Annotated in this window: 106 protein-coding genes (1 of these 106 cut by a window edge); 51 read left to right on the forward strand and 55 right to left on the reverse strand. The window is 64.0% G+C overall.

The features are described from left to right. Positions 1-3 precede the first annotated feature (3 nt). The 3 genes from M0534_RS13830 to M0534_RS10895 all read left to right on the forward strand — a co-directional run bounded on the left by M0534_RS13830 (position 4) and on the right by M0534_RS10895 (position 3,267). Positions 4-153, forward strand: a complete 150-nt coding sequence (locus tag M0534_RS13830) for a glycine cleavage T C-terminal barrel domain-containing protein (protein ID WP_428348827.1) — start codon at positions 4-6, stop codon at positions 151-153. Between the two features lie 22 nt (positions 154-175). After that, positions 176-1,417, forward strand: coding sequence for a hypothetical protein (locus tag M0534_RS10890; protein ID WP_248568460.1), 1,242 nt, complete (start codon positions 176-178; stop codon positions 1,415-1,417). A 479-nt stretch (positions 1,418-1,896) separates the two neighbouring features. After that, entirely contained in the window at positions 1,897-3,267 is a 1,371-nt protein-coding gene (locus M0534_RS10895) for an ammonium transporter (RefSeq protein ID WP_248568461.1), read from the forward strand. Between the two features lie 124 nt (positions 3,268-3,391). Here the strand turns inward: M0534_RS10895 and M0534_RS10900 are convergent, their stop codons facing one another. Both M0534_RS10900 and M0534_RS10905 read right to left on the reverse strand, forming a co-directional pair. Next, a complete protein-coding gene (locus M0534_RS10900; RefSeq protein WP_248568462.1) occupies positions 3,392-3,547 on the reverse strand; it encodes a DUF1328 domain-containing protein in 156 nt (51 codons plus the stop codon). 62 nt (positions 3,548-3,609) lie between these two features. Next, complete coding sequence (locus M0534_RS10905; protein WP_248568463.1) at positions 3,610-4,683, reverse strand: hypothetical protein; 1,074 nt, start codon at positions 4,681-4,683, stop codon at positions 3,610-3,612. Positions 4,684-4,801: 118 nt separating this feature from the next. Here M0534_RS10905 and M0534_RS10910 point away from each other — a divergent pair, with 118 nt between their 5' ends. After that, positions 4,802-6,184: a hypothetical protein gene (locus M0534_RS10910; RefSeq protein ID WP_248568464.1), complete on the forward strand. Its 1,383-nt coding sequence runs from the start codon at positions 4,802-4,804 to the stop codon at positions 6,182-6,184. 69 nt (positions 6,185-6,253) lie between these two features. Continuing rightward, on the forward strand, positions 6,254-6,913 hold the full coding sequence (locus M0534_RS10915) for a rhomboid family intramembrane serine protease (RefSeq protein ID WP_248568465.1): 660 nt from the start codon (positions 6,254-6,256) through the stop codon (positions 6,911-6,913). Positions 6,914-7,138: 225 nt separating this feature from the next. Here the strand turns inward: M0534_RS10915 and M0534_RS10920 are convergent, their stop codons facing one another. The 3 genes from M0534_RS10920 to M0534_RS10930 form a co-directional block, all read right to left on the reverse strand. Then, the gene (locus tag M0534_RS10920) at positions 7,139-10,237 is read right to left on the reverse strand and encodes an efflux RND transporter permease subunit (RefSeq protein WP_248568466.1); all 3,099 of its coding nucleotides are present in this window, start codon (positions 10,235-10,237) and stop codon (positions 7,139-7,141) included. After that, complete coding sequence (locus M0534_RS10925; protein WP_248568467.1) at positions 10,234-11,355, reverse strand: efflux RND transporter periplasmic adaptor subunit; 1,122 nt, start codon at positions 11,353-11,355, stop codon at positions 10,234-10,236. The genes M0534_RS10920 and M0534_RS10925 overlap by 4 nt, the downstream gene beginning before the upstream one ends. A 72-nt stretch (positions 11,356-11,427) precedes the next feature. Beyond that, the gene (locus tag M0534_RS10930) at positions 11,428-12,072 is read right to left on the reverse strand and encodes a TetR/AcrR family transcriptional regulator (RefSeq protein WP_248568468.1); all 645 of its coding nucleotides are present in this window, start codon (positions 12,070-12,072) and stop codon (positions 11,428-11,430) included. Between the two features lie 623 nt (positions 12,073-12,695). On the opposite strand from M0534_RS10930, the gene M0534_RS10935 reads away from it, so the two are divergent. Next, the gene (locus M0534_RS10935) at positions 12,696-13,292 is read left to right on the forward strand and encodes a GNAT family N-acetyltransferase (RefSeq protein ID WP_248568567.1); all 597 of its coding nucleotides are present in this window, start codon (positions 12,696-12,698) and stop codon (positions 13,290-13,292) included. Positions 13,293-13,417: 125 nt separating this feature from the next. On the opposite strand, the gene M0534_RS10940 is transcribed toward M0534_RS10935, so the two are convergent. The 19 genes from M0534_RS10940 to M0534_RS11030 form a co-directional block, all read right to left on the reverse strand. Next, entirely contained in the window at positions 13,418-13,753 is a 336-nt protein-coding gene (locus tag M0534_RS10940) for a hypothetical protein (protein ID WP_248568469.1), read from the reverse strand. Beyond that, positions 13,750-15,252 (reverse strand): bifunctional aminoglycoside phosphotransferase/ATP-binding protein, encoded by a 1,503-nt coding sequence (locus M0534_RS10945; protein ID WP_248568470.1) that lies wholly within the window; start codon positions 15,250-15,252, stop codon positions 13,750-13,752. Before M0534_RS10945 ends, M0534_RS10940 begins: the two co-directional genes overlap by 4 nt. Positions 15,253-15,276: 24 nt before the next feature. Then, entirely contained in the window at positions 15,277-16,101 is an 825-nt protein-coding gene (gene aroE, locus M0534_RS10950; protein WP_248568471.1) for a shikimate dehydrogenase, read from the reverse strand. 71 nt (positions 16,102-16,172) lie between these two features. Beyond that, positions 16,173-17,423 carry an inorganic phosphate transporter gene (locus tag M0534_RS10955; protein WP_248568472.1) on the reverse strand — a complete coding sequence of 417 codons (1,251 nt, stop codon included), beginning with the start codon at positions 17,421-17,423 and terminating at the stop codon, positions 16,173-16,175. A gap of 48 nt (positions 17,424-17,471) precedes the next feature. After that, a complete protein-coding gene (locus M0534_RS10960) occupies positions 17,472-18,152 on the reverse strand; it encodes a TIGR00153 family protein (RefSeq protein WP_248568473.1) in 681 nt (226 codons plus the stop codon). 150 nt (positions 18,153-18,302) lie between these two features. Further along, on the reverse strand, positions 18,303-19,322 hold the full coding sequence (gene hemB / locus M0534_RS10965) for a porphobilinogen synthase (RefSeq protein WP_248568474.1): 1,020 nt from the start codon (positions 19,320-19,322) through the stop codon (positions 18,303-18,305). Between the two features lie 38 nt (positions 19,323-19,360). Then, entirely contained in the window at positions 19,361-19,795 is a 435-nt protein-coding gene (locus M0534_RS10970) for a bis(5'-nucleosyl)-tetraphosphatase (protein ID WP_248568475.1), read from the reverse strand. Further along, a complete protein-coding gene (gene hemE / locus M0534_RS10975; protein ID WP_248568476.1) occupies positions 19,792-20,886 on the reverse strand; it encodes a uroporphyrinogen decarboxylase in 1,095 nt (364 codons plus the stop codon). The genes M0534_RS10970 and hemE overlap by 4 nt, the downstream gene beginning before the upstream one ends. A gap of 103 nt (positions 20,887-20,989) precedes the next feature. Then, positions 20,990-22,396, reverse strand: coding sequence for an FAD-dependent oxidoreductase (locus tag M0534_RS10980; RefSeq protein WP_248568477.1), 1,407 nt, complete (start codon positions 22,394-22,396; stop codon positions 20,990-20,992). Between the two features lie 69 nt (positions 22,397-22,465). Then, positions 22,466-26,938, reverse strand: coding sequence for a glutamate synthase large subunit (gltB, locus tag M0534_RS10985; RefSeq protein ID WP_345894722.1), 4,473 nt, complete (start codon positions 26,936-26,938; stop codon positions 22,466-22,468). A 522-nt stretch (positions 26,939-27,460) separates the two neighbouring features. Beyond that, entirely contained in the window at positions 27,461-28,630 is a 1,170-nt protein-coding gene (locus M0534_RS10990) for a deoxyguanosinetriphosphate triphosphohydrolase (protein WP_248568478.1), read from the reverse strand. Then, positions 28,627-29,709, reverse strand: a complete 1,083-nt coding sequence (gene aroB, locus M0534_RS10995; RefSeq protein WP_248568569.1) for a 3-dehydroquinate synthase — start codon at positions 29,707-29,709, stop codon at positions 28,627-28,629. Before aroB ends, M0534_RS10990 begins: the two co-directional genes overlap by 4 nt. Before the next feature lie 5 nt (positions 29,710-29,714). Beyond that, positions 29,715-30,245 (reverse strand): shikimate kinase AroK, encoded by a 531-nt coding sequence (gene aroK / locus M0534_RS11000; RefSeq protein ID WP_248568479.1) that lies wholly within the window; start codon positions 30,243-30,245, stop codon positions 29,715-29,717. Between the two features lie 228 nt (positions 30,246-30,473). After that, entirely contained in the window at positions 30,474-31,691 is a 1,218-nt protein-coding gene (locus tag M0534_RS11005) for an Ig domain-containing protein (protein ID WP_248568480.1), read from the reverse strand. Between the two features lie 84 nt (positions 31,692-31,775). Then, a complete protein-coding gene (locus M0534_RS11010) occupies positions 31,776-33,920 on the reverse strand; it encodes a type IV pilus secretin PilQ (RefSeq protein ID WP_248568481.1) in 2,145 nt (714 codons plus the stop codon). A gap of 15 nt (positions 33,921-33,935) precedes the next feature. Beyond that, positions 33,936-34,496 carry a pilus assembly protein PilP gene (locus M0534_RS11015; RefSeq protein ID WP_248568570.1) on the reverse strand — a complete coding sequence of 187 codons (561 nt, stop codon included), beginning with the start codon at positions 34,494-34,496 and terminating at the stop codon, positions 33,936-33,938. Continuing rightward, on the reverse strand, positions 34,496-35,098 hold the full coding sequence (locus M0534_RS11020; RefSeq protein WP_248568482.1) for a type IV pilus inner membrane component PilO: 603 nt from the start codon (positions 35,096-35,098) through the stop codon (positions 34,496-34,498). The genes M0534_RS11015 and M0534_RS11020 overlap by 1 nt, the downstream gene beginning before the upstream one ends. After that, on the reverse strand, positions 35,095-35,679 hold the full coding sequence (locus tag M0534_RS11025; protein WP_248568483.1) for a PilN domain-containing protein: 585 nt from the start codon (positions 35,677-35,679) through the stop codon (positions 35,095-35,097). The genes M0534_RS11020 and M0534_RS11025 overlap by 4 nt, the downstream gene beginning before the upstream one ends. Further along, positions 35,676-36,743, reverse strand: a complete 1,068-nt coding sequence (locus M0534_RS11030) for a type IV pilus assembly protein PilM (RefSeq protein WP_248568571.1) — start codon at positions 36,741-36,743, stop codon at positions 35,676-35,678. Before M0534_RS11030 ends, M0534_RS11025 begins: the two co-directional genes overlap by 4 nt. A gap of 246 nt (positions 36,744-36,989) precedes the next feature. Between M0534_RS11030 and M0534_RS11035 the strand changes: the two genes are divergently transcribed. Together M0534_RS11035 and M0534_RS11040 are read left to right on the forward strand one after the other, a co-directional pair. Continuing rightward, complete coding sequence (locus M0534_RS11035; protein ID WP_248568484.1) at positions 36,990-39,470, forward strand: penicillin-binding protein 1A; 2,481 nt, start codon at positions 36,990-36,992, stop codon at positions 39,468-39,470. Between the two features lie 144 nt (positions 39,471-39,614). Further along, positions 39,615-40,253, forward strand: a complete 639-nt coding sequence (locus M0534_RS11040; protein ID WP_248568485.1) for a hypothetical protein — start codon at positions 39,615-39,617, stop codon at positions 40,251-40,253. A 77-nt stretch (positions 40,254-40,330) separates the two neighbouring features. On the opposite strand, the gene M0534_RS11045 is transcribed toward M0534_RS11040, so the two are convergent. From M0534_RS11045 to M0534_RS11060, 4 genes are all read right to left on the reverse strand, one after another. After that, positions 40,331-41,626: a citrate synthase gene (locus M0534_RS11045; RefSeq protein ID WP_248568486.1), complete on the reverse strand. Its 1,296-nt coding sequence runs from the start codon at positions 41,624-41,626 to the stop codon at positions 40,331-40,333. A 489-nt stretch (positions 41,627-42,115) separates the two neighbouring features. After that, the gene (locus M0534_RS11050) at positions 42,116-42,373 is read right to left on the reverse strand and encodes a type B 50S ribosomal protein L31 (protein ID WP_248568487.1); all 258 of its coding nucleotides are present in this window, start codon (positions 42,371-42,373) and stop codon (positions 42,116-42,118) included. 352 nt (positions 42,374-42,725) lie between these two features. Beyond that, positions 42,726-43,253 carry a retropepsin-like aspartic protease family protein gene (locus M0534_RS11055; protein ID WP_248568488.1) on the reverse strand — a complete coding sequence of 176 codons (528 nt, stop codon included), beginning with the start codon at positions 43,251-43,253 and terminating at the stop codon, positions 42,726-42,728. A 434-nt stretch (positions 43,254-43,687) separates the two neighbouring features. Beyond that, positions 43,688-45,121 (reverse strand): FAD-binding oxidoreductase, encoded by a 1,434-nt coding sequence (locus tag M0534_RS11060; RefSeq protein WP_248568489.1) that lies wholly within the window; start codon positions 45,119-45,121, stop codon positions 43,688-43,690. A 40-nt stretch (positions 45,122-45,161) separates the two neighbouring features. Here M0534_RS11060 and dinB point away from each other — a divergent pair, with 40 nt between their 5' ends. Then, entirely contained in the window at positions 45,162-46,262 is a 1,101-nt protein-coding gene (dinB, locus tag M0534_RS11065) for a DNA polymerase IV (protein WP_248568490.1), read from the forward strand. Positions 46,263-46,274: 12 nt separating this feature from the next. Here dinB and M0534_RS11070 read toward each other — a convergent pair whose 3' ends face one another. From M0534_RS11070 to rph, 4 genes are read right to left on the reverse strand one after another with little or no spacing between them, the layout of a single operon-like run. Then, positions 46,275-46,463, reverse strand: coding sequence for a CPXCG motif-containing cysteine-rich protein (locus M0534_RS11070; protein WP_248568491.1), 189 nt, complete (start codon positions 46,461-46,463; stop codon positions 46,275-46,277). Then, the gene (gene hemW, locus M0534_RS11075; RefSeq protein ID WP_248568492.1) at positions 46,453-47,616 is read right to left on the reverse strand and encodes a radical SAM family heme chaperone HemW; all 1,164 of its coding nucleotides are present in this window, start codon (positions 47,614-47,616) and stop codon (positions 46,453-46,455) included. The genes M0534_RS11070 and hemW overlap by 11 nt, the downstream gene beginning before the upstream one ends. Continuing rightward, positions 47,613-48,215 carry an RdgB/HAM1 family non-canonical purine NTP pyrophosphatase gene (rdgB, locus tag M0534_RS11080; RefSeq protein WP_248568493.1) on the reverse strand — a complete coding sequence of 201 codons (603 nt, stop codon included), beginning with the start codon at positions 48,213-48,215 and terminating at the stop codon, positions 47,613-47,615. The genes hemW and rdgB overlap by 4 nt, the downstream gene beginning before the upstream one ends. Before the next feature lie 21 nt (positions 48,216-48,236). Then, positions 48,237-48,956: a ribonuclease PH gene (rph, locus tag M0534_RS11085; RefSeq protein ID WP_248568494.1), complete on the reverse strand. Its 720-nt coding sequence runs from the start codon at positions 48,954-48,956 to the stop codon at positions 48,237-48,239. Between the two features lie 183 nt (positions 48,957-49,139). Between rph and M0534_RS11090 the strand changes: the two genes are divergently transcribed. The 16 genes from M0534_RS11090 to M0534_RS11165 all read left to right on the forward strand — a co-directional run bounded on the left by M0534_RS11090 (position 49,140) and on the right by M0534_RS11165 (position 70,699). After that, positions 49,140-50,003, forward strand: a complete 864-nt coding sequence (locus M0534_RS11090; protein WP_248568495.1) for a YicC/YloC family endoribonuclease — start codon at positions 49,140-49,142, stop codon at positions 50,001-50,003. A gap of 3 nt (positions 50,004-50,006) precedes the next feature. Further along, a complete protein-coding gene (gene gmk, locus M0534_RS11095) occupies positions 50,007-50,633 on the forward strand; it encodes a guanylate kinase (protein WP_248568496.1) in 627 nt (208 codons plus the stop codon). 95 nt (positions 50,634-50,728) lie between these two features. Further along, entirely contained in the window at positions 50,729-51,031 is a 303-nt protein-coding gene (gene rpoZ / locus M0534_RS11100) for a DNA-directed RNA polymerase subunit omega (protein WP_248568497.1), read from the forward strand. Positions 51,032-51,044: 13 nt separating this feature from the next. After that, a complete protein-coding gene (gene spoT, locus M0534_RS11105) occupies positions 51,045-53,225 on the forward strand; it encodes a bifunctional GTP diphosphokinase/guanosine-3',5'-bis pyrophosphate 3'-pyrophosphohydrolase (RefSeq protein WP_248568498.1) in 2,181 nt (726 codons plus the stop codon). A 76-nt stretch (positions 53,226-53,301) separates the two neighbouring features. Next, complete coding sequence (locus M0534_RS11110) at positions 53,302-55,023, forward strand: ExeM/NucH family extracellular endonuclease (protein WP_248568499.1); 1,722 nt, start codon at positions 53,302-53,304, stop codon at positions 55,021-55,023. Positions 55,024-55,073: 50 nt separating this feature from the next. Then, positions 55,074-55,463 (forward strand): RidA family protein, encoded by a 390-nt coding sequence (locus M0534_RS11115; protein WP_248568500.1) that lies wholly within the window; start codon positions 55,074-55,076, stop codon positions 55,461-55,463. Between the two features lie 9 nt (positions 55,464-55,472). Beyond that, positions 55,473-57,557 (forward strand): ATP-dependent DNA helicase RecG, encoded by a 2,085-nt coding sequence (gene recG / locus M0534_RS11120; RefSeq protein ID WP_248568501.1) that lies wholly within the window; start codon positions 55,473-55,475, stop codon positions 57,555-57,557. Positions 57,558-57,655: 98 nt separating this feature from the next. Further along, positions 57,656-58,210, forward strand: coding sequence for a chorismate--pyruvate lyase family protein (locus tag M0534_RS11125; protein WP_248568502.1), 555 nt, complete (start codon positions 57,656-57,658; stop codon positions 58,208-58,210). After that, positions 58,203-59,081: a 4-hydroxybenzoate octaprenyltransferase gene (gene ubiA, locus M0534_RS11130; protein ID WP_248568503.1), complete on the forward strand. Its 879-nt coding sequence runs from the start codon at positions 58,203-58,205 to the stop codon at positions 59,079-59,081. The genes M0534_RS11125 and ubiA overlap by 8 nt, the downstream gene beginning before the upstream one ends. A gap of 27 nt (positions 59,082-59,108) precedes the next feature. Then, the gene (gene cls / locus M0534_RS11135) at positions 59,109-60,545 is read left to right on the forward strand and encodes a cardiolipin synthase (RefSeq protein ID WP_248568504.1); all 1,437 of its coding nucleotides are present in this window, start codon (positions 59,109-59,111) and stop codon (positions 60,543-60,545) included. Between the two features lie 222 nt (positions 60,546-60,767). Further along, on the forward strand, positions 60,768-62,096 hold the full coding sequence (locus M0534_RS11140) for a nitrate regulatory protein (RefSeq protein WP_248568505.1): 1,329 nt from the start codon (positions 60,768-60,770) through the stop codon (positions 62,094-62,096). 732 nt (positions 62,097-62,828) lie between these two features. Then, a complete protein-coding gene (nirB, locus tag M0534_RS11145; protein WP_248568506.1) occupies positions 62,829-65,264 on the forward strand; it encodes a nitrite reductase large subunit NirB in 2,436 nt (811 codons plus the stop codon). 58 nt (positions 65,265-65,322) lie between these two features. Further along, positions 65,323-65,664 carry a nitrite reductase small subunit NirD gene (gene nirD, locus M0534_RS11150; protein ID WP_248568507.1) on the forward strand — a complete coding sequence of 114 codons (342 nt, stop codon included), beginning with the start codon at positions 65,323-65,325 and terminating at the stop codon, positions 65,662-65,664. 226 nt (positions 65,665-65,890) lie between these two features. Continuing rightward, complete coding sequence (locus M0534_RS11155; RefSeq protein ID WP_248568508.1) at positions 65,891-68,566, forward strand: nitrate reductase; 2,676 nt, start codon at positions 65,891-65,893, stop codon at positions 68,564-68,566. Then, positions 68,566-69,366 (forward strand): uroporphyrinogen-III C-methyltransferase, encoded by an 801-nt coding sequence (gene cobA / locus M0534_RS11160; protein ID WP_248568509.1) that lies wholly within the window; start codon positions 68,566-68,568, stop codon positions 69,364-69,366. The genes M0534_RS11155 and cobA overlap by 1 nt, the downstream gene beginning before the upstream one ends. Before the next feature lie 7 nt (positions 69,367-69,373). Then, positions 69,374-70,699, forward strand: coding sequence for an MFS transporter (locus tag M0534_RS11165; protein ID WP_248568510.1), 1,326 nt, complete (start codon positions 69,374-69,376; stop codon positions 70,697-70,699). Here the strand turns inward: M0534_RS11165 and M0534_RS11170 are convergent. Next, positions 70,635-72,014: a TRZ/ATZ family hydrolase gene (locus M0534_RS11170; protein ID WP_248568511.1), complete on the reverse strand. Its 1,380-nt coding sequence runs from the start codon at positions 72,012-72,014 to the stop codon at positions 70,635-70,637. The genes M0534_RS11165 and M0534_RS11170 overlap by 65 nt on opposite strands. 72 nt (positions 72,015-72,086) lie before the next feature. Beyond that, complete coding sequence (locus M0534_RS11175) at positions 72,087-73,214, reverse strand: FAD-dependent oxidoreductase (protein ID WP_248568512.1); 1,128 nt, start codon at positions 73,212-73,214, stop codon at positions 72,087-72,089. A gap of 92 nt (positions 73,215-73,306) precedes the next feature. Here M0534_RS11175 and M0534_RS11180 point away from each other — a divergent pair, with 92 nt between their 5' ends. The 4 genes from M0534_RS11180 (at position 73,307) to M0534_RS11195 (ending at position 77,106) form a co-directional block, all read left to right on the forward strand. Continuing rightward, on the forward strand, positions 73,307-73,705 hold the full coding sequence (locus tag M0534_RS11180; RefSeq protein WP_248568513.1) for a nuclear transport factor 2-like protein: 399 nt from the start codon (positions 73,307-73,309) through the stop codon (positions 73,703-73,705). 700 nt (positions 73,706-74,405) lie between these two features. Continuing rightward, positions 74,406-75,506, forward strand: a complete 1,101-nt coding sequence (locus tag M0534_RS11185) for a pyridoxal-phosphate-dependent aminotransferase family protein (protein ID WP_428348807.1) — start codon at positions 74,406-74,408, stop codon at positions 75,504-75,506. A gap of 208 nt (positions 75,507-75,714) precedes the next feature. Then, positions 75,715-76,368 (forward strand): OmpA family protein, encoded by a 654-nt coding sequence (locus M0534_RS11190; RefSeq protein ID WP_248568515.1) that lies wholly within the window; start codon positions 75,715-75,717, stop codon positions 76,366-76,368. Positions 76,369-76,464: 96 nt separating this feature from the next. Then, entirely contained in the window at positions 76,465-77,106 is a 642-nt protein-coding gene (locus tag M0534_RS11195) for a glutathione S-transferase family protein (RefSeq protein WP_248568516.1), read from the forward strand. 77 nt (positions 77,107-77,183) lie between these two features. Here M0534_RS11195 and M0534_RS11200 read toward each other — a convergent pair whose 3' ends face one another. Further along, complete coding sequence (locus M0534_RS11200; protein ID WP_248568517.1) at positions 77,184-77,696, reverse strand: protein tyrosine phosphatase family protein; 513 nt, start codon at positions 77,694-77,696, stop codon at positions 77,184-77,186. A gap of 105 nt (positions 77,697-77,801) precedes the next feature. On the opposite strand from M0534_RS11200, the gene M0534_RS11205 reads away from it, so the two are divergent. Both M0534_RS11205 and M0534_RS11210 read left to right on the forward strand, forming a co-directional pair. Continuing rightward, on the forward strand, positions 77,802-78,464 hold the full coding sequence (locus tag M0534_RS11205; protein ID WP_248568518.1) for a pyridoxamine 5'-phosphate oxidase family protein: 663 nt from the start codon (positions 77,802-77,804) through the stop codon (positions 78,462-78,464). A gap of 168 nt (positions 78,465-78,632) precedes the next feature. Beyond that, positions 78,633-80,045 carry a DUF3300 domain-containing protein gene (locus tag M0534_RS11210; protein WP_248568519.1) on the forward strand — a complete coding sequence of 471 codons (1,413 nt, stop codon included), beginning with the start codon at positions 78,633-78,635 and terminating at the stop codon, positions 80,043-80,045. Positions 80,046-80,114: 69 nt separating this feature from the next. Here M0534_RS11210 and M0534_RS11215 read toward each other — a convergent pair whose 3' ends face one another. From M0534_RS11215 to M0534_RS11235, 5 genes are all read right to left on the reverse strand, one after another. After that, entirely contained in the window at positions 80,115-80,375 is a 261-nt protein-coding gene (locus M0534_RS11215) for a hypothetical protein (RefSeq protein WP_248568520.1), read from the reverse strand. 312 nt (positions 80,376-80,687) lie between these two features. Beyond that, a complete protein-coding gene (locus M0534_RS11220) occupies positions 80,688-81,644 on the reverse strand; it encodes a bile acid:sodium symporter family protein (protein WP_248568521.1) in 957 nt (318 codons plus the stop codon). Between the two features lie 6 nt (positions 81,645-81,650). Then, positions 81,651-82,415 (reverse strand): sulfite exporter TauE/SafE family protein, encoded by a 765-nt coding sequence (locus tag M0534_RS11225; protein ID WP_248568522.1) that lies wholly within the window; start codon positions 82,413-82,415, stop codon positions 81,651-81,653. 21 nt (positions 82,416-82,436) lie between these two features. Beyond that, entirely contained in the window at positions 82,437-83,000 is a 564-nt protein-coding gene (locus M0534_RS11230) for a DUF2845 domain-containing protein (protein ID WP_248568523.1), read from the reverse strand. Between the two features lie 28 nt (positions 83,001-83,028). Beyond that, complete coding sequence (locus M0534_RS11235) at positions 83,029-83,745, reverse strand: hypothetical protein (RefSeq protein ID WP_248568524.1); 717 nt, start codon at positions 83,743-83,745, stop codon at positions 83,029-83,031. Between the two features lie 363 nt (positions 83,746-84,108). Between M0534_RS11235 and M0534_RS11240 the strand changes: the two genes are divergently transcribed. Further along, positions 84,109-85,404, forward strand: a complete 1,296-nt coding sequence (locus tag M0534_RS11240) for an FGGY-family carbohydrate kinase (RefSeq protein ID WP_248568525.1) — start codon at positions 84,109-84,111, stop codon at positions 85,402-85,404. Between the two features lie 26 nt (positions 85,405-85,430). On the opposite strand, the gene M0534_RS11245 is transcribed toward M0534_RS11240, so the two are convergent. The 6 genes from M0534_RS11245 to M0534_RS11270 all read right to left on the reverse strand — a co-directional run bounded on the left by M0534_RS11245 (position 85,431) and on the right by M0534_RS11270 (position 88,191). After that, positions 85,431-85,583: a hypothetical protein gene (locus M0534_RS11245; protein WP_248568526.1), complete on the reverse strand. Its 153-nt coding sequence runs from the start codon at positions 85,581-85,583 to the stop codon at positions 85,431-85,433. Between the two features lie 162 nt (positions 85,584-85,745). Next, the gene (locus M0534_RS11250; protein WP_248568527.1) at positions 85,746-86,021 is read right to left on the reverse strand and encodes a hypothetical protein; all 276 of its coding nucleotides are present in this window, start codon (positions 86,019-86,021) and stop codon (positions 85,746-85,748) included. Beyond that, positions 86,014-86,445, reverse strand: coding sequence for a phage holin family protein (locus M0534_RS11255; RefSeq protein WP_248568528.1), 432 nt, complete (start codon positions 86,443-86,445; stop codon positions 86,014-86,016). The genes M0534_RS11250 and M0534_RS11255 overlap by 8 nt, the downstream gene beginning before the upstream one ends. Before the next feature lie 7 nt (positions 86,446-86,452). After that, entirely contained in the window at positions 86,453-86,737 is a 285-nt protein-coding gene (locus M0534_RS11260; protein ID WP_248568529.1) for a hypothetical protein, read from the reverse strand. Positions 86,738-86,831: 94 nt separating this feature from the next. Then, a complete protein-coding gene (locus M0534_RS11265) occupies positions 86,832-87,989 on the reverse strand; it encodes an AI-2E family transporter (protein WP_248568530.1) in 1,158 nt (385 codons plus the stop codon). A 31-nt stretch (positions 87,990-88,020) separates the two neighbouring features. Continuing rightward, positions 88,021-88,191: a DUF1328 domain-containing protein gene (locus tag M0534_RS11270; RefSeq protein WP_248568531.1), complete on the reverse strand. Its 171-nt coding sequence runs from the start codon at positions 88,189-88,191 to the stop codon at positions 88,021-88,023. Positions 88,192-88,430: 239 nt separating this feature from the next. Here M0534_RS11270 and M0534_RS11275 point away from each other — a divergent pair, with 239 nt between their 5' ends. Both M0534_RS11275 and M0534_RS11280 read left to right on the forward strand, forming a co-directional pair. Then, a complete protein-coding gene (locus M0534_RS11275) occupies positions 88,431-89,348 on the forward strand; it encodes a quinoprotein relay system zinc metallohydrolase 2 (RefSeq protein ID WP_248568532.1) in 918 nt (305 codons plus the stop codon). Positions 89,349-89,366: 18 nt separating this feature from the next. Then, entirely contained in the window at positions 89,367-90,182 is an 816-nt protein-coding gene (locus tag M0534_RS11280; RefSeq protein ID WP_248568533.1) for a quinoprotein dehydrogenase-associated SoxYZ-like carrier, read from the forward strand. A gap of 180 nt (positions 90,183-90,362) precedes the next feature. Here M0534_RS11280 and M0534_RS11285 read toward each other — a convergent pair whose 3' ends face one another. Continuing rightward, positions 90,363-90,833 carry a DUF302 domain-containing protein gene (locus tag M0534_RS11285; RefSeq protein WP_248568534.1) on the reverse strand — a complete coding sequence of 157 codons (471 nt, stop codon included), beginning with the start codon at positions 90,831-90,833 and terminating at the stop codon, positions 90,363-90,365. Between the two features lie 519 nt (positions 90,834-91,352). Here M0534_RS11285 and M0534_RS11290 point away from each other — a divergent pair. Then, complete coding sequence (locus M0534_RS11290; protein ID WP_248568535.1) at positions 91,353-92,465, forward strand: OprO/OprP family phosphate-selective porin; 1,113 nt, start codon at positions 91,353-91,355, stop codon at positions 92,463-92,465. On the opposite strand, the gene M0534_RS11295 is transcribed toward M0534_RS11290, so the two are convergent. Beyond that, positions 92,466-93,098: an HPP family protein gene (locus tag M0534_RS11295; protein ID WP_248568536.1), complete on the reverse strand. Its 633-nt coding sequence runs from the start codon at positions 93,096-93,098 to the stop codon at positions 92,466-92,468. A 133-nt stretch (positions 93,099-93,231) separates the two neighbouring features. Next, positions 93,232-93,780, reverse strand: a complete 549-nt coding sequence (locus M0534_RS11300) for a formaldehyde-activating enzyme (RefSeq protein ID WP_248568537.1) — start codon at positions 93,778-93,780, stop codon at positions 93,232-93,234. Between the two features lie 209 nt (positions 93,781-93,989). Between M0534_RS11300 and M0534_RS11305 the strand changes: the two genes are divergently transcribed. Beyond that, entirely contained in the window at positions 93,990-94,376 is a 387-nt protein-coding gene (locus M0534_RS11305; protein ID WP_248568538.1) for a DUF4332 domain-containing protein, read from the forward strand. Positions 94,377-94,449: 73 nt separating this feature from the next. Beyond that, the gene (locus tag M0534_RS11310) at positions 94,450-94,842 is read left to right on the forward strand and encodes a hypothetical protein (RefSeq protein ID WP_248568539.1); all 393 of its coding nucleotides are present in this window, start codon (positions 94,450-94,452) and stop codon (positions 94,840-94,842) included. Between the two features lie 144 nt (positions 94,843-94,986). On the opposite strand, the gene M0534_RS11315 is transcribed toward M0534_RS11310, so the two are convergent. After that, on the reverse strand, positions 94,987-95,691 hold the full coding sequence (locus M0534_RS11315; RefSeq protein ID WP_248568540.1) for a ComF family protein: 705 nt from the start codon (positions 95,689-95,691) through the stop codon (positions 94,987-94,989). Between the two features lie 151 nt (positions 95,692-95,842). Here M0534_RS11315 and bioB point away from each other — a divergent pair, with 151 nt between their 5' ends. The 9 genes from bioB to M0534_RS11360 all read left to right on the forward strand — a co-directional run bounded on the left by bioB (position 95,843) and on the right by M0534_RS11360 (position 104,789). Then, complete coding sequence (gene bioB / locus M0534_RS11320) at positions 95,843-96,829, forward strand: biotin synthase BioB (RefSeq protein ID WP_248568541.1); 987 nt, start codon at positions 95,843-95,845, stop codon at positions 96,827-96,829. 4 nt (positions 96,830-96,833) lie between these two features. Continuing rightward, positions 96,834-98,006, forward strand: a complete 1,173-nt coding sequence (bioF, locus tag M0534_RS11325) for an 8-amino-7-oxononanoate synthase (protein WP_248568572.1) — start codon at positions 96,834-96,836, stop codon at positions 98,004-98,006. Beyond that, on the forward strand, positions 98,003-98,890 hold the full coding sequence (gene bioC, locus M0534_RS11330) for a malonyl-ACP O-methyltransferase BioC (RefSeq protein WP_248568542.1): 888 nt from the start codon (positions 98,003-98,005) through the stop codon (positions 98,888-98,890). Before bioF ends, bioC begins: the two co-directional genes overlap by 4 nt. Further along, a complete protein-coding gene (gene bioD / locus M0534_RS11335; protein ID WP_248568543.1) occupies positions 98,887-99,594 on the forward strand; it encodes a dethiobiotin synthase in 708 nt (235 codons plus the stop codon). The genes bioC and bioD overlap by 4 nt, the downstream gene beginning before the upstream one ends. A 190-nt stretch (positions 99,595-99,784) precedes the next feature. Next, positions 99,785-100,285 carry a DUF2244 domain-containing protein gene (locus tag M0534_RS11340; protein ID WP_248568544.1) on the forward strand — a complete coding sequence of 167 codons (501 nt, stop codon included), beginning with the start codon at positions 99,785-99,787 and terminating at the stop codon, positions 100,283-100,285. Positions 100,286-100,355: 70 nt separating this feature from the next. Beyond that, positions 100,356-101,528: a cytochrome c oxidase subunit II gene (gene coxB, locus M0534_RS11345; protein ID WP_248568545.1), complete on the forward strand. Its 1,173-nt coding sequence runs from the start codon at positions 100,356-100,358 to the stop codon at positions 101,526-101,528. A gap of 55 nt (positions 101,529-101,583) precedes the next feature. Beyond that, positions 101,584-103,167, forward strand: a complete 1,584-nt coding sequence (gene ctaD / locus M0534_RS11350) for a cytochrome c oxidase subunit I (protein ID WP_248568546.1) — start codon at positions 101,584-101,586, stop codon at positions 103,165-103,167. 128 nt (positions 103,168-103,295) lie between these two features. Next, positions 103,296-103,904 carry a cytochrome c oxidase assembly protein gene (locus tag M0534_RS11355; RefSeq protein ID WP_248568547.1) on the forward strand — a complete coding sequence of 203 codons (609 nt, stop codon included), beginning with the start codon at positions 103,296-103,298 and terminating at the stop codon, positions 103,902-103,904. A gap of 21 nt (positions 103,905-103,925) precedes the next feature. Beyond that, on the forward strand, positions 103,926-104,789 hold the full coding sequence (locus tag M0534_RS11360; RefSeq protein ID WP_248568548.1) for a cytochrome c oxidase subunit 3: 864 nt from the start codon (positions 103,926-103,928) through the stop codon (positions 104,787-104,789). Positions 104,790-104,943: 154 nt separating this feature from the next. Here M0534_RS11360 and M0534_RS11365 read toward each other — a convergent pair whose 3' ends face one another. Next, positions 104,944-105,162 (reverse strand): twin transmembrane helix small protein, encoded by a 219-nt coding sequence (locus M0534_RS11365; RefSeq protein WP_248568549.1) that lies wholly within the window; start codon positions 105,160-105,162, stop codon positions 104,944-104,946. A gap of 68 nt (positions 105,163-105,230) precedes the next feature. Here M0534_RS11365 and M0534_RS11370 point away from each other — a divergent pair, with 68 nt between their 5' ends. From M0534_RS11370 to cyoE, 4 genes are read left to right on the forward strand one after another with little or no spacing between them, the layout of a single operon-like run. Next, positions 105,231-105,977, forward strand: a complete 747-nt coding sequence (locus M0534_RS11370; RefSeq protein WP_248568550.1) for an SURF1 family protein — start codon at positions 105,231-105,233, stop codon at positions 105,975-105,977. Next, the gene (locus tag M0534_RS11375) at positions 105,970-106,575 is read left to right on the forward strand and encodes a hypothetical protein (RefSeq protein WP_248568551.1); all 606 of its coding nucleotides are present in this window, start codon (positions 105,970-105,972) and stop codon (positions 106,573-106,575) included. The genes M0534_RS11370 and M0534_RS11375 overlap by 8 nt, the downstream gene beginning before the upstream one ends. Before the next feature lie 5 nt (positions 106,576-106,580). After that, complete coding sequence (locus M0534_RS11380; RefSeq protein WP_248568552.1) at positions 106,581-107,624, forward strand: COX15/CtaA family protein; 1,044 nt, start codon at positions 106,581-106,583, stop codon at positions 107,622-107,624. Beyond that, positions 107,593-108,567 carry a heme o synthase gene (gene cyoE, locus M0534_RS11385; RefSeq protein WP_248568553.1) on the forward strand — a complete coding sequence of 325 codons (975 nt, stop codon included), beginning with the start codon at positions 107,593-107,595 and terminating at the stop codon, positions 108,565-108,567. Before M0534_RS11380 ends, cyoE begins: the two co-directional genes overlap by 32 nt. A gap of 94 nt (positions 108,568-108,661) precedes the next feature. Here cyoE and M0534_RS11390 read toward each other — a convergent pair whose 3' ends face one another. The 4 genes from M0534_RS11390 to M0534_RS11405 all read right to left on the reverse strand — a co-directional run bounded on the left by M0534_RS11390 (position 108,662) and on the right by M0534_RS11405 (position 111,993). Next, entirely contained in the window at positions 108,662-109,339 is a 678-nt protein-coding gene (locus M0534_RS11390; protein ID WP_248568554.1) for a YiaD family glycine zipper/OmpA-like lipoprotein, read from the reverse strand. 181 nt (positions 109,340-109,520) lie between these two features. Continuing rightward, positions 109,521-110,735, reverse strand: a complete 1,215-nt coding sequence (fabB, locus tag M0534_RS11395) for a beta-ketoacyl-ACP synthase I (RefSeq protein WP_248568555.1) — start codon at positions 110,733-110,735, stop codon at positions 109,521-109,523. Positions 110,736-110,854: 119 nt separating this feature from the next. Further along, complete coding sequence (gene fabA / locus M0534_RS11400; protein ID WP_248568556.1) at positions 110,855-111,397, reverse strand: bifunctional 3-hydroxydecanoyl-ACP dehydratase/trans-2-decenoyl-ACP isomerase; 543 nt, start codon at positions 111,395-111,397, stop codon at positions 110,855-110,857. A 203-nt stretch (positions 111,398-111,600) separates the two neighbouring features. Further along, positions 111,601-111,993: a DUF4168 domain-containing protein gene (locus M0534_RS11405; protein ID WP_248568557.1), complete on the reverse strand. Its 393-nt coding sequence runs from the start codon at positions 111,991-111,993 to the stop codon at positions 111,601-111,603. A gap of 205 nt (positions 111,994-112,198) precedes the next feature. Between M0534_RS11405 and M0534_RS11410 the strand changes: the two genes are divergently transcribed. After that, positions 112,199-113,611: the 5' portion of a sensor histidine kinase gene (locus tag M0534_RS11410; RefSeq protein ID WP_248568558.1), read on the forward strand. The gene runs 90 nt beyond the window's last position; the window shows 1,413 of its 1,503 coding nt (coding positions 1-1,413); its start codon is at positions 112,199-112,201; its stop codon lies off the right edge, out of view.

A 113,611-nucleotide genomic window follows, 5' to 3' on the forward strand; every position in this document is an offset into this window, starting at 1 on the left:
CTGATGCAGTCGCTGGCGCTGGTTCATCTGGACCATGGTGCTTCTGCCATTGGCACCGAGGTCGAGGTGGAAAGCGGTGGCAAGCGCTATGCCGCCCGTGTCGTACAGACGCCGTTTTACGATCCCATGCGTCTGCGAAGCACCTCCCGATAACAGCCGAGAGCGGAGAATTCCGATGAAAACGAACCAGAAATCAGTGACCGCAGGCGTTCTGGCCGGGGTTCTGCTCGCGCCGGTCCCGGCGCTGGCCGTGGACCGGGACGCGCCGACAGATGTGGACGCGATCAAGGCGCAACTGGAGGAGCTTCAGAGCCAGTTGGTGGAGTTGGAAGACCGGCAGGCCGAACGGGACGCTGAAGAAAGCACGGACGGCATTCGCTTCGGCGGCGCGGTGCGTCTCACCTACGCCTGGACCGATTGGGACGATCAGCAGAAGGATCGGGGTGGTGACTTCGATCTGGAGCACGTCGGCATCAATATGGATGGCTCCATCGGTGACGTCATCCTCAGTGCCCAGTGGCGGCGCTACAATGATTTCCAGGCCATTCGCTACGCCTGGGTCGGCTACGAGTTCACGGATCGGACGCACATGGAGCTGGGCATCACCCAGGTGCCGTTCGGCATCCTGCCGTTCTCCAGCCACAGCTTCTGGCTGGGTGGCACCTATTACGTGGGTTACGAGGACGACTACGACGCCGGTATCAAGCTGGAACACCGCCCCAATGATGACTGGACCTTCCACGCCGCGTTCTTCAAGAACTCGGAGTACACCAGTGGCCGGTCAGAACGTTACTCTTTTGACCTGGTCACCGATGGTGACGACGACCAGCAGAACCTGGAGACAAACCAGGTGAACCTGCGCGGTGAGCGGCACCTTGTGACCAGCGACGATTTCCGGGTGGACCTCGGTCTGAGCCTGCAGGGCGGCCAGATGTACAACCGGATCACCGAACGCAACGGCAGCCGTTTCGCCGGTGCCGTACACGCCGACGCGTACTACCGTGACTGGAATTTCCAGCTGCAGGGCGTGCGCTATCAATACAACCCGGAAAACCCGGATGGCGTGTCCAGCAGTTTCGTCCAGAAGGGGGCCTTCGGCTTCCCGTTCATGATGGCGGCACGTGCCAATGTCTACACGGCGAATATCGCCCGTTCGTTCGACATGAACCTGGGGCCGGTCAGCAATGTGACCTGCTACAACGACTTCACCTATATCGATCCGACGGTGAAGGATTCGTCGAACTCGATCCAGAACGTCACCGGATGTGCCATTACCGCGGGCGGCGTGCTGGCCTACGTCGACTGGATTGCCGGCAGGAACATGTGGTTCGTGAACGGTGATGGCATCGGTCTGGACGGCGACTCGGCGGGGAGCTGGAATTCCCGTTTCAACTTCAATGTCGGCTATTACTTCTGACAGTAGGCGGGAGATTAGCTTGAACCGATCAACGGCTCCCGCCCCCGGCAAAATGTGAGCAATGTCGGGCCTCCTTCCCGTTGATCGAAAGTGCGCGTGAGGCATCCTCCCGCACGTTTTTGCAACCGGCTCCCATGGAGCCGGTTTTTTTTCCTGCAATGTTCCTTCCGGAGTTCCCGGCCAGCGGTGACGGTTTGTCACATATTCGCGATCTGTCCCGGTGTCTTTCCCGGTTCTGCGACGCGGTCTCGACGCTGTTGCTTCCAGTCGCACGCGAAAAGCAGAATTTTTAATTTTAAAATCAGACTCCTGCCGCGTTTGGCATAGCTGATGCTTTTTCCCTCCGCCGTTTCCTTGCAAAGCCGTTTTCTCATTGTCGCGACAGAGCGGCGACGTGGAGGCGGTGACCGGGAACGCACCGGCAAGCCCTCCGGTGTGTAACCAGCGGCGCTCTCAAACGAGGACGGAGGAGACATCGAATGACACTTTCAACGACAGCCCAGTTCGCGGACCAGGTAACGCTCAGTTCCCTGGTCCAGAATCTGGTTTATGCCTCGGGCACGGTCGGCGCCATTTTTGTGGTCGTCGGTCTGCTCCTGATTGACGCCGGCATGGTTCGGCGGCGCAATCTGTTCAATGCCACCATCGAGAAAATGGTCGGCTTCTTCATCGGCTTTGCCACCTATTTCCTGATTGGCTTCGCCTTCTGGGCCAGCCAGTACTACATCATGGAAGGCTATACCCTCACCGATTCGATCAAGGACTGGTGGTTTGCCGGAGGCTTGGCCAACGAACTGGCACAGAACGTGGATCCGGCGGTCTTTCCGGGCCTGAACAACTTCCAGATCTTCGTCTTCTTCCTCGCCTGCTTTGCCGGCATCATCAACGTGCTGCTGCACTTCTCGGTGTCCGAGCGGATGAAGGCGAGCGCCTATTACATCTGTGCCTTCGTCGCCACCATCGTGTCCTCGATCCTGAGCTGGCTGACCTGGGGCTCGGTCGGTCCGCTGACCAACCCGGGCTTCCACGACTTCTTCGGCGTCGGTTTCGTCTACATCTTCCCGGCCGGCATGGCCCTGGTGCTGGCGCGCAAGGTGGGTGCCCGTCCGGGCATGTTCAGTCCGCACCCGAAGGTTGCCGGCTATCATCCGCCGAGCATCGGTCTGGCAGCTGCAGGCATGATGACGATTTTCGCCGGGCTGCCGATGGTGATCCTGTCCTGCCTGTTCTTCTTTGATCCGGAGGCCCTGGCGGTGAGCATCACGATGGCGGACTCCAGTGTGGGCATCGCCTTCAACAACTATGGTGTCGCCTGGGCCGGTGGCGCCCTGATGGGCGCGGCTATCGCCTATAGCACCGGCAAGTACAGCTATCTGCTGCTCGGCCCGCTGGCCGGCTATGTGGCCGGTGCATCCGGCTTCGACGTCTATGTGCCGTGGCAGATGTTCCTGGTCGCGCTGGGCGCGCCGCTGGTCGCCTACGCGGTCTACGAGTTCACGCTGAAAATGAAGATCGACGAGCACAAGCTGATCCCGCTGTTCATCGGCGCCGGCTCCTACGGCCTGCTGATGCTGGGGATCCTCAAGGCGGGTACGCCACGGGGTGGCTATCTTGGCATTGAGGAAGGCGCATTCGCCTTCCAGCATGGCGAGATCAGCTTCCTGATGCAGCTTGCTGGCGTTGCCGTATGTATCGGCCTGGGGGTCATCACTGCCATGGTGCTGGCCTTTGTGCTTGAGCGCACGATTGGTTTGCGGGTCTCGGAAGATGCGCAGGCGGACGGGCTCGACAAGTCGTTGTGGGGGATTACCACCGATGTGGATACCACGGCGGATCGCTTGAAGGCCTGACCCGCGGGTTCCTGCCCGTTGCCAAAAAGCCCGATCGGTCCGCAGACCGGTCGGGCTTTTTCTGTACAGCACACGCCATTCGTGTGTTGGCGGCCGCGTGCCCGCAGCCGTTCCGATGCACGGCTCAGCGCTTCTCGAGAATCAGCACCGAGAGCCAGCCGAGCGAGGCGAGCAGGAAGACCGCCTGCGCCAGCCCGGAATAGATTCCCGCCAGACCTGTGAATCCGGCTGCGCCCGTGACCGCCGCGAGGATGAACAGTGCAATCTTGATTGGCCCCATTGGTGCGTGCCCTTCAGCAAACCGCCAACTATACCGTCCCACGGGGAACGCTGGTTGATGTGCTAGTCACGGACGCGCCAGCGCAGCATCCCCAGCAGGAAGGCCCCCAGGCCGAGCAGGATGCCACTGAACAGGATCAGGGGCAGCCGCATCGCCGGTGCCACCGGCTGAAACCGATACACGGATCCGGCCGCGGCCCAGAGATCGTCGTTCTTGATTGCCAGGTGCGAGACGCTGCCGTCGAGTCCGGGCGGTCCCACGGCCAGACGTTCCAGGCCGCCACGGGTCTCCAGCCAGTTGTCACGGGGGATCAGACGAACCTGTACCACGCCGTCATCCGTCGCACCGAGCAGCATCGGCGTGTCCGGTTCCCGGTCATCGATCAGCAGGTCCAGGTAGCGGGTGTCGCGATCGGCGCTGCCGTGCAACGCGCGCCAGGCAGCACCGGTTTCCGCCTGCCAGTAGACGCCCTGGTCGGTGCCGGCCAGCAGAATGCCGTTCGCGGTCTCGGCGAAGGCGAACACGTTTACCGGATCAGACAGTCCGTCGCGATTGGCACGCCAGCTGGCGTCGGCCCCGGTGCGCGACCAGATACCCTCGCCGATGGTGCCGGCGTGCTGGTGTCCGGCCTGGTCCTGCCAGACGCGATAGACCTGTGGCTCGGCAAGTTGCTCCTGCAAACCGGTATCCTGCCAGCCGTCTTCGGTGAATTGCAGCACGCCCAAGGCGCCGCCGGCCAGCAGGCTGGTGTCGAATGCACGGATGTCGGAGATCCGCCCGTCGACCGCATCCACCCGACCGTTCAGGTCGAACAGACCGTCCGGCGCGGCAATCAGCAGCCGGTCCTCATGCAGGCCCAGCCGGGTTACCGCCCGATCGCCGGGAACATTTCCGTAGGGCTGCCAACCGTCGTCGTGCAGCCAGATACGACCGGACTGGGTGCCCATCAGCAGGCGGTCGTCAGCGGTGACAAGCAGTGCCGCCGCGTGTTCTTCCAGCGCCGGATCGTCGGGCATCCAGGCCGGTCGGTGCGGCAGCAGCGCGGTGATCACGATCAGCGCCACGGCGCCGACCATCAGGCCGGCACCGAGGCCCGGCAGCAATGCTGCCTTGAGGTCGTTGTCAGCGTTCGTCACAGTGGATGAGAACCATTGCTCAGTTCCGGAAATTGTTGCTGGCGCGACCCGGCAACGGTCAGTAAAACGGTGCCGACAACGAGAGCCGCCAGATCGGTCAGGCGGTCGCGGAGTGGGCATGCGCTGGTACAACACGAGCGGTTCAGGATCTCGCGCCCGGCGCGCGGGTCAACGCTGGTCTGCAGTCCTGGTCGTCCTGCTTGCGTTCGCCGGCGAGGCCCTGACAGCCTCCGCCGATCTCAGCCTGCTTGACGATGCCGTACGCCTGTCTCCCCTGACCCTGCAGCGTGAGACTGTCGGCGTGCAGATGCAAACCCCCGACATGGGTGGTGAACGCTGGCGCAGCCGGATGCTCTGGCTGCAGGGTCGTGCCGCCAACGATCCACTTGGCATGTCCGGCCAATTCGAGGGCGGTGCCTGGCAGGTCCGGCACGACCGCTACGGTTCCTACGCGGTCAACCTGGCTCAATTGCGGCCGGAGTTGATGCTCAGCAGCGACCTGCCCGAGCAACGTGTCGCCAGCATGACCGGCAATCGTCGCTTTGCCATGGGCGACCGGCAGGTCACGCTGGGCGCCGAGATGGCCATGCTCCGGCAGACGGATCAGGGGGATAACTGGCGGCCGCACAGCGGCGCCGGCTACGGCCTCGATCTGCAGGCCAGGGAGCTGCACCGGCCGCTACAATACCGCTTGCGGGCCGAGCGCTTCGGTCGCCATTTCGAGCCGGTCACGGCGCGGCGTTCGCCCGGACAGCGCTACGCCAACCGTGACGGCATACAGTTCGATTCCCGTTATGGATCCGCTGCGGAGCTGCAGTTGCATGCCGGCTATTCCTGGCAGCGCCGGTACCCATTGCGCGGGCCCGTGACCGCGCAGGCCTGGCATACGGGTCTGCGCCTGCCCGGAAACGTCCTGTCGCGGATTCCGGTCCGGCAGGACTGGCGCTGGCGGCACCAGCAGCGAAGTAACGGGTCGGGGACGGTGGCGAGCCGGAGTCGCGAACTGCGGTGGAGCGGAGCCTTGTCCCATCCTGGCCCGGTTGCCGGATCCACGCGTCTGCAGCTCCGCTGGTATGCGCTGGACGATCAGGCCAGCGGCCGGCTGAGCCGGCGCAGCAGGCAGCTGCAACTGGACCACAGCCGCCAGTATCGCTTTGCCGGCATGCGACTCCAGGCGGGGCCCGGGTTCGACTATCGGGTGCAACACGGTTTCGGCGCAATCGAGCGCCTGGATCCCACGTTTCGCGTCAATCTCAGTGGCCGGGCACACCGCCTTGCGGCACGACTTGGTACCCATACCATGGCAAGCCATCCGTCGGATTCGGTGATCAGCGTCTATGGCTTGCGGCTGAATTACCGTTACCGGCTGCACACGCACATGCTGGGTCTCGCGTATGATCACGCGCTACACGACCAGCGCCACGACGCCTCAATGGATCTCTGGCGAGCCGGCCTGTACTGGCGCTACGGCTTTCGCCTGGGCGGCGACCTGAATTCCTGAACCGACCACTGCGCCGGCTGTCGACAGGGTGCGGCCCTGGCACCATGCCACCAACCGGATGTGCGACGCATGCAGGACGAGCTTGCAGACCAACGCCCCTCGCTGTTGCCGCCAGTCGTCACCTGGCTGCTGGTGATCAACGGCCTGATATTCCTGGCCCAGGGTGTGGCCCATTCACCGTTGTTGATGAACTTCGCGCTCTGGCCGCTCGGGTCCGGCGGCAGCGTGCTGACCACGGACGGCATGCAGAGTGTGCCCGGTTTCCAGGTCTGGCAGCTCGTGACCTACGGCTTCCTGCATGGCGGAACCCTGCACCTGTTCCTGAACATGTTCGCCCTGTGGATGTTCGGTGTGCCGCTTGAGCACCGCTGGGGCTCGCGACGCTTTCTGACCTATTTCCTGGTCTGCGTGATCGGCGCCGGTCTGATTCAGCTGGTGGTCGCCAGCCAGGCGGGCGAGACCTACCCCACGGTCGGTGCCTCGGGCGGGGTGTTCGGTATTCTGCTCGGCTTCGGCATGCTGTTCCCGAATCAGCGGCTGATGTTGTTGTTCCCGCCGATTCCGATCAAGGCCAAGTATTTCGTGATCTTCTACGGCGCCTTCGAGCTATGGGCCGGGATCACCGGCACGCTGGCCGGCATCGCCCACTTCGCCCATCTCGGCGGGATGCTGTTCGGCTTCCTGATGATCCAGTACTGGAGCCGGAGCTTTCCGTTCCGTCGGATATGACAGCGCGAAAAATTCGAGATCCTAAGTTGTGTTACCTCCGACCCGGTCGGGGCAACAGCCGTTCCACTACGGAAACGCTGTAAACCCGTCGATGGGCGCTCGACGGCCGCGTCCGTGCGGCCGACGTTCCTCCGTGGAAAGCCTGTCCCCCCGACCTGCTGGCCGGCCAAGCCGCGTGAATCGAACCGATAGAAGGTGCCCCCAGGCTCGGACGCCCGTTCGGTATCAGCCGCCCTCGGTGACCGAGGTGTGGCCCTGATGCCGGCGCTGGAGCCGGTTCTTCAGGCGCTGGAAGCCGTTTTCCGCCAACGAGTAGGACGCCGGGATGACCACCAGGGTGAGCAGCATCGACGAGATCATGCCGCTGATGATGGCGACGGCCAGCGGTCCCTGGGTTTCGGCGCCGGCACCGGCGCCCATGGCAGCCGGCAGCATGGCCAGTATCAGGGTCAGTGAGGTCATCAGGATCGGTCGCAGCCGGATCGGACAGGCCTCTTCCAGCGCCTCGTCCACGCTCAGGCCGCGCTTGTCGCGATACTGGTTGGTCAGGTCAACCAGCAGGATGCCGTTCTTGGTGACCAGGCCGATCAGCAACACCAGGCCGATCATCGAGTAGATGTTCAGCGTGTGGCCGAAAAGCCAGAGGCCGAGCACGCCGCCGACCATGGCCAACGGCAAGGCAGCGAGAATGATCAGTGGCTGCAGGAAGGAATTGAACTGGCTGCCGAGCACCATGTAGACCAGCACCGTCGCGACCACGACCACGAACACGATTGCCGCCGCGGTGCGCTCAAACTCCTCGGACTGGCCCACCAGGTTGAGTGAATAACCCAGCGGTAGGATGTCATCGGCCTCGGCACGCACGCCGTCCACGGCCTCGGCCAGTGGCACCGTGGGGTTGGCGTAGAACTGCGCGGCGAACTCCAGATCGTAGCGGCCGATCACCGAGGGTCCGAGTTCGGTGTCGAACTGTGCCAGGTTGTCCAGCCGGACCATGTCTCCCTCCGGGGACCGCAGGAAAATCCGGCGCAGATCATCGGCGCTCTCGAAACTGCTGGCCGCTGCCTTGAGGCGGATATCGTAGCGTTCACCGTCACCGGGATCGTCGTTGTAGCGGGCCACGTCGATGCCGCCGGCCAGCACGTTCGCCGCGCGAGCCACTTCGAAGGTGCTCAGGCCCAGGCTGCGGGTGCGGTCGCGGTCCACGTTCAGTACCAGTTCCGGCTGGTCCAGGTTCAGGTCCAGGTCCAGCGTCGCGATCTGGTCGCTGCCGCGCAGCCGGCGTTCCAGCTCCTCGGACAGGCGCGCGACTTCGTCCAGATCCGGACCGGCGATGTTGAATTGCAGCGGCTCGCCACGCTGGCCGCCGATCAGGGGAATCACCGAGGCGAAGGCGCGTGCGCCGGTCATCTCGCCCAGTCGCTCCTGTACCGCGTCCATGATCTGTCGCTGATGCAGCTCACGCTGCTCCCGCGGGTCCAGCCGGACGAAAGCGATGCCCTCGCTGACCTGGCCGTCGTCACCGAGGCCGATGGCGGTGAAGAACGTGCTGACGCCTTCCTGCTCGTCCAGGGTCTGCTCGATAAAGCGCAGCTTTTCGTCGCTGTAATCGATGCTCGAGCCCAGCGGTGTCTGCAGGACGATCAGGAACTGTCCCTCGTCTTCCTCGGGCGAGAATTCGCCGCCCAGGTCGCCAAGCAGGCTGCCAACGCCGACGGTTATTGCGGCGGCCACGGCCAGGGTGCTCCAGCGGAAGCGCAGCACCTTCCGCAGCAACCAGCGATAGCCGCGTTCCAGGCCGCGGAAGCCGCTTTCCAGCAGGTTGTAGACCCGGCCGTGCTGCTCGGGTACCGACAGGAAACGGGCGCAGAGCATCGGCGTCAGGGTCAGCGCCACCAGGCTGGAGGCCAGCACGCCGAGGGCGACGACCACGGCGAAGGATTCGAAGAAGCGGCCGATGATGCCGTCCATGAACAGCACGGGCAGGAAGATCGCGATCAGCGACAGCGTGGTCGCGATAATCGCGAAGAACACCTCATTGGAACCGGTGATCGCGCCCTCCACCGGATCGCGGATGCCGTTCTCCCGATGCCGGAAGATGTTCTCCAGCACCACGATCGAGTCGTCGACCACGACGCCGATCAGCAGCAGCATGGCGAGCATGGTCATGCTGTTCAGCGTGTAGCCGAAGAAGTAGATGGTGGCGACGATCGCCGCCAAAGAAATCGGCACCGACAGCACCACGATCAGCGTCGAGCGCAGGTTCTTCAGGAACAGCCAGAGCACGAGTCCGGCAAAAAGGATCGCCAGTGCGATGGTCTGGTACAGCGTGTCGATCATTTCGAGGATGAACACGGACTGGTCCGAGGCGATATTGATCTCCATCCCCGGAGGCAGTTGCGGCCGTATTTCCTCGTCCAGTCGTCGTTCCACGTCGTCGATGATCGCCACCGTGTTGGTGCCGGAGACCTTGACCACACCCAGGCCAACCGTGGGCTCGCCGTTGAACCGGGCCAGGGTTCGCGGGTCCTCCAGGCCATCCACCACTTCGGCCACGTCGCGCAGCCGGATCAGCGCGCCGTTGTCGGAGGCGACAATCAGTTCCTCCAGCGCCCAGGGCTGGTGGTATTCCATGTCAAGCTTGATCAGCCGTTCGCTGCGGCCCGACACCAGGAAGCCGCCGGGTAACTGGAAGTGCTCGTTCTCGAAGGCGTTGAGCAGATCCTGCACCGTGAGGTTGTAGGCGGACAGCCGGTCCGGGTCGATCTCCACGCGAATGTTGCGCTCCAGGCCACCGCCCAGCCGCACCTCACCGACGCCGTTGATGTTCTCAAGCTGCGGCCGCACCGTGTTGCGGGCGTAGACGCTGAGTTGCTGCACGGTACGGTCGCCCTGCACGGCCAGCCACATGATCGGCTGCGCATCGGTCTCGACCTTGCGGATGATTGGTGCCTCGGCGTCCTCCGGCAGGTCCTGGCGGATCTCGTTGACCTTCGCCTGTACCTCGTTGAAGGCGATGTCGACGTCCTTCTCCAGGTCAAAGGTGATGTTCACCACCGAAGTGCCGGGCGTGGACGTGGAACTGATGTCGTCGATGCCGGGCACCGTGTTCACCGCCCGTTCCACCACCGAGGTGATGGAGGCATCGATGATGTCCGGATCGGCGCCCTGCTGGGTGACGATCACGGTGATGACCGGGAAATCGATGTTGGGAATGCGGTCGGTGCCCACCTGCTGATAGCCGATCACACCGAACAGTACGAGCACCGCACTCAGCATCACGGCCAGCACATGGCGGCGGATCGACAGCTCGGGGAGGGTCATCGGGTGGCGTCCGCGTCGTCTGCCTCGTCGACCTCGTCGTCATCGTCGGCGATCCGGACCTTGGCACCATCGGACAGGAATCCGGCGCCGTCTACGGCCACGGCGTCGCCGTCGTCGACACCATCGAGGATCTCGGTGCGGTCGCGGCCGCGGCGGCCGACTTCCACCTCGCGGGCATGGGCCTTGTTATCCTCGATGACATACACCACCTCGCCCGCCGGACGCTGCACGATGGCAGCGGTCGGCACCACGACCCCGTCACGCGAGATCACCACCACATCGGCATTCACGCTGCCGCCTTCGCGCCAGCCGCCGGGGTTCTCGATATTGACGATGGCCTCCACGGTTCGACTGCCGCCCATCAGCCCGGGCCGTAGTTCGCGGATGGTGCCTCCGACTTCCTGATCACCGCTTAACGGCGCGCGCATGCGGGCGATCTGGCCGGTCTCCAGGCGTTGCGAGGCGGTTTCCGGGTAGGGCAGACGCACCTGCAGCAGATCCTGGCTGAGCAGCCGGAACAACGCCTCACCGACAGCCACATAGTCGCCGTCGGAGACGTTCCGCTCATCGACTTCGGCGTCCACCGGGGCCTCGATGCGTGTCTTGCGCAGATCCCTTTCGGCGCTGTCGAGCTGGACCTGGGCGGCCTGCAGTTGCTCGCGGCTGGCCTCCAGTTCCGACTCCAGACCATCCACCGTGGACTGGGTGACGAAGCCGTCCTCAAGCAACTCGCGATTGCGGACCAGTTCCCGTTCCTGATTGCGGATGCTGACTTCCAGTCGGCGGATCTCGGTCGCCGCCGAGGCCCGCGCCAGTTGATAGGGCTCCGGGTCGATCTCCAGCAGCAGCTCGCCACGCTCGACCCGGTCACCGGCATCCACGTGCACATCGGTGATCTGGCCGCTGACTTCGGAGGCGATATTGGGCGTGGTGCGCGAGGTGATCCTGCCGATGGTCCGCTCGAGGATCTCCACCGTCTCGGTACGGGCCGTTTCCGTCGTGATCAGCACGGCGTCTGCTCCGGGCTGATTCTCTTCGCTGCTACTGTCGCCATTGTCGCCGCAGGCGACCAGCAGCGAGGCAAGGCATGGCAGCAACGCGAGTCGGAGCCGGGACATGGCGGCAAGCACCTCATGCGGATTGCGTCGGGTGGTGTGGAGCAGGCAGTGACCGAAGCTGATCGGTCGGGTTCAGTCCGGCCTGTGGTCGCGGCTGGTGGTCGCGTCAAGCAGATCGATCAGTGCTGCGCTGAAGGCGGCCGGGTCGTCCGCGCGGAAGCGGTCCGAGATCTGGTCGACCACGCCGCGGAGCCGGAAAAAAATGAAATTTGCGCCGATGATGGTCATTGCCAGCACCGTTGGGTCGACATCCTCCGCCAGCCGATGTTCCGCCTGCAGGTTTTCCAGATTTCCGATCAGCTTGCGAAAGCCCTCGACGACATTGGCTTCCGCCAGCGTGCGCTGGGCATTGTCCGGCGTGCTCATCATCTGCCGCATGAACAGGTTGACCGAGTGCGGGTCACGCAGCATCAAGGCCAGGTTTTCGCGGATGAACAGTTCCAGGCGACAGCGGGGCGGCTGGCCGCATTCGCGCAACACCTCCACCACCTCTTCGAACATGTCGGAGCTGTCACCGAGTACCGCCTTGTAAAGTCCCATCTTGTTGCTGAAATGATGGAACACATTGGCCTTGCTGACCCGGGCGCGCTCCGCCACATCCCGTATCGACACGCCGTCATAGCCACGTTCGGCGAACAGTGTGCGCGCCGCATGGACGATCCGGTCTGCGGCACCCCGTCGGGCCAGCGGGTCGGAGCCAGAAACAGCAGTCGACATCGGAAGTGCTCGCGTTAGAGGGCTGATCGCTCGGTCAGGTGACGCTAGCAGGATCGGCAAGTTTGGCGCAAGTCGCCATCATCCGGCGGATTGTGCCTAGTCCAAGCTGCGCCAATCGCGGTCTGCTTGGACGATCCCGGACCGCAAACTGTAAGCTTGGGAAACGCTGAATTATTCGCACGCCTGCATTGGAGTCCGCATTTTTCTCCGAGGCAAGGCGCGCTGCGCAGCGCCGCAGTCATTCTGCGGTCAAGCAGCGCAACGCAGGAGTCGGGAAAAATGCGGCCCAACCGGAGGCAAGCATGCACCGTCGCACGCCACCCCGGGTAGCACCACTACCCGAGGCGACCTGCTCCTGGCCAGTCGAAAGAACGGCACACGAGCGCGGCGGCGTGGGACGGTGCATGCTTGCCAGTGACCCGGCCGGTTTTGGCCCCTGGCTGTGTTGCGCCACCGGCCCGGTAGCTCAAGCTACCGAACCGGCACCGCGCCTTGCCAGATGACCAAAACCGGTCTCGGGCGCAGACGCGGGAATAAATCAGTGTTTCCCTCGGCCAGCGTGGGAATCGCTCCGTGCTTGCTTCGTCACAAACCGCAGAGAATTCGGAGACTGCCGACTGATGATGACCGACACGCCACGATTGCTGAGCCTCAGTGGCCAAGAAATCAACCCGTACCTGGATGCCCTTGCCAGTCTGCGCATCGAGGTATTCCGGGAGTTTCCGTATCTGTATGACGGCGACCACGCATACGAGGAACGCTATCTGAAAACCTACGCGGCCTCACCGCGCAGCGTGTTCATCGTCGCCCTGACCGGTGACGAGGTGATCGGCGTTGCCACCGGCCTGCCGATGGCCGATGAGACCGAGGAGTTCAAGCGGCCCTTCGTCGAGCAGGGCTACGATGTCGACAGCATCTTTTATTTCGGCGAGTCGGTGTTGCGCAGCCAGTGGCGCGGTCAGGGTATCGGTGTTGCCTTCATCGACGGTCGCGAGGCCTTTGCCCGCGAGAAGGGTTTCCGGACCACGGTATTCTGTGCCGTGCAGCGACCCGAGGACCACCCGGCGCGGCCGGCCGACCATGTGCCGCTGGACCGCTTCTGGGAAAACCGGGGCTATCGCCGCCAACCCGCCCTACAGACCACCTATCGCTGGCGCGACGTTGGCGACACAGAGGAAACCGACAAGCCGATGATGTTCTGGATGAAGGAACTGGACTGAAAAGCGCCTTCAGCGCTTTTCAGTGAGTTTTCAGGCTTCAGTGTTCAGACAAACATTCGGCTTCGGGGTGGGCGTTACAGGTCTGCACTGTCTGAACACTGAACACTGAAACCTTCCTTCTTGCCTTACATTCCCCCCACCAACACAAGAAACGCGACGATCCCGGTCAGCGCGTGCAATGCGACAAGACCCAGGAACGGGGGCTCGTCGCGGCGGTGTACCGCGAGCATGAAAACGCCGCCGATGGCGGTGAGCAGGAACAGGAAGAAGGCGCTGTTGAACCACAGATTTTCCGGGCCGGTGAAGACCCGGTAGCCGAGCAGGCTGATGGCGGCGATGGCACCGCCGCCATGCACCGCCGGTATCATCCTGCCGAGACGACCGCGTTTCGTGCCCAACCAGGCAAGGCTGGCACCGAGGGCAATGGCGAGCGTGAACAAGGCGACAATCGCGGCGTTCATGGCGTTTCCGTCCCCGGCCGGATTCGATGCTGGCGTTCTTCGTCCGAGGGCCGCTCGAATTGCTGTAGCTGGAAGTCCAGCACCGCCGCATCCGCTTCCGACGGATCGCGGCCTTTTGCGGCCCGCAGTTGCAGCCGCTGGCGCAGGGTCTGCTGCGGAGCATCACAGTACAGCAGGCGCCAGGGGCAGCCGTGGCTCGCGGCCAGCTGACGAAAGCGGTCGCGTTCCGTGCGTTTCAGACAGGCGGCGTCAACAATCACGCTCCAGCCGGCTGCCAGCAGTTGCCCGGCCTTGGCCGCCAACGCCGTGTAGGTGGCACGCCCGGCATCCTGACCGTAGAGTGCGCCGGCCACCGGCGAGTCGGTGCGGGCCAGTGCGTCCAGGCCGAACAGACGTTTCCGTTCCACATCTGACCGCAGCCGAATCGCGCCGATCTCCTCGGCCAGCGCCAGGGCGGCAGTGGACTTGCCGCTGGCTGACAGACCGCAGGTGGTGATCAGCTGCGGCGCCTGTGGCTGGCAGTACCGCTCGGCCAGTTCCAGATAACGATCACGCCGCGCGACACTGGCCTGCCGCTGCGCCGCCGGTCGACTCTGATCGTTCAGGTTGATCGTGTGAATCTTGGCCCGGATCAGCGCCCGGTAGCACTGGAAAAGCCGCAGATCGGTGACCCCGGCGTGATCGCCGCTGACATCCAGATAGCGGTTGAGAAAGCGCGTTGCCAGTGGCGAGGCGCCGCGGTCATCCAGATCCATCAGCAGAAAGGCGATGTCCGCCATCACGTCCATCCAGCGCAGGCGGGCATCGAACTCGATACAGTCGAAGGCAACCGCACGGTCATCAATCAGGGCGATGTTTTCCAGATGTAGATCACCGTGTCCTTCGCGTACCAGGCCGGCGGCAAGCCGTCGCCGCAGCCGCTGGCGTAAGGCCGGTATGGTGCCAAGGAGGTAGCTGGTGACGGATTCGGGTACCTTTGCACCAAGTCCTTCCAGTTGTTGCAGATTGGCCAATAGGGGCTCGATCAGCGGTTCAGGGTCGGCCAGCCAGTCCGGCAGTTCGGCGCTGGCGGCCTCGTTGTGAAACGCGGCGATGGTCTCGGCCAGTTGCTCCAGATGCTCCGGTGCCAGTTCGCCGCGCGGGAGTACCCGGTCCAGCCGTTGCTGCTGCGAGAAACGGCTCATGCGGACCGCATAATCCAGCACCTTGCCGGTACCGTCGAGCTGGGGCGCCTCCAGCTGGCCGGTCAGCCGGACCACGGCCTGATAGATGGACGGCGCCAGCCGGCGATTCAGCCGCAACTCGTCCTCGCAGGCAATCCGGCGGCGGTCCAGGCCAGTGAAGTCCAGAAAGCCCAGGTCGAGCGGCTTCTTCAGCTTGAACACCAGGCCATTGGCCAGCAGTAGACTGGAAATGTGGGTTTCTATGCGGTCGACCGATGGGTGTTCGGCAGCGAGCTGTGCTGCAAGACCGTCCACCAGCCGGCGGTGCCAGGTCATTGACTCGGGCTCGTGCATCATCGCTCAGGCCAGGTCGGCGCGCAGAGCGGCAATCACCGGTGCCGTTTGTGGCCGGACACCACGCCACAGAAAGAATGACTCCGCCGCCTGCTCCACCAGCATGCCAAGGCCGTCGATGACGGTCGTCGCGCCTTGTTCCACGGCCCAGCGCTGAAAGGCGCTGCGCTCCGCACCGTAGGCCATTTCCTGCACCGCACCACCGTCGGCGAGCAGACCGTCCGGGAGCGTGGGCATCTCGCCCGATAGCCCGGCCGAGGTACCGTTGATGATCAGGTCGAACGGCCGCTCGGCGGCAAGATCCTGGAACGACAAGGCGTGGCGGGTCACGCCATGGCACAGCGGCAGCAAGCCCTCGGCCTTGCTTACGGTGCGGTTGGCAATCACCAGTTCCAGCGGAAGTTGTTCCACCAGGGGCAGCAGGATGCCGCGCACGGCACCGCCTGCGCCGAGGACCAGGATCCGTTTTCCACGCAGGACCAGGTCGTGATTGACGGTCAGGTCACGCAGCAGCCCGACGCCGTCGGTGTTGTCGCCCTCGAGGCGGCCGTCCGCCAGCCGGATCAGGGTGTTCACGGCGGCCGCATGGTCTGCTCGCGCAGTGCGCACATCCGCCAGATGCCAGGCTTCCTGCTTGAACGGTACCGTGACATTCAGACCGCAGCCGCCGTCAGCAAGGAATGCCTGCACGGTTGCGTCAAAATTGTCGTTGTTGGCTTCCAGGCGTCCATATTCCAGTGCCTCGCCGGTCTGCTCGGCGAAGCGGGCATGGATAAATGGCGAGCGACTGTGCGCGACGGGGTTGCCGATAACGGCGTACTGATCGGTCATGGAGTCTCCATGGACGGAACGACGGGTCCGCCGAGCATAGAGTGCCTGGCGGCCACGGTTCAACGCGCTGATCAGCCGAAGATCAGCATCAGTACCTGGAAGAAGATGATCGCGAGGATGCCGCCCGCCGGCAGGGTCACGATCCAGGACAGGAAGATGCTGCGGACCACGGACAGGTTCAGCGCCGCGATACCGCGTGCCAGGCCGACACCGAGCACCGCGCCGACCAGGGTGTGGGTGGTGGAGACCGGAATGCCCAGCCCGGATGCGGTGACCACGGTACCGGCGGCAGCCAGCTCGCAGGTGAAGCCGCGGCTGGGCGTGAGCTGGGTGATTTCCTTGCCGACCGTGGCGATCACCCGGTAGCCGAGCGTCAGCAGACCAATGACGATACCGCAGGCGCCGAGCAGCAGGACCCAGGTCGGCACCGCGGCCTGGGCGGTGACTTCGCCGCTTTGCACCACCGACAGCACTGCCGCCACCGGACCAATGGCATTGGCAACGTCGTTGGAGCCGTGGGCAAATGCCATGGCGCAGGCGGTCACCACCATCAGCACGGCGAAGATGCGCTCGACGTTGGCGTAGTGAAAACGGCGGTCCAGGCGCGGATCGATCGGAATGCGGTTGATCACCACCTTGCCGCCAACGGCGAGTACCGCGCCGATGACAAACGCGATGGTGTAGGACTGCGGGATGGTCAGATCCAGCCCGACGTGAGTCAGACCCTTCATCAGGGTCATCAGCGACATGATGAAACCGGTCAGAAAGATGTACAGCGGCACATAGCGCCGTGCCTCGCTGATCGGATCGCGGCGGTCAAGGATCAGCCACTGCACGCTGCGGAACAACAGGTAGGCTGCAACCCCGGCGAGCAGCGGCGAGATCACCCAGCTCATCGCGATCGAGCCGACCACCGGCCATTGCACGGCACCCCAGCCCAGCCCGGCGATGGCAAAGCCGACGATGGCACCGACAATGGAGTGCGTGGTCGAGACCGGCCAGCCCATGCGCGAGGCGATGGCCAGCCAGGTGCCGGCGGCAAGCAGTGCCGCCAGCATGCCGAAGATCAGTTGCTCCGGTCTGCCCTCCAGCAGGCCAACCTCGATGATGCCGGAGCGTATCGTGTTGGTGACCTCGCCGCCGGCCAGCACCGCGCCGGCGAACTCGAAAATCGCGGCGATGATCACCGCCTGCTTGATGGTCAAGACCCGCGAACCCACCGAGGTGGCCATTGCGTTGGCCACGTCGTTGGCGCCGATCCCCCAGGCCATGAACAGGCCGAAGATGGCCGCCAGGATCAGATAAATCAGTCCGTATTCCATCAGCCCTTCATGCCTTTGAAGTCGTTACCGATATGTCCGAGCAGGCGGCTATTTGGCGAGGGTCATCTGCAGCCGGGAACCAACCCGCTCCGCGAGATCGGCGAGGCCGCCGATCTGCTCGATGACGCGGTAGAGGAACATCACATGAACCGGCGGCAGCGACTGCTCCTGCTCCAGCAGGAGGGCGCGCAGCTTGATCTGCAGGTTGTCGGTTTCCTTCTCCACCCGGTCCAGCTCTTCCAGCAGCGCCTCGACCACCTCCACCTCCGAGCCGCGGAATCCGGTCTCAACCAGCTCGTCAAGCTCGTCAACGGTCTTCTTGGCCTGGCGTGCCGCGTCCACCGAGCGGTCGACAAATTCCATGAAGGGTTTGACGATCGCGGGCGGCAGTGTCATGCGCCGTCCCAGCACCAGGCCGGCCACGTCCTTGGCCTTGTTCGCGATCTTGTCCTGCAGCCGCAGCAGGTCCAGCAGGTCGCGGCGATCCACGGGCAGGAACAGGGTGCGCGGCAGGTCCATGCGCAGCGCTTGTTTCATCGCGTCCGCCTCGTCTTCCAGTCGGGCGATCTCCGTGTAGACGTCTCCGACTGCGGCGAAATCCTCGCGGCCCGCCGCCTCGAACAGCGGCCGAAGCTGCTCGGCGCACTGCACCACTTTGGTGACATGCTCCTGCAGCGGCCGTATCGGCGAGCTGCCAAAGATTCCGGAGAAGTAGCTTTTACCAATCATCGCGCTGCGCCTGTCACAAAGTGCCATGGAATTGCCACAAAGGGCGGGAGTATAGGCGAAACCCGGGCGCTGCCCAAAGCACCGGCGAGTCGACCTGCGGTGAGTGCGGTGACAGCTCGTCACTCGCCGGTCGAGGGTACCGATGCCGGATCAGTGACCGTTTACCTCGCGCAGCCAGCGCGCCGCGCGCACCGCGAAGTAGCTGAGAATGGCGTCGGCCCCGGCGCGCTTGAATCCGCTCAGGGCTTCCAGCACACAATCGCGCTCATCCAGCCAGCCCTGCGCCGCTGCCGCCATCAACATGGCATATTCACCGCTGACCTGGTAGGCCATGGTCGGTACGCCGAACTCGTCCTTCACCCGGCGGATGATGTCCAGATAGGGCAGGCCCGGCTTGACCATGATCATGTCGGCACCTTCTTGGAGGTCGAGCGCCACTTCGCGCAGGGCCTCGTTGCTGTTCGCCGGATCCATCTGATAGCTGTGCTTGCCACCGCCGCCCAGATTGCCGGCCGAGCCAACCGCATCGCGGAACGGGCCATAGAAGCTGGAGGCATACTTGGCGGCGTAGGAGAGGATGCGGACATTGTGGAAATCCGCGGCTTCCAGGGACTCGCGGATGGCACCGATGCGGCCGTCCATCATGTCGGACGGGGCAACCACATCGGCGCCGGCCTCGGCGTGGCAGAGCGCCTGCCGCACAAGTACGTCGACGGTGGCATCGTTGACCACATAGCCGCTGCCGTCGATCAAGCCATCCTGGCCGTGACTGGTGTAGGGGTCCAGCGCCACATCCGTGATTACGCCCAGTTCAGGAAAATGTTCCTTGATGCTGCGGACCACCCGCGGCACCATCCCGTCCGGGTTCCAGGCCTCGCGCGCGTCCTCGCTCTTGCGGTCGGCGGCAATCACCGGGAACAGGGCGATGGCGGGGATGCCGAGCTCGGTTACGGTCTTCAGTTCCTGCAGCAGCAGATCCAGGCTGAGACGTTCGATGCCCGGCATCGAGGCCACCGCCTCGCGCCGGTTGTCACCCTCGAGCACGAACATCGGATAGATCAGGTCATCGGCGCTCAGTCGGTGTTCCCGCATCAGCCGGCGGGAGAACACATCGCGCCGCATCCGGCGCATGCGAATACCGGGGTAATCGGGGCTCACGGCTCTACTCATGACAAGGCTCCAGTATGGCGTCGTCGGACCCGGAGTGCTCAGTCCTGACGGAGGCGGTGTTCGGCCCATTCCAGCACGCGCCGGACTCGCGGAGAGGCGAGCGTGTGTGCGGTCGGGAAGTTGACCCAGCGGTAATCCTGATGCTCGGGTCTGCCCAGCTCCGGATTCACGCCGAGCACGACCTCACGGGTCGCGGTGCGCGCCAGGTAATAGCGCGCGATTTTTCCCTGTGCGTATGGCCCGGTCTCGACAAAGTCCTCGCCGAAGGCGAACTCCAGATCGGTGATGCCGGTTTCCTCTTCCACTTCTCGCAGTGCACCCTGCAGCGGCGTCTCGCCAGGTTCAACCTGGCCCTTCGGGGAATCCCAGTACTGATAGGCGCGAAGCAGCAGGCAGCGCCAGTCATCCGCCTCGAACCGCACTACCACCACGCCGGCGGAGAGAGTTCGGATGCGGCGGCGGCGTTGGGTCATGGTGTCTGCTCTAAACCGTCCTGATGGTATGCGGGGCTGAGTTCGTGCACGGCGTCAATCATGGCGCCGGCATGTTCGGGCCTGACCTCGGGATGGATGCCATGGCCCAGGTTGAAAACGTGACCACTGCCATGACCGAAACTCGCCAGGGTTTCCGCGACCTTCTCGCGGATGGTCTCTGGAGAAGCATAGAGCACGCTGGGGTCCAGATTGCCCTGCAGCGCGACGCGTTCACCAACGCGCCGCCGCGCATCCCCCAGGTTCTGGGTCCAGTCTATGCCCAGGCCGTGGGCGCCGGAATCCACCATTGACTCCAGCCATGCCCCGCCGTTCTTGGTGAAAAAGACCACTGGCACCTCACGGCCGTCGTAGCGGCGATGCAGTCCGGCGATGATACGGCTGGCGTAATGCAGCGAGAATTCGCGGTAGGTCTCCGGGGTCAGCACACCGCCCCAGGTATCGAAAATCATCAGTGCCTGTGCCCCGGCCTCGATCTGGGCATTGAGATAGGCGGTTACCGAATCCGCCAGCACGCCGAGCAGATGGTGCATCAGGTCCGGTCGGTCGTAGAGCATGGCCTTGCAGTGGGCGAAATTCTTGCTGGAGCCGCCCTCCACCATGTAGGTGGCCAGGGTCCACGGGCTTCCGGTAAAGCCGATCAGCGGCACCCGGCCCTTCAACGCGCTGCGAATGGTGCTCACCGCGTCGGTGACGTAATGCAACTCGCCGGCCGGATCCGGGACAGCCAGCGCCTTGACTGCGCGCTCATCCCGGACCGGCCGCTTGAATTTCGGTCCTTCTCCCTGGGCGAAGTACAGGCCCAGACCCATGGCATCCGGAATGGTCAGGATGTCGGAGAACAGGATCGCGGCGTCCAGCGGGAAACGTTCCAGCGGTTGCAGCGTGACCTCACAGGCCAGTTCGGTGTTCTTGCACAGGTCCAGGAAGCTGCCGGCCCGGGCCCGTGTCTGCCGGTATTCCGGCAGGTATCGGCCCGCCTGCCGCATCATCCAGACGGGCGTGCGCTCGGTCGGCTGCCGCAACAAGGCACGAAGCAGGAGGTCGTTCTGGAGTTCGCTGGATGCCGTCACGGATGATCCTTGTGGGTTACAGAGAACGGAAAAGGCCGGGACATTCCGGATCCCGACCTTCCCATAAGACATAAAACCTAAAACCGTTTAACGTTTAGGTGCGTCAGACCCCGAGATAATTCAGGATGCCCTTGGCCGCTTCACGCCCCTCGTAAACGGCGGTCACCACCAGATCCGAACCGCGCACCATGTCGCCGCCGCTGAAGATCTTCGGGTTCGCGGTCTGGCCGAACAATTGCTCGTCCTTGCGAATGGTGACCCGGTCCCGGTCGTCCACATCGATGTTGTGCTCACCGAACCAGTCAGCCGGGCTGGGCCGGAAACCGAAGGCGATGATGACCCGATCTGCCGGGACCACCTCCTCGGTGCCGGGAACAGCCTCGGGCCGCCGGCGTCCACGCTCGTCGGGCTCGCCGAGCTGGGTGGTCACGACCTTGACGCCTTCCACCTTGCCGTCGCCGACGATTTCCACTGGCTGACGGTTCCAGAGGAATTCGACACCTTCCTCCTTGGCGTTCATGACCTCGCGGCGGGAACCGGGCATGTTTTCCTCGTCCCGGCGGTAGGCGCAGGTGACGCTGGTGGCGCCCTGGCGCACCGAGGTGCGGTTGCAGTCCATTGCCGTATCGCCGCCGCCGAGCACCACCACCCGCTGGCCACGCATGTCGATGAATTCGGACGGGTCCTTCTCGTAACCCAGTTCCCGGTTGATGTTGGCCACCAGGAACGGCAGCGCCTCGTACACTCCCGGAAGATCCTCGCCGGGGAAGCCGCCGCGCATGTAGGTGTAGGTCCCCATGCCAAGGAACACGGCATCGTAGTCGTCCAGCAACTGCTGGAACGGGATGTCCTCGCCGATGGTGACGCCCAGGCGGAATTCCACACCCATGCCTTCAAGCACCTCGCGGCGGGTGCGGACGATGTGCTTCTCCAGCTTGAACGGCGGGATGCCGAAGGTCAGCAGACCACCGATCTCCGGGTACTTGTCGAACACCACCGGCTTGACGCCGTTACGGACCAGGATGTCGGCGGCACCGATGCCGGCCGGGCCGGCGCCGACCACGGCCACTTTCTTGTCGGTCTTGACCACGCCGGACAGGTCCGGCCGCCAGCCGGCCTTGAATGCCTCGTCGGTGATGTAGCGTTCGATGGAGCCGATGGTCACCGCGCCGAAGCCGTCGTTCAGCGTGCAGGCACCCTCGCAGAGCCGATCCTGCGGGCAGACCCGGCCGCACATCTCCGGCAGCGAATTGGTCCGGTGCGACAGCTCGGCTGCCTCGAACAGATTGCCCTCGGCCACCAGCTGGAGCCAGTTCGGGATGTAGTTATGGACCGGGCATTTCCATTCGCAGTAGGGATTGCCGCAATCCAGGCAGCGATCCGACTGCGACTGGGCGGTTTCCTTCTCGAAGTTGCCGTAGATCTCGCCAAACTTGCGGATGCGGACCTGGACCGGTTCCTTCTCCGGATCCTGCCGCGGGACTTCGATGAATTGAAAATTGTTACCCATGAGCTCTCGTCAAAACTGTTCGGGCGCGGCGTCACGGCCGCGCGATAAGCTTATCCGGCAAGCGTGGAACTAGGCCGCCGCGCGCAGCGTCTGCAGGATACCCTGCAGATCGCTGGCCTTCGGCTTGACCAGCCAGAAGCGGCGCAGGTAATCGCGGAAGTTGTCCAGGATTTCCTGACCCCATGCGCTGCCGGTCTCGTCCACGTATTCGCGGATCATCGCCTTGAGGTAGTTGCGATGGGCTTCCATCGGCTCCGATCGCACCCGGTGGATGTCGATCAGCTCGTGGTTGTAGCGATCCACGAACTCATTCTCCAGATCCAGCACGAAGGCGAAGCCGCCGGTCATGCCGGCGCCGAAATTAAGTCCCGTCTCGCCCAGCACGCAGACCACACCGCCGGTCATGTACTCGCAGCCGTGATCGCCAACGCCCTCAATGACCGCATGGGCACCGGAATTGCGTACCGCGAAGCGTTCGCCGCCGGTGCCGGCCGCGAACAGCTTGCCGCCGGTGGCGCCATACAGGCAGGTGTTGCCGACAATGGTGGTTTCACGGCTGTCAAAACTGCTGCCGGCCGGCGGGTGGATGATCAGCTTGCCACCTGCCATGCCCTTGCCCACGTAGTCGTTGGCGTCACCCTGCAGGTGCATGTGCAGCCCCGGCGCATTCCAGACACCGAAGCTCTGGCCCGCGCTGCCGCTCAGGCGCAGCACCAGTGGTGCGTTGGCCATGCCCTGGCCGCCGTGGGCCCGGGCAATCTCACCGGACAGGCGAGCGCCGATGGAGCGATTGAAGTTCTTCACCTCATAGTGGAATTCGCCACCGGTTTTCGCCTCGATCGACGGCAGGCAGTCGCGCACCATCTGCTCCGCAAGTTCGCCCTTGTCGAACGGCACGTTCTTCGGTTCCAGGCAATATTGCGGCTTGTCTGCCGGCACGCCGCCGTCGGAGAGCAGCGGTCGCAGGTCCAGCTGCCGCTGCTTGTCGGTCTGACCGGGCAGGATCTCCAGCAGATCGGTGCGGCCGATCAGGTCTTCCAGCCGGCGCACGCCCAGCCTGGCCATCCATTCGCGGGTTTCCATCGCCACGAAGCGGAAGTAATTGGCCACCTTTTGTGGCGTACCGATGAAGTGCTTCAGCCGCAGCACCTTTTCCTGCGTCGCCACGCCGGTGGCGCAGTTGTTCAGGTGGCAGATGCGCAGGTACTTGCAGCCCATGGCGATCATCGGCGCGGTACCAAAGCCGAAGCTCTCGGCGCCAAGGATCGCCGCCTTGATCACGTCCAGGCCGGTCTTCATGCCGCCGTCGGCCTGCACCCGGACCTTCTCACGCAGATCATTGGCACGCAGCGCATGGTGCGTCTCGGCCAGGCCCAGTTCCCATGGCGCGCCTGCGTATTTCACCGAGGTCTGCGGACTGGCGCCGGTGCCGCCGTCGTAGCCGGCGATGGTAATCAGGTCGGCATAGGCCTTGGCCACGCCGGCGGCGATGGTGCCCACGCCGGCCACGGAAACCAGTTTCACCGAGACCAGTGCCTTCGGATTGACCTGCTTCAGGTCGAAGATCAGCTGCGCCAGATCCTCGATGGAATAGATGTCGTGGTGCGGCGGCGGAGAAATCAGTGCCACGCCGGGGCTGGAAAAGCGCAGCCGGGCGATCATCTCGTTTACCTTGTGCCCCGGCAACTGACCGCCTTCGCCGGGCTTGGCGCCCTGGGCGACCTTGATCTGCAGCACCTCGGCATTGACCAGATAGTGTGGCGTGACACCGAAACGGCCCGAGGCGATCTGCTTGATCTTCGACATCCGTTCGGTGCCGAAGCGGGACTCGTCTTCGCCGCCCTCGCCGGAGTTCGAGCGGCCACCGAGGCGGTTCATCGCGATGGCCAGCGATTCGTGGGCCTCCGGCGACAACGCGCCCAGCGACATGCCGGCGGAATCGAAGCGCGGCAGGATCGATTCGATGGGCTCCACGTCATCCAGGTCGAGCGGGGCATCCAGGAGTTTCAGCTGCAGCAGGTCCCGCAGTACGGTTGGCTGCCGTTCGTTGACCAGCTCCGAGAACTCGCTCCAGGCGGCATAGTCGCCGGTTTCAACGGCGGTCTGCAGGGTGCGCACCACATCCGGGTTGTAGGCATGGAACTCGCCGTTGTGGATGAACTTGAGCAGGCCCCCCTTGCGCACATCACTGCGCACCGACCAGGCTTCAGTTGCCAGGGCCTGCTGGTCCGCCTCCAGGTCTTCGAAGCGGCTGCCCTTGATCCGGCTGACGGTGCCGGTGAAGCACATATCGACAATGTCGTCGGCCAGGCCCACGATTTCGAACAGCTGTGCGCCGCGGTAACTGGCAATGGTCGAGATGCCCATCTTCGACAGGATCTTGAACAGGCCCTTGTTGATGCCCTTGCGGTAGTTGGCGCGCAGGCGGTCGGCGGTGATGTCCTTGATCTGTCCACGGCGCAGCATGCCGCGCAGGCTGGCATAGGCCAGGTAGGGATAGACCGCGGTCGCACCGTAGCCGATCAGGACTGCAAAGTGATGCGGATCGCGGGCGGTGGCCGTTTCCACCACGATATTGGCATCGCAGCGCAGGCCCTTGCCGGCCAGCCTGTGATGCACCGCACCGGTGGCGAGCAGTGCATGCAGCGGCAGATAGCCTTCCTCGATGTCGCGATCCGACAGCACGATGATGGTCTTGCCGTCGCGTACCGCCTGTTCCGCCTGGTCGGCCACGGCCTGCACCGCCGCCTTTAGGCCCTGTTCCGGCTTGTACTGCAGGCTGATCACCGTGTTGGCGTAGTCGGGATCATCCTCGTTCAGCAGCAACAGGAACTTGGTCCGTGACAGCACCGGGGATTCCACCACCAGGCGCTTGGCGTGATCGACGGTTTCCTCGAACACGTTCTTCTCGGCGCCAAAGCAGGTTTCCAGCGACATCACGATCTGCTCGCGCAGCGGATCGATGGGCGGATTGGTAACCTGAGCGAACTGCTGGCGGAAATAGTCGAACAGCGACCGTTCCCGGGTCGAAAGCACCGGCAGGGGGGTGTCGTCACCCATCGAGCCCACCGCTTCCTGGCCGGCCTCGGCCATCGGTCGCAACACGGCGTCGTTCTCTTCCAGCGTCAGGTTGAACATTTTCTGGTAGGTGTCCAGAAAGTCCTCGCTGATCGGCGTGGCGTCCTCTTCCAGCTCGGTTTCCTCGAGCGTGGACTCCAGCCGTCGCAGATGTTCGTCCAGCCAGGCCTTGTAGGGCTGGCGGGTCTTCAGCCGGTCGTCGATCTCCTGCGGCAGCAGCAATTCGCCGGTGGCGGTATCCACCGCCAGCATTTCGCCGGGTTTCAGCCGCCCCTTGGCAACCACGTCTTCGGGCGCGTAGTCATAGACACCCACTTCCGACGCCAGCGTGATATGCCGGTCCCTGGTGATTACGTAGCGGGCCGGGCGCAAGCCGTTGCGGTCCAGCACGCAGGCCGCGTGCCGGCCATCGGTGAGCACGATGCCTGCCGGACCGTCCCACGGCTCGACGTGCATGGAGTAGTACTCGTAGAACGCCCGCAGATCCGCGTCCATGCCGTCGACGTTCTGCCAGGCCGGCGGAACCAGCAGACGCATGGCGCGGAAGATATCCATGCCGCCGGCCATCAGCACGTCCAGCATGTTGTCCAGGCTGCAGGAGTCGGAGCCGGAGGTGGTGACCAGCGGTGCGACCTCGCTCATGTCCGGAATCAGCGGCGTGGCGAATTTCGCTGCCCGGGCATTGGCCCAGTTGCGATTGCCCTGGACCGTGTTGATCTCGCCGTTGTGGGCGAGGAACCGGAACGGCTGGGCAAGCCGCCACTGCGGCCAGGTGTTGGTCGAGAAGCGTTGGTGGAACACACAGATCGAGGTCTGGATGCGCTCGTCATTCAGGTCCTTGTAGAACACCGGCAGGTTTTCCGGCATCACCAGGCCCTTGTAGGAGATGACCTGGGCGGAGAGGCTGGCGACGTAGAACACGTCGTCGCCGTCCAGGGCCTTTTCGGTACGTCGCCGGGCGATGAACAGGTGGCGCTCGAACAGGGCATCGTCCATGTCGGCTCCAGCCCGGATGAATACCTGTTCGATGCGCGGCAGCGTGGCCAGCGCTTCCTCGCCACAAGCCGATGTGTCGGTTGGTACCTCGCGCCAACCCAGGCGCTCCAGTCCCTGGCGTTCCAGTGCCTGGTCCAGGGTCGCGCGCGCCTTGTCGGCTGCAGCGTCGTTGTTGCTCAGAAATACCATGCCCACGGCATAGCGCTCGCCCAGGTCCCAGCCGTGGTCCGCGGCAACGGCGCGCAGAAACTGATCGGGCTTCTTGAACAGCAGGCCACAACCGTCGCCGGTCTTGCCATCGGCTGCCACCGCGCCACGGTGAGTCAGGCGGGCCAGGGAATCGATTGCGGTCGCCAGCACCCAGTGACTGGGCTGGTCGTCCATGTGGGCAATCATTCCGAAGCCGCAGTTGTCCTTCTCGAAGCTCGGCCGATACAGGGTCGGCCGCTCAGCATTCTCGTATCTCACGGGAAAAGCCTCTGCGTGATTGTTGCCATGATTCCGGTGGGGCGGGGCGCTACGCGGCGCCCGCAGGACGAGCGGCGGTGAACCCGCCCGTGGCAATGCAAACGGCCGCACAGTATAGCGATTCGTGGAAACACGAACAATCCGGGCATGCGGCCGTACTCCTTCTCGGTGCCACACCGCACGCCCGTTCAGGTCTGGAGCCGTGTTGGCGCGGATCCGGTCGGGGCGACAGGTTTCCACTGCGGAAACGCTGTGAACCCATCCGTGGGCGCTCGACGGCCGCGTCCCTGCGGCCGACGTTCCTCCGTGGAATGCCTGTCGCCCCGACCTAACGGTCTACCAACCGAAGAGGTCGTTTTCTGTTATCAGCGCGATCACACTTGGCCTGGGGGCGGGAGACGCAGTGGCGGGATGTCGGCCGCAGGGACGCGGCCGTCAAGCCCGCATGGATGCGTTCACGGTGGTCCCGCGACTGCGTCTCCTGTCCCTCAGGCTCGGAGTCGAAGCTGCATGAGCCGGGGGCTATGTCAATCGGCGGGGATTGAACAGGCGCTCATGCTCGTCGATGGCGAAGCGGTCGGTCATGCCGGCGATGTAGTCGGCGACCCCGCGGGCGCGGCCATGGTCGCCGTGTTCGGCCTCCAGCGCCTGGGTGCGGGCATGTTGCCGTGGCGGCAGCAGGGCGATGTCGGCGAACAGGGCCTCGAACAATTGCCGCAGCGTTCGCTGTGCCTTGGCCACCATGCGGTAGACGCGGTGATGCCGGTATAGCTGGTGAAACAGGAACTGTTTCAGCTCTGCCTGCTGCCGGTCCATGGCCGGGCTGAAACGGATCAATTGCTGACCCGCATCGCGAACCGCCTGCGGCGAGCCCGGGGCTGTTGTGCTGATGGCGGCGCGTGTGGTCTGGATGACATCGGCCACCAGTTCGCCGATCAGGCGCCGCACCATTTCGTAGACCAGCCGGCGGTCTTCCAGTCCGGGGTGGGCGGTGCGCACCTCGCGCAGCAGGCGTCCGGTCATTTCCAGTTGTTCGAGCTGGTGCAGCGTGATCAGCCCGGCGCGGAGGCCGTCGTCCACGTCGTGACTGTTGTAGGCGATGCTGTCCGCCAGGTTCGCCAGTTGTGCCTCGAGGCTCGGCTGGCTGCGATCAAGAAAGCGTCGTCCGAGCTCGCCCAGCTGTCGGGCATTGCTTGCCGAGCAGTGCTTGAGGATGCCTTCGCGGGTTTCGAAGCACAGGTTGAGCCCGTCGAAATCGGCATAGCGTTCCTCCAGCAGGTCGACCACGCGCAACGATTGCAGATTGTGTTCGAAGCCCCCGTACTCGCGCATGCAGTCATGCAGGGCATCCTGACCAGCATGGCCGAACGGTGTGTGGCCCAGGTCGTGCGCCAGGCAGATGGCCTCGGTCAGGTCCTCGTGCAGGCGCAGCGCACGGCTTATCGTGCGTGCCACCTGGCAGACCTCCAGCGTGTGGGTCAGGCGGGTGCGAAACAGGTCGCCCTCGTGATTGACGAAAACCTGCGTCTTGTACTCCAGCCGGCGGAATGCCGAGCAATGGATGATGCGGTCGCGGTCACGCTGGTATTCGGTGCGGTGCGCCGGTGCCGGTTCGGGGATGCGGCGCCCGCGGGAGCTGGCCACATCGCTGGCCCAGGGGCCACGACCGGGGGCGTCCCAGATCACGGTCATGCGGAGACGAAGTGATCCAGCGTCCGGCGCAGGCTGTCCATCGGTACCGTGTCGGTGACCACGGCCTTGCCGATGGCCTGCTGCAGGACCAGGCGAAGCCTGCCGCCCTCGGCCTTCTTGTCCACCGCCATCAGCTCCAGAAAGCGTTCTGCCGACATGCCGGCCGGTGGTGCGTCAGGGAGTCCGGCCCGGAGGATGAGCTGTCGCGCGCGCTCGAATTGCTGCTGGTCGATCCAGTCCATCTCCCGCGCCAGATGTGCCGCCATCACCATGCCCGCACCGACTGCCTCGCCGTGCAGCCAGTTGCCGTAGCCGCTGGCGGTTTCGATGGCATGGCCAAAGGTATGACCCAGATTCAGGATCGCTCGCAGTCCACCTTCCCGCTCGTCGGCGGCGACCACCTCGGCCTTGATGGCGCAGGAGCGCAGGATGGCTTCGGTCAGTGCGGCCTCATCGTGCTGCAGCAGGGATTCGACATGGTTTTCCAGCCAATCGAAGAAGCCTGCATCCCGGATCAGGCCGTATTTGATGACCTCGGCGATGCCGGCCGACATCTCGCGATCGGGCAGGGTGCCGAGGGTCGCAGTGTCGGCGATCACGCAGCGCGGCTGATGAAAGGCGCCGATCATGTTCTTGCCCAACGGGTGGTTGACCCCGGTCTTGCCGCCGACCGAGGAGTCCACTTGCGCCAACAGCGTCGTGGGTATCTGGATGAAATCGACGCCGCGCTGATAGCTGGCAGCGACAAAGCCGGTCAGGTCTCCGATTACACCGCCACCCAGAGCGACCAGCATGCATTTCCGGTCGAAGCGCCGTTCCAGCAGCCGGTCGTAGACCTGCTTGCAGATGTCCAGGCTCTTGTATTGCTCACCATCCGGCAGGATCACGCTGTCCACATCCAGGCCGTCCAGGCGCTGCAACAACCGTTCGAGGTACAGCGGCGCCACAGTGGTGTTGCTGACGACCAGAACCTGGCGGCCGCGCAGGTGCGGCCGGATCAGTGCGTCCTGCTCCAGCAGTCCGGCACCAATGTGAATGGGATAGCTGCGCTCGCCCAGGTCGACATGCAGGGTTTTCATCTCGCTCATTGCGTACTGTTCCGTTCTTCTAGGGTGCGCATGATCTCGCGCACCACCTGCTGCACGCCAGCCTGGTCCGTGTTGACAGTCAGATGCGCGGTTTCCAGGTAGAGGGGCCGGCGCTGCTCCATCAGATCGCGCAGACGGGCTTCGGGGTCCTCGGTCTGCAGCAGTGGCCGATTCCTGTCGCGTCGGGTCCTGCGAAGTTGCTCGGCAATGGATGTTTCCAGGTAGATGACCAGCCCCCGGTCCCGAAGACGGTGTCTTGTGTCTGCGTCCAGAATGGCCCCGCCACCGGTGGCGAGAACGCAGCGGTCGTTCCGGCTCAGTTCGTCGATCATTGCCTTCTCGCGGCGACGGAAGCCTTCCTCACCCTCGATATCGAAGATCACCGGGATATCAACCCCCGTGCGCCGCTCCAGTTCCTTGTCGCTGTCGCAGAACGCATAGCCAAGCGCACGCGCCAGCTGACGCCCGATGGAGGACTTGCCGGCGCCCATCGGGCCGATCAGGACAATGCGATCTAAGTTGCTCATTGCGCACGGATGGTAGCAGTCGGAATGCGAGTTCGGCAGCAAAACCTCAGCCAAAAATGTGACAGAGCCAAAGGCCTGCCGGATCGGTGACTGCGGCATTCAAGAATAATTTAGGAACAATTGATGCTCGGTTTTTTTAGCCCATGGCGCATCGGCATCAACGACGGGTCCTCGCATTTTCCTAATTGCAGCGAAGTGGCTCGCTCGCAACGCCTTCGGGCTCACACATTAGTCCACTTGAAGGGATAACGTCTCGGGCCCTGCTGTTGCGCCCGTGCCATTTTCATCTGTCACGGACACGCTGAATGGGAAGCTCCCCGTCTCTGTCGGAGTTCCGCTGATTACACCATTAGGTTGCAACTCCAAACCGTCTGGTAATCTTCCATCCGTGATTTCCCACCGTCGAATTCCAACACCCCCCTGACTCTGAAGGGCGGAAAGGTAAGCATCGCTCTCAAAGGCGTTCGGGATATCTGAATCAGTAGTGATGATTAGCAGGGGGCCAGTTCCATCGCCTTGGTCGTCAATGGTGACGCCATAAACGAAAGCCGGTGCGATGAAGTCGGCGGGGGCATTACCGCTGGTATCCATTGCCTGAACGCGTATACCTGCAATTCCGGGCTGTGACCCAGCGCGAAAGCTAAAGCTGACTCCGCCATTGGAGGTTTGAACGTCCAACTCACTCGTGTTCGAACCGTCACTTGCGATAAGACGGCTGTCTGATGTGAAGCCTCCATCGTCGACGATCGTGAGTCGAACGTTCGTATCTGACCCGCTGGGATTCGGTACACGATTGCCTTCTTCATCGACAACGAGCAGAAGAAAACTGGCGATGTCGCCGGCCGGGACGTTTCGAGGAACTGGGCCGAAAAGCGCGTAAGCCTGGGGCGTGCTGGAACCAGGCTGACCAACGCGAATCGTCGTACTGTCAGATAACGACACGTCATCGACGGTGGCCTGAGCTCGGAATGTTACGTTGCCAGCGACAAGTCCGGTGATCAAGAAATCAGCTCTCCCGGCAGCGCTTTCCACGGGCAATGTGGCAAAGGCTTCGGCACATTCACCATCACCCTCGATCTCACCGTCGTCTCCATCGCCATCGTTAAACTTGCCGAGTACTGCGCGACCACCCCCGTCCGAAAACGATACTCTGCCTTGAACTTCTGTCCCGTCAGGAATATTGCCGTCGCCGCCGTCACGGTCCAACCGGACGGAAATGACTTGAGTGAAAGGTGTAAGTCCGCAAGAAATGTTCCCACCTTGGGGCAGGACAGGGAGTGGAGAGCTCAACCCCTGAACCCGAAGTCTAAGTTCTGGTTGAAGAACATCCTGCCCACCACTGCTGCTGCTTCCTCCGAGACAGCCTGACAAGATGGCCGCGGACGCCATAAGAGTGCCCACTAATCCGAACTTGACATAGCGTAATGTGTTCTTATTTAACTGCATGATTGCCCCGTTGTGTTTGTTGGCAATTTTTTTAGTGGTTACGGCCTCGCGTCTGGCCGTCCGCTAACCGTCATCGCCCCGGCGTTACTGAACGCTACCGCCTGACAGGCTCTCGTCGAGAATTCGTGGCGTGACGAAGATCAGTAGCTCGCTGTTCTCGTCGATTCGTAGATTGCTGCGGAACAGCCAACCGATGCCGGGCAGGGATCCGAAAAACGGCACCCGGCTGACTTGCTGGCGGCGGTCGCGCTCGTAAATGCCCCCTAGTACGACGGTCTCTCCGTTTTCGACCAACACCTGGGTAGTGACTGACTGCGTGTCGATGCTGGGCACGCCGAGGAACACCTCGCCGATCGTGTCCTTGCTGACCTCCAGGTCCATGATCACACGGTTGTCCGGCGTAATCTGTGGCGTCACGTCAAGGGCCAGGACGGCTTCCTGGAACGAGACATTGGTGGCGCCGCTAGCGGTGGCCTCCTGGTACGGGATTTCCACGCCTTGCTTGATGCTGGCAGTACGCTGGTTCGAGGTGATCACTCGGGGGCTGGAGACAATCTCGCCACGGCCCTCGCTCTCCAGTGCGGACAGTTCAAGTTGCAGCAGTCGGTCGCCGATACGCCCGATCGCTAGACCGACGGCACCAGCCGGATCATTAACCGGAAGGTCGACAAGCTGGCCCTCCCGAAATTCCGTACCCGTAAGCAGCCCGGGAGAATCCGTTTCAGCCGGAAACCCGGTTCCCGGATCTGCGATACCACCAGGCCGTGTGCCGCCGATTACTGCACCGTCACCACGGCTCAACCGGCGCTGTGCACTGGCACCAAACCGAACACCCAGCTCGCGGCTGAAGTCGTCGTTCGCGAGCACGATGCGGGACTCGATCAGCACCTGACGCACCGGGATATCCAGGCGATTGATCAGCCGGCGGATCTCCGAGAGGTTGCTCTCGGTATCGCGAATGATCAGCGTGTTGGTACGTTCGTCGATGGTGACATTGCCGCGCTCCGACAACAGGGTCGCATCGGCCGATTGCAGCAGCGTCGAGATATCGCCGGCCTTGGCGTAGTTGATCTGGAAGTAGTCCGAACGCAGCGGTGCCAGTTCTTCCTCGTCACGGCGCGCCTGGGCATCCAGCCGCTCGCGTTCCGCGATCTCCTCGGCCGGGGCCACCAGCATCACGTTGTCGGTGATGCGCTTGTCCAGCCCCTGGGTGCGCAGGATGATGTCCAGTGCGTGGTCCCAGGGCACGTTCTGCAGGCGCAGGGTCAGGTTGCCGGTGACACGGTCACTGACAACGACGTTGAGGCCGGTGAAATCGGCGATCAACTGCAGCACGGCACGAACTTCGATGTCCTGGAAGTTCAGCGACAGACGCTCACCCGTGTACTCGGGGTCTTCCCGCTGGGCCCGTTCCTGCTCCGCCCGGGTCATGGGCTGGAATTCCACGGTAAAGACGTTGTCGGCCTGATAGCCCATGTGCCGGTATTCGCCCTCGGGTCGAATACGCATGACCACGTCGCGGCCGTCCTGGCGGGTGTCGATGGTGCGCACCGGGGTGGCGAAGTCCTCGACATTAAGCCGCCGCTGCAGGCGCTCGGGCAGCTCGGTGTCGCTGAAGCGGGCAACAATGTGATCGCCATCCCGGCGCAGGTCGACGTCGGTGGAATCATCGCTCAGTTCGATCACCACGCGACCGGCATTGTCGCTGCCGCGGCGGAAATCGATGTCCATCAGTTCACGGCGAGCGGTGCGACGTACAGCGTCATCGGGGTCGGTGCGCTGGACCAGGTCACGCTGCGCTGGCGCATCGCTGCGGTCACGCAGCGTGATCAGGAAGCGGTTGCCATCCAGTTCGGCGTCGTAGCGCATCATCTCGGAGAGCTGCAGCACCACTCGCGTGCGGCCGCCTGCCTCGGCGGTGTTGACCCGTTCGACGCGGCCCACACCGATGTCCACGGAGCGCTCGCTCAGTGCGTTGCGGGTGCCCGGAAAATCAAAGGTGATGCGGGCGGGGTCATCGACGCTGAAGCTACTGGGGCGAACGGGTTCGCCGTCCAGTTCGATGGCAATCTGCACCTCGTTGCCCGGCAGCGTGGTGTACTCGATATTGCTGACGGATGTCTCGGCCGCCGCGGTTTGCAGGCCGAACAACAGGAGTCCGATCAGAAAGATGAAGCGGAAGACCTGGCCCCTGGCCGCGCCGTTGGGTGCGAAGGTGACGCTGTTCATTGTTGTGCTCCCTGTCTACCGATCATCGCGCACGCTGAGCGCTGCTTCCCGTTCGGTCCAGGATTGTTCCCCGGTCCGAACCAGTTCCAGCACGTCGACGCGTCGCTCACTGATTTCCACGATGCGGCCGTGGTTCTGCCCAAGATAATTGCCTTCCCTGACGCGGTGTACCGTGCCCTGCGGATCCCGCACCAGCGCGAATCGTTCGCCCTCGCGTTCCAGCAAGCCTGACATGCGCAAGGAGTCGAGGGGGTATTCCTCCAGCGTTTCGCGGGGCCTGTCCGGATCCGGCCTCGGCCCTGACGCAACCTCGGTATCCCGTGCCTCCTCGCGGAAGCTGAGCTGGTTGAAGGGGTCACGGTCCGGGTCCCGCGGATAGACGTGGCTCGGCGGGTCCTCCGGCTCCTCGAACTGTTCCAGAGGTTGCGCCGGCCGCGCCTTGATCTCCGCGATGTAGCGTTCCAGATCGGCGGTTTCCTGAGAGCAGCCGGATAACAGCGTCAGCGAGCATATCAGCGTGACCGGGAATGCGACTCCGGAAAGTCTCGATTGACGGTTGTGCCGGTCAGTCCCCATCACGACTCGTCCTCGCCCTCGTCATCCAGATACCAGTAGGTGCGCGCCGTGGCGCTCATGGTCAATTCGCCGTTGTCCCCGCCGCGCCTGATTTCGACGTCGTGCAGCGTGACGATCCGGGGCAGGTTGGCGACGTCGCTGACAAAGCGGCCGAACTCGTGGAAACGGCCACGCACCCGGATCTGGATGGGCATTTCGGCATAGAAGTCACGACGGACGGAACTGCCTGGCCGGAACAGTTCGAACTCGAGTCCGGCGCCAAGGCCTGCCTGGGAGATGTCCACCAGCAGCGGCGGCACCTCGACCCGGCTCGGCAGCTCACGCAGCCGCGCCTCCAGCGAGCGCTCCATCTCGTCCAGCAATTCCTCGTAGGCGCCAAGGTTTGCCGCCCGGCCCTGCTTGGTCTCGAATTCGCCGCGCAACTGGGGTTCCTGGGCTTCGACGCGGACCAGTTGCTGCTGCTGATCCTGCCAGGAGAAGTACCAGCCTGCCGCGACCACCGCGGCGCAGACCAGCAGTGCTGCCAGGAACTTGATCACCGGCGGCCAGCTGCCGGTGTTGTTCAGGTCGAGTTCGCTGAGTTCGACGCCCTGAACCTTCATTCGGCGTCCTCCCCATTGTCATTCTCATCGCTTGTCAGCGGCGAGGTCTGTTGCGTCCGCAAGGTGAAATCGCTGAGCCGCAGGCCGTCTTCGCGGCGCACCTCGATCACGTCCAGCTCCGGATTGCGCAGCCAGTCCGATGCCTCCAGCCGTTCCATGTAGCTGGAGACGCGGGCGTTGGACTGGCCGACGCCGCTAAGGGTCAGCCGATCGCCCTGCTGTCGCAGCGAGTTCAGATACAGGCCATCGGGCAGGGTCAGCACCATCTCCTCGAACATGTGCACGATCTGGGGTCGGCCCCGCTGCAGATCCTGGATGACCTCCATGCGGGCGTTCAGCTGGTCGCGGGTCGCCTCCAGCTCGCTGATGCGGGTGATCTGCCGATCCAGTTCACGGATTTCGGCCCGCAGCATGTCGTTGCGGTTTTCCTGGTGCTCGATTTGCTGGTTGAGGTAGGTCAGACCCGCGAACCAGATACCGGCTCCTATCACCACTGCGGCACCGAGCATTCCCAGGAAGGCCTGCTGGCGGCGTCGACGGCGCTCCTCGCGCCAGGGCAAGAGATTGATGCGGGTGCTCATGCGTCGAAGCTCCTCATCGCAAGCCCGCAGGCAATCAGCAGTGCCGGGGCGTCTTCCACCAGCATTTGCGGGCGCACCCGGTTGGAAACGGACATGTTCACGAACGGATTGGCGATGAAGGTCGGAATCCCGGCCTGGTCACGCACCAGGTCATCGATGCCCACGATCGAGGCGCAACCGCCGGCAAGCACGATGCTGTCCACCGAGTTGTGCTGGCTCGAGCCGTAGAAGAACTGCAGTGCACGGGTGATCTGCTGCGCCATGGAATCCATGAACGGGTGCAGTACCTCGTCCTCGTAGCTGTCAGGCAGGCCGCCCTGGCGCTTGGCGCGTCCGGCGTCCTCGATCGACAGGCCGAAGCGGCGGCTGATTTCCTCGGTCAGCTGGCGGCCACCGAAGACCTGCTCCCGGGTGTAGATGATGCGCTGATTCTCGAACACGGAGAGCGTGGTCATGGTCGCGCCGACATCGACCACAGCGATGCGTTGTCCCTCGCCGCGGGCAGGCAGATCCTCCGCCAGCAGGGCAAAGGCGTTCTCGGTGGCGTAGCTCTCCACGTCGACGATCCGGGCCTTCAGCCCGGCGCCTTCGCAGGCATCGACGCGGGTGTCGACATTGTCGCTGCGCGAGGCAACAAGCAGCACCTCGACACTGTTCGGGTCCCGCAGGGCCGGCCCCAGAACCTGGAAATCCAGGCTCACCTCGTCCAGCGGGTGTGGAACATACTTCTCCGCCTCGATTTCGATCTGCGCCTGCAGGTCGTCCTCCGACAAGTCGGCCGGCATGTTCACGGTTTTGCTGATCGCCGCTGAGGCAGGAACCGCCAGCGCCACGTCCTTGAGCTTGGTTCGGGACCGCTTGACCGCACCGGCCACAGCCGCCGTCACCGCCTCGAGATTGGTGATGCTCTTTTCGATGACGGAATCCGTCGGCAGCGCCTCCACGGCATAACTCTCGACGCGGTAGCGCCCACTCTGACGCCGAATCTCCAGGAGTTTTACCGCTGTCGAGCTGATGTCGATGCCGAGCAGGGCCGTCCCTGACTTGCCGAACAAACCCACGATGTCGCGTCTCCCGAGCTGCCCTGACTCGAACGCCGCGGCCGGCGCCGTCCGAAACCTTATGAATCGTGTTTGTTGTTGCTGCCGCCTCGTAGCGTCATGCATGTCGCCTATCGGCAACAGCATCCCCATTTTCGGGAGCCGCAGCAGAAATACAAGCATTTTCCGCTGTATCCCCCGACTTCCCAATGACTTTATACTGTGAATTCAGCTCCCGAAACCGAGACTCCGTCGACAGAATCCCCGATCATGACCTGGTTTGCCCGCGCAATTGCCTATGTACTGGCAGCAATGCTGTCGCTCGTCGTGCTTGGCGCGGTGGCCGCGGCCGGCCTGTACCTGTACCTGGAGCCGCAGTTGCCTTCGGTGGAAACCCTGCGCGACATCCGGCTGCAGCAACCCCTGCGGGTGTACACGGCGGACGAGGAACTGATTGCCGAGTTCGGCGAGTACCGCCGCGAGCCGGTCGCCTACGAAGATATCCCGGAGCGCCTGCGAGATGCCTTTATCGCCGCCGAGGATGAAAATTTCTACTCCCACCACGGCGTGGACCCGGTCGGCATGGCACGGGCGGTGTTTTACCTGGTCCAGCATCAGGAGATCGGCCCTGGCGGCAGCACGATCACGATGCAGGTGGCGCGGAATTTCTTCCTGTCGCGGGAACAGACCTACCTGCGCAAGCTGAACGAAATCCTGCTGGCAATGCGCATCGAGCGGGAGCTCAGCAAGGAGCAGATCCTCGAGCTGTATGTCAACAAGATCTATCTTGGACAGCGGGCCTATGGTATCGGCGCGGCGGCGCGGATCTACTACGACGCCGAGGTCGACGAGCTCGATCTGGCACAGATGGCGATGATTGCGGGGCTGCCGAAGGCGCCGTCGTTTGCCAACCCCGTCAGCCGGCCCGAGCGCGCCCTGCAGCGGCGCGCTTATGTCCTGAGACGCATGCTTGAAACCGGTGTGATCTCCCAGGAGGAGTTTGCCGAGGCCAGCACCGCGCCGGTAACGGCCACCGTGCACCGCGACGAACGTCCGGGCGTCAATGCCCCGTTCGTCGCCGAGATGGCCCGGGCGTATGCGGTGGAACGATTTGGCGACGATGCCTACGTTGACGGCTACCGGGTCTATACCACCATCGACAGCCGTCTGCAGCGCGAGGCGGATCGGGCGCTGCGCGACAATCTACTGGCCTATGACCGGCGTCATGGCTACCGTGGTCCGGAGGCCGAGTTCGATCTGGATCAGCACGCCGACGAGGAGGCATGGGACCGGCTGCTTCGCGACTTCCGCCGGATGGCGCATCTGCGGCCCGCGCTGGTGATCGACGTGGATGAATCCGGCGACCGGGCGCGTCTTTATCTCGGCCGCGGGGATTACGGCGAGCTTGATCTGGATGCGGTTCGCTGGGCGCGGCCGTACATCAATGAATCCGCGGTTGGTGATCGTCCGTCATCGGTTGCCCAGGTGCTGTCACGCGGTGACCTGGTGCGGGTCTATCCGGAGCAGGTCGAAGCCGAAGGCGACGACGAGGAGCCGCAGCAGGTGCTGCGCTTCTCCCAGGTGCCGGCCATCGAGGGCAGCCTGATCAGTCTGTCGCCGGCCTCGGGCGCAGTGGTGGCACTGGCGGGCGGTTTCGATTTCGGACGCAGTCAGTTCAATCGCGCGGTGCAGGCCCAGCGCCAGCCCGGCTCGGCATTCAAGCCGTTCATCTATTCGGCCGCACTGGAGCGTGGTTTCTCGCCCGCTTCGGTGGTCAATGATGCGCCGATCGTGGTCGAGGATGATTCGCTGGATCGCAGCTGGCGGCCGGAAAACTATAGCCGGCGCTTCTACGGTCCGACGCGCGTGCGTGAGGCGCTGGCGCAGTCACGCAACCTGGTGTCAATCCGGGTGCTGCGGGACCTCGGTATTCCCTACGCCTCCGAGTTCATGGAGCGCTTTGGTTTCGACGCGGAACGCATGTCGCCGGGCTTGTCGCTGGCACTGGGCAGTGCCGAGGTGACACCGCTGCAGCTCACCGCTGCCTATGCGGTGTTTGCCAACGGCGGCTACCGGGTTGACCCGTACCTGGTCAGCCGGATCGAGGACTCTGACGGCAACCTGGTGTTCCGCGCCGTGCCGGCCATGGCCTGTGAAGACTGTGCGGTGGTGGATACGGACACCGCCGAGGACACCGTTGCCGAAGGCAGTGCCGAGGAGAATGCGGACCCGCTCACGCAGCAGTTCCGGCCCGCGGAACGTGTGTTGCCGGCAACCAATGCGTTCCTGATTACAGACATGATGAAGGACGTGATTCGCAGCGGCACCGGGCAGCGTGCACGGGAGCTCGGGCGCAACGATATTGCCGGCAAGACTGGCACCACCAATAACCTGCGTGATGCCTGGTTCTCCGGGTACAACCGGCATCTGGTCACCACGGCCTGGGTCGGCTTTGACCAGTCGCAGAACATGGGACGGGGTGAGACCGGAAGCCGCGCGGCCCTGCCCATGTGGATCGACTTCATGGGTGTTGCGCTGCGCGATATACCGGAGGAGTCGCCGCTGCGGCCCTCGGGTCTGGTAACCGCCCGGATCGATCCCGAATCCGGCTTGCTGACCAGTGCCGACAATCCCCGGGCGATCTTCGAGTTGTTCCAGGAAGGCGCTGTGCCTGACCGCGAGGGCCGGAGTGATCGGACGGATGGAGGCCCTGGGAGCTCCGATCGCGGGCGTTCCGAGCCGTTGTTCTGACGGAGCGGCAGCCGTGCCGGCCTGGTCGTTCAACTGGCTTGGTGGTGCCGGGTGAACCCGCCGGGACGCGCCAGCAGACCGGTTTCCAAGGCTTCGAATTGTCAATTCCATCACGGGGTTGGCACCCCAGGAGGATTCCCCATCATGGCCAAGCAGGGTGCGCCCCGTGACCAGCGGATGCGGCAGCGTCTGATTCAGGAATGCGCGCGAATCATGGTCGAGGAGGGCGTCCGGGACTATCTGGTGGTCAAACGCAAGGCCGCCGACCGGCTCAACGCCCCGGGGACCGAGAACATGCCGCGGAACCGCGAAATCCAGGAGGCGGTGCTGGATTACCAGCGACTGTTCCGCGGCGACAGGCATGCCAGTCACCTGCGCGAATTGCGTGAGGCGGCGCTGGAAGCCATGCAGTTCTTCGCCGCGTTCCGGCCGCGTCTGGTCGGCTCGGTGCTGGATGGCACCGCCAGTGACTGGTCGGACGTCAACCTGCACGTCTTTGCTGACACGCCGGAGGACGTCGCGGTCTTCCTGATGGATCGCGGGATACCGTTCGAGACGGCGGAGCGCCGACTGCGTTTCAATCGGGACGACTGGGAGTTCTACCCGGTCTACCGATTCATGGCCGGTGACGTGCCGGTTGATCTGACGGTCTTCTCGGGCGGTGGCCTGCGCCAGGCTCCGAGAAGCCCGGTGGACGGGCAACCGATGGACCGGGCGAATCGGGACGCGGTTCGGCAGTTGCTGAACGGTGAACCGGAACTGCTGGTCCCGCCGCCGGGCTAGACGGCAGCCGCGGCCCCGGCGGTTAAGGCCATAAAAAACCCGGCCCATTCCAGCCGGGTTTCCCTTCCGGTTTCCGTTTAGCGTTTCACTACCGGAACGTAATCGCGGCGGGCGGCGCCGGTGTAGATCTGCCGTGGGCGCCCGATACGCTGTTCCCCGTCTTCGGTCATCTCGGCCCACTGGGCAATCCAGCCCGGCGTCCGGCCCAGTGCGAACATCACGGTGAAGAACTGGGTCGGGATGCCCAGTGCCTTGTAGATCAGGCCCGAGTAGAAATCGACATTCGGGTAGAGCTTGCGCTCGACGAAATAGTCGTCCTGCAGCGCGATTTCCTCAAGCTTGATCGCCAGTTCCAGCTGCGGATCGTCGGCCATGTTCATGGCATGCAGGACTTCGTGGCAGGTCTTGCGGATGATGGTCGCGCGGGGATCGTAGTTCTTGTACACCCGGTGACCGAAGCCCATCAGCCGGAACGGATCATCCTTGTCCTTGGCCTTGTCGATGTAGTGCGCGACGTTACGCACATCGCCGATTTCCTCCAGCATGCGCAGCACGGCCTCGTTGGCGCCGCCATGGGCGGGCCCCCAGAGTGCGGCGCAGCCCGAGGCGATGGCAGCAAACGGGTTGGTGCCGGTGCTGCCCGCCAGGCGCACGGTCGAGGTGCTGGCGTTCTGTTCATGATCCGCGTGCAGGATCAGCAGCTGGTCCAGTGCCTTCTCCGCCACCGGATTGATCTCGTAATCCTCGGTCGGGCGCGAGAACAGCATGTTCAGCAGGTTGCCGGAATAGCTGAGGCGGTTTTTCGGATAGACGAACGGTTCGCCGACGAAATGCTTGAATGCCGCACCGGCGATGGTCGGCATCTTGGCGATGATCCGGTGGGCGCACAGTTCACGGCTTTCCGGGTCGTTGATGTCGATGCTGTCGTGGTAGAAGGCAGACAGCGAGCTGACCACGGCCGTCAACATGGCCATCGGGTGAGCGTTGTAGTGAAAGCCGTCAAAGAAGTCCTTGAGACTCTCGTTGACCATGGTGTGCTTGGTGATCGAGGCCGTGAACGCGTCGAGTTCGTCGGCAGTCGGCAGTTCCCCGTAGAGCAGCAGGTGGGAGACTTCCAGGAACGTGCTGTGTTCGGCCAGTTGTTCGATGGGGTAACCGCGATACAGCAGCACACCCTCGTCGCCGTCGATGAAGGTGATATCGCTGCGGCAACTTGCGGTGGAGGTGAAACCCGGGTCGTAGGTGAAGTAACCGAATTCCTTGTAGACCGATTTGATATCGATAGCGCCCGGACCGTGGGTCCCTTCCTTGACCGGAAACTCGACGCTTTTTCCGGAGGTGTTGTCGGTAACCGTCACAGTATGCTTGGACATAGATGCTCTCCTGTCTCCCCCGGGCAAAACCAAATGAAACACGATGTCGGCCCGGGAGGCCGTCCAGTTTGTTCGAACGCGGAACCGGTTCGTATCTGATCGCGTTTGCGTCAGCGCTGCGCAGACCGGTCGGCGGACGGCTGGCAAGCCGTGGGCGGGACTGGCAACGAATCCGCTGCGTCTCGCCGGCTACCACGACCGCTACCCGTGGCAATCAATGCGCTGACACCCCAATTGACGGACAGTGCTGCCGAATACCTTCGCAGATCATCCGACTGAAGCCAGGCCGTGAACGGCCGGAGTCGCATTGTGTACGATGCAGCGCACAAAAAAAAGCTTGGGCCCGTGCGCAGCCTCACCGCCTCGGCAAGTTACTGCGTGACCGGGTGAATTGCCAGGCGGGCCTGGTCTGTCATTGACTGGCTGGCGGGTATCCGGCAAAAAAAAACCGCGCCGTGGCGCGGTTCTTCGGGTCGCATCGTGCGGAGCTTACTTGCTCTTGCCCATGCGGCCGTATTTCTGCTTGAAGCGATCAACCCGGCCACCGCTCTGCAGAACGCGCTGCTTGCCGGTGTAGAACGGGTGGCTCTTGCTGGAGACCTCGACCTTCACCAGGGGGTATTCATTGCCATCTTCCCAGGTGATGGTTTCCTTGCTGCGGATCGTCGACCGCGTCAGGAAGGCGAAGTCGGAGGCGATGTCCTGAAACACGACCTCGCGGTACTCGGGATGGATGTCAGCCTTCATCGGTAAATACCCTGGATTTGTGTCTGCCGCCAAAAATGAGATCGCGAAGTGTACAAGTGCGATACCGGGCAGGCAAGGCCTGTCTTAAGGAAACACTGATTCATTCGCACGTCTGCGTTGGAGTCAGCATTTTCTCCGAGGCAAGGCGCGCTGCGCAGCGCCGCAGTGATTCTGCGGTCAAGCAGCGCAACACAGCCTTCGGGAAAAATGCGGCCCAAGTCGAAGACCCCGGCCGGTTTTGGCCCCTGGCGGCGTTGCGCCACCGGCCCGGTAGCTACCGCTACCGAACCGGCACCGCGCCTTGCCAGATGACCAAGCCCGGTCTCGGAGCCCCATGTCGATTGATTGCCCGTTAGTACTGCGTCAGGGTCAGTACGCCCCGCGATTGACGAAAATCCAGGTCTCCGAGGAAGCTCATGCCGAGCAGGATTTCCTCGCCGTCCATGTGCGGATTGATGGAGCCGCGGATATCGCGTTGCTCCAGGTCGCCCAGTGTGACGCGGGACAGCTCGGTTGCGTAGGCGGTGACCATGCCGTTCGCAGTCCGGTACTGCATGGGTGGTCCGCGTTCCAGGCCGATTTCCCGGGCCACTGTCTCCGGGATCGAGACATCGCTGGCGCCGGTATCGAGCATGAAAGTCACCGCATGGCCGTTGATCGTGCCCTCGGCGACATAATGGCCCGCTCGATTGCGTTCGAGACTGATCTCGCGTGCGCCGTCGCTGGCGATCACGGTCTGGATGTTCCGGTTCGGGTTGTCCTGCCGGTCGAGCCAGGCATCGAAGCCCAGCGCCAGGACGGCGGCCACGGCACCCCACATGCCAAGCAGCATGAGGCGGCCGAGCAGATTGCCGGATGATCTGGAGCGTCGCGCGGTCATTTCTGGAGTATAAACACGGGCCCTGCCGAGGGCACGGGTTAAGGAAACGCTGATCTATTCCCGCGTCTGCGCCTGAGACCGGTTTTGGTCATCTGGCAAGCCGCGGTGCCGGTTCGGTAGAGGCGTAGGGTGGGTCAAGCGAAGCGGACCCACGCAGTGTGATCTGTTGGCGGGACAACAAAGTTGTTCGAACAAACAAGGTGTTCGGACAAAACCAGGACCGGAAAAGGTATTGGCGGCGGCGGTGACCGAGCGCGGGCTGGCACCATGGTAACGGATCACGCCGCGTGCATTCGCTGCGCTTAATGCACCCTACGCTTCGTGCGCAGCGCACCTTGCCTCGGAAAAAAGCGGACTCCAACGCAGGCGCTCCGCGAACCGGCCTCAACGACTTCCGAAATGCCACAGCGACGGCCCTGTCTGAAAACTGAACACTATCCCTTAACCACTTTCCCCGGATTAAGGATGCCCCTGGGGTCCAGTGCTTGCTTGATCGACCGCATCAGGTCCAGTTCGACGTCGGACTTGTAACGGTCAAGGGCGTCCAGGCGGAGTTGGCCGACGCCGTGCTCGGCGGCGATCGAGCCGCCGAGTGCATCGACCAGGTCGAAAACCAGCCGGTTGCACTCGGTTTCCCGCGCCAGGAATGCATCGCGCCCGCAGTCGGCCGGCTGGCTCAGATTGAAGTGCAGATTGCCGTCACCGATGTGGCCGAAGGCACAGATCCGGAGACCCGGAATCAGGGCTTCCAGCGCGGCTTGCGCCTGCGCCAGAAACTCCGGAATGCGCGAGACCGGCACGGAGATGTCGTGCTTGATGCTGGCACCGTACCGAACCTGACCCTCCGGAATGCTCTCCCGCAGGCGCCATAACGCAGCCGCCTGCGCCATCGAGTCGGCGAATACCGCATCACTGACCGCGTTGGCCTCCAGCGCCTCGCCCAGGGCCAGCTCCAGCGCCTCGCGCAACGCGGTTCCGGTGCCCGAACTGCTCGCTTCCACCAGCAAGTACCAGGCATGGGCGGAGTCGAACGGGTCGCGACAACCGGGCACGTGGTGAAGGGACATTTCCAGACTGGCGCGGCTCATGAGTTCACAGCCGGTCAGGGCGTCGCCGCTGGCCTGACGCAGTTGTCCGAGTAGCTGCACCGCCTGTGTGGGCGTTTCCACGCCAAGCAATGCGGTGATGGTTGTTGCTGGCCGGGGGAAGAGTTTCAGCACCGCCGCCGTGATCACGCCCAGCGTGCCCTCGGAGCCGATGAACAGGTTTCGCAGATCGAAACCGCTGTTGTCCTTGCGCAGGCTGCGCAGGCCGTCCCAGATGCGGCCGTCGGCCAGGACCACCTCCAGCCCCAGGGTGAGATCGCGGGCGTTGCCGTAGCGCAATACATTGGTGCCGCCGGCATTGGTCGCCAGGTTGCCGCCAATCTGGCAACTGCCTTCCGAGGCCAGGCTGAGCGGAAACAGCCGATCAATCCGTTGTGCGGCGGCCTGCAGATCCGCCAGCACGCAGCCGGCCTCGGCGGTCAGTGTACCGTTGTCGGCGTCGATGTCCCGGATCCGGTTCATCCGCCGCAGGCTAAGGATGACCTGCGTGCCGGAGGTATCGGGCGCGCCGCCGCCGACCAGGCCGGTATTGCCACTCTGCGGCACCACCGTGATGCTTGCGTCGTGGCAATGCCGCAGAATCAGCGCCACCTCGCCGGTTGAGCCAGGGCACAGCACGGCGGCCGCGCGGCCCTGATAGCGGCCGCGCCACTCCTTCAGGAATGGTGCCTGTCGCTCGCCTTCAATCCAGACTTGCGGCTCCAGGCTGGAGCGGAGTGCCTCCAGTGCCTGCCGGCGGTCTTGTTCGCGGCTGTCGCTCATGGCTTCATTGTGCCATCAGCTCACCGCGTCAGCAGGCCCCATGGCATCCGAACAGCCCCTCCAGCGCAAGATCATCCATGTGGACATGGATGCCTTTTACGCTGCCATAGAGCAACGCGATGATCCGGCCCTGCGCGGGCGGCCGGTGGTTGTCGGCGGCAGTCCGGATGGTCGTGGCGTGGTTGCAACCTGCAGCTATGAGGCGCGCCGTTTCGGTATCCATTCGGCGATGCCGGCGGCGCGGGCGATCCGCTTATGTCCGGATGCCGTGTTCCTGCGGCCGCGGTTCACCGTCTATCGCGCTGTGTCGCGGCAGATTCAGGCACTGTTCCGGGACTACACAGACCTGGTCGAACCGCTGTCACTGGATGAGGCCTACCTGGACGTGACCTGCAGCTCGCGGTTTCAGGGCTCGGCAATCCGCATCGCCCGCGACATCAAGGCGCGGATCCGCGCCGAGACAGGGCTGACGGCGTCGGCCGGCGTGTCGTACAACAAGTTCTTCGCCAAGCAGGCCTCGGATCTGGAGAAACCGGACGGCCTGACCCTGATCCGGCCGGAGCAGGGTGCCGGTTTCATTGCCAGTCTGCCGGTGGGTCGGATTCATGGCGTGGGGCGTGCCACCGAACGGCGCATGCATGACCTCGGCATTCGTACCGGGGCCGATCTGCGGCGCTGGTCGCTGGCGGAACTGCAACAGACCTTTGGCCGTCGCGCCGGCTACTATTACGGCCTTGCACGGGGCGTCGACGAAAGGCCGGTGCGGGGCGAGCGGATCCGAAAGTCGATCGGTGCCGAGCAGACCTACCCCGCTGATCTGCGAGACCGCACCGCGATGTGCCAGGCGCTGGTGCCCCTGGCCGAGAAAGTGGCCACGGCGCTCGATGCCCGCGAGCTACAGGGGCATACGCTCACCCTGAAGGTGAAGTTTTCGGATTTCCGGCAGATCACGCGGGCGCGCAGCCGGGCGTTGCCGTGGCGGAACGCGGTCGACATGCTGCCGGTCGCCGAGGCCTTGCTTGGCCAGACCGAGGCCGGCGAGCGGCCGGTGCGATTGCTGGGGCTGAGCGTCTCCTCGTTGCAGCCGCGGGAGGAACGGGTCGCCGAACAGATGACCCTGGCCTACTCCGGCGATCGCTGACCGGGTTGCCGTTCATTCATCGTCCCGGCGCACATGCAGGCTCGTCAGATCGCCGTCGGCGTCAACCTCCAGCAGAAACTCGATCGGGCTGCAGCAGACCTGGCAGTCCTCGATGTACTGCTGGCTGCCGCCGCTGGCGTCGACCAGGGTGTCCAGCGCTTCGCCGCAATAGGGGCAGTGGATTGTTACCTCATGCAGCATTGCCGTCGTCCGGCAGGAACTCGGCCAGGATCGTGTCCAGATGATCGCGGCCCAGTCGTGTTGTCCGGTAGCGCGCGCCATCCGTCTGCAGCAGGCCATCCTCCAGCAGGCGATCCAGCACCGGTCTGACCAGCTCGAAATCCAGGCCCGTTCGCTGGCTGAACAAGGCAACCGGGAAGCCGGCGTTGAGCCGCAGCGCATTCATCATGAATTCCAGTATCCGGTCATCCGTCTGTAGTCGGCGCGGTTCTACGTCGGCGGTTCCCCGGGCCATGCGCGCCATGTACAGCGCCGGAACCTTGACCTTGCGGTAGCGGTGGATGTTACCGGCGGAATCCGTCAGTTTGCCGTGCGCGCCGGCACCTGCGGCCAGGTAGTCGCCGAAACGCCAGTAATTCAGATTATGGCGGCACTGCCTGCCCGGCCGCGCGTAGGCGGAAATCTCGTATTGCGCCAGCCCGACGGCCTGTAATCGCCGTTGACACTGCAACTGCATCTCGGCCCGGGTGTCCGGGTCCGGCAGCGCGGGCGGTTTGGCAAAGAAGACCGTGTTCGGCTCCAGCGTGAGCTGGTAATGCGATAGGTGGTCGGTGCCGAGGGCCAGTGCCTGATCCAGGTCGGCAAGAGCCTGGTCCAGGCTTTGTTCGGGCAGGCCGTACATCAGATCCAGGTTGATCGCCGAAAACCCGGCCTCACGCGCCGCATCGACGGCGTCCAGTGCCTGGCTGCGATCATGGACCCGGCCCAGGCGTTGCAACAGCGCGTTGTCGAAACTCTGCACGCCAAGCGACAGGCGGTTGACGCCGGCCTCGCGGTAGCCCCGAAAACGCTCGGCTTCGGCGCTGCCCGGGTTGGCCTCCATTGTGATTTCGGCACCAGACTGCAACCGGGGCAGCAGTGCCGTGAGCACGGATTCAATGGCTGCAACCGGAAACAGGCTCGGGGTGCCGCCGCCAATGAACACCGTGTCGATCAGTCGTCCATCGGCTCTGGCCAACTCCAGTTCGAGGTCACGCAACAGTGCCTGCAGGTAATCGTCGTAGGGGGGTGTGTCGCCGGCGGCATGCGAATTGAAATCGCAATAGGGGCATTTGCGCGTGCACCAGGGCAGGTGCAGATACAGTCCGAGTGGCGGCAGCTCCACTCCGGTCACCCGCGGCGAAGTCCCGGGCGCAGGCGTTCCAGCAACTGGCGTAGCGCCTGGCCGCGGTGGCTCAGTCGGTTCTTGTTGTCGGGGTTGAGCCTCGCGGCACTACAGCCTTCGGCCTGGATGTAGAACAATGGGTCGTAACCGAAGCCGCCGCTGCCGTCCGGTGCGGTAAGAATGCGTCCTTCCCAGGTACCCTGACAGATGATCGGCGTGGGATCGTCGGCATGTCGCAGCAGCGCCATGACGCACTGAAAGCGGGCGGTACGCTCCTGCTCCGGTACGCCGGCCAGTTCCGCCAGCAAGAGTGTGTTGTTGTCGCGGTCGGTTGCGGACTCGCCGGCATAGCGCGAGGAGTAGATACCCGGTTCACCGTCCAGTGCATCGACCTCCAGGCCGGAGTCGTCACCGATGGCCGGCAGGCCGGTGTGGCGGCAGGCATTGCGGGCCTTGATCAGGGCGTTCTCGACAAAACTGAGCCCGGTTTCCTCGACCTCGGGTACGTGGAAGTGGCTCTGCGGCAGCAACGCCAGGCCCAGCGGTCGCAGCATGGCCGCGACCTCCTCCGTCTTGCCCGCATTGTTGCTTGCGAAAACGATACGCATCGCGTCAGCGTTTCCCCTGCGTCACGCGCCTTCGATGGCCTGCCGCTGCGTGTCGATCAGTTCGTTGATGCCCTTGCGTGCCAGCGCCAGCATGCCGACGAGTTCATCGTCACGGAAGGCATGCCCTTCAGCGGTGCCCTGAATCTCGATGAAGCCGCCGGCCTCGTTCATGACCACGTTCATGTCGGTCTCGGCCTCGCTGTCCTCCGGATAATCCAGGTCCAGTACCGGTTCGCCCTTGTAGATGCCGACGGATATTGCGGCGACATGACCGATCAAGGGATCACGTTTCAGTTTGCCAGCCCGGCGCAGCGTCTGCATGGCCAGGGCCAGTGCCACGTAGCCGCCGGTGATCGAAGCGGTGCGGGTGCCGCCGTCGGCCTGGATGACGTCGCAGTCCAGCACCACGCTGCGCTCGCCCAGCGCGCCCAGATCGATGCAGGCGCGCAGCGAGCGGCCAATCAGGCGCTGGATCTCGATCGTGCGACCCTGCTGTTTGCCGCGCGCAGCCTCGCGGCCCATGCGGCTGCCGGTGGAGCGTGGCAACATGCCGTATTCGGCGGTTACCCAGCCCTGCCCCTTGCCGCGCAGGAACGGGGGCACGGATTCCTCTACCGAGGCCGTGCACAGCACCCGAGTGTCGCCGAATTCGACCAGGACGGAGCCCTCGGCGTGGCGGGTGAAACCGGGGGTTAGGCGTATGCTGCGCAACTCGTCGGTTGCTCGGCCGCTGGGACGCATGTACGGGACTCCTGCTGGAATGGGTTGGGGAGCGTACCATAGCGCTGCGTTTTTGCAGGCTCGGGGGGACCGCGTAAACTCGCACGGTCCACCGTGCGAATGAATCAGTGTTTCCTCAGGGGCCGACCCCGCGGCGGGCGGCTCCAGGAGCGCTATCCCACGTGTCGCCAAGGAGTAATCTGCATGGCTTGCAGCATGACGGCGTTCGAGCGCCGCGAATTGTCTGCCGACTGGGGCCGGCTGGCCTGGGAGCTGCGCTCGGTAAACCACCGCTATCTGGATATTACGCCGCGCCTGCCAGAGGATCTTCGGCAGCTTGAAACCGCCGTGCGCGAGCGCCTCGGTCGGCGGTTGTCCCGGGGCAAGGTGGAATGCAGTCTGCGTTTTCAGTCGTTTGCCGGTGCCTCGGGTGTGCAGATCAATTGGCCACAGGCCGAGGCCCTGGTCGCTGCCGCCGAGGAGCTCGAGCGGCGTTTCCCGGTTTCCGGGCAGCTCTCCGCCGAAGGCCTGTTGCGAACGCCCGGCGTGCTCAGCGAGCAGTCGCCGGATCTGGAGCCGGTGATGGATGCCGCCCTGGCCCTGCTCGATCAGACCATTGACGGCTTTATCGTGGCCCGTGAGCGTGAAGGCGAGGCACTGGTCGACATGATTCGCAGCCGTGCGGAGCGGGTTGCCGAGCTGGCGGAGGAGGCGCGCGCGTTGGTCCCGCAGATCAGGCAGCGCCTGCGCGAACGGCTGGAGGCGCGGCTCGCGGAACTGGAACAGGTGCCGGATGCGAACCGCATCGAGCAGGAACTGGTGTTGATGGCCCAGCGGCTGGATGTGGACGAGGAGCTGGACCGGCTTGTCATGCATGTTGAGGAAATCGGGCGAGTGCTGCAGCGGCGAGAACCGATTGGCCGTCGGCTCGACTTTCTGATGCAGGAACTCAATCGCGAGGCAAATACGCTCGGCTCGAAGGCGGCGGCCATTGACACCACCCAGGTTTCGGTCGAGATCAAGGTGCTGATTGAGCAGATGCGGGAACAGATCCAGAATCTGGAGTAAGGCATGAGCGCGCTCAGCGGCACGCTGTACATCATCTCGGCACCGTCCGGTGCCGGCAAGACCAGTCTGGTGCATGCCCTGATGGAGGCCTGTCCGGGCCTCACGGTGTCGGTATCGCACACCACCCGCACCCAGCGCGAGGCCGAGCACGACGGAGTGCATTACCACTTTGTCGATGAGCCCCGGTTCGTCGAGATGATCGATACGGGCGCCTTCCTGGAACATGCCTCGGTGTTCGGTAACCGTTACGGCACCGCAATGCAGCCTGTGCGTGACCGTCTCGGGCAGGGTATCGATGTGGTCCTCGAGATCGACTGGCAGGGCGCGCGCCAGGTCCGCGAGACGATGCCGGAGGCGGTTTCGGTGTTCATACTGCCGCCGTCGCGCGTCGAGCTCGAGCAGCGATTGCGCAGCCGCGGGCAGGATAGCGACGCCGTGATCGAGCGGCGCATGCGCGATGCCGTGAACGAGATGTCGCATTACGCGGAATACGACTACCTGGTGGTCAACGACGACTTCCGCGAGGCGCGGGCCGACCTGATGGCGATCATCCGCAGCCGGCGCCTGCGTCAGGTAGCTCAGCAGCAGCATCTGGGTGACACGCTGCAGGAGCTGCTTGGCGCGGACTGAACAAAGGGCCTGGTTCGGGATGTTGCAGGGCGTCACGGAATGGTCCAACTGATGTATAGTAGGGTGCGGTGCAATATCACTAACTGGAGTGCAACATGGCGCGGGTTACCGTAGAAGATTGCCTGGATTTTGTGGATAACCGGTTCGAACTGGTGCTGGTCGCCGCCAAGCGGTCGCGGCAGATCGCCAATGGCTCCCAGCCCTTCGTGCCGTTGGAGAATGACAAACCCACCGTGCTCGCGCTGCGCGAGATCTCGGAACAGCACGTCGGTCCGTCGATCCTCGACGAAGAGCCGGAAGCGGAGATCACCGCGGCGGTGGAAGAGGCGCAGCGCGCCGAACTGATGCGGGAAGCGGCGGCTGCGGATGCCGAGGCCGTCGAGCGTCCAGAGGAATGATTGCGGAGGGCCGATGGCGCGCGCAGAAGCCCTGACGCCCAGTGATACCGGCGCCGCGGATCCGGGGCGCGGGATAGATGAGCTTTGTCTTGTGCTCGAGGCCTATCTCGATCCGGATCAGGTGGACATGGTCCGCCGCGCCTACCGTTTCGGTGCCGCTGCCCATGAGGGGCAGCAGCGCCTTTCAGGTGAACCGTATATCACCCACCCGGTAGCGGTGGCCAAGGTGCTTGCCGAAATGCGGCTTGATGTGCAGAGCATCGTCGCCGCGATCCTGCACGATGTCATCGAGGACACACCGACCGCGAAGGAACACATCGCCACGGATTTCGGTGAGGAAGTCGCCGAGCTGGTGGATGGAGTCTCCAAGCTCACCCAGATCCATTTCGAGAGCAAGGCCGAGGCCCAGGCCGCCAATTTCCGTAAAATGGTGCTGGCGATGGCGCGTGATATCCGCGTCATCATCATCAAGCTGGCCGACCGCCTGCACAACATGCGGACCATCTGGGTCATGCCTCCCCACAAGCGGCGGCGCATCGCCCGCGAGACCATGGAGATCTATGCGCCGGTGGCCCATCGCCTGGGCATCAACAACATGCGCATCGAGCTGGAGGATCTGTCCTTCGCCGCCATGTACCCGATGCGCTTCAGGGTGCTGAAGTCCCAGGTCCGCAAGGTGCGCCGCAACCAGAAGGCCCTGCTCGGCCGGGTGCGGGAGGCAATGACCGAGCGGTTGGCTGGTTCCGGCATCGAACCGGTGGTGACCGGCCGCGAGAAGCACCTTTTCAGTGTCTACCGCAAGATGCGAAACGAGGGGGGGGAGCGAAAACCCTTCAACGCCATTTTCGACGTGCACGGTATCCGTGTGACGGTGGAGGACGTCGACGCCTGCTATCGCACGCTGGGCGTGATGCACGGGCTGTACAAGCCGGTTCCCGGGCATTTCAAGGACTACATCGCGATCCCCAAGAGCAACGGTTACCAGTCACTGCATACCATGCTCTGGGGACCACAGGGCGTGCAGATGGAGGTCCAGATCCGGACCCACGAAATGGATCGTGTGGCCGAGATGGGCGTGGCGGCGCACTGGATGTACAAGACCGGCGAGGCTGGCCAGAACACCGCGCAGACCCGGGCCAGGGAGTGGGTCAAGGATCTGCTCGAGATACAGCGCAATGCCGGCAATCCGCTGGAATTCATCGAGAGCGTCAAGGTCGACCTGTTTCCCGACGAGGTCTATGTGTTCACGCCCCGCGGTGAAATCATGGAGCTGCCGCGCGGCGCCACGATGGTCGATTTTGCCTATGCCGTGCACTCCGACATTGGCGACACCTGTCTTGCCGCCAAGGTCGACAAACGCCTTGTACCGCTGCGAATGCCGCTGCAGACCGGGCAGACCGTGGAGATCATTACCGCCCCGGGCGCCAGGCCAAATCCAGCCTGGCTTGATTTCGTGGTCACCGCAAAGGCGCGTTCGGCAATCCGTCACGCCCTGAAGACCCTGCGCCACGAGGAGGCGGAAAGCCTCGGCAAACGGCTGGTTGACCAGGTGCTGGAGGGCATGGATCGCAGCCTGGACAGCCTGCCGGCGGAGCAACTGGAAACCGGCTTGCGCTCGGCAGGCGCGGAGAATCTATCGCAGTTGTTGCAGGATGTGGGGCTTGGCCGGTTGATGCCCTGGCTTGCGGCGCGTCATTTGAGCGGCCTGGTGGAGGAGCGCTCCGATGCGGAAAAGGAGCGGGATCCGCGCGAGCGGCTGACGATCAAGGGTACCGAGGGTGCCGTGGTCACCTTCGCCCGCTGCTGCAACCCCATCCCGGGTGATCCGATCGTTGGTTTTGCCAGCTCCGGCCGGGGCGTGGTGGTGCATCTGCAGGACTGCCGCAATCTGGTGGAGTACCGCAAGCATCCCGAGAAGTGGCTTGACGTGCAGTGGGAACGCGACATCGACCGCGATTTTTCGGTGCCGGTGCGGGTTGACGTGGTCAACGGCCGGGGCGTGCTGGCCGAGGTGGCTTCCAGCATCTCTGACATGGACGGCAACATCCTGTCGGTTGCGGTGGACGAGCGTGACGGGATGATCGTCACCATCAATCTGTCGATTGCGGTACGCAGCCGTCTGCATCTTGCCCGTATCATGCGCCGGCTTCGGGTTCTGAAATCGGTGTTGCGGATCAACCGTGTGAAAGGTTAAAAAAAACACTGATTTATTCGTCCGGAAGGACAGTTGGAGACTGTGTCTCCGACAGGTTTTCCTGAGAGGGTTCGCCGTGCAGGGACGACAGCGAAATGCCTCCGCCAGGCGATGGTTCTGGCCAGCCGTCGTGCTGGGCTCGCTCCTCGCCTTCCTGGTTTTCGACCGGCCGCTGGCGGCGGATTGTGATGGGCTGGAAGCGGCCCTTCCGGTTTCCGAGGCGCTGGCACTGGCCGAGGCCGGTGACACCGAAATCGTGTGGGTCCAGGGCGTCGTGACCGCCGCGTTTCCGGGCCGGCAGGGGTTGAATGGCTTTTTCCTGCAGTCCGACGACGATACGGACGCCCGGGGCAGTTTCGTCTATGCGCCCGATCTGGGCCCGACGGACTGGCAGCGCATCGAGCCCGGCAGCCATCTGCTGCTGGCGGCCCGGCCGGGGACCTGGCAGGGGCGGCCGCAACTGCAGCGGCTGCAGTCAGTGTCGCATTGCGGCGCGGCGCCGGTGCCCTCACCAGCCCCACTGGGTCTGCCTGCGGACGCCGAGGACCTTGAGCGTCTGCACGGCCGTCTGGTGGCCCTGCCGGATGATCTGGTGGTCACCGGCAATTATCAACTTGGCCGTTTCGGCAGTCTCAAGCTCAGCGCAGGCGAGCGCCTGTTCCGGCACCGAACCCCGGACGATGGGCGGTTGCATCGGCTGCTGCTCGATGACGGCAGTTACGCCCGCAACCCTGATCCTGTCCCGTATCTGAACGACCATGGCACCCGCCGGGTTGGTGACCGGGTGAGCGCGGTGACGGGCGTGCTGGTGAAGGCCTTCGATGACTGGAGGCTGCACCCGGTCTCGCAGCCGCAATTCAGCGATGCCAATCCCCGCCCCGCCGAGCCCGATTCGCTTCCGGGCCTCCGGGTTGCGGCGTTCAATGTCGAGAACTACTTCGTTTCCCTCGGGCGCCGCGGGGCGACTGATCAGGACGAGCTCCAGCGCCAGCGCGACAAGCTGTTCGCGGCACTCGAGGCCCAGGACGCGCATCTGCTGGCCCTGGTGGAAGTGGAAAACAGTCGGGCGGCCCTGGAGGACCTGGTCGAACGGCTGAATGCACGCCTTCCGGAGGAACGTCACTACGCCCTGCTCGAGGGCCCCGCGCGACGTGGTGACGACGCGATCAAGGTGGCCCTGATCTACCGACCCACCGAACTGGAACCGCTTTCCGAAGCCGAGACCGACCTGCATCCGGCCCACAATCGGCCACCGGTGTTCGCGGCATTTCGTGACCGTGAGACCGACAGGCGTTTTGTCGCCGCCGCGGTGCATTTCAAGGCCAAGGTCGGCTGCCCGGCGCAGGGTGACGTCGACCGCGGCCAGGGCTGCTGGAATCGGCTGCGCACCGAACAGGCCGAGGCACTGCTCGAGGCGGCGGCCGACGCCGCAAGGCGCCACAATACCGAGCAAGTCCTGCTGGCCGGCGACTTCAACAGTTATGCCGGGGAGGACCCGATCCGCCGGCTGCAGCAGGATGGCTTCGTTGACCTTGTGGCCTCGCATCTGCCGCCCGAGCGACGCTACAGCTACGTCTTTCGTGGTGAGTCGGGTACCCTCGACTACATCTTTGCCAGTGACGCCCTGGCCGATGCGATCACCGGCGTGGATATCTGGCACATCAACGCCGATGAGCCGGTGTTTCTCGCCTTTGACCAACCCGGCGCGGATACGCTGGGCAGCCGCGGCCAGCCGTGGCGCTCATCCGACCATGACCCGGTGCTGATCGGCATTCGCCGGGACCAGGCCGGCGACTGAGGCAGGTCGCCGCGGGACCGGGACCATTCAGTTCGTCAGGAGGAATCATCATGCAACGAACGACAATCCAGACTGACCGTGCGCCCCAGGCCATCGGGCCCTATTCCCAGGCCGTCCGTGCCGGTGACACCGTGTGGCTGTCAGGCCAGATTCCGCTGGTGCCTGCCACCGGCGAGCCGGTTGAGGGCGATGCAGCAGCGCATGTTCGCCAGGTGTTCGAGAACCTGAAGGGCCTGGCCGAGGCCAGTGGCGGTAGCCTCCAGCATGTGGTGAAACTCACCATTTTCCTGACCGATATGGACAATTTCGGCCTGGTCAACGAACTGATGCAGGACTATTTCCACGAGCCCTATCCGGCGCGTGCCGCCGTCGGTGTCGCCAGTCTGCCCAAAGGGGTGGATGTGGAAATGGAGGCGATCATGGTGCTGGACGGCGACTGAGTTTCCCGGGTGAGTCACACGAGCAGCCCGCTGGATCAGCCGGTAACAGGGCTGCGCGGAGTCGGCGCAAGGCTGGCGGAGCGGCTCGGAAAGCTAGGTATTCAAACGCTGCAGGACCTGATCCTGCACCTGCCTCTGCGCTACGAGGACCGCACACGGCCGCAGCCCATCGGCGGTCTGTTGCCCGGGCAGTCGGCGCTCGTGCAGGGCGAGGTGGCGCTGACCGAGCTGGTCGGCGGTGGCCGTCGTCGGCTGCTATGCAGGATCAGCGACGGCACCGGCAGCCTCACCCTGGTGTTCTTCCGGCTCTATCCGGGATTGCAGGCGAGGCTGTCGAAAGGGGTGCGGCTGGCCTGCTTCGGTGACGTGCGCCCGGGGCCGGCTGGCCTGCAGATGGCCCACCCGGAGATCCGGGTCCTGCATGGCAGCGAGGCTTCCGCGGAATCGGACCGCCTGACGCCGGTCTATCCGGCCACCGAAGGCGTCAACCAGACGACCCTGCGCCGGCTGGTCCAACAGGCCCTGGAATTCGCACGCGCCGGGCTCCCGGACCTGTTGCCGGACTGGCTTGCCGGGAACCAACTCCCTGGCCTGCTGGAGGCCCTGGAAACCGTCCATGGCCCGGCGCCGGATTGTGACGTCGAGGCCATGCAGGCCGGCATGCATCCCGCCTGTCGACGCCTGTCGCTGGAGGAACTACTGGCCCATCAACTCAGCCTGCGTCAGTTTCGGATCCGCGCCCGCCGCGAACGCCGGGCGCCGGTATTGCGCGGCGATGGCCGTCTGCGCCAAGGCCTGCTGGATTCTTTGCCGTTTTCCCTGACCGCTGCACAGCGGCGCGTGCTGACCCAGATCGAAGCGGACCTTGGGCGTACCGAGCCGATGCTGCGACTGGTTCAGGGCGATGTCGGCTCCGGCAAGACCATCGTCGCCGCGCTGGCGGCGCTGCAGGCGGTGGAATGTGGCCAGCAGGCGGCGGTAATGGCGCCGACCGAGTTGCTTGCCGAGCAGCACCATCAGGGGTTCCGCTCCTGGCTGGAACCGCTCGGCGTCGAGGTCGCCTGGTTGTCTGGCAAGCTGGCCGCGGGCCAGCGGCGGCGGATGCTGGAGCGGATCGCCAGCGCCGACTGCGGCGTGGTGGTCGGAACCCATGCCCTGTTCCAGGACGAGGTTCGATTCCACCGCCTGGGGCTCGCGATCATCGATGAGCAGCATCGGTTCGGCGTGCATCAGCGGCTGGCCCTGCGTGAGAAGGGACAGGATGCCGAGATCCAGCCGCATCAGATGATCATGACCGCCACGCCGATTCCGCGCACCCTTGCAATGACTGCTTACGCTGATCTGGATGTCTCGGTGATCGACGAGCTGCCGCCGGGCCGCACACCGGTGACCACGGTGGCGATCCCTGAGGCACGCCGCGGCGAGGTCATGGCCCGGGTGGCCGAAGCCTGCGCCGACGGCCATCAGGCCTATTGGGTATGCACCCTGGTGGAGGAATCCGAGCAGTTGCAGGCGCAGGCCGCCGAGGACACCGCCGCCCTGTTGCGGGAGGCGCTGCCGGCGCTGCGCACCGGCCTGGTGCATGGGCGCATGAAGTCGGCGGAAAAAGAGGCCGTGATGGCGGATTTCGCCGCCCACCGGCTGGACCTGCTGGTCGCCACCACCGTGATCGAGGTCGGCGTGAACGTGCCCAACGCCAGCCTGATGGTGATCGAGAACCCCGAGCGACTCGGGCTTGCGCAACTGCACCAGTTGCGCGGCCGGGTCGGACGCGGTGCCGCGGCAAGTTCCTGCGTGCTGCTGTACCAGGCGCCGCTGTCCGAAGGTGCCCGGGCCCGGCTTGGCGTCCTGCGCCGGACCGCCGACGGTTTCGAGATAGCACGTCAGGACCTGGCACAGCGTGGTCCGGGGGAGCTGCTCGGCACCCGACAGACCGGGGACTGGCAGTTCCGGATTGCCGATCCGGAACGTGATGCCGACCTGCTGGCCCGGGTCCGCGATGCCGCCGACCGTCTGTTGCAGCACGATCCGGCGCGCTCCGCTGCGTTGATCCATCGCTGGGTCGGCCGCCGCCAGCAATACGGGCGGGTCTGAGGGGAACCGGGTTCGGCGGCGCGAGGCGCAAGCGGGTACACTCAGGCCGCCCCGCCAGCAATGGCGGAAGCTGGTCCCGGGCGTTATCGAGGAGTGCCGTGAACCGACCTGATTGTCGCTGGTTTCATCAGCCCGTGTCGCGTGCCCAGCGCCTGCCCGAGGTGCTGGCCGGCTGGGTGATCGGAACCGACTCATTGACCCGGCGTTTGCGTGCGCGCTGCGGTGAACGCTTCAGCGTGCAACGGCTTTACGAGGGCTGGCAGAAGCCATTACACGGCGAGGCACGGCGGCTGCGGCAGCGCCCTGCCCGGATGGCCTGGGTCCGTGAGGTCGCCCTGTGTTGTGACGGACAGCCGCTGATCCTGGCCCGCTCGGTGATCCCGTTGACTTCGCTGCGCGGGCGCAACGGTGCCCTGCGCCTGCTTGGCAACCGGCCACTGGGGGAGCTGCTATTCTCCGGGGCCGGGACCAGCAGGTCGCCCCTGCGCCTGGCCCGACTGCGGCGCAACGATGCCCTGGCCATCCGCCTCCACGACCATTGTGGCCGGGACATGGGCGGTAACTGGGCACGGCAGGCGGTGCATCTGCTGCACGGCAAACCGTTGTTGGTGACCGAAGTGTTTCTGCCGGAACTGGTTCAAGGTCATGGATAGGGCGTTTCTCAGCGACAGGGCGGTCCAGTACGCACGTCTGGCACGTCTGGACCGGCCGATCGGCAATTTCCTGTTGCTCTGGCCGATGCTCTGGGCGCTTTGGCTTGCTGCCGAGGGGATTCCGGATCTTCACCTGCTGGTGATTTTCGTTCTCGGCGTGCTGGTTATGCGTGCGGCCGGCTGTGTGATCAACGATTTCGCCGATCGCAATATCGACGGTCACGTGAAACGCACCACGCAGCGGCCCATGGCGCGCGGACTGGTCAGCCCGCGGGAAGCGCTGACTTTGTTCATCGTGTTGTGCCTGCTGGCATTCGGCCTCGTGCTGCTGACCAACCGGTTGACCATCCAGCTGTCCCTGGTCGCGGTGCTGCTGGCCGCCAGCTACCCGTTCATGAAGCGCTACACGCACCTGCCACAAGTCCATCTGGGGGCGGCGTTCGGATGGGCAGTGCCGATGGCCTTCGCGGCACAGACCGGTGGCGTACCGGCCCTGGCCTGGCTGGTGTTCACTGCGGCCGTGGTCTGGGCCACGGTCTATGACACCCAGTATGCAATGGTGGATCGCGACGACGATCTGAAGATCGGGGTCAAGTCCACTGCGGTACTGTTCGGCGAGATGGATCGCTTGATGATCGGCATCCTGCAACTGCTCATGCTGGTCACGCTGCTCCTGGTCGGCCAGCAGGCGGAACTCGGCGCGATCTATTATGTTGGGGTGTTGATTGGTGCCGGCTTCTTCGTTCGCCAGCAATGGCTCATTCGGCTACGTGAACGCGAGGCCTGTTTTCGGGCATTTCTCAATAACAATCTGTTTGGCGGCGTTATTTTCCTTGGCCTGGTGCTGCATTACGCCCTGGCAGCGGGCTGAAATACGGATGCAAGACGGGATGCACGGATGACCCTGGATATCGGCTATCGGCTGGCGGCCCTGTTGATCCCGCTGGCATCCCTGGTGGTGTCCTGTCATGCGGTGCTGACCAAGCGGGATTCCCGTAGCGCGCTGACCTGGGTGGCGCTGGCCTGGTTTGCACCCGTGGTCGGTGTCCTGCTCTACCTGCTATTCGGTATCAACCGCTTGCGGCGTCGTGTCACCCTGCAAAGCCGTGAGACGCCACACTGGGAGCATGGCGAGGCGGCGACCTGCGATCTCGCCACGCTGGAGCAGCGCCTGGAGCGGCGACATCGTCATCTGGTGACGCTGGCCAGCGCCGTCAACCGGCTGACCGAGCGGCCGCTGCTGGACGGCAACACCGTTGAAGTGCTGGTCGACGGTGATGAAGCCTTTCCGGCGATGATCGAGGCCATTCATCAGGCCAGGATCAGCATCACGCTGGCCACTTACATCTTCGGCAACGATCGGATCGGCCGGGCCTTTGCCGATGCACTGACCGCGGCGGTACGGCGCGGGGTTGCCGTCCGCGTACTGATCGATAATGCCGGCGAGCGATACACCTGGCCGTCGATGGTTGGTGTGCTGCGCCGGCGCGGGGTCGTGGTGGCCCGGTTTTTCCCCAGCCTGCCTAGCCGCCTGTTCGGCATCAATATGCGCAACCACCGCAAGTTGCTGGTCATCGACGGCCGGATCGGCTTCACCGGTGGCATGAATATCCGCCGGCACCACAGCCGCGAGGAATCGGGGCGCCGCATGGCCCGGGACTTCCAGTTTCGATTGCAGGGCCCGGTGGTGCAGCAACTGCAAGAGGTGTTTTACGAGGACTGGTATTTTGCCGCCCGTGAACGCCTCGACGGGCAACTCTGGTTCCCGCCCTGTCGACGCCGGGGCGAGGTCGTGGCACGCGGTATCCGCAGCGGTCCCGACGACAACTTCCTGAAACACCAGGATGTGTTGCTTGCGGCCATCGCCACCGCCGAGCGGTCGCTGCGAATCGTCACCCCGTATTTCCTGCCCGAGAGCACGCTGATTTCGGCGTTGACCACCGCGGCCCTGCGAGGTATCCGCATCGATATCGTGTTGCCCGAGAGCAGCAACCTGCCGTTCGTGCACTGGGCAATGATGGCGCAATTGCCGCAGATCATGGATCACGATATCCAGGTCTGGCTCAGTCCGCCGCCGTTCGATCATGCCAAGGCGATGATCGTCGACGAGGTCTGGTCCTTCATCGGCTCCAGTAACTGGGATCCGCGCAGCCTGCGGCTGAACTTCGAGTTCAACGTCGAGTGCTACGATCCGTCGCTGGCCAGCGTGCTGACGGCGCATGTCGACCAGAGAATTCGCGCCGCGCGGCTGCTCAACCTCGAGGAACTGGAAGATCGGGCCTTTCCCGTTCGACTGCGGGACGGCCTCACCCGCCTGCTGATGCCCTACCTGTAAGCACCCGGGCCGCCACCCTCCCTGTCCTGCGGTTACCTCTTTGCGTCGGCAGCGGCGCTTGTCTGAAGCCCGACATGTCCGAGTCGCCGCACCGGTATGGTGCGTTGGCGCCGCGCTTTGGCGCCCAAGGATCAGCTAAGTCATTGAATCCATACTCCTGGTTCGATGGCGCGGTTCTTGATGGGTCCACCGGACGATTGGGGGCGGACAGCAGAGAGACCTATGGGCAAGCAGCAATCGGTGGCCGGGACAGCCGCCGACTATCTGATCGCGTCAAGGCGATGCGAAATCCTCGGCCTTGAACACCTGCTGGGTACCAGTCGCCTGGTGGTGAGCATCAGCAACCTGGTACATGTACTTCAGCGTGAGCGCGGTACGGCGAACCTGTTTACCGGATCCGCCGGTTCCCGGTGTGGCGGCGCCCTGGATGAGGCCATGGCCCGTTCCCGGGAGCGCGAACAGCGCTTTCGATCCCGCTTGCGGGAGCTGGATACGGGGGCGAGCAGTCCTGCCTCCAACAGCCGCCTGTTCAACCGAATCGCGCATGCGCTACGCGGCCTTGACGCGCTTGAGGCGGTGCGCGACGCGATCCGGCAGCAGTCCCTGTCGCCGGAGACCATCATTGAGGGCTACAGTGCCCTGATCCAGGCGCTGCTTGGCGTTGTTTTCGAGGCCGCGGACTCGGCGGCGGACCATGCCATTTCGGCGATTCTGGTTGCCATGTTTCATCTGATGCAGGGCAAGGAGTTTGCCGGTCAGGAACGGGGGATTGGCGCCGCCGGCTTTGCCCAAGGCGAGTTCGGACAACGCTCGCGCAGACGCCTGCAGCATTTGATCGACAGCCAGGAACGCTGCTTCGAGGTGTTTGTCGGCTTCGCCGATGCCGAATCGCTCCGGCTCTGGAACGACGGGGGCGCGCACCGGGCCTCCGCCGAACTGGAACGGCTACGGCGTATCGCACTGACCAGCGGGACTGCCACAGCCAATGTCGATGACCTCAGCGAGGCCTGGTTCGACGAGGCGAGCCGACGGATCGACGCAATGAAGCTGGTGGAAGATCAGCTTGAACGCAGCCTGGAAACACTCTGCAGCGCAACCCTGGAGCAGGCGCGCGACGCCCTCAGTCGGCAACGAACAGCGATCGAGGCCCTTGCTGCGGAGCCGGCCCCTGGCGGCACCTTTGCTGTGTTTCTCGGTAGCGACGAGCGGTCTACGCCCGACGACGGTGGTACGCAGCGCTACACGATGGAATGGGGTGGCGAGCAGCTCGGTCGTTCGCTGCTGGAATTGCTGCAGTCCCAGTCACGGCGGCTCCAGGCGATGGGCGAGGAGCTCAACGGCGCGCGCGCCGCGCTCGCCGAACGCAAGAACATCGAGCGGGCCAAGGGTTTGATCATGCGGCACCGCAGGTTGACCGAGGAGGAGGCGTACCGATTCTTGCGCGAGGTGGCGATGTCGCAAAGCCGCCGCCTGGCCGACGTCGCCGCCGACACCATCGCCATGGCCGATTTGCTGGGAGATTCGGGGGAAGCCAGCGGCCACCGGGGTTGATTTCGGACTGAACGCGAAACAAGAAAGGGTCCCGCCTGGGTCCCTTTCTCGCTGCCACGAGGCCTACTGTCAGCCTCGTCAGGCGATTGCCGGTTCCTCCTGCGACGCGCGTTGCTCCAGTGAACGGCTTGCTGTCATTGCTGCTCATGTTGGCATCCCCAAAATGAAAAACGCCCACCACCTTCCGCGCCTTTACGGAAGCCTGATGGGCGTCATTGCCGGTTCGGAGAACGCAACCTGCGTTGGCAGCGTCCTGCCAGGAAGGAAGCAGAAACCGCGCAAGATTCTTGGTCTTCGTAAAAACAGAGACTTAGGTGAACTGCCGGATCCCGGCCTGCATAAAAATCCCATATTGCAGTGCAGCGTCGCGGGGCGATTCACCAAACTGGCGCAAGGGCAATGCCCGCCCGATCCTGGTGCGCGACGCTCGCCTTGTGCCCCAGGGGGGTGCAGACGACGATTCGATTATCTCCCCTGTGCCTGACGGAATATCTATTTAAATCAAAATTATGGGGCGTATCTGGGCGTCCTGGCACGGCTTTCGCTTTATCTGGTTTATTGCTGCGTGACCACTGGCGGTCCGCAGTCCGGCGATGCATGGCGCATCAGCCGACGAACAACGGCGTTCATTGCAGGTGTCCCCGGCGGGGATATGGCTGTGATGAACGCTTTTTTTTTGTCTTGACGCAGGGTCAGTCCGAGCGGCTGACAGCGTCCGGTTCGGAGAACGACATGAAGGAAAAGCTGGTTCTGGTGGGCAACGGCATGGCCGGCATGAAGGTGGTCGAAGAACTGCTGACCATCGCCCCCGACAAGTACGCGATTACCGTGTTCGGTGCCGAGCCCTACGGCAACTACAACCGCATCATGCTCTCGCCGCTGCTGGCCGGGGAGAAATCCCTGGACCAGATCATGCTGAACAGCGAGGACTGGTACGCCGACAACGACATACGGCTGCACAAGGGCAAGGAGGTCATCGAGATCGACCGCCACGGCAAGCGCGTGATCGCTGCCGACGGCACCGTCGAGCACTACGATCGCCTGCTGCTCGGAACCGGCTCGAACCCGGTGATGATTCCGGTGCCCGGACATGATCTGCCGGGCGTGGTCAGCTACCGCGACGTCAAGGACGTGGACGCGATGCTGGCAGCGAGCCGGCGGCGCAAGCGTGCGGTGGTGATCGGTGGCGGCCTGCTGGGCCTGGAGGCCGCCTACGGCCTGATGCAGCAGGGCATGGAGGTGACCGTGGTGCAGCTGATGCCGTGGCTGATGGAGCGTCAGCTCGACCAGGCGGGAGGACAGTACCTGCAGCGCTCGCTGGAGGACCGCGGCATGCGCTTCCGCATGCAGGCGGAAACCGCCGAGATTGTCGGTGATGACAACGGCATCCGGGCGGTGCGCTTCAGGGACGGCACCGAGGAAGCGGCCGATCTGGTGGTGATGGCGGTGGGCATCCGGCCCAACACCGAACTGGCCCGCAAGGCTGGCCTGCACTGCGACCGCGGCGTGCTGGTGTCGGACACGCTGCAGACCTTCGACCCCAGCATTTACGCGGTCGGGGAATGCGTGCAGCATCGCGGCCAGACCTACGGCCTGGTCGCACCGCTGTTCGAACAGGCCAAGGTCTGCGCCAACCATCTGGCCGGCTACGGCTTTCGGCTGTACGAAGGCTCGGTGACCTCGACCAAGCTCAAGGTCACCGGGATCGACGTCTTCTCCGCCGGCGATTTCCAGGATGCCGCGGGCGTCGACAGCATCGTCTACCAGGACCCGTCCGCCGGCATCTACAAGAAGGTCTGCGTCAAGGACGACCGCATCGTCGGCGCCGTGCTCTATGGCGACACCGGTGACGGCACCTGGTACTTCCAGTTGTTGCGCGAAGGCACCAGCGTCAAGGATTTCCGCGACGGGCTGCTGTTCGGCCAGGCCCATCTGGGCGACTCCGGCCACGGCGGCGTCAACCAGGTGGCCAGTCTGCCCGACGACGCCCAGATCTGCGACTGCAACGGGGTCTGCAAGGGCACCATTGTCGAGGCCATCGGCAAGGAGGGCCTGTTCACGCTGGACGAGGTCAAGGCCCATACCAAGGCGGCCGCCTCCTGCGGCTCCTGCACCGGCCTCGTCGAACAGTTGCTGGCCGCGACCATGGGCGGCGACTACGAGCAAACCCAGGTCAAGCCGCTGTGCGGTTGCACCACGATGAGCCATCAGCAGGTGCGCGAGGCCATCCGCGACGATGGCCTGACCAGCCTGCGGGCGGTGTTCGACAGCCTGGCCTGGAAGACCCCGGACGGCTGCGACAAGTGCCGGCCGGCCCTGAACTACTACCTGATCTCGAGCTGGCCGCACGAGGCCGAGGACGATTCCCAGGCCCGCTTCGTCAACGAGCGCATGCACGCCAACATCCAGAAGGACGGCACCTTCTCGGTGGTGCCACGCATCTGGGGTGGCGTCACTACGCCGAAGGAACTGCGTGCGATCGCCGAGGTGGCCGAGAAGTACGAGGTGCCGACGGTAAAGATCACCGGCGGCCAGCGTATCGACCTGCTGGGCGTGAAGAAGGAGCAGCTACCCGGTGTCTGGGGTGAGCTGTCCGATGCCGGTTTCGTCTCCGGCCACGCCTACGGCAAGGCCCTGCGCACGGTCAAGACCTGTGTCGGTTCCGAGTGGTGCCGCTTCGGCACCCAGGACTCCACCACCTGCGGCATCGAGCTGGAGGAGATGAGCTGGGGCTCGTGGACGCCGCACAAGTTCAAGATGGCGGTCTCCGGCTGCCCGCGGAACTGTGCCGAGGCCACGATCAAGGATTTCGGCGTGGTCGCCATCGAATCCGGCTGGGAACTCCACGTCGGCGGCAATGGCGGCGTCAAGCTGCGTTCCACCGATGTGCTCTGCCGGGTCAAGACCATGGAGGAGGTCAAGGAATACTGCGCCGCCTTCATGCAGCTCTACCGCGAGGAGGCGCATTACCTGGAGCGAACCGCGCCCTGGATCGAGCGAGTCGGGCTGTCTCACGTCAAGGCCCGCGTCGTGGAAGACGCCGAGGGCCGCAAGCAGCTTGCCGAACGCTTCCGCGCCTCGCAGCAACGCGCGCAGGCCGAAGACCCCTGGAAGAAGTACAGCAGCAATCACGATGCCAAGTTCGTGCCGCTGAAGCGCGCCGTCTGACCCCACCTAAAACCTAAAACCTGAAACGTAAAACGGCATCCACGAGGACAGCACCACCATGCAAGCCGCACCCCGAACCGACGACGACTGGCTGGCCATCGGCCGGCTCGAGGACATCCCGATGCTCGGCGCCCGCGTCGTCGAGACCGCCAATGGTCCGGTGGCCGTGTTCCGCAACAGCGCCGACGAGGTGTTTGCGCTGCTCGACCGATGCCCGCACAAGGGCGGACCGCTGTCCGAGGGCATGGTCCACGGACGCCTGGTCACCTGCCCCCTGCACGCCTGGAACATCCACCTGGACCAGGGCGAGGCCAAGGCCCCGGACCAGGGCTGCGTACCCCGTTTCGAGGTTCGCAACGACGCCGGCAATCTCTACCTGAACCCGGAGCCTCTGGCGTGAGGGCTCATAGACAGGTTGAACGGTGTGGTGATGCGCGTCGCCGGGCTGTCGGCGAGACGGATCTCGCCGCCAAGCCTGCATGGACGCATTTACGGCGTGCCCGACGAGGCGCATCACCACACCGGTCCGCGGTAAGCCGCGCAGCGCCCCCAGACCCCCGATGCACCGGTCTGAAAACTGAAACCTGAAAACCGAACACTTTCTTTTCGCCACGCGAGCCAGACAAATGCCCGAACACACACCGCAAGCCACGAAAACCACCTGCCCCTACTGCGGCGTGGGCTGTGGCGTCCTGGCCTATCGCGAGGCGGATGGCTCCGTGCGCGTCGAGGGCGACCCCGAGCATCCGGCCAACTTCGGCCGGCTCTGTTCCAAGGGCTCGGCGCTGGGCGAGACGGTCGGCCTGGACGGTCGCCTGCTGCAGCCCGAGGTGGCCGGCCGCACGGTGGACTGGGAGACCGCGCTGGACGCGGTGGCGGACGGCTTCCGCCGGGTGATTGCCGAGCACGGACCGCAGGCCGTGGCCTTCTACGGTTCGGGGCAGATGCTGACGGAGGACTATTACGTCTCGAACAAGCTGTTCAAGGGTTTCATCGGCAGCAGCCATGTGGACACCAATTCCCGGCTCTGCATGGCCTCCAGCGTCGCCGGCCACAAGCGCGCCTTCGGCTCGGATACCGTGCCGGGCAATTACCAGGACCTGGAGCAGGCGGACCTGCTGGTAATCACCGGCTCCAACCTCGCCTGGTGTCACCCGGTGCTCTACCAACGGATCAAGGCGGCAAGGGCCGGGAACACGGATATGCGCGTGGTCGTCATCGACCCGCGCCGTACCGACACCTGCGAGATCGCCGACCTCCATCTGGGGCTCGCGCCGGGGACCGATGTCTGGTTGTGGAACGGCCTGCTGGCCCATCTGGCCCGCGAGGGCCGGGCCGACTACGCCTTTCTCGAAGCGCATACCGAGGGCTTCGGCGAGGCGATCCAGATCGCCCGCGAGACCGCCGGCAATGTGCCGACCGTCGCCCGGCAATGCGACCTGGCCGAGGCCGACGTGGCCAGCTTCTTCCGCTGGTTCGCCGCCACCGGGAAGACCGTGAGTCTTTATTCCCAGGGCATCAACCAGTCCTCGGTGGGGACCGACAAGGTCAACAGCATCATCAATTGCCATCTGCTCACCGGCCGCATCGGCCGGCCGGGCATGGGGCCGTTCTCGATTACCGGCCAGCCCAATGCGATGGGCGGGCGCGAAGTGGGCGGTCTGGCCAACCAGCTGGCCGCGCACATGGATTACGCGCCGGAGACGCTGGATCGGGTGCGCCGCTTCTGGAATGCCCCCAACCTGGCCGGCGCGCCGGGACACAAGGCGGTGGACCTTTTCCAGGCCATCCGCCGCGGCGAGATCAGGGCAGTCTGGATCATGGCCACCAACCCGATGGTCAGCCTGCCGGATGCCGACGCCATGCGCGAGGCGCTGGCCGGCTGTGAACTGGTGGTGATCTCCGAGGCCATGCGCAGCACCGATACCACGGCGGTGGCCGATGTCCTGCTGCCGGCACTGACCTGGGCCGAGAAGGACGGCACGGTGACCAACTCCGAGCGCCGCATCTCCCGCCAGCGTCCGTTCCTGCCGCCGCCGGGCCAGGCCCGGCCGGACTGGCGGGCACTCTGTCAGGTGGCGGAACGGCTCGGTTTTGCCGAGGCCTTCGCCTTCGATGGCCCTGACGCCATCTTCCGTGAACACGCCCGCCTGTCCGGTTTCGAGAATGCCGGCAGCCGTGATTTCGACATCAGCGGCCTGGCCGCGCTCGATCGCGCCGCCTATGAGGCGCTGCGGCCCAGGCAGTGGCCGGTGCGCGATGCCGCCGACACCGAGCGTCTGTTCGCCGATGGCCGTTTCTTCACGCCCTCCGGCCGGGCCCGCATCGTCGCCCTGCAGCCGCAGGCTCCGGCGAATGCGCCGTGTCCGGACTTCCCGCTGGTGCTGAATACCGGCCGTGTGCGCGACCACTGGCACACCATGACGCGCACCGGCAAGAGTGCCCGGCTCTCGGCCCATACCGTCACCCCGTATCTGCAAGTCCATCCCGATGAGGCCGCCGCGCTGGGGCTGGAGGACGAGGCACTGGCCCAGGTGGAAAGCCGCTGGGGCCAGGTCATGGGACGGGTTAGGATCGATGCCGCGCAACGTCCCGGCATGGTCTTCGTGCCGATGCACTGGAATGACCAGTACGCGGTGCAGGGGCGGGTCGACGCCGCGGTGAATCCGGTCACGGATCCACTTTCCGGCGAGCCGGAGTTCAAGCACACACCGGTCCGGGTACGGCCGGTGGCTGCCACCTGGCACGGCTTTCTGCTGCTGCGCGAGGCACCGGATGCGATGCCGGACTGCGCCTGGTGGGCGCGGGCCCAGGGCGTGGCCTTCACCCGATTCGAGCTGGCCGGGACCGAGGATTTCGAATCCCTGCCCGAACTTGCCCGCCGTCTGCTGGGCGATGACGGTGACTGGGTGCAGATGGCCGACCCGGCGCGCGGTACGTTCCGCGCCGCCTGGCTGCGGGATGGTCGACTGCAGGGCTGCCTGTTCATGGGGCCGCAGGCCAGTCTGCCGCAGCGCTCCTGGCTGTCCGGCCTGTTCGACCAGCAGCAACTCGCCACTCGGGACCGCATGGCCCTGCTCTCCGGGCACCCGCCGCCGGGGCAGAAGGATGCCGGCCGCACCCTCTGCTCCTGCTTCGGCGTCGGCGAGAACACCATCATCGATGCCATTCGCCGCGGCTGCCGCGATCCCGAAGCCGTGACCCACCGCTGTCAGGCAGGTGGCAACTGCGGTTCCTGCGTGCCCGAAATCCGCGAGCTGATTACCCGCCATGCACGCCCCGTGAATCGGAGGATCGCCTGATGCAGACGGCAAACGGCAGGGTCTGGCTGGTCGGTGCCGGACCCGGTGATCCCGAGTTGTTGACGCGCAAGGCCGAACGCCTGCTGCGCGAGGCGGACGTGATCCTGCATGACCGGCTGGTGTCACCGGAAATCCTGGCGCTGGCCGGTCCGCGGCCGCAGCGCATCTACGTCGGCAAGTGCTGCGGCAACCACCATGTCGGTCAACGGCGCACGGAGGAGCTCCTGGTCCACTGCGCCCGCCAGGGCCTGCGGGTCGTGCGCCTGAAGGGTGGCGATCCGTTTATCTTCGGCCGCGGCGGCGAGGAGATGGATGCACTGAGGGCTGCCGGCATTGCCTGCGAGGTGGTGCCGGGCGTCACCGCGGCGCTCGGTTGTGCCGCTGCCACCGGCATTCCGCTGACCCATCGTGACCATGCCAGTTCGGTGCTGTTCGTCACCGGCAATGACCGGGACAACCGCAGCCCGGCCGACTGGGCCGCGCTGACCCACCGCGACCGTACGCTGGTGATGTACATGGGCCTGGCGGCGCTGGAGCACTTCACCGAGGGCCTGCAGCGAAGCGGCCTGCCGGCGGACTGGCCGGTGGCGGTGGTGGCCGAGGGCACCACCGCGCACCAGCAGACCGTGCGCGGCACGCTGACGACGATTGCCGGACTGGCCCGCGAGGCGGGACTGCCGAGCCCGGCACTGACCATTATCGGCCAGGTGGTCACTGCCGGCCGATCACATCTTTTCGAGACATCCGGGCAGGTCGGCGCGCAGCACGTGGCCGCGCCGGTCGCGGATGGGGACCGGTAAACGCCTCATGCACACGAAGCCTACACACAATCCCCAGGCCATTCTCTGGATGAGCACGCTGGGCTTCACCGTCTGTTTCGCGGTCTGGGTCATGTTCGGCGTGATCGGCAATCCGATCGCCGACGAACTGGGATTGAGCGAGACCCAGTTCGGCCTGCTCACGGCCATGCCGATCCTCACCGGTTCGCTGGCCCGCCTGCCCATCGGCATGCTCAGTGACCGCTTCGGCGGCCGCATCGTGTACTTCCTGCTGATGCTGTCCACGGTGCTGCCGATCTACCTGCTGCAATTCGCCACCAGCTACTGGCAACTGCTGGCGCTGGGCCTGCTCGTGGGCCTGACCGGCGCCTCATTCTCGGTGGGGATCGCCTACGTGGCCCGTGCCTTTCCGCGGGAACGGCAGGGCTTCGCGATGGGCATCTTCGGTGCCGGCAATGCCGGTGCGGCGGTGACCAAGTTCGTCGCGCCCGGCATCGTGGTGGCCTTCGGCTGGCAGTACGTCTCGACCATCTATGCCATTGCCATGCTGATCATGGCCTTCGCCTTCTGGGCCTTCACCAGCCCCGACCCCCAGGAATCCGCCGAGGACCGCCCCGGCCTGCGTGAGCAACTGGCCCTGCTCAAGGATCCGCGGGTGCTCAAGTACTGTCAGTATTACTCGGTGGTGTTCGGCGGTTACGTGGCGCTGTCGCTGTACCTGACCCGTTACTTCATGGCCGAGTACGGGGTCGGCCTGCAGCTTGCCGCGCTGATTGCCAGCATCTTCGTGCTGCCCTCCGGTGTGATTCGTGCCCTGGGTGGCTGGCTGTCCGACCGTTTCGGCGCCCACTCGGTGACCTGGTGGTGCATGTGGGTTAGCGCGATCTGCCTGTTCCTGATGTCCTATCCCCATACCGAATACACGGTCCACACCACCAATGGGCCGGTGAGTTTCTCGTTCGGTCTGAACATCGTGCTGTTCACTTTCCTGCTGTTCCTGGTCGGGGTAGCCTGGGGCTTCGGCAAGGCCTCGGTGTTCAAGTACGTGTCCGACGACTTCGACCGCAATATCGGCGTGGTCTCCGGCATCGTCGGCCTGGCCGGCGGCCTCGGCGGTTTCCTGCTGCCGATCAAGTTTGGCATGCTGCTCGACCTCACCGGCGTGCCCAGCACCATCTTCATGCTGCTGTTCGGCGTCACCGTGGTCTCGCTGATCTGGATGTGGTGGACTGAACGCCGGCCGGCGGTATCGCCAACGGCGCCGGGCGAGCCCCATCGCTGGCAATCGTTCAACTCCGCCGGAGGCGGTCCGGCCGCAGCCAGCGGCGGATCCGGTCCAGCGCAGAGGGGTTGAGCAGTCGTTGCCGCCAGCGGCGGGTCTGCCGTAGTACCGAGGTTACGTCCAGGCTGGTCAGGCGGCCCTGGTCAAGGAGGTGCCGTCCCGCCACCCAGACATCGGTCACCTGGTCCCTCTGTGTGGCGTACACCAGCTGCGCCTGCACGTGGTACATCGGTGTGGATTGCGGGCGGTTCAGGTCGATGGCCACGCAATCGGCCTGCTTGCCCACTTCCAGCGAGCCGATCTCGGCGTCCAGACCCAGCGCCCGGGCGCCATTCACGGTTGCCATGCGCAGTGCGGTTTCGGCGCCGAGCGAAGCCGCGTTGCCGCTGAGACCTTTGGCCAGCAGCGCGGCCATGCGCATGTCGGCAAGCAGATCCAGGCTGTTGTTGCTGGCTGCGCCATCGGTCCCCAGGGCCACGTTGACGCCTTCGGCCAGCAGCTCTGTCACCGGACAGAAGCCGCTGGCCAGTTTCAGATTGGATCGCGGGCAATGCACCACGTGGACACCGGCGCGGGCAGCGGCCTGGCGCTCCGTTGCCGTCAGGTGATTCATGTGGACGGCGACCAGTCGGCGGTTCAGCAGGCCGGCGTTCTGCAACTCCTCCAAGGGGCGTCGGCCTTGCCGCCCGCAGGCTTGCTCGACGGAATCACGGGTTTCATGCACGTGACTGTGTACCCTCAGGCCGTATTCGGTTGACAGTCGGCAGAGTCGTTCCAGGACCTGCGCGGACAGGGCCTCCGGCGCATAAGGCGCCAGGCTGCAGTGCAGCAGCGGTTCGGCTTGGCAGCGGTCGCGCAGGTCCAGGCCGCCTTCCAGCGTGTCTTCGGGCGTCGCACCGAAGCCGAGGGCCGTATCCAGCACGCGGATACCGACCATGGCGCGGATACCCGCCCTGACTGCCTCGTCGGCGGTAATCGCCGGGAAGTAATACATATCGCTGAAACAGGTAATGCCGCCGCGCAGCATTTCCGCGACCGCAAGCCGGACACCGTCACGGGCGAAACGGCGGCCGATGACACGCTGCTCCGCCGGCCAGATGCAGTCATGCAGCCACTCTGCCAGTGGCAGGTCATCGGCATATCCACGAAACAGCGTCATCGCCGCGTGGGTATGCGCGTTGATCAGGCCGGGGATCAGCGCGTGCCCGGGGCGGTTCCAGCGGTGCTCCGGGGAATAGCGGCGCAGGGCCTCGCGCCACGGCAGAACGGCGAGAATCCGGTCCTTGTCCAGCACCAGGCTATGCCTCTCCAGCAGTGTGCCGGCAGGCTCCATCGGCAGGATCCAGTCCGCCTCGATAATGCCGTCCACCGCCCGGCGATCCGTCATACTCGTGCCTCCAGATCGTCTCCAACCAGCATGGCACGCTTGCCATCGGCTGCCTTGGCCGAGGCCCAGGGGTCAGTGGCCATGCCTCCGATAACGGGCGATGAAACCTTGGTCCAGCATGTTCTTCCAGTGCCAGGCCCAACGCCCCTCGGCGGCCCAACCACCGTAGGAGACAATGGCGTGCCGTGGTCCGGTAGTGATCAGGCCAAGCACTGTTTGTCGGGGCTGGAAGCAGCGCAGTTTCCCGCCCGTTGCGGCTGCCCGCAGGTTGGCACTCAGCACCGGCCCCTGCCGCACTGCGTACACGCCGGCCTTGCTCAGTGGGTGTTGCTCGATGCTGGCGATGTCACCGGCAGCGAAAATCGCCTCATCGCTGATGCTCCGCAGATTCGCATGCGTGCGGATGAAACCGTGTGAATCCAGCGCCAGGTCGGTATTCCGAAGCCAGTCCGGCCCCCTGACGGCTGTGACCAGCAGCGTCAGTGCGGAAGGTATCTCGGATGCGTTGTCCAATTGCAGGTATTGCGGTCCGATGCGCGTGACGTGCTGTCCGTCGATGGTCGTGATTCCTGCCTGTTGCAGGTGTTTTCGGGCCAGCGCCCGGACGCGATGGTTATGCCCGGGCAGGAGACCGCGCCGGCCGCTGATCAGTCGGATCGCCGGCGGCTTTGGCCAGGGGCGGAAACGGTAATGCAGGGCCAGCGCCAGCTCCACACCGCCTGCGCCGCCGCCCACAATCGTCAATGGTCCCTGACCGGGAGCCGATGCCTGAGTCAGCAATGCCTGTATCCGACCGATAAAGCCGTGCAGGGGCTTGACCGCGATCGCGTATCTGGCGGCGCCGGGAATTGTAGCTACCGCCGGTGATGCGCCGGTATTAATCGAGAGAAGTCCATAGCCGAGTTCGGTGCCGTCGTCCAGCAGCAGGCGCCGGCGCCTGCGATCCAGGGCGATGGCGCGTCGCCAGATAACGTTGACGCCGCTGGACCGGGCCAGCCGTGCCAGGTCGATACGGATCTGGTCGCGCCGGTAGTGGCCAGCCAGGTACCCCGGCAGCATCCCCGAATACAGGCTGAAGCGGTTGTCGCTGACCAGCATACAGGGTTGGCCCGCCGGCTGCCGACGTAGACGATGCAACACTTCGAGGTGACTATGGCCACCGCCGAGCAGCACCAGTTGATCGGTGCCCCCGGGCGTCATGACCGGTGTTTGTGCTGCCTGGACAAAGTCTGCTGTAGACTCTGGAAGGGCTTTGCAAGGCTTCGATATCCGGCACGGGAGGCAGACATCGGATGGTGCAACAGGCGGGCGGGGCCCAAGGGCTGGTCGAGACGTTCCTGCAGGCGATCGAGATGCATGATCCGGAAGGTGCGCGTGCTTGCCTGGCGGATGAGGGTTTTCATTATCGCAGCCCGATCAGCGAGTTTACGGATGCGGACAGCTTTATCGCCGACATGACCTACCGCACCGGTATCGTTCAACGCATGGAGATCCGCAAGGCCTTTGCTGATGGCAATGATCTCTGCCATATCCTGTCGGTCCACATTCAGATTTCCTCCAGGGTCCGGGTCGATGCGGTGATCTGGAGCCGGGTCCTCGACGGACGAATCCAGTGGATGGAAGTCCTGTTCGATGCCTATCCGTATCGCGCCTTGTTTCCAGCCGGAACCGAGCCCCCATCCTGGCTCTGAGGACGGGCATCCGGCGAACAGGGTCTGCGCCCGATTCGGCCCCTTGAACTGACTCGCCAGGGCGTGCGCTGTGGCGGCCTCCCGGCCGTCCGTCGTGCCCATCCGGACGACCGCCGGTCGCAGATCACGCAAGGGATTCAGCCCTTGAAGCAGACCAGGGTCAACGGCGGCCATGATTGCTCGGTGTGCTCCTTATGTGTGATGTGACAAGGGTGCCCAGCGTCCCCGGCGGCTGCTGCGACGGGCGTCTCATGCTGCGGCGTGTCAGGCATTCGGGCAGGAATTGCTGCGTTGCGCTGCTTGACCGCAGAATGACTGCGGCGCTGCGCAGCGCGCCTTGCTCGGAAAAATGCGGACTCCAACGCAGACGCGGGAATGAATCAGCAATTCCTTGCGAGTCCTGCTAACCTTCGTCGGTTTGCCGGCAAACGGTGGGGCCCGTTATCGGGCGCCGACGGAAATCGCTCCGCGTCTCTTCGACTGTGTATGCGACACCGCTCGGGTGATGCTGAATGAATTCGGAGGCCAGCCAGGCAGAAACGGTCGCGAGCGGTTTCTTGCCGGCGCTTTGTTCCATCAGCGCATTCCCGCAGTGCCGGCCCCGGGGGGCGTTGCGGCCCTTTCCGGCGTCTCGGTATCTTGATCTGTTGTCAGGTGAATTATGTCCAACAATGCATTTATGCCGCCAAAGCGTCTGCTCATGGGGCCTGGACCTTCCAATGTCGCACAGCGGGTGCTGGATGCCGGTGCCCGACCAACCATCGGGCATCTGGATCCCGCGTTCATGGAATTCATGGACGATCTCAAGGGCTTGCTGCGCTGGGTGTTTCGCACCAGCAACACCCTGACCATGCCGGTGTCCGGGCCCGGTACGGCGGGCATGGAGGCCTGCTTTGCCAACCTCCTGGAGCCCGGCGATACCGCGGTGATCTGTCGTAACGGCGTGTTCGGCCAGCGCATGGTGGAAATGGTCGAACGCCTCGGTGCCCGTGCCGTGGTGGTGGATGACGAGTGGGGGCGTGCGGTCGATCCGCGGAAGGTGGAAGACACCCTGAAGCAGACACCGGAGGCATCGCTTCTGGCCTTCGTCCAGGCCGAGACATCCACCGGCGCCCAGTCCGACGGCCAAGCCCTGGCGGAGCTCGCGCGCCGCTACGATTGCCTGAGCCTGATGGACTGCGTGACCTCGCTGGGCGGCACGCCGGTGGAAATCGATGCCTGGGGTGTGGATGCCGCCTATTCAGGAACCCAGAAATGCCTGTCCGCACCGCCGGGGTTGTCACCGGTCACGATGAGTGACGCGGCGGCGGAACGCATTCGTCAGCGTCGTACGCCGGTGCAAAGCTGGTTCATGGATTTTCGTCTGGTGATGAATTACTGGGGCAGCGAGGGACGGCGCAGCTATCATCATACGGCACCGGTCAACGCCCTCTATGGCCTGCATGAGGCCTTGCTCGCCATGCGGGAGGAAGGTCTGGAGTCGGTCTGGGATCGGCATGCCCGGCTGTCGGCCGATCTGCGTGGCCGGCTGGAGTCACTTGGCCTGGAGTATCTGGTTCCGAAGGAGGAGAGCCTTCCGCAGTTGAATACCGTACGGATCCCGGCAGCCGTGGACGACGCCGCCGCGCGTCTGGCGCTGCTGCAGAACGACGGCATAGAAATCGGTGCCGGACTGGGCCCGCTGGCCGGGTCGGTATGGCGCATCGGCCTGATGGGCGAGAGCTGCCGCGCGCAATACGTTGAACGCTGTGCGGATGCCCTGGCCCGGGTTCTGGAATTGCGGGTCGAGGCAACTGCCTAGGGAGGAACTGATCTATTCTCGCGCCTGCGCCCGAGAATAGATCAGTGCTTCCCTAGGGTTCGGGCCCACGGTCCAACGCGTTTTTCTTGGCTGCGGAGGGCGCACTGGTCTAACCTGTGCGATGTGGTCAGAGAACTGCCGACTGGTTCACAGACGTGCCAGTCGTCTTGGTTTCTACAGAGCGTTATGGGATTGATGGAGCAAGACAATGAAAAAACACGGACTGAAAGGCCTGCTCGCCATTTTTGCTGGTACGGCGATGCTGCTCGCTGGTGGTAATGCCTTCGCCGAGGGCGATCGCAGCAAGTATGTGACCAATTCCGATGGTGAAGTCTGGCGCAACGCCTCTGGCGATTGCTGGGTTCACACCAGCTGGACCGAGGCGGATGCCATCGAAGAGTGCCATCCGGATCTGGTGGAGCGGCCGGAACCGGAGCCGGAGCCACGTGTTGAAACCCGCACCGAAACCCGTACCGAGACCCTGGAAGCGGGCGCATTGTTCGGTTTCGATTCCTCCGAGCTCACCTCTCAGGGCCGCCGCGAACTGGATCGCCTTGCCCGCGAAGTCGCCGATGACGACGTCGAGGTGCAGAGCATCCGCATTACCGGTCATACAGACCGCATTGGTTCTGCCGAATACAACCAGGGCCTGTCCGAGCGTCGCGCCGAATCCGTGGTCAACTACCTGCGTGAGCGGGATGCCTTCCGCGGCATCGACATCAGCGGCCGCGGCATGGGTGAGAATGCGCCGGTCGTGCAGTGCGAAGACAAGCCGCGCGATGAACTGATCGCCTGCCTGCAACCCAACCGTCGCGTGGAAGTCGAGATCGTTGCCTCCCGTGAGGTCGAGGTGACCGACTAAACGCCATGCGTTGATAGCGGGTGAGCCGCTTCAGGCCCCGGTAAGCCGCGCTTGCCGGGGCTTTTTCGTATTGCGACAGCAAAAGGAGGATGCAGTATGGCGAAGTACACGCTTTTTGGTGGGGCCTACAGCACCTACGTGCGCACAGTGCGGATGCTGATGCAGGAGAAAGGCCTGGACTATGAACTGGTGCCGGTCAACATCCTGACCGGCGAAGGCCAGTCGGAAGCGCACCTGCGACGCCATCCCTTCGGCAAGATCCCGGCGCTTGAGGTGGACGGTGTCACGCTGTTCGAGACTGCTGCGATCGTCGAATTGCTGGAGGCGCATCAGCCGACGCCGGCACGCTTTCCGGAAGACCCGGTGGAGCGTGCACGTATGCGCCAATGGATGAACGTGATCGACAATTACCTGTATCCCGACGTGGTCGGCACGCTCGTCTGGCAGCGCGTGGTTAATCCACGGATGGACCAACCCTGTGACGAGCAGGCGGTGCGGGACGGCATGCCTGTGGTACGCAAGCACTTCGGTCTGCTGAATGCGGCCCTCGAAAACGCGAAATGGCTGGCCGGTGACACGATCAGCGTGGCGGATTTCTACCTTGCGCCGATCATGGCCTATGTCGCGATGACACCGGAGGCGGAGCGGCTGCTGGCTGACCATCCGCAGGTGGCTCGCTGGTGGGAGGCCTTCCAGCAACGGGAGAGCTTCATTCAGACGCCATTTGACGGGTCTTGAGCATGGCCAGCACCGGCGGCCGATGTTTCGGCCACCGGTGCCTTTTTCACGGCCGCTGCACTATTCGGTTGGTCCGGTTACTCCAGGCCGAGCAGGCGGCGGACATCATCCTCCAGCCCGGTGAGCCCCGCCTCTTTCCCGATCGTCAGGGCGTCCTCCGGCGATTCGTCGTACAGCCAGTGCGCGCGAAGTGCCATCAGAGCGCCGACCCGGTTACCGCTCGCACAATGCAGCAGGGTCGGCGAACCCTCCAGCTCAGCGAGCTGCTGGTCCAGCCATTCGACACTGTCCCGGGTCAGGTCGGTCGCCCCCTGAATGGGACGGTAGCGATAGTCCATTCCCAGGGCCTCGGCTATTTCACGCTGATTGAAATCGGGTGTTTCGTCCCGTGGGCGCAGATCGATTACGGCCTCGATGTCGGCCTCGGATGCTGTTTCGAGTTGTCCCGCGTCGGGTTGCCCGCCGGTGTAGAGCCAGGGTTTGAACTGAACCTGCTCGGGCATGAACTCGCCGCCCGCGTGAACAGTCTGCCCTGCCGTCGACAGCATCAGGGTCAGCCCCAGTAACAATGCAAACCGTTTCGCAGTCATGGTTTCTCCAGGAACTTCAGGCATTCTGTCAGTGTGTGGCCGATTGGACCGGCCGGCGACCGGACGGGTTCAGCCGAAAACACATCGAGCCCCGGGGGAGACAGTATGAGCAGATTGTATGGCGAGGCGCATCGGACCCTCCAGGATCAGTTCGATACGCGGCGGATGGCCGATCGCATTGAGGAGTTGGCAGTAACGACCGAATTTGCGCCGGACGTGCGTGCCTTCATTGAGTCACGGGACATGTTCTTCCTGTCCACGGTCGACCAGGCAGGACGGCCCACCGTGTCCTACAAGGGCGGTGACACGGGTTTCGTCCGCGTCATCGGCGACCGTGAGCTGGCCTTCCCCAGCTATGATGGCAATGGCATGTATTACTCCATGGGCAACATCGCCGAGAACCGCCAGGTTGGCATGCTGTTCATCGATTTCGAGAAGCCGCACCGGATCCGGTTGCAGGGTGTCGCCTCGGTGGCAATCGATGACCCGCTCAAGGAACAGTGGAAAGAGGCGGAACTGGTGGTCCGCGTCCGTGTGACCGAGCTGTGGCAGAACTGCCCGCGCTACATCCATCGTTACCAGAAGGTGCAGCAATCCCGTTACGTGCCGAAAGATTCCTGCGAGACGCCGGTGGCGGGCTGGAAACGGACCGATGCGGTGCAGGATGTGCTGCGTCCGCACGAAGCGGAGCAGGTCCGGCGCAGTGGCGGCGAGATCACCGTCGAGCAATGGATGGAGCAGGTGCAGTCCGGCGACGAGCAGGCATAAATCGTTCCGGGAAATTTTCCCGTATCTGTGCCTTTCGGGAACCGCTAGGCGCGCTGTCGGCCTACAGTGACATGAAGCAGTGGTGATCCGCGCCGCTGCAGTGGGGTTTCAATCCGAGCCCCGCGATCATGGACGCCGTGCAGGAAGCCGACGGCGGGGAGGCTTCCCATGTGGTTGCGCCGGTTTTATCCTGCCCTGCTTGTGCTGCTCCTGCTGCCGAGCTTCGCCGCCTCGGCGCAGCAGGAGTTCCAACCGGTATCCGATGCCGAGTTGGATCAGGCGCTTGCCCCGGTAGCGCTGTATCCCGACACCTTGCTGTCGCAGATCCTTATCGCTTCCACGTATCCCGTCCAGGTCGTGGACGCGGCCCGCTGGTCGAGGCAGCGTCCTGGTCTTGATGGCAGTGCGGCGGTCGAGGCCGCTGCCGGGCAGGACTGGGATCCCAGTGTGCAGGCCCTGGTGGCCTTTCCGCAGGTTCTGCAGCGCATGGATCAGGACCTGACCTGGACCTCCCTGCTGGGCGAGGCGGTCATGATGGACGAGGGCCGGGTATTGGATCGCGTCCAGTACCTGCGGGAGCGAGCCTACCAGGCCGGCGAACTGCAATCGGACCAGCATGTCGAGATTATCCGCGAGCGGGAGGTGATCTACATCGAGCCGCGGGAAGTGCATGTGGTGCATGTGCCCTACTACGATCCGCGGTATGTCTACGGCAGCTGGTGGCATTCGGCCTATCCGCCGGTCTACTGGTCGCCACCGCCTCGCTACCGGCCCCACCATGGCTTTTACTGGGGCAAGGCCTACCCGGTTTCGGGGTTCTTTTTCTCCTCGGTGCTCGACTGGCGGCACCGACACGTCACCGTCATATCGGTCCATTCCGGCAGCCGCTCATTGCGTCCGCCGAAATCGGTGCGCCATCTGCGCAGCGGACACCGAGCGCAGCGCTGGTCGCATCGGCGCACGGCCGGTTCGCCCCGTAATGTCCATCGGGGGCGGGATTTCCGGCCTTCCGGGCGCCACGGCGAACGTCGCTCCGCTTCAACGCGGCGACAGGATTCGCGCAATCAGTACCAGCGGCGACGTCCGCCTTCCCGCCTGCAGAGCGGTCAGATTCGCGACCGTCGGCAACAGGACGGTACGACGCGCCGGTGGAGCAGCCAGCGTCAGCAGGCGCCCAACACCGCCAGGGAGCGCCACCAGCAGCAGTTCGGCCGTCAACAGCAGTCGCGTTCCGGGTCCCGGGACTGGCAACAACGACGTGAAAGCACTGCGCCGCAGCGGGGTCATCAGCGGCGTGAGCAACGCGCCACTGGCCGCGATGGCAGGGGTTTTCGTGGTGGTTCGGGTTCCGCTCAGCGCCAGCAGCGTTCCGAACGCAGTCGGCAGCAGCGGCCGCGGGATTCCGGTGCCAGACAGCAACGGGGCCAGGGCCGAAGTGGCGGCGCCCAGCGCGAGAGATCCTTTTCCGGAAGTTCCGGACGCGCCCAGCGGGGTGGCGAGCGACGCGCCGGTCGCGGTTCGCCGCAGCGGCAGGGGGGTGAACGGTCCCGTGGTGGACAACGTCGTGGCTCGGGCCGTTGAGCGGATGAGCCGCCAATCAAAAAAGCCCGCACTGGAGGTGCGGGCTTTTTCGTTGCTGGCAGGGCCGGTTCAGATATCGAGAATCTCTTCAGCCCGATCCAGCGCCTGGTTGGCGTAATCCCGATCCTGCGCCAGGTAGTGTTCCTGGGCCTCGGCACTCAGGATCTGAACGAATTCCTTTTCCGAGGCTTCCAGCTCCTGCGTCACCTCGTCATCGTTCATCGCCTCGTGAATCCTTTCCAGCCGCTCCTGCGGCTCGGCGCTTGCCGCGAATGGAATGCTGAGCGCAAGTCCCAGCGCGAGTGCCAATGTCGTCAGTCGGCGCAACATTTAAGGAAACACTGATCTAATTTCGCGTCTGCGCCCGAGGCCGGTTTTGGTCATCTGGCAAGGCGCGGTGCCGGTTCGGTAGCTAGAGCTACGGGGCCGGCGGCGCAACACAGCCAGGGGCCAAAACCGGCCGGGCCCTTTGGGTTGGGCCGCATTTTCCCCGACTGCTGCGTTACGCTGCTTAACCGCAGAACCACTGCGGCACTGCGCAGCGCGCCTTGCCTCGGAAAAAATGCGGACACCAACGCAGACGCAAAATTAGATCAGTGTTTCCTTCCACCTCCTTCGTGTCGCTTCACTGCCTGTATGGCCTCACCGGGAGACGTGATGATGATCGGCGCTGCTTTCAAGGGGGCGGCGCCGCAGCCAGCCGGCAAGCGCGGCGCCGCTGATATTGTGCCAGACGCTGAACAGCACCCCGGCCAGGGCGGCGCCGGGGCCGAAATGGGCCATGGCCAGGGTCACGGCCAGACCGCTGTTCTGCATTCCGACCTCGAATCCGCAGCTGCGGGTGACCGCCGGAGCCAGGCCGAGCCGGCCGGCAATCAGGAAACCGGCCAGCAGGCCAATGCCATTATGCAGGATGACCGCGCTGACCAGCGGAAGCGACAGTTGCACAAGCTGGCCGCTGTTTGCCGCCACGATGATGGCAACGATCAGGGCCACGGCCAGTGCGCTCAAGGCCGGGAAGACCCGCAGCAGGCCCAGCCCGACCGAGGGCGCCAGCCTGTCCAGGCAGTGCCGAAGAATCAGCCCGGTGAGTACCGGTAGCAACACGATCAGAGCGATCTGACCGACCAGTGTGCCGAATCGGACATCAATGGTTTCGCCAAGCAACAGCAGGATCCACAGGGGCATGATCAGCGGTGCTGCCACGGTCGTGAGGGCGGTGATACTGACAGACAGGGCGACGTCGCCCCGGGCCAGCAGCGTGACCACATTGGAGGCGGTACCGCCGGGGGCTGCGCCGACCAGAATCAGACCCGCGGCCAGTAGCGGCGGCAGGTTCAGGAGCATGGCAAGCAGCCAGGCCGCCAGTGGCATCACGGTCCACTGCAGTGCGGCGGCGAGAAAAATCGGACCGGGTCGTCTGACGATGCGGCTGAAGTCAGCCAGCTTCAGGGTCATGCCCATGCCAAGCATGACCAGTCCCAGCAATGGCGGAATCCAGCCGCTCAGCGGCTGCAGCCAGGCCGGCACCAACAGCCCGATAACGGCGCCCAGCAGGACCCAGACCAGGAAGGTATTGGCAATTCGTTCGCTCAGCACGCCACGTCATCCATGACCGACCAGCCCCTGGATACCCTGGTAGATCAGTCGGGCCGCCAGCAGGGCCAGTATGCCGCCCAGCCCGTAGCGGAACACGGATTCGTCGAGTCGGTCGAGGATATGCCGTCCCAGCCAGGTACCTATCAGGCCCGCGGCCAGCATACCCGCCAGAAACGGCAGCCATGGCGCCAGACTGAAGCCCAGCATTGCAAAGGCCACGATCTTCGTCAGGTGCTGCAACACCATGCAGGCGGCGAAGGTCGCAACATGGCGGTGGCGCTGCAGCTGCAGGATGCGCAGCACCACTGCCACCAGCGGTCCTGTCGCGCCGACGAACAGGGTCGCGAAGCCGGTACCAATGCCGCCCAGTGCCAGGCTCAGGCGCTGTTGGCCGGCCGCCAGTCGCGGTTGCAGGCCGGACAGCGACCACACAATAAAAAGGCCGAGAATCAGTTCGGGCAGACCCTCCGGCAGTTCGATCAGCACCAGGCTGGCGGCGAACGTGCCGAGCAGTGTGCCAACAGCGAAGGCGATCACGCTGCGCCAGTCGACGTGTTGCAGCAGCAGTGCCAATCGACTCAGGTTCGAGCCGGCCTGAATCACGCCATGCAGCGGAATGACGGTGGCGATGGGCAGAAACAGGGTCATCATCGCCAGCAGCGCGACGCCGCCGCCGAGGCCGAACGCCGCTGACAGCATTGATGTGAGCAGGCTCGAGGCCAGCAACACCAGCACCGATAGCAGACCGAGTTCAGCGGGAATCCAGTCCATGGAGTTTGCGGACCTATTGGGTCAGCGCCGGCGACCCTGCTCCACGCGAATCACCTTGCCAGCCTGTAAATGCACGATGCGCGGGATCTGACCGCTGCCATAGTCGTAATACCACTCCTCGCGCACTGCCACCAGGCGCCGCGCATGTCCCGGCTTGAAGCGGCCGATCTCCAGTGTTTGCGTGGCATCCGGCTCGCCGCAGCGGGCCAGCAATTCGAGCCGGTTCATGCCGCGCTGAAGCTGTTGCGCCGGACAACGCGAGCCGGGCACACGGTTGAATCCATAGCCACCGCTGTCGATGCGTTGTACCCGCCCGTCACGGATGTCGACGATGCGCACCAGGCGTTGCGGCCCGCGGTTGTAGTACCAGCGTTCGACTGCGATGGCGCTGCGGCCGTCCGGTAACAGGCTGAAGCGGACCGGCTCGCGCAGCGTCGGTTCGCCACAGATGGCCAGCAGATCGAAGGTGCTGTCGCCCCGCTGCACGATATTGCCCCCGCAACGAATGGAAGCGTCCGCGAGCAGCGGCAGTCCGCCGGCAAGCAGCAGCACAATCAGGGTGAAAACGCGGGCATGCGGGCGCATCACGGGTCTCCCCGGACCGGCAGAATGGTTATCGTATCTGATATAGGCACTGACGGCAGGCACGGCAGAGGTAGGCCAGCCAGAACAGAATGCCGATGAACTTGGCGCCGTCCTCGACCAGGAAATACAGGGTTTCGCCCCGATGCAGGCCCGCCGCGGCGACCAGGTCCGGTGCCAGCAGGCGTGCGCTGGTGTCCACCAGCAAGGACGCGGCGAAAGCCGCCAGCGCGATGAGCAGCAGCAGGTTCTCGGTGCGGGCGATGATGCGTCGATACTGCCACAGCCACAGACCGATCATGCTTACCGCGAGGCCAACTACCAGTAGCCGGCTGGTCAGCGGTTGTCCGGGCAACAGTTGCCGATGGAGCTGAAACAGATCATCGAGCATCAGCGCCGAGGTGATGCAGGCGGCCAGTAGCAGGAAGCGGGTCACCCGGCGGTTGGGCTCGTTGCGTGGCGCGTCCCTGACTGCCGCAGTGAAAAAACAGATGGCAGCGGCGGCGGCCCAGAGGCCGATTCCGAGATTCGACAGCAGGCCCACATGCCAGGGTGCGTCGAGGATATCCTGCGGATCACGGGTCAGATCGGCCAGTGAAACGTCCAGCGGAAGGGTGAGCAGGAGAAGGCCAGCCAGCAGGCCGGCGCTGAGCGCGAGCAGCTTGGCAACGGTTTTCGCCGCGTGGCGTGACTGGAAGCGGAGCGACTCGCGGATGCGAAACGTGGACAGCGGCTGCTGATTATTCATGGTGGTCCGGCAGGCTGCGACCCGGGCACGGATCCGCTCGGGTCAGTGTTTCCATAAGTCGCATAGTATCGCGTTGTGGCCCGGGTTCGCAGGCGGGCGGCCTCAAAGCTGAACGCGGGAGACGGTGGTTCGCAGCTGGTCCGAGCCTCTCGTTGAGGCCCTCGGTGGCCTGCCGCCGGCGCATGCTTGCCTAAGCCCCGGCCGGTTTTGGCCCCTGGCGGCGTTGCGTCACCAGCCTGGTAGCTCAAGCTACCGAACCGGCACCGCGCCTTGCCAGATGACCAAAACCGGTCTCGGGCGCAGACGCGGGAATAAATCAGCGTTTCCCTGGAGTAGTTGTCGGCGGCAGCGCGGAGAATTTGAATGGATGACGCGGCGCTTTATGCCGGAATCGATGTCGGCACTTCGGGCATCCGGCTTTGGCTGGGGGACCGTGCCGGTTTTTGCGTCGAACGCCATGGCGAGGCCTGGCCAGCTGGTCGCATGCCGGCAGACCCTGCGGTCTGGTGGGAGGCACTGCGCCGCCTGCTGTCTTCGCTAGCACCGAGGAATCGCCGGCGGCTGGCGGCGCTGGCCATCGACGGCACGTCCGGAACCGTGCTGCTGGCGACGCCCGAGGCCAGAGCCGTATCGCCAGCGCAGGCCTACGACATGCCTGCGCCAGCGCAATTCCTGCGTCGGATCGAGGCAGATGCCCCCGAGGTAACCGCAGCCCGCGGTAGCGGTTCCGGGCTGGGTCGTGGGCTGGCCTTGCTGGAAGGGCTTGCCGAACCGTCCTCGGTCCGTCTGGCAACTCAGGCCGACTGGCTTGCCGCCTGCCTGCTTGGCCGGCTGGCTGCAACGGACGAGAACAACGCCCTGAAGCTTGGTTATGATCCGGTGGAACGTTGCTGGCCGAGGTGGATCCTGAGCTGTGGCCTACCGTCCGCCTGTTTGCTGCCCGCCGTTCCGCCCGGTGCCCCGCTGGGTGGGGTGACGGCAACCGTGGCGGCCGAGCTCGGTATCCCACCGGACTGCCTGGTCGCAGCGGGCACCACCGACAGCATCGCCGGATTCCTTGCCACGGGCGCTGGCCAGGTCGGCGATGCCGTTACATCGCTCGGTACCACGCTTGCGGTGAAGCTGGTCTCGCCGCGACCGGTCTTTTCTCCGGAGCATGGCGTCTACAGCCATCGTCTGGGCAGACATTATCTGGTGGGCGGGGCGTCAAACACCGGTGGAGGGGTGCTTGCCGGTTATTTTTCCAGGTCGGAAGTTGATCACTTGAGCCAGCAACTGGATCCCGGGCGACCGACCGAACTGGATTACTATCCTCTGCGCCGGCCCGGGGAGCGCTTCCCGTGGAACGCGCCCGAGCTGCAGCCCCGACTTGAACCCCGGCCGACCGATCCGGTCCGGTTCCTTCAGGGCATGCTGGAGGCAATGGCAAGGATCGAGGCGGATGCATACCACAGGCTTGTCCAATTGGGGGCGCCGCAGCCGGCGTCTGTGCTGACTGTCGGTGGCGGCGCACGTAACGAGGCCTGGCGGCAGATTCGGCAACGCATCCTCGGCATTCCGGTGCACAATCTTGCGACGGTTGAGCCCGCCTATGGCGCGGCGCGACTGGCGATGCAGGCAGACAAAAAAAGGCCCGCCAGTGCTGACGGGCCGCAATGACTCCAACGTTTCAAGAAACCATCCGCTCAGTCGTCGAACTCGTCCTCAATGTCTTCCACGGTGTCATCGATCTCCTCACCGGCCTCTTCCGCCGGACCCTGATCGTCACAACCGCTCAGCGGCACGATCGTGAATACGGCCAGCAACAGGAGTAGCAGCAATTGGTGCGTTGATTTCATGACGTTCTCCCTTGAGTGCGAAAACGATTCCCCGGAATTCACTGCACGGAACGGGCCAGGTCGCGGATCCCGGTTCTGTACGGATGACTCCGTGAAAACGCCGGCGGGAAACGGAAATTGGCGGCGCATGTGCCAAATTGGCACACCCTGCGACTGATGTTATCAGCCGAGCGCCTTGCGCAGGAGCCCCCAGCGGCTCAGGGTCTTTTTCGCAAACGGCGCAAGCGCCAACACCGAGCCAAGCAGTCGCGTGACAAGTGGCCGGAACTGCTGGAACAGGAATCCGGCGAGGAAGGCCCGTGCAAGGCCGGCTGGTGTCAGCGCCTGGCGCAGAATGCGCCGGCCCCACCAGTGGCGGTGCCGACGCAGCGTCTGCATGTCATCGCGGATCGACAGCCGGAGTGCGCGGGCCCGTTGGCGCAGTTGCGCGTTACCCATTGTTCCGGTCTTCCGCCTGCCGGCCCAGAGCCTCGGCGAGCGCCGCACGGCTTTCGCGGAAGCCCAGGTCCCGCAACATGCTGCGGGCCCATAGCGCCAGCCCGCCTGCGGCGAGCAGGTTGACGCCTGCTGCCAGCAGCGCCGCCAACCACAGTGACCAGCCGGCAAGTTCGGCTGCAGCCAGCGCCAGTGCCGCGCTCAGGTACAACCAGACGCTTACCGCCAGAATCGCCAGGATCAGGGCGCAAACCAGCAGCAGCAGCGCGCTGCGCAGGGCAAGCCTGGCATCGGTGGCGAACAGCTCGGCACTGTCGCGAAGCACGCCGGCAACTGTCCGCCCGAGGTCGATCAGCGCGTCACCTTGTGTCGGTGTCGCGCCGCCTTTCGGCTCGGCTTCGACGCGTGCTTCTCGCTCGTCCTGCATTGCCGGTTCAGCGCCGCCGGTTGAAGGACGAGAACAGCGAGCCGGCGGCGAACGCCAGGCCGAGTGAGGTGAGCGGGTTTTCGCGGACGAAGGTGACGACGTTGTTGATCAACTCGTCGGAGCGGTCGCGCGCCTGGTGTGCGCGCTCGCGCACCTGTTCATCGGCGCTGGCTGCACGATCACGAATCTTCTCTTCCGCCGCTGCCGCCTTTTCAGCGACCCGGTCGACGGTCTCGTGTGCCTTCTCGGCGGCACGCTCGGTGGTTCTGGAGGTCTCTTTCTGCGTCGCCATGACAGTCTCTCCTGTCGTCGTGGGTGGCTCGAGTTGGTGGCAAGGCCCCGATGGATGTCCATAGCTGAATAATGACGTGGCGAAGCCTTTCTGACTATGGCTCGTCAATATTATCCGGCGGTCTGTACAGTGTTTCCGCGGTCTGTTCGTCGAGCATCACCTGCGACATGAAGCGATTGCTCAGATGCCGCCAAAGCGTGATCACGAAGGCAGTCAGGGGCACGGCGAGAATCATGCCGATAATGCCGCCGAGCGCGATGCCCCAGAAGAAAATGGAAATAACCACCAGCGCCGGATGCAGGCCGGAGCGATCGGCCATGATCTTCGGCGTCAGTATCCAGCTTTCGATCAGCTGCACGACGGCAAACACCAGCAGCACGTAGAGCACCAGGTCCGCACCGCCGCTGGGCTGCAGGTAGGCCATCGGGACGGTCACGATCAGGCCGATGATGATGCCGAGAAACGGCACGATGTTCAGCAGGCCGAGAAACAGCCCGATCGGAATCGCGGCCTGCAGGCCCGCGAGGGTGAACCCTGCCGCCAGCAAAACGCCCATGATCATTGCGATGATCAGCTGGCCGCGGAAAAAACCGGTAACGTAGCTGATGAACACCGAGCTCAGGTAAAGGATGTCCTTGCGCGTTTCTTCACGGAACACCTGCAACGCTTCGTCGAAGGGTTTCTGCATGCGCCGGCCGGAAAGCAGGGCAAAGAACAGGAACAGCGGCACGAAGGCCAGGCCGACCAGCGTTTCCAGGTAACCCATGAGTTGCTCACGGGCATCATCCATTTCCGGCAGCAGGTCCCCCAGGTCGTCCTCGTCCATCCGCGCCGTCACCATCGCGGCCAGGTCTGGAAAGCGGGTGGCGAACTGGTTCTGCCAGCGCGAGAAGGTATCTGGCGCATCGTCGAAAAATTGCGCCAGCTGTGACACCGCCGTCGGCAGGACCACGGTCAGCCCGAGTGCAATCAGGCCGAGGAACACCACGAACAGCAGGATGACCGCCGGCAGGCGGCCGATGCGGAGCTTCTCCTCCAGCGCGTCGACCACGGGAAACAGCACCAGCGCCATGACCCCTGCCACCGACAGCGGCAGCAGGATGCCGTAGAACGTGGCCATCAGCTGGGCGAGCACCCAGACGATCAACACGATCAGCCCGGCCAGCACGACGCCGGTGGCCAACATCGCGGTGACGCGCAGCAGTTTTCGTTCAGTCTGGCTGAACAGAGACGGAGGACCCTGCTCAGCCATCAACGCCTCCGGCGGTCATCCGGCACAGCGGTCAGGCCGGTGGCGCGGAGACGCCGCCGAAGATGATCGCCGCCAGGAACAGCACCAGGAAAATGAAGAAAAGGATCTTCGCAAACGAGGCCGCGACGCCGGCAATGCCGGTGAAACCGAGTACCCCGGCGACCAGCGCCACAACCAGGAATATCAGTGCCCATTCCAGCATGCTCTACCTCCTTGTCTTGCGTGGACGTTCAATAGTCGGCAGGTGAACATGCAAACGTCGCGCCGGATTCGCACCTGCAACGAAACCCCCGTTGTTCTACATTCGGGTTTCCGGGAAATTGCCAATTGCTCCCCTAGCTATGGCTGGCGGGGGTGCCTGCGTCAAGCCGGGGATCTGTCGTGCTTCGACGACATTCCAGCCGTGCCAGTCGCCGGCTGCGCCCGGCGACGGGAGTCACCATGATGAGATCGATCTGCGTTTTTCTGTTGACTGTCGGCTTGCCCCTCTCGGTTCACGGCACCAACGGCCTGGCCATGGAGCAACTCGCCGACGGCATCTATGTGCATCAGGGAGTGCACGAGGATGTGGATTCCGGCAATCGTGGCGATATCGCCAACATCGGCTTCGTGATCGGTGATGACTGTGTTGCCGTGATCGATACGGGTGGGTCGCCGGCGGTGGGCGAGGACCTGCGCGCAGCCGTGGAACAGCGTACCGAAAAGCCGATCTGTCATGTCATCAACACGCATGTTCATCCCGACCATGTGTTCGGTAACAACGCCTTCGTCGATTCAGGTGCCGAGTTCATCGGCCACCATCGGTTGGCTGCCCAGCTGTCCGCCCGTGGCGAGTATTACCGCGAGGCCATGGCGCGGATGCTGGATACCGAGCTGGATGAAAACGTCATCGTGCCGCCGGATCGCGCGGTTGAGGACAGTATGGAACTCGATCTCGGTGGTCGCGTTCTGCGGCTCCAGGCCATGCCCACCGCCCACACCGATACGGATCTGGTGGTGCTGGACCAGGCCACCGGAACGCTATGGCTGGGCGACCTGCTGTTTGTCGACCGCATCCCGTCGCTGGATGGCAGCCTGCTGGGCTGGCTGGCCGTGATGGACGACTTGCGCGACATCGACGCCGAGCGAGTGGTGCCGGGGCACGGACCGGTCAGCCTCGACTGGCCGGAGGCGGCCGCCGACCAGCAGCGGTATCTCGAGGTGTTGCGGGACCAGACACGCCAGGTCATTGATGCCGGCGCGACGATCGACCAGGCCCTTCGTCATGTCGGACGCGACGAGCGCGATGCATGGCAACTTTTCGAGGAGTATCATGAAGGCAACGTCCAGTCTGCATTTGCAGAACTGGAATGGGAGTGATTTCCGGGAGGGTGCGCCATGCCGCGCGTGTTGAATCTGTTGTTCATCGCCTGCTTCGCGATGCCCGCGTTCGCGGTCGATCAGGATGAGGAGCGCTGGGACGCGGTTCGCGATGACCTGTTCGGCGATCGGGCTATCGACAAAGGCGACCATCTGATGGCGCTGCAGGCTCCTTTCCGGGCCTCGGATGCGGCCCTGGTGCCAATCGGGGTTGAGGATCGGCGCAGCGAGGGTGATCCGGCGATTTCCCGTGTCTGGCTGATCGTTGACAGCAATCCGGTGCCGCTCGCCGGCATGTTCGAATACGGGCCTGCCGCCGGCAGCATCGATCTGTCGACGCGGGTGCGGGTCAACGCCTATTCGCATGTGCGGGTGGTCGCCGAGACCGAGGATGGTTCCCTGTATATGGTGCGTGAACATGTGCGGGCCAGCGGCGGTTGCAGTGCACCGGTCAGCGCCGATGACGAAGAGGCGCTGAAGGACATGGGTCAGATTCGGGTCCGAGCCTGGGATCGTGGCGACAAGGGTGGCGCCGATCTGCAGGTCGGCATCCGGCATCCGAACTTCTCGGGCATGCAAATGGATCAGGTCACGCGGCTTTACCGGCGCGCGCACTACGTCAAGGATGTCGAGGTGCTGGCCGACGGTGAACGCGTGATGCGTGCCGAATTGACCATCGCCATGAGTCGTGACCCGAGCCTGAGACTGGCTTCGGGCCTGCAGGGCGAGCAGGACGTGACGGTGCTGGTCAACGACAGCGAGGGCCACGAGTTTCGAGAGGCCCTGACCGTCAGCCCGCGCATCTCCGACTTTGATTTCTCGGCGGTGGAATAAAGCTTAAGAGGTCAGTTTTCAGGTTTCAGTGTTCAGACAAACCATCGACTTCGTTTTTTCGAGGAGGCGAAGTCGACGCAGCACTATTCGGTCGAAGCTTGATCTTGAGATCTTCACGTTCCGCTTGCGAAAACGGAATTTGGGCGCCCTGTCTGAAAACTGAAGCCTGAAACCTTCGCTTCATTCCACTCCCTCCCGAATAATCGCGTGCATCGTCTCGTTCAGCCGGCGCGCTGCCGTATCGGCACGCTCGTCGCCGTTATCCTCCGGTACGCGCAGGCTACTTGCCACGACCTCATCCCCGTCCGGATAGACGGCTACCCGGCATGGCATGTAGCGAATCAGGTCCGGTTTCGCCTCAAGTAGCGTTGTCACCAGGTCCAGGTCACACATCTGGATGACCGTGGCACCCGGCAGCGTATTGACCCCCCGGGATTCCAGCGCTTCGCCGAACTGGGTGCGGCCGGTGATCACGAAATTGCGCGTGCTGGCGGCAAACTCCAGGTCGAAAAGCACCTCGTCCAGGGTCTTGTCGCTGCGCTCCATGATGACCTCGTCGGCCTGGCTGCCGCAGGCAACCAGCAGCAGCGAGAGCAGGCCGCCGGCAACGAGTCGGCAGGCGCACTGCCGCGAACTGGCGATGCATGACACGGTCGTGTGCTCCGAAACGGGCTTTTCCCGACCCGCTCAGCTTGCCGGTCTCCAGCCCGGTTGTCAGCCCTTGTCGACGGCTGATTGTGCCGTTCGGGTCGCGCGGGGCGCTGCAGGCACATGTGTCATTCCGATACGCGCTCCAGGCGGGGTTTTGCGGTCATCATCGGTCTACAGGCCGCTCATGCCGCCATTTCGGCATTTTGGCATGGTCGCTGCTAGAAATGGGTTGCGGTTGAAGAGCCCGTGAAGACTTTTCAACCGCATGCGATGACTCGGCGCCAGTCGAGTCAGTGAGAACGACGATCCCGCATGGGATTCCTTGTTCTCCCCCTCTGTGAATCGCATGAGAGCCCTTTTGACCGCCAGTCGCCCACTGGCGGTTTTTTTTGCCTGGCCATCCCACGACCGATGGCATCCTTGCCGTTGATGAACGAACCGTGAATGCGGGACTCAGGTCGAGTTCACCGCCGGCTGATACAGTCGCGTTCAATTTCACGGACCGGGAAGGACCTCGGGATGCCGCGCTTCGCGTTGTTGCTGCTGCTTTTCCCGGCGCTGCCGGCGCTGGCGCTACCGCCGCCGGAGTTCGGCGCGCGGGTGCAATTGGAGCATATCGATTACGACGGTGACCGGCAGAGCCCCCGGGACGGCTTCTTCTGGCGTGCGATCCGGCTCAGCATGACCGGTCAGGGCAATCCCGGCTGGGGCTACAAGGTGGAATACGACGTCGCCTATGGTCATGCAGATGCCGAGAACCTTTACCTGCGGTACATGAATGCGCGACACGAGCTTAGCCTCGGCGAACGCAAGGTGCCGCTGGGTCTGTCGCGGCTGACCAGTGCCGGCCGGCTCACCCTGGCCGAGCGGCCGGCGCCGATCGAGAGCCTCACCGACAGTACCCGTTTCGGGCTCTGGTACGCGCGGGATTTTGAACAGGGCCTGCTGCAAACCATGCTCTATAGCCGCAGCATCAACGACAGTGGAAATGCCCGGCCGCTCGGCCTGGCCGCGCGTCTGGTCTTCAACCCCCTGCATGATGGTGACCGCATCGTGCATCTGGCCACGGCAGCCGCCTACGAGGACATCGACCGCCGGGCCGATCCGTCCTATAGCGCCAGGCCCGAGGCACGGCCGGACCGGGGTCGCTTTCGCCTGCTGAATACCGGCTCCATCGAGGATGTCGCCAACACTTTTTCCGGCGGGCTGGAGGCCGCCTTCCAGGTTGGTGCGCTGACGACGCAGGCGGAATACATCCGGGTGCAACTCGATCGCCGTCGGGCCGGTAACCCGAGTTTCGATGGCTGGTACCTGGAAAGCAGTTATCGCCTCACCGGCGAGCCGATGGCCTATGACGGATCCTCGTTCCGCGACTTGATTCCGCGCGGCCCATACGGCGCTTGGGAGGTCGCCGCCCGTTACAGCCGGCTGGATCTCAACGATGGTGCTATTCGCGGCGGGCGCCAGGATGCGGTGACCCTGGCGCTGAACTGGTATGCCACCGAGCGCCTGCGCTTCTACGCGAACCTTGTCGATTTGCGGGCGCGGGGTGGTGATGTCGAGATTGATGGTGTGCCGGTCGGTCGGGAAAGCGCGCGGATCGTGGTCCTGCGAACCCAGATCGGATTCTAATCACCGCGATCTCGCAGCGGCATGCGGGTGCTGGCCATGGTCAAACCGCTGTGACCAAAGCGGATACGGGATTCCGGCAAGGCGGTTCATGGCCCAGGCCTGCAACAGGAGCAGACAGACCGCTCCCATGAGGATCGGAACCTGGCCAAGCTCGGGCATCAGGCCCAGAGACACGATCAGCGCGGTGGCACCGGCCGGCGGATGATGCGCGCGGAAAAGGATCATTATCGCGCTGGCTGCGCCGAGGGATAGCGCAGCGGCGCCGATTCGCGGCAGATCGACGCCGATCTGCATTGCCGAGGGTGCATCCAGCAATCCGAAAACCGCCAGGCTCAACCAACCGGCCAGGGCGCCGATCAGGTGACCAAGTACGGTGTTTCGGGGTGACGCGGCGGCAGCCGTCGGCACGTAGAACAGGATGAAGGCCGTCGCACCGAGCGAAGGAAAGATAAAGGCTTCCTGCGTCAGCAGGGCGACCGTCGCCAGCAGTGCAATGCTGATGCCGCCATTGATGAAGCCGAACACCGCAAGCACCACGGTTGGATCATGCCGACGGCTCCAGCGATTCAATCGCAGGCGCCCAAGTATGCCGTATACCAGCCGCCGCCGGCGGCGCTCGTTCTTTCTGCCCATGTCTGCTCCGGCCGAACGGATGCACGACAATAGGGCAGCGCACTTAATTAGTGCAAGAGATAAGCGTGGTACTGGTCGAGCGGATTCGAAGGCGAGTTGTGCGGCTGGTTGATCAGCCGCACAACGCCTGACATCAGATCTTTCCGTCCAGGCCCATCTGATAGTACTTGTGGGTGATGTTGTCCTGGTTTTCCAGCAGCCAGTCGATACTGGGCTCATGGTGCATGGCCTTGTGGATGGCCTGTGCCATGGCCTTGCGATGGATGTCGAACAGTACCTTGTGGTCCAGGTCATCCTGCTCGGCAACCACCGGATTCAGCCACACCGAGCAGATGATGCCCAGGTCGTTGGCCTTCTCCTTGGGAATGTCGCCGGCACGCACGGCGTCCAGCACGCCGTTGGCGATGGCTGCCTGCACTGTGCCCATCAGGATGTTGGTGTAGCGGCTGTTCTTGACCGTGACCTTGCTCACGCACAACGTCACGGGCCGCACCATGATGTCGGTGTTGAGGATCGCGAAGACCCGGCTATGGCCCTTGACCTGGTCACCGGTCAAGGTGGCCAGGGCCGTACCCACCGGTCCGTCCAGTTCACCGATAACAACCTCGGGTTCCGCCGCAGTTCCCGGGGGGCCGCCGGCAACCAATGCTTCACCGGAACGAAACACAATGCGTTCGCTCATGGGGAATATCCTCCGTTGGAGTTGCTCGAAATAGGGCCGAGAAGGATGGCTGGCCGTCGGCAGAGCGTCAAATCCGAAGGCATCACCCGGCGTTGTGTGCGCGGCAACAATAATGACGCGCTTGTCTCCTATACTCTGGGGGAAACCTTGACCCGCGAATGAATTGGCGTTGCCCCGCCGCAAACCCGATACCGAGAAGGAGCGTGCAGATGTGGTCCGATTTCGTGAAGCGCTGGATGGATATGGCGTTCTGGTGGTTGCCGGACTCTGACAGGCAAGGGCGTGATTCGGCCTCGCGTTCGCAGGCCACTCCGACCCGCGAACCACCGAAACCACGCAGCCCTGAACCGGCGGTGACCACCGAGGAGGTGGCCGAGGAAGTCGCAGCCGACGGCGATGACCTGACCGCAATCAAGGGTGTCGGGCCAGCCATGGCCGAGAAGCTGAGGCACATGGGGATTACGACTTTCTCCGATCTGGCGGCGGTTGATCCCGAGGCACTGACGGCAGATCTCAAGCGTCAGCGGGTCGTTATTTCCGTCGACCGGGTCAAGGGCTGGAAGCAGGAGGCCGGTGCGCGACAGCCGGCAACCTGAGCGCCGAACCCCGTCCTGTCCCCTGTTGTCTGTTAGTGTCTCGGCTTCACTACAAGTACAGCAGGAGGAAAGCATGCCGAACTGGCAGAAACGCGTACTCGGGGTTTTGATGGCGGTGGCGCTGATGGGGGGGTCTGTAGCTCATGCGGAGTCCGCACCGGAGGACGCTGACGCCCATCTGGCGCAGCTGATCGAGGCGCTGAAAGGTGGCGAGCACGATGATTTCATCAGCAACGGCAACGACGCCTTCCAGTCGAATCTGAGTGAAACCATGTTCGACTCGGTGCAGCAGCACCTGGGCAGGCGTTTCGCTGATGGCTACGAACTGCGCTATCTGTCCAAGATCGACCAGTACGGCATGGCGGTCCATGTCTGGAGCATCCACTTCGAGGACGGCGAGGGCGATCTGATCACCCGACTGGCGATCGACCCGCGGGGCGAGATCGGCGGCATCTGGTTCCATTGATCGCCTTGCCTCCGATCCGGTCGTGATGACAGGCAGACCGCGGAGGCACAGTCCACGGAGTGACGTCGGCCGCAGGGGCGCGGCCGACGAGCGTTATACGAGACGCGGATCCATTCGTACCCCTGCGAATGGATCCGCGTTTCCTTAAGGGTCTTTCGGTGTTCGCGCCACAGCCCATACCTCCACCTCCGCGGCGCCGGCCTCGCGCAGCGCGGCGGCAGCCGCATCGGCAGTGCTGCCGGTTGTCACCACGTCGTCGACCAGGGCGATCCGCAGGCCGTCGACTGCCTGTGTAGCGGTGAATGCCCGGCGCATGTTTCGGCGTCGTTCCATGCGTGGCAGGGCCGTTTGATGGGGCGTGCTGCGTGTTCGCCTCAGTGCGCCGTCCAGTATCGGCAAGCCCAGCTTTCGGTGGAGTTCCCGGGCAATCTCCCGGGCCTGATTGAATCCACGCTCACGCAGCCGGCCACGGTGCAGCGGCACCGGAACCAGTGCATCGACAGTGGCGTCCGCCTTCGACAGGGAGCGCGCCAGCAGACGTCCCAGTAAACGGCCAGCCGCCAGCTCCCCGGAATATTTCAACTGGCTGATCCAGAGCGATACGGGTGGTTGGAACAGGAATGGCACCCGCGCGATCGAGAACGCCGGTGGCGCGCTCAGGCAATGGCCGCAGAGCATGGCCTGCCGGAAGAGTGGCTCGGCGCAGCGCTGGCAGGCCGTGCGGAGCCGGGGCAGTTCCCGATAACAGCTGGCGCACAGATCAAGGCCACCGATACCCGGATTCAGGCAACAGCGGCAGCGGCCTGGAAAGGCGCGATCGAGTAAGTGCTCGAACCAGTTGTTAACCATGACATCCTTGTCTGGTTGACAGCGAGTCGCCGGGGTTTACCATCGCGGCAACGGGCGAAGGAAAACCCAATTGTTTCCTGCATCGTGTCCAGCGCGTCCCGTCATCTGCGCTGCAGCCGCAACTACCCGCAGTCTAGCCGGAGAATTTCGAATGAGTCCCGATCCCGCCGCGATTCGCCACGATTGGCAGGCAGAGGAAGTCGCCCAGCTTTTCGCCCTGCCGTTCAATGACCTGCTGTTTCGCGCGCAGTCCGTCCATCGGGCACATTTTCCGGCAAATACCGTTCAGGTCAGCACGCTGCTCTCGATCAAGACCGGCGGTTGCCCTGAAGACTGCAAGTACTGTCCGCAGAGTGTGCATTACGACACCCCGGTGGCGGCCGATCCGCTGCTGGAGCTGGAGGCGGTCCGCGAGGCCGCGCAGGCGGCCCGGGATGCCGGGGCCACGCGCTTCTGCATGGGCGCGGCCTGGCGCAGCCCGCGCGGACGGCAGTTGCAGCGCGTGGCCGAGATGATCCGCGAGGTGCGCGACATGGGCCTGGAGACCTGTGCCACGCTGGGCATGCTGGACGCCGAGCAGGCCGCCACCCTGCGCGAGGCGGGGCTGGACTATTACAACCACAATCTGGATACCTCCGAGGCCTTCTACGGCGAGATCATTACCACCCGCAGTTATCAGGACCGGCTGGATACCCTGCGCAATGTGCGTGATGCCGGCATGAATGTCTGCTGCGGTGGCATTGTCGGCCTTGGTGAATCGCGTGTTGACCGGGCCGAGATGCTGCGCACGCTGGCCAATCTGCCGGAACACCCGGAAAGCGTGCCGATCAACCAGTTGGTGCAGGTCGAGGGTACGCCACTGGCCGGCGCCGAAGCGGTGGATCCGATCGAATTCGTTCGTACCCTGGCGGTGGCCCGTATCCTGATGCCCGCCTCCCATGTGCGCCTGTCCGCCGGACGCGAGAGCATGTCCGATGAAACCCAGGCGCTGTGTTTTCTTGCCGGGGCCAACAGCATTTTCTACGGCGAGAAGCTGCTGACCACCGACAATCCGGGAACCGATGCGGATCGGCAATTGTTCCAGCGGCTGGGGCTGGTCCCGGAAGCCGGCAAGGCCGCCGCTGCCGATCCTGCCTGAGCCGATGTGGAATCTCGCTCAGGGCCTGGCGGAGCGCCGGGCCGCAGGTCTGGAGCGGCATCTGCGGGCGCTGCAGCCGGTCGATGGCGTTCGGGCCCGTCACGGTCGCCAGGAGTTGTTGCTGTTCTGCAGTAACGACTACCTGGGCCTGGCGGGGGACGATCGCCTGCGCCAGGCGTTTACCGCGGAGGCGGCCCGCTCCGGCGTCGGCAGCGGTGCCTCGCATTTCGTGACCGGGCATCGGCCGGTGCACGAGGCGCTGGAAGACCGGCTTGCGGAATGGCTTCAGCGCGACCGGGTGCTACTGTTTTCCTCGGGTTATCTGGCCAACCTGGGCGTTATCGATGCCCTCGTCGGGCGTGGTGATCACGTCTATCAGGACCGACTCAACCATGCTTCCTTGCTTGACGGAGGCCGGCTCAGCGGTGCCCGCCTGGTCCGTTACGCCCATGCCGATATGCGGCAGCTCGAGGAGCGCTTGCGGCGGGAGGTTGCCGGTCGCCGCCTGATTGTCAGTGATGGCGTATTCAGCATGGACGGGGATATCGCGCCGCTGCCGGAGCTGGCTGCCTTGGCCGCCCGTCATGATGCCGCGCTGCTGGTGGATGACGCGCACGGTTTCGGCGTGCTCGGCGATACCGGGTGCGGCTCACTGCAGCAGGCGGGCCTGAATCAGGACCAGGTGCCGCTGTTGATTGGCACGCTGGGTAAGGCGGCGGGTACCTTCGGCGCCTTTGTTGCCGGTCCGCATGCCTGGATCGCGCATCTGCGGCAGCAGGCGCGGACGCAGATCTACACCACGGCGCCGCCGCCGGCGCTTGCCGCGGCAACGCTGACAGCCATCGAGATCCTGGGCCGGGAACACTGGCGGCGTCAGCAGTTGCAGTCCCTGATCGCACAGTTCCGAACCCGGGCGACGCAGCTCGGGCTGCGCCTGTTGCCCTCGGAAACACCGATTCAGCCCGTGGTGGTCGGTGACGCGGCCGCCGCGGTCGACGCAAGCCGGGCACTGGAGCAGCGCGGCATCCTGGTCAGCGCCATCCGGCCACCCACGGTGCCGGAGGGTTCGGCACGCCTTCGCGTGACCTTTTCCGCCCTGCATACCGCAGCGGACGTCGAACTGCTGCTGGATGCGATGGCCGGCGTTCCGGCGCTGCGGCGGGAGGTGTCCGGATGAACGACGAAACGCCATACCGGCAGCGCGAGCAGGTTCGGCGTGCCTTCGATGCCGCAGCGGACCGTTATGAGGAGTCGGCGGTGCTGCAGCGGGAAGTCGGCGAGCGCCTGCTGCAGCGGCTCGATCTGATCCGGCTGCAGCCTGGACTGGTGGTCGATCTTGGCGCCGGAACGGGGCTGCAGACCGACGCCCTGCGCAGGCGATACCGCAAGGCGCAGGTGGTGGCACTGGACCTGTCCGGCAACATGCTGCGGCAGGCCCGTCGGCACGGCACATGGCTCCGTCCGGTGCCGGCAGTGCAGGCAAGTCTCGATCAACTGCCGTTGGCGCCGCAGAGCGTCGACCTGCTTTTCTCCAGCATGAGTTTCCAGTGGAGCGAGGACCCGCAGCGGCTGTTTCGTGAATGCCATCGCGTGCTACGCCCCGGTGGCCTGCTGCTGTTCTCGACTGTTGGTCCGGATACGCTGCGCGAGCTGCGGGAGAGCTGGCAGGCGGTCGACGACGCGGATCACGTCAATCGTTTCCCTGATATGCACGACCTGGGCGACGCGCTGGTGCGCGCCAGGTTCGGTGATCCGGTCATGGACATGGAGCCCTTCACCTTGACCTATCCAGAACTCAGGGGCCTGTTTCAGGATCTGCGCCGCATCGGTGCCAACACGGTGCGCGGCCATCGGCGCGGCGGCCTGCTCGGGCGCGCCGCCTGGCAACGGCTGGAGACCGCCTATTCCGCATACCGGCGAGCCGACGGCCGGCTGCCCGCCACCTGGGAAGTCGTCTACGGTCATGCCTGGGCCAGCGGCGAGCAGCCGCAGGAACGCAGGGATGATGGCGCCGTGGTCATTCCGCTGGATGGCATCCGCGTGCGCAGGAGGTCCTCATGACCACCGAAGAACGGCGGCGGGGGTTGTTTGTCACAGGAACGGACACCGACGTGGGCAAGACGGTGGTGTCCCGCGGCCTCATGCATGCCCTCCGCGCCTCCGGGCTGCCGGTGCGAGGTTTCAAGCCGGTGGCCGCCGGTTGTGAACGGACAGCGCACGGGCTGCGCAATGGGGACGCGCTGGCCTTGCAGCGGCTGTCGGACGGTTCCCCGGCGTACCACGTCACGAATCCCGTTGCCCTCGAGCCGGCCATTGCGCCGCATCTTGCGGCAGCGCAGATCGGTACGCAGCTGCGCGCCGCGGACCTGGCGGATCATATTCGGGCGAACGCCCTGGCAGGCGAGGGCGTCAATCTGGTTGAAGGGGCGGGTGGCTGGTTGGTGCCACTCAACCGGCGGGAAACCCTTGCGGACCTGGCGCATTGCCTCGGATATCCGGTTATTCTGGTGGTAGCGATCCGCCTCGGCTGTATCAATCATTCGCTGTTGAGCGCGGCGGCGATCAGGGATTCTGGCTTGTCGCTGGCCGGCTGGATTGCCAACTGCACGGCTGCGGAAACGCCATTGCTTGACGAACAGGTTGATGCGATCCGTGAACGGCTTGGCGCACCGCTGCTGGGCCGGATCGGTTTCGCCGCCGACCCGACCCCCGCCACCGTGGCGGCGCAGCTCGATCACGATGCCCTGGGCGGGCTGTTTGCTTGAAGGCCTCAGGCAAATGCTGATTTGCCCCCCGGCCGGCGGCGGGCGGCACTTTCGGGCACCTGGCAAGGTGCCCTACCGAATCAGCGTTTGCTGGACCAGGGTTTCTTCGGGAAAGGATCTCCTCTAATATTGGCCGCCGGCCGTATGGGCGCCTGTAGCGCCGTTCGGTCTGGCATGGGGGGCAAGTCCCATGGAGACGGAGCAACAGGGGGTCGGCGCGGAGACGCGTCATTTCGTCCTGCGTCCGAACTGCGGTGTCTATTGGCGGACGACGCTGGTGGTGTTCATCGCCATAGCCGTTGTCAGCCTCTCGGTCGCGACACTGTTTGCCTTTGCCGGCTTCTGGCCCATCCTGCCATTTGCCGGTCTTGAGTTGACGGCGCTCGGCGTCGCGCTCTATGTTTCGGCAGTGCGGGGTAAGTACCGCGAGGAGATCCTGGTCGACGGGTCGACCGTGGAAATCAGAAAAGGCCAGAAAGAGCCGGATACAACCTGGAATTTCGACCTGGCGTGGTCGGAAGTATTGTTGGAAGCCTCCTTCCACCGTTGGTATCCAAGCCGTCTTCTAATCCGCTCACAGGGGGATGCGGTCGAACTCGGCGCATTCCTTACGGAAGAGGAGCGCTTGGCGCTCGCGGATGAGCTTCAACGCTGTATCGGTCCCATGGCTGCACGGGGCGTTCCGTCCTGAGGGACGGCAGCAGTCGGGAATAGAACACCATAAACAGAAACCGCCCATCTCAGTCGGGAGAGAGCGAGGAATGAACCAGAACAAGCTGACGAGACTCTTCGTCGCATCCACTGCGGCGCTGGCGATGTTGTTTTCTGCTGGCGCGGCAGCCGAGTCCGATTGGCGGCGCCCCTGGGGCGTTAACCTGCCCGAGGGTGTGACCAGCCTGAGCCAGGTGGCCTACAGCATGCACATGCTGACCTTCTGGATCGTGACGGTTATTGGCGTCGCGGTGTTTGCGGGGGTGTTCTTCTCGGTATGGAAATACCGCAAGTCGCAGGGCGCCAAGCCGGCCACCTGGCATCACAGCACCACCGTCGAGATCGTCTGGACGGCTGTTCCCTTCCTGATCCTGCTCGGCATTGCCGTCCCCGCGACCCAGGCGATGATCAAGATGGAGGACACTTCCGGCTACGAGATGACGGTGAAGGTCACCGGCTACCAGTGGATGTGGGAGTACGAGTATCTGGATGAAGGCATCCACTTCTACAGCCGGCTCGATCGCGACAGCGATCGCGCCCGTCAGCGTAATCCCGAGATCAGGCCCCGCGACGTGGAGCATTACCTGCTGAACGTGGATAACCCGCTGGTGGTGCCGGTTAACACCAAGATCCGTTTCCTGCTGACCGCCAATGACGTGATCCATTCCTGGTGGGTGCCGGAGCTTGGCTGGAAGAAGGACACCATCCCTGGTTTCGTCAACGAGGCCTGGGCGGAGATCCAGGAGCCCGGTACCTATCGGGGTCAGTGCGCCGAGCTTTGCGGTCGTGATCACGCCTTCATGCCGATCGTGGTTGTCGCGAAGACCGAGGAAGACTACGAGGCCTGGGTTGCTGAACAGCAGGAAGAGGTCAATGGCGACGTCGCAGTCGATGACGATGACCTCTCCGATATGGAAATGGACGATCTGATGGCGCTGGGCGAAGACGTCTATGACAACCAGTGCATGGCGTGTCACCAGGCCGGCGGCGAGGGCATGGGCGACATGTTTCCGGCACTGGCGGGCAGCGACAAGGTGCTGGGCGACCGCGATGAGTACAAGTCGATTCTTCTCGACGGCGTCAGCGGTACCACGATGCAGTCGTTCGCCAGCTTGAGCAATCAGGAACTTGCAGGCGTGCTGACCTATGTCCGCAACGCCTGGGGCAATGACGACGACGGCGGCGATGTGTTCCAGCCTGCCGATGTCGAGGACGCTCGCTAATTAGAAAGCTTCGAGTCGAACGGATAAAAGCGATCTCATAAGAGGTATTTCGGCTATGACCGCCACCACACACGATACGCACGACGCCCACCATCACGGCCCCCCGCCGGGGTTCTTCAAGCGTTGGCTGTTTACCACCAACCACAAGGATCTGGGTGTCCTGTACATGGTGTTTGGCCTGCTGATGTTCTTCATCGGCGGCGCCATGGCCATGGTGATTCGCGCCGAGCTGTTCCAGCCCGGCCTGAACCTGGTTGATCCGCACTTCTTCAACCAGATGACCACCATGCATGCCCTGGTGATGATTTTTGGCGCGGTCATGCCCGCATTTACCGGCTTGGCGAACTGGCTCATTCCGGTGCAGATCGGCGCACCGGACATGGCCCTGCCGCGTATCAATAACTGGGCCTTCTGGCTGCTGCCGGCCGGTTTCGTGTTGTTGCTCGCCACCCTGTTCCTGCCGGGCGGTGCGCCGGCTGGTGGCTGGACCATGTATCCGCCGCTGGTGCTGCAGCTGGGTGACTCGTTCCCGTTCCTGATCCTCGCGGTGCATATTCTCGGCATCTCGTCGATCATGGGTTCGATCAACATCGTCGCCACGATCCTGAACATGCGCGCCCCGGGCATGACCCTGATGAAGATGCCGATGTTCGTCTGGGCCTGGCTGATTACCGCCTTCCTGATCGTGGCCGTCATGCCGGTGCTTGCGGGTGCGGTGACCATGCTGCTCACCGACCAGTATTTCGGTACCAGTTTCTTCAGCGCCGCCGGCGGTGGTGACCCGGTCATGTTCCAGCATATCTTCTGGTTCTTCGGGCATCCCGAGGTTTACATCCTGATTCTGCCGGCCTTCGGTATCGTATCGGCGATCATCCCGACCTTCGCGCGCAAGCCCTTGTTCGGCTACAGTTCGATGGTTTATGCCACGGCCTCTATCGCCTTCCTGAGCTTCATCGTCTGGGGTCACCACATGTTCACGGTGGGCATGCCGCTGGCAGGCCAGCTGTTCTTCATGTACGCCACCATGCTTGTGGCGGTCCCGACCGGCGTGAAGATTTTCAACTGGATGGCGACCATGTGGCAGGGCTCGATGACCTTCGAGACGCCGATGCTGTTCTCGATTGCCTTCGTCCTGCTGTTCACGATTGGCGGCCTGTCCGGCGTCATGCTGGCGCTGGCGCCGGTGGACCTGCAGTACCACGACACCTACTTCGTCGTGGCCCACTTCCACTACGTGCTGGTGACCGGTGCCGTGTTCTCGATCATGGCCGCGGTGTACTTCTGGCTGCCGAAGTGGACCGGCCACATGTACGACGAGAAGCTCGGCAAGTGGCACTTCTGGCTGTCGACCATCTCGGTAAACGTGCTGTTCTTCCCGCAGCATTTCCTGGGTCTGGCCGGCATGCCGCGGCGTATTCCCGACTACGCTGTCCAGTTCGCCGAGTTCAATATGATCTCGAGCATCGGTGGCTTCGTCTTCGGGCTCGCGCAGTTGCTGTTTGTCTACATCATCGTCAAGTGTGTCCGTGGTGGTCAGAAGGCCAGTTCCGGGGTCTGGGAAGGAGCCAAGGGCCTGGAGTGGACGCTGCCGTCGCCGGCGCCGTACCACACCTTTGAAACGCCACCGGCCGTGAAATAAGGGCGGATGACCGTGAGTGATCGTCCGCAGCGATCCGAACGACGGCGGGGGGTGATTCGCACCGCCGTCGTTCTAGCGGTTATCGCGTTCGCCCTTTACGCAATCTTTATCGTCATGCAGGTGTTGTAATGACTGAAGAAACGACCATCCAGCGCCGCTCCGGCGGACGCACGGCAGCCAAGATGGCTTTGGTTGCGGTCGGTATGTTCGGTTTCGGTTTCGCAATGGTGCCGGCATATCAGGTGTTCTGCGAAGTCACTGGCTTCAACGGATTCGTGTCCAATGAAGCGTCGGCTGGTCCCGGGGATATGGAGTACGATCCGGATCGCAAGGTCACTGTGGAGTTTGTGGCCACGGTCAACGGCAGTCAGCCGTGGACTTTCCGTCCCAAGCAGTCGCGAATGGAAGTCACGCCGGGTGAGCTTTACACGGCCTATTTTGTGGCCGAGAACCAGTATGAGGGCAGCACGGTCAGCCAGATCATTCCGAGCGTGGCGCCGGGCACGGCGGGCCGGCACTTCAAGAAGACGGAATGCTTCTGCTTCACCGAGCAGCGTTTCGCCGGTTCGGAACAACGCAAGATGCCGGTCACGTTCTTCGTCGATCCGGCGCTTCCGGAACGGAACCAGACGGTGACGCTCTCGTACACCTTGTTTGACATCAGGGACGGCGACCTGCCGGAATATGACGAGGAGGCAGCGGAACTGCATGCCGGGGCACCGCAGTCCGCCGATTAGGAATCTAAGGGGATTATAAGAATGAGTTCACATTCCAAGGACGCCTATTTTGTGCCCGAGGACAGCCGCTGGCCGGTCTTCGGAATTCCGGGGATCGTGCTGCTTGCGGCCGGCTTCGGCGTGTTCCTGAATGGCGGATCGTCCGGCATGCCGATGATGGTCATCGGCGGCATCATTACGCTGATCATGGCCGTTATGTGGTTCCGGGACGTGATCATCGAGGACGTGACCGGCAAGTATAACGCGCAGGTTGATGTGTCCTTCCGCCAGGGTATGGCCTGGTTCATCTTCGCGGAAGTCATGTTCTTTGCCGCGTTCTTCGGCGCCCTGTTTTACGCCCGGGTGTTCTCGATTCCGTGGCTCAGTGGTGGTGACCCGGCCACCAGCGAATTTCTCTGGGACTCGGTCAGCCTGTCGTGGCCCACGGCGGGACCCGGTTTCCTGGATCTTGATTTCACGCCGATGGGTGCCTGGGCGCTGCCAACGATCAACACCACGATCCTGTTGACCTCGGGCGTGACGCTGACCATCGCGCACCACGCGATGAAGCACAATGATCGCACGAAGGTCATTCTTGGTCTGGCCGCTACCGTGCTGCTCGGTTCGATCTTCATGGGCGTGCAGATGTACGAGTACGTCTATGCCTATCAGGAACTGAACCTGCGCATGGATACCGGCATTTACGGTTCCACATTCTTCATGCTGACCGGGTTCCACGGTGTGCACGTGTTCCTTGGCGTGATCACGCTGCTTGTCATATTGCTGCGGGTCATGCGGGGTCATTTCACGGCCGAAAGGCATTTCGGCTTCGAGGCCGCGGCCTGGTACTGGCACTTCGTGGACGTGGTCTGGCTCGGCCTGTTCATCTTCGTCTACGTGATCTAAAGGATTGGGCGGTCGTCAGCTGACCGCCGATCCGATCGACAGACAGCAAGCGGGCCGCCCGGGATACCGGGCGGCCCGCTTTGTGCGAGGGGCAGTTTGCGTTCGCGGCCGCAGGGAAACGGTCGGCTTGTGGTCTGCATCACATCACAGCCGCTCAGGGCCGGAACGGATCATTCGGTTCGATCACCCCGAACAGGAACAGGGCGATCAACACGCTGAATAACGCCACGGACAGCGTGATCCGGACGGTGAGGGCGCGGACGACGCGTTTCCGGTCGCTGCCGTCACGGACCAGGTAGTAGGCACCGGAGGCGAGACTCGCGACGATGACGAAGAAGATGAGTAACACCAAGATCTTGATGACAACGGTCATTGGCTGTCCCGTTTTATCGTCGAGGGGTCAGGCGGCCGTTTCCATGACCGCCGCGATTCATTGACGCGATGCGTATCGGTTCGTTCGATTTTCGGCCCGGCATGGTGCCAACCCTCGCCTTCCTGCTGCTGCTGCCGGTGCTGGTCGGCCTGGGTTTCTGGCAACTTGACCGGGCCGAGCAGCGGGCAGGCTTGCTGGCGAGTTTCGACGCCCAGCGTACGGCCGCGCCAGTGAACCTGAACCGTGATCGGCTGGATCCGGAAGCCATGCTGTTCCGTCCCGCACGGGCGGAGGGTGAGTTCCTGCCGGAACGAAGCCTGCTTCTGGATAACCAGACTCACCGAAGGACAGTAGGTTATCACGTGCTGACGCCGTACCGTCTTGCCGGCGACGACCGCGTGGTCCTGGTGGACCGCGGCTGGGTACCTGCCGGCGAGAGCCGGGCCCAACTGCCCGAGGTGGGCATGGAGTCGACGGAGATCCCGATCGAGGGGCATCTGGATCAGGGACCGGCAACCGGCATCCGGCTGGGTGGTCTCGCCGACGGTGAGTCCGGTTGGCCGTTGCGTATTCAATACATCGACTACGCAGAGCTTGGTGCCAGGGTTGATGCGGAACTGCTGCCGGTGGTGCTGCGCCTGGCGCCGGACAGCGCCGAGGGTTTTGTCCGCGAATGGCGCCCCGAACATCCGGACGGCTACGGTCCGGAACGGAACAGGGCCTATGCGGTCCAGTGGTTCGGGCTGGCAGCCGCCCTTGTCGTGATCTATCTCGCCGTGAACCTGCGGCGACGACCGGAGGAACTGAATGACTGAGACCGGAAAACGGCCGGCACCCTGGCCGCTGATCCTGCTGTTTGCCAGTTTTCTGGTGCCGGCGGCCATCGCCTGGACCATGTTCTTCACGGGCTGGCACCCCAGCGGCACCGCGAACCACGGTGACCTGATCCAGCCGCCGCACCACCTGGAAGGCGAACTTCGCGACATCGACGGTGCGGCGGTCGACCGCAACCGGTTCCGTGGTCGCTGGACCATCCTGATGGTGCATGATGGCGCCTGCGCCGAGGCCTGCATCGAGCGCTTGCGTGAAACCCGGCAGGTCCGGCTGGCACTTGCCCAGAACGCCGACCGCGTGCGCCGTGTGCTGGTGCTGCCCGCGGGTGCCGAGCCGCCGGAAAATGCGGTGCTGGAGGACAACCAGGACCTGCGTGTCGTGTTTGGCGAAAACCCGATCCCCGACGCGGCACACGGGGGCAACGGCATGTCCCTGTCGCTAATGGATACCCGCGCCTACCGCATGATGGCTTACCCCGAGCCGCTGGATGCGGGTGGCCTGTTGCAGGACCTGAAGAAGTTGTTGCGCCTTTCCAATATCGACCTGGAGCGTCTCCAGGGGCTGTCGGAGGATGACTGAGAGCAATGACCACGCGAGCGTTTTTTCGCCTTTCCCTCGGGGCCGTTGGTCTGACCCTGCTGGTGGTGCTGCTGGGCGCATGGGTTCGCCTGGAAGATGCCGGCCTGGGTTGCCCGGACTGGCCGGGTTGTTACGGCATGCTGCTGGGTGTGCCGCAGACGCCGGAGGCCATCGCGGCCGCGAATGAGGCCTATCCCGAGCGTGCGGTTGAGGTGGACAAGGCCTGGAAAGAGATGATTCATCGCTACGCGGCAGGCATCCTGGGCCTGATCGTGTTCGCGCTCGCGGTTATGGCAGTGCGCAACCGCCACCGGCCTGGACAGCCGTTCAAGCTGCCGCTGTTCCTCGGTGTCCTGATCATTGCCCAGTCGATCCTCGGCATGTGGACAGTGACCTGGCAGTTGAAACCCATGGTCGTGACCATGCACCTGCTTGGCGGCATGACGACTCTCGGCTTGCTCTGGTGGTTGACCCTTCGCCAGGGTCGCTTTCTGCGACCGGATACTCCGGAACCGGCCGCACGCTCGCTTCAGTCCTGGGCCTTGCTGATCCTGGTCCTGGTGACCGGCCAGATCGCGCTCGGTGGCTGGGTCAGTACCAACTATGCGGCACTGGCCTGTACCGATTTCCCCACCTGTCAGGGGCAGTGGGTACCGGATGCCGATTATGGCGAAGCGTTTGTGCTGTGGCGGGGCCTCGGCGTGGACTACGAGTTTGGCGTTCTCGACCATCCGGCCCGGGTCGCGATCCAGTTCGTGCATCGCATCGGTGCGGTGGTCGTGGCGATTGCCGTGCTTGGTTTGCTGCTTGCGGTCTGGCGCCGTGCCGCCGGCACGGTGAGTGCGAAGATAGCGGGTTTCATGGCCGTGGCGCTGGTTCTGCAGTGGCTGCTCGGGATTGGTAACGTGCTCTACAGCCTGCCGCTGTGGATGGCGGTTGCCCATAACGGTGGCGCAGCTTTGCTGCTGTTGAGTGTCATCGCGCTCTGTCATAGTCTGCGTCCCCTTGAGACGCGGGATGGACAGGCTCCGATTCGGGCAACGACATGACAGGGACCGCAAGGTGCAGCAACGGAACGTGGCGGAGTACTCGGGTGTGACCGGCATCGCGGCGAGCTGGCGGGATTATTATGATCTGTGCAAGCCGAAGGTCGTGGCGCTGCTGGTGTTCACGGCCATCGTCGGCATGGTGCTTGCCGCGCCGCCCGGCCAGGTGCCCTGGGATGCGCTGATCATTGGCAGTCTCGGCATCGGTCTTGCCTCTGCCTCGGCGGCAGCGATCAACCAGCTGGTTGACCAGCAGGTGGACGCCCGCATGGCCAGGACGAAGGGCAGGCCGCTGCCCCAGGGCAACATCACCTCGCGCAATGCCGTGCTGTTTGCCGGTGGCCTCGGTGTCGCCGGCCTGCTGCTGCTGTACCTGCTGGTCAACCCGCTGACGGCGGCGCTGACCTTCCTCTCGTTGATGGGCTACGCCGTTGTCTACACGCTCTACCTGAAGCGCGCCACCCCGCAGAACATTGTTATCGGCGGGGTGGCCGGTGCGGCGCCGCCGGTGTTGGGTTGGGCGGCCGTCACCGGAACCGTCGATGCCCACGCACTGTTGCTGTTCCTGATCATTTTCATCTGGACGCCGCCGCATTTCTGGGCGCTGGCGATCCATCGGCGGGAGGATTACGCGCGGGTCAGTATCCCGATGCTGCCGGTCACGCATGGGGTACCGTTCACGAAGTTGCAGATCACGCTCTACACGATCCTGCTGTCCGCGGTGACTTTGCTGCCCTTTGCGCTACGCATGGCGGGGCCGCTGTATCTGTTCGGCGTGACGGTGCTGAATGCAGTGTTCCTGTACTACGCGGTGGCGATGCATCTGTCAGACGACGAAAGCCTGCCAATGAAGGCCTTCGGCTACTCGATCGCCTACCTGATGGGGGTATTCGGTCTGCTGTTGCTGGACCACTATCTGCCGCTGATCCTGGCCCCGTTCTACTGAAAACCGCAAATTCCAGTCCGGTATCCGCGTGATGTCGGATTGGTCCTGATGGCGCGGGCCCCGACGGACCCGCGCCCCGGGGCGAACGCCTCGTTCAGGATTCGACCAGCGGCGCCAGCGTTACCTCGACCCGACGGTTCTGCTGCCGACCTTCCTCGGTATTGTTGTCAGCGATCGGGTATTCCTCGCCGAAGCCCGCCATCGCCAGCCGCCGACCATCCACGCCACGGTTCTCCAGGTAGCGGCCCACGGTCTGCGCGCGTCGTTCGGACAGCCGCTGATTGTGATCCGCCGGCCCGGTGCTGTCGGTGTGGCCGATGACCTCGATCAGCGTCTTGTCGAACTCCTCGGCCACCAATGCCACCGAATCGAGTACATCAAAAAAATCCGAACGCAGGTCGGCGCTGTCAACGGCGAAGGTCACGTTGCCCGGCATGTTCAGGATGATGTCATCACCGTTGCGGGTGACGCTCACCCCGGTTCCGGCAAGCTGCTCACGCAGCTCGGCTTCCTGGCGGTCCATGTAGTGCCCGACTGCGGCACCGGATAAGCCGCCGACCCCGGCGCCAATCAGCGCACGCTGCCGCCGCTGGCGGCTGTCCGAGCCGGTCAGGGCGCCCACTGCCGCGCCGGCAACCGCCCCGATACCCGCGCCGATGGTGGCGCGTGAGGTCTGCTGTTCGCCGGTATAGGGGTCCGTTGTCTGGCAGCCAACCAGCACCATGCCCGTGCTGGCAAGGCCGATAATTGCTGCAAGCGCGTGATGTTTCATCGTTATTCTCCGTGCTGTGGATTCTTTTCTGGGGTCCCGGGCCGAGTGCCGGGCCGCCAAGGGGCGTCCCCGGGGCCTACCGACGGAGTATAAGCGACGGAGCTTTCCCGATGCTGAACAAGTGGCGCGGGTTGAGCCCCCCGGGGCCGGTAATGGCAAGCGGCGCCGGGCCGGGGCGGCGTCAATCCAGCTTGCGGAATACCAGCGTCGCGTTGGTGCCGCCGAAGCCGAAGCTGTTGGACATGACCGTGCGCAGCCCCGGCTTGTCGCGCAGGGTGGTGACGAGGGGAATTTCGCCAACTTCGGGGTCGGGTGTCTCGATATTGACCGATGCGCTGATGAAATCGTGCTCCAGCATTAGCAGGCTGAAAATTGCCTCGTGCACACCGGTGGCACCCTGGGAGTGCCCGGCAAGCGACTTGGTGGAACTCACCGGCGGTACGGCTTCGCCAAACACCTCGCGCAAGGCCCTCAGCTCGGCGACATCGCCAACCGGCGTACTGGTGCCGTGGGCATTGACGTAATCCACCGGCGTGTCGACGTCCTGCAGTGCCTGGCGCATGCACCGGGCAGCGCCTTCACCGGAGGGCGCGACCATGTCATGCCCGTCGGAGGTCGCACCATAGCCAACCACCTCGGCATAGATCCTGGCACCCCGCGCGCGGGCATGTTCCAACTCTTCGAGAACCAGCATGCCGCCGCCGCCGGCAATGACAAAACCATCCCGGTCCCTGTCAAAGGCGCGGGAGGCCGTCTCCGGCCTGTCGTTGCGCTTGGTCGACAGCGCCCCCATGGCATCGAACAGCATGGTCAGGGACCAGTGCTCTTCCTCGCCGCCACCGGCAAACACGATGTCCTGCTTGCCCATGCGAATCTGCTCGACGGCATTACCAATACAGTGCGCGCTGGTGGCGCAGGCCGAGGTGATGGAGTAGTTGACGCCGCGAATCCGGAACGGCGTGGCAAGGCAGGCGGACACGGTGCTGCCCATGACCCGCGGCACCTGGTAAGGACCAACGCGTTTCACGCCACGCGCGCGCAGGATGTCGGCGGCCGCCACCTGGTTCGACGAGGAGGCGCCGCCCGAACCGGCAATCAGCCCGGTGCGATCATTCGACACCTGGCTGCCCTTAAGCCGGGCATCGGAAATCGCCTGCTGCATGGCGACATAGGCGTAGGCCGCCGCGTTTCCCATGAACCGCCGGGGCTTCCGCGGGATCAGCGAGTCCAGATCGATATCGATACTGCCGGAGATCTGACTGCGCAGTCCGTACTCGCGGTAGCTCTCGTTGGCACGAATACCCGAGCGCCCGGCGCGCAGACTGTCGATCACCGACGGTGCATCAGTGCCAATACAGGAGACGACCCCGAGTCCGGTAACGACCACCCGTTTCATTATCCTCGCTCCAGCATTCCGTGTTGTCGCCGCATGGTATGCGGCCTGCGGGGAAACGTGGTTCTCATAAGGGAAACCCTGTCAGAGCGGTGTTCCTTAGGGAAAAACTGATTCATTCCCTAGGTGCTCATGGCATCGGGGGCTTCAAACAGTCCGACGCGCAAATCCGATGCCGTGTAGATGACCTCACCATCGACGTCCAGGCTGGCGTCGGCGATGCCCATGGTCAGCCGCCGCATGATGACGCGTTTCATGTCGATTCGGTAGGTGACCCGCTGCGCGGTTGGTAGCACCTGACCGGTAAACTTCACATCGCCTGCTCCCAGGGCCCGGCCACGACCCTGGCCGCCCTTCCAGCCGAGGAAAAAGCCGACCAGTTGCCACATTGCATCCAGTCCGAGACAGCCGGGCATTACCGGATCGTTCTCGAAATGACACTTGAAGAACCAGAGGTCCGGGTGGATATCGAGTTCGGCGATGATCTGCCCCTTGTTGTAGGCGCCTCCCGTGTCATCGATCAGAGTAATCCGATCGAGCATGAGCATGTTCGGCAGGGGCAACTGCGGATTACCCGGACCGAACAGTTCCCCGCGGCCGCAGGCCAGCAGATCGTCGTACTCGAAGCTGCTGTGATTCTTGTGATAGTGCGGGTTCGTCGCCATCGTGCCCCCAAGCCTACGTCTACCGGCTCGCATGGTTCGCGGAATATTCCGGCAAACCCAGCGATCAGGGGGCAAAGTGTAAGGGATCAGGCGGTTCGGATCGAGCGCGACCATGGTCCGAAGGGCTGCTGGGGGAGCAGCCCTTCCTCAGAATGAAATGGCCCCGCCGGAGCGGGGCTTCACGAAGCGGATCGGCGAATCGATTATTCCCGCTCTTCGATCAACGTCACCACTTCATCGCGCATTTCCGGATCGCGCTCCAGTGCGGCAGCAATCTCGGAATAGTCCTGGACCTCAAGCCCCTGTTCCTGAATGGCCTCGATCATCCGGTCATTGGCTTCCTGCTGCACTTCCTGGGCCTGGTCCGGATCTTCCGCCTGTTCCAGGCGCTGCGAATAGTCGGCATGGATCTCGCCGACTTCCACGTAAGCGTCGGCAAAACGCTCAAGCTCCTGTTGTTCGAAGTTTTCCGCGTCCTGCGCCTGCTCCAGCGGCTCGGCCTCACCGTAGCCGTCGTCCTGCGCCATCACCATTGGCGAGACGGCGAGGCCGGCCAACAGCGGTGTTATCAACATGGCGGAAATCCTGAATCGCATTTTGTCACTCCTCTTGCACAAGTTCGGGTCAGACCGGTTTTGCAGAGGCTGTGCCAGCACCGACAGCGCGGCACGCGAAACGCCAGGAAAGGTTTTAACAGGCTGTTATTGAAGGGATGTTCGAGTGTTGCCAGCTGACTTGCCAGCCACTTGTGTGGCCGCCTAAAATTGTTGCGTTATGCTACATGTGCCAAAGATAAACACGTTGGTCCGCCATTTTCGGCGCTTCTGGAGTCTGCGTGCGGCGTTGATTCTGCTCGTGCTGGCGCCGCTCCTGATCGGCGCAGCGATGCTCACTTCCATGGTCCTCTGGACCCTGGAAAAGGCGGCCGAGGAGCGCATGCAGGAAGACGTGGCCTTGATGGCGCGGGCCATCAGCCTGCCGGTCAGCGACAGCCTGGAACAGGGTGAAGACGAAGGCGTGCGCCAGGCGCTGGAGTCGGTGTTCCGTATCGGCCGTATCTATGGCGCCTATGTGTACAGTGCCAGCGGCGAACCCATTGCCGCGGTTGGCGCAGTCAATCCGTCGCCGCGCCGGGCGGAGGTTGCCGATATCGCTGCCGCCGGCGAGCGTCGGGGTACCTACGAGCGCATTCAGGGGCAGGACGTCTATTCTTATTTCGTGCCGCTGACCGATACCGGCGGTCAGGTCAGCGGCCTGTTGCACGTCACGCGCCGCGGCAGTGACTTCCATGATCTGATCACCGACCTGCGGGTCCAGGCCATCGCCTTCATGGTCGTGGGGGGCGTCTTCATTAGCGTACTGGTGCTGCTGGGTCACCGCCTGGCCATCGGCCGGCACTTCGAACGGCTGATGGAGACCATGGCCCGGGTGGAAGACGGGCAGCGGGATTTCCGCGCCGGTGCCGAAGGTCCGCGCGAGATACGGCGCCTGAGCACGGCACTCAACGACATGCTCGACGGCATTCGCCGCGCCGAACATGAACTGGAGGACCGGCGCCGCACCCAGGCCCGTCTCGAGGATCAACTGCGGCATTCGGAGAAGCTCGCTGCCATCGGCCGCCTCGCCTCCGGCGTTGCCCATGAACTCGGCACGCCGCTCAGCGTCGTTGATGGCAAGGCCCAGCGCGCATTGCGACGACTGGATGGCGATGGTCCGGAGGTGCGCGCCCTGCGGGAGGTGCGTAGCGAGGTCACCCGCATGGAGCATATCGTTCGCCAATTACTCGACTTCGCTCGCGGTACCAGCCATCACTACCGCGACACCGCGGCCGGGTTGCTGGCCTCGGCGGCGGCCACCGCACTTGAGCACGATGAAGCAAGCCGCTCGGTGAAACTGGAGCTCGACGGCGAACAGCCCGGTCCACCATGCCGGGTGGATCCGATCCGGGTTGAGCAGGTGCTGGTCAACCTGCTGCGCAACGCCGCCCAGGCCGGTGCGACCACGGTTTGTCTGCGTTGGCAGGAGGATGGGGACGAGATCCTGTTCACGGTGGAAGACGATGGCCCGGGCGTGCCCGGCGAGATTCGTGATCGCCTGTTCGAACCGTTCTTCACCACCAAGGCAGTGGGCGAAGGCACCGGACTCGGGCTCGCGGTGGTTCACGGCATCGTCAGTGAACACGGCGGTGATATTGCGATTTCCGCGGCCGATGGC

The sequence above is a fragment of the Methylonatrum kenyense genome, from assembly GCF_023195885.1.
Lineage (GTDB): Bacteria > Pseudomonadota > Gammaproteobacteria > Nitrococcales > Aquisalimonadaceae > Methylonatrum > Methylonatrum kenyense.

What these genes read in the sequence shown, in the direction of transcription:
- M0534_RS11245 (WP_248568526.1), bottom strand. Translation starts at nt 85,583, where the DNA reads ATGAAATCAACGCACCAATTGCTGCTACTCCTGTTGCTGGCCGTATTC.
- M0534_RS11290 (WP_248568535.1), top strand. Translation starts at nt 91,353, where the DNA reads ATGCCGCGCTTCGCGTTGTTGCTGCTGCTTTTCCCGGCGCTGCCGGCG.
- M0534_RS10980 (WP_248568477.1), bottom strand. Translation starts at nt 22,396, where the DNA reads ATGGGTAACAATTTTCAATTCATCGAAGTCCCGCGGCAGGATCCGGAG.
- M0534_RS11175 (WP_248568512.1), bottom strand. Translation starts at nt 73,214, where the DNA reads ATGACGCCCGGGGGCACCGATCAACTGGTGCTGCTCGGCGGTGGCCAT.
- M0534_RS11300 (WP_248568537.1), bottom strand. Translation starts at nt 93,780, where the DNA reads ATGAGCGAACGCATTGTGTTTCGTTCCGGTGAAGCATTGGTTGCCGGC.
- M0534_RS11020 (WP_248568482.1), bottom strand. Translation starts at nt 35,098, where the DNA reads ATGAAGGTTCAGGGCGTCGAACTCAGCGAACTCGACCTGAACAACACC.
- coxB (WP_248568545.1), top strand. Translation starts at nt 100,356, where the DNA reads ATGAACCAGAACAAGCTGACGAGACTCTTCGTCGCATCCACTGCGGCG.
- M0534_RS11365 (WP_248568549.1), bottom strand. Translation starts at nt 105,162, where the DNA reads ATGACCGTTGTCATCAAGATCTTGGTGTTACTCATCTTCTTCGTCATC.
- cobA (WP_248568509.1), top strand. Translation starts at nt 68,566, where the DNA reads ATGCAGACGGCAAACGGCAGGGTCTGGCTGGTCGGTGCCGGACCCGGT.
- M0534_RS10945 (WP_248568470.1), bottom strand. Translation starts at nt 15,252, where the DNA reads ATGACCTGGCACCGCCGGCTGGTGGACGGTCTTGCAGCACAGCTCGCT.
- M0534_RS10960 (WP_248568473.1), bottom strand. Translation starts at nt 18,152, where the DNA reads ATGATTGGTAAAAGCTACTTCTCCGGAATCTTTGGCAGCTCGCCGATA.
- M0534_RS11270 (WP_248568531.1), bottom strand. Translation starts at nt 88,191, where the DNA reads ATGCTGGAATGGGCACTGATATTCCTGGTTGTGGCGCTGGTCGCCGGG.
- M0534_RS10890 (WP_248568460.1), top strand. Translation starts at nt 176, where the DNA reads ATGAAAACGAACCAGAAATCAGTGACCGCAGGCGTTCTGGCCGGGGTT.
- M0534_RS11265 (WP_248568530.1), bottom strand. Translation starts at nt 87,989, where the DNA reads ATGGCTGAGCAGGGTCCTCCGTCTCTGTTCAGCCAGACTGAACGAAAA.
- hemB (WP_248568474.1), bottom strand. Translation starts at nt 19,322, where the DNA reads ATGAGTAGAGCCGTGAGCCCCGATTACCCCGGTATTCGCATGCGCCGG.
- M0534_RS11055 (WP_248568488.1), bottom strand. Translation starts at nt 43,253, where the DNA reads ATGACCGCGCGACGCTCCAGATCATCCGGCAATCTGCTCGGCCGCCTC.
- M0534_RS11230 (WP_248568523.1), bottom strand. Translation starts at nt 83,000, where the DNA reads ATGCGCCCGCATGCCCGCGTTTTCACCCTGATTGTGCTGCTGCTTGCC.
- cyoE (WP_248568553.1), top strand. Translation starts at nt 107,593, where the DNA reads ATGGACAGGCTCCGATTCGGGCAACGACATGACAGGGACCGCAAGGTG.
- M0534_RS11060 (WP_248568489.1), bottom strand. Translation starts at nt 45,121, where the DNA reads ATGAGCGACAGCCGCGAACAAGACCGCCGGCAGGCACTGGAGGCACTC.
- M0534_RS11015 (WP_248568570.1), bottom strand. Translation starts at nt 34,496, where the DNA reads ATGGGGACTGACCGGCACAACCGTCAATCGAGACTTTCCGGAGTCGCA.
- bioF (WP_248568572.1), top strand. Translation starts at nt 96,834, where the DNA reads ATGTGGAATCTCGCTCAGGGCCTGGCGGAGCGCCGGGCCGCAGGTCTG.
- spoT (WP_248568498.1), top strand. Translation starts at nt 51,045, where the DNA reads ATGGCGCGCGCAGAAGCCCTGACGCCCAGTGATACCGGCGCCGCGGAT.
- M0534_RS11260 (WP_248568529.1), bottom strand. Translation starts at nt 86,737, where the DNA reads ATGGCGACGCAGAAAGAGACCTCCAGAACCACCGAGCGTGCCGCCGAG.
- M0534_RS11035 (WP_248568484.1), top strand. Translation starts at nt 36,990, where the DNA reads ATGACCTGGTTTGCCCGCGCAATTGCCTATGTACTGGCAGCAATGCTG.
- M0534_RS11295 (WP_248568536.1), bottom strand. Translation starts at nt 93,098, where the DNA reads ATGGGCAGAAAGAACGAGCGCCGCCGGCGGCGGCTGGTATACGGCATA.
- M0534_RS11140 (WP_248568505.1), top strand. Translation starts at nt 60,768, where the DNA reads ATGGGCAAGCAGCAATCGGTGGCCGGGACAGCCGCCGACTATCTGATC.
- M0534_RS11005 (WP_248568480.1), bottom strand. Translation starts at nt 31,691, where the DNA reads ATGCAGTTAAATAAGAACACATTACGCTATGTCAAGTTCGGATTAGTG.
- M0534_RS11165 (WP_248568510.1), top strand. Translation starts at nt 69,374, where the DNA reads ATGCACACGAAGCCTACACACAATCCCCAGGCCATTCTCTGGATGAGC.
- rdgB (WP_248568493.1), bottom strand. Translation starts at nt 48,215, where the DNA reads ATGCGTATCGTTTTCGCAAGCAACAATGCGGGCAAGACGGAGGAGGTC.
- M0534_RS11240 (WP_248568525.1), top strand. Translation starts at nt 84,109, where the DNA reads ATGGATGACGCGGCGCTTTATGCCGGAATCGATGTCGGCACTTCGGGC.
- M0534_RS11190 (WP_248568515.1), top strand. Translation starts at nt 75,715, where the DNA reads ATGAAAAAACACGGACTGAAAGGCCTGCTCGCCATTTTTGCTGGTACG.
- M0534_RS11305 (WP_248568538.1), top strand. Translation starts at nt 93,990, where the DNA reads ATGTGGTCCGATTTCGTGAAGCGCTGGATGGATATGGCGTTCTGGTGG.
- M0534_RS11390 (WP_248568554.1), bottom strand. Translation starts at nt 109,339, where the DNA reads ATGAAACATCACGCGCTTGCAGCAATTATCGGCCTTGCCAGCACGGGC.
- M0534_RS11375 (WP_248568551.1), top strand. Translation starts at nt 105,970, where the DNA reads ATGACTGAGACCGGAAAACGGCCGGCACCCTGGCCGCTGATCCTGCTG.
- aroE (WP_248568471.1), bottom strand. Translation starts at nt 16,101, where the DNA reads ATGACCGATCAGTACGCCGTTATCGGCAACCCCGTCGCGCACAGTCGC.
- M0534_RS10910 (WP_248568464.1), top strand. Translation starts at nt 4,802, where the DNA reads ATGCGCTGGTACAACACGAGCGGTTCAGGATCTCGCGCCCGGCGCGCG.
- bioD (WP_248568543.1), top strand. Translation starts at nt 98,887, where the DNA reads ATGACCACCGAAGAACGGCGGCGGGGGTTGTTTGTCACAGGAACGGAC.
- M0534_RS10920 (WP_248568466.1), bottom strand. Translation starts at nt 10,237, where the DNA reads ATGACCCTCCCCGAGCTGTCGATCCGCCGCCATGTGCTGGCCGTGATG.
- M0534_RS11405 (WP_248568557.1), bottom strand. Translation starts at nt 111,993, where the DNA reads ATGCGATTCAGGATTTCCGCCATGTTGATAACACCGCTGTTGGCCGGC.
- M0534_RS11255 (WP_248568528.1), bottom strand. Translation starts at nt 86,445, where the DNA reads ATGCAGGACGAGCGAGAAGCACGCGTCGAAGCCGAGCCGAAAGGCGGC.
- M0534_RS11180 (WP_248568513.1), top strand. Translation starts at nt 73,307, where the DNA reads ATGGTGCAACAGGCGGGCGGGGCCCAAGGGCTGGTCGAGACGTTCCTG.
- M0534_RS10955 (WP_248568472.1), bottom strand. Translation starts at nt 17,423, where the DNA reads ATGGAATACGGACTGATTTATCTGATCCTGGCGGCCATCTTCGGCCTG.
- M0534_RS11115 (WP_248568500.1), top strand. Translation starts at nt 55,074, where the DNA reads ATGCAACGAACGACAATCCAGACTGACCGTGCGCCCCAGGCCATCGGG.
- ctaD (WP_248568546.1), top strand. Translation starts at nt 101,584, where the DNA reads ATGACCGCCACCACACACGATACGCACGACGCCCACCATCACGGCCCC.
- M0534_RS11280 (WP_248568533.1), top strand. Translation starts at nt 89,367, where the DNA reads ATGCCGCGCGTGTTGAATCTGTTGTTCATCGCCTGCTTCGCGATGCCC.
- M0534_RS11045 (WP_248568486.1), bottom strand. Translation starts at nt 41,626, where the DNA reads ATGTCCAAGCATACTGTGACGGTTACCGACAACACCTCCGGAAAAAGC.
- M0534_RS11195 (WP_248568516.1), top strand. Translation starts at nt 76,465, where the DNA reads ATGGCGAAGTACACGCTTTTTGGTGGGGCCTACAGCACCTACGTGCGC.
- M0534_RS11205 (WP_248568518.1), top strand. Translation starts at nt 77,802, where the DNA reads ATGAGCAGATTGTATGGCGAGGCGCATCGGACCCTCCAGGATCAGTTC.
- fabA (WP_248568556.1), bottom strand. Translation starts at nt 111,397, where the DNA reads ATGGCGACGAACCCGCACTATCACAAGAATCACAGCAGCTTCGAGTAC.
- M0534_RS11225 (WP_248568522.1), bottom strand. Translation starts at nt 82,415, where the DNA reads ATGGACTGGATTCCCGCTGAACTCGGTCTGCTATCGGTGCTGGTGTTG.
- M0534_RS11010 (WP_248568481.1), bottom strand. Translation starts at nt 33,920, where the DNA reads ATGAACAGCGTCACCTTCGCACCCAACGGCGCGGCCAGGGGCCAGGTC.
- M0534_RS11040 (WP_248568485.1), top strand. Translation starts at nt 39,615, where the DNA reads ATGGCCAAGCAGGGTGCGCCCCGTGACCAGCGGATGCGGCAGCGTCTG.
- M0534_RS13830 (WP_428348827.1), top strand. Translation starts at nt 4, where the DNA reads ATGCAGTCGCTGGCGCTGGTTCATCTGGACCATGGTGCTTCTGCCATT.
- ubiA (WP_248568503.1), top strand. Translation starts at nt 58,203, where the DNA reads ATGGATAGGGCGTTTCTCAGCGACAGGGCGGTCCAGTACGCACGTCTG.
- bioB (WP_248568541.1), top strand. Translation starts at nt 95,843, where the DNA reads ATGAGTCCCGATCCCGCCGCGATTCGCCACGATTGGCAGGCAGAGGAA.
- M0534_RS11315 (WP_248568540.1), bottom strand. Translation starts at nt 95,691, where the DNA reads ATGGTTAACAACTGGTTCGAGCACTTACTCGATCGCGCCTTTCCAGGC.
- M0534_RS10935 (WP_248568567.1), top strand. Translation starts at nt 12,696, where the DNA reads ATGACCGACACGCCACGATTGCTGAGCCTCAGTGGCCAAGAAATCAAC.
- M0534_RS11250 (WP_248568527.1), bottom strand. Translation starts at nt 86,021, where the DNA reads ATGGGTAACGCGCAACTGCGCCAACGGGCCCGCGCACTCCGGCTGTCG.
- M0534_RS11275 (WP_248568532.1), top strand. Translation starts at nt 88,431, where the DNA reads ATGATGAGATCGATCTGCGTTTTTCTGTTGACTGTCGGCTTGCCCCTC.
- bioC (WP_248568542.1), top strand. Translation starts at nt 98,003, where the DNA reads ATGAACGACGAAACGCCATACCGGCAGCGCGAGCAGGTTCGGCGTGCC.
- fabB (WP_248568555.1), bottom strand. Translation starts at nt 110,735, where the DNA reads ATGAAACGGGTGGTCGTTACCGGACTCGGGGTCGTCTCCTGTATTGGC.
- dinB (WP_248568490.1), top strand. Translation starts at nt 45,162, where the DNA reads ATGGCATCCGAACAGCCCCTCCAGCGCAAGATCATCCATGTGGACATG.
- M0534_RS11210 (WP_248568519.1), top strand. Translation starts at nt 78,633, where the DNA reads ATGTGGTTGCGCCGGTTTTATCCTGCCCTGCTTGTGCTGCTCCTGCTG.
- M0534_RS10900 (WP_248568462.1), bottom strand. Translation starts at nt 3,547, where the DNA reads ATGGGGCCAATCAAGATTGCACTGTTCATCCTCGCGGCGGTCACGGGC.
- M0534_RS10930 (WP_248568468.1), bottom strand. Translation starts at nt 12,072, where the DNA reads ATGTCGACTGCTGTTTCTGGCTCCGACCCGCTGGCCCGACGGGGTGCC.
- M0534_RS10970 (WP_248568475.1), bottom strand. Translation starts at nt 19,795, where the DNA reads ATGACCCAACGCCGCCGCCGCATCCGAACTCTCTCCGCCGGCGTGGTG.
- M0534_RS11235 (WP_248568524.1), bottom strand. Translation starts at nt 83,745, where the DNA reads ATGAATAATCAGCAGCCGCTGTCCACGTTTCGCATCCGCGAGTCGCTC.
- M0534_RS11090 (WP_248568495.1), top strand. Translation starts at nt 49,140, where the DNA reads ATGGCTTGCAGCATGACGGCGTTCGAGCGCCGCGAATTGTCTGCCGAC.
- M0534_RS10990 (WP_248568478.1), bottom strand. Translation starts at nt 28,630, where the DNA reads ATGACCGTGATCTGGGACGCCCCCGGTCGTGGCCCCTGGGCCAGCGAT.
- M0534_RS11155 (WP_248568508.1), top strand. Translation starts at nt 65,891, where the DNA reads ATGCCCGAACACACACCGCAAGCCACGAAAACCACCTGCCCCTACTGC.
- M0534_RS11200 (WP_248568517.1), bottom strand. Translation starts at nt 77,696, where the DNA reads ATGACTGCGAAACGGTTTGCATTGTTACTGGGGCTGACCCTGATGCTG.
- M0534_RS11185 (WP_428348807.1), top strand. Translation starts at nt 74,406, where the DNA reads ATGGGGCCTGGACCTTCCAATGTCGCACAGCGGGTGCTGGATGCCGGT.
- M0534_RS10895 (WP_248568461.1), top strand. Translation starts at nt 1,897, where the DNA reads ATGACACTTTCAACGACAGCCCAGTTCGCGGACCAGGTAACGCTCAGT.
- cls (WP_248568504.1), top strand. Translation starts at nt 59,109, where the DNA reads ATGACCCTGGATATCGGCTATCGGCTGGCGGCCCTGTTGATCCCGCTG.
- nirD (WP_248568507.1), top strand. Translation starts at nt 65,323, where the DNA reads ATGCAAGCCGCACCCCGAACCGACGACGACTGGCTGGCCATCGGCCGG.
- M0534_RS11050 (WP_248568487.1), bottom strand. Translation starts at nt 42,373, where the DNA reads ATGAAGGCTGACATCCATCCCGAGTACCGCGAGGTCGTGTTTCAGGAC.
- gmk (WP_248568496.1), top strand. Translation starts at nt 50,007, where the DNA reads ATGAGCGCGCTCAGCGGCACGCTGTACATCATCTCGGCACCGTCCGGT.
- M0534_RS11355 (WP_248568547.1), top strand. Translation starts at nt 103,296, where the DNA reads ATGACTGAAGAAACGACCATCCAGCGCCGCTCCGGCGGACGCACGGCA.
- M0534_RS10925 (WP_248568467.1), bottom strand. Translation starts at nt 11,355, where the DNA reads ATGTCCCGGCTCCGACTCGCGTTGCTGCCATGCCTTGCCTCGCTGCTG.
- M0534_RS11215 (WP_248568520.1), bottom strand. Translation starts at nt 80,375, where the DNA reads ATGTTGCGCCGACTGACGACATTGGCACTCGCGCTGGGACTTGCGCTC.
- rph (WP_248568494.1), bottom strand. Translation starts at nt 48,956, where the DNA reads ATGCGTCCCAGCGGCCGAGCAACCGACGAGTTGCGCAGCATACGCCTA.
- rpoZ (WP_248568497.1), top strand. Translation starts at nt 50,729, where the DNA reads ATGGCGCGGGTTACCGTAGAAGATTGCCTGGATTTTGTGGATAACCGG.
- M0534_RS11310 (WP_248568539.1), top strand. Translation starts at nt 94,450, where the DNA reads ATGCCGAACTGGCAGAAACGCGTACTCGGGGTTTTGATGGCGGTGGCG.
- M0534_RS10915 (WP_248568465.1), top strand. Translation starts at nt 6,254, where the DNA reads ATGCAGGACGAGCTTGCAGACCAACGCCCCTCGCTGTTGCCGCCAGTC.
- M0534_RS11340 (WP_248568544.1), top strand. Translation starts at nt 99,785, where the DNA reads ATGGAGACGGAGCAACAGGGGGTCGGCGCGGAGACGCGTCATTTCGTC.
- nirB (WP_248568506.1), top strand. Translation starts at nt 62,829, where the DNA reads ATGAAGGAAAAGCTGGTTCTGGTGGGCAACGGCATGGCCGGCATGAAG.
- M0534_RS11070 (WP_248568491.1), bottom strand. Translation starts at nt 46,463, where the DNA reads ATGCTGCATGAGGTAACAATCCACTGCCCCTATTGCGGCGAAGCGCTG.
- aroB (WP_248568569.1), bottom strand. Translation starts at nt 29,709, where the DNA reads ATGAAAACCCTGCATGTCGACCTGGGCGAGCGCAGCTATCCCATTCAC.
- M0534_RS11025 (WP_248568483.1), bottom strand. Translation starts at nt 35,679, where the DNA reads ATGAGCACCCGCATCAATCTCTTGCCCTGGCGCGAGGAGCGCCGTCGA.
- M0534_RS11360 (WP_248568548.1), top strand. Translation starts at nt 103,926, where the DNA reads ATGAGTTCACATTCCAAGGACGCCTATTTTGTGCCCGAGGACAGCCGC.
- M0534_RS11370 (WP_248568550.1), top strand. Translation starts at nt 105,231, where the DNA reads ATGCGTATCGGTTCGTTCGATTTTCGGCCCGGCATGGTGCCAACCCTC.
- M0534_RS11170 (WP_248568511.1), bottom strand. Translation starts at nt 72,014, where the DNA reads ATGACGGATCGCCGGGCGGTGGACGGCATTATCGAGGCGGACTGGATC.
- M0534_RS10940 (WP_248568469.1), bottom strand. Translation starts at nt 13,753, where the DNA reads ATGAACGCCGCGATTGTCGCCTTGTTCACGCTCGCCATTGCCCTCGGT.
- M0534_RS11380 (WP_248568552.1), top strand. Translation starts at nt 106,581, where the DNA reads ATGACCACGCGAGCGTTTTTTCGCCTTTCCCTCGGGGCCGTTGGTCTG.
- aroK (WP_248568479.1), bottom strand. Translation starts at nt 30,245, where the DNA reads ATGAGCAACTTAGATCGCATTGTCCTGATCGGCCCGATGGGCGCCGGC.